This is a genomic window from Ciceribacter lividus (genome assembly GCF_003337715.1).
Taxonomy (GTDB): domain Bacteria; phylum Pseudomonadota; class Alphaproteobacteria; order Rhizobiales; family Rhizobiaceae; genus Allorhizobium; species Allorhizobium lividum.
On sequence record NZ_QPIX01000011.1, the window covers coordinates 56,465 to 151,475 of the forward strand.

Genomic DNA, 95,011 nt, shown 5'->3' on the forward strand with positions numbered 1-95,011 from the left:
TACCCGTGGCAGACGCCTCATGGACGGGTCTGGTGGTGGCGACGAGCCGGCCGTCGAAGTCTGGGTCGACGGCAGATTGTGGCTCGCTGCTCAGCAGGTGCAGCAGGGCCGAAGGGAAATGCTCTCCCCCCTTGACCAGCAGTTCGACCGCGGCAACGAACACGTCCAGTCGCAGATTGGCCGGAAGAACCCCGGCGATTTCGCGGGACTCCGCCAGTGTCGCGAGCTGGCATTCGAGTTTGCTGATCGATTCCACCACGATGCCGACGGAGGTGTCGGAATTCTTGATCTTCAGCCGCTGCAAGACCGCCATTATGTCTTCGAACGGAAGACGATAGAGAAGGACGAGCGTCGCAAAACCCTCGACATCCTTCGTGACGGCGTCGTCACGCCCGTGAATGACCACGTCATAGCCCGGAAATTTCTTTGAAAGAACTTCCGCCAGGCATTCAGAGAGGAGGTCCTTCTTGGCGATCATGAGTATCGTTTGCGGACGAAGTTCACTCTTTGGGATATGCGCGGAGTGTGCCGCTCTCGTCTCCATCATCTGCATGGTCTGCTCCCTTTTCACACAATTACTCGGTACTCTCGGCCTTTGGGCACGCACGTCGCCCGCTCAGCTCTCTTATATTAGCAACAGACAATAATATGAATTGTCCGTAAAGAAAACGACTATATTGGGTTATATATTCGATGGAGCTAACCCTCATGGGTGAGACGAATACTGCGTCTGGAAGGCCTGAGCATTGTGACGGGAACAGCATATCGCAAAAACCCCCCAAATGCGCAGGGGCGACTTATACCTACTTTGGCTGGTCGACCGTGCGGAACAACCTAAAACGGGCTATTTTCCCTCGGCCACATGAAAGCAGAATCTCGGCATAAGTCCGGGCTCACTCAGTAGTGTTCCCCACATTCTTAGGGGATTTTTAACCGAAGACGCAGCCGGAGTAAACATGCCCATGGTTTCCGGCGCGCTGGAACTGAGATGTTTACTGCCTCAGATCGAGACAAAAATCCGTAAGGACGCGATTGTGCTTCCCGCGGCTCGGTGGCCGTCATGAAAGAACGAAATATTGCAAGTTATGCTTGCAAGTAACATTCGCCGGAACGACACCTGCGATGTACTCCCCTGATACCCGCACGGGGCCGCAAACGCCGCGCAACGCGGCATGAGGGAACAATCTTCGGCCGGAGCGGTCAGGGCGATCGCGGGCCCGTGACAGTGCAGCGGCGCGTGCGAACCCACCTTCGGCGGAGAGCGGACGGTCCGGGACAAAAGCCTCGCCGCGGAGGAAACGTCCTCGCGAAAAGGTTTCCGTGCCGTCGATGACGAGGCTCTTCGCATCGTGCTTCAGGATGACGGCCGGCAGTTCCCGCAGACCTATTTCCATATTTGTCAAAATAGCCCTTGACGCGAACACGCGGCCGGTCCATCTTATTTCCATGAACATGGAAATAGCCTCTCGACAGCTCGAAGCATTGGGAAATACCACCCGGCTCAACATCTATCGGACGCTTGTGCGCGCCGGACACGGCGGCCTCGCCGTCGGCCAGTTGCAGGAGCGATTGTCGATGCCGGCATCCACTCTGTCGCATCACCTGCGGCGGCTCATGGAGAACGGGCTCATTCGCCAGGAGCGGTCGGGCACAAGCCTGATCTGTCATGCCGAATACGCCACGATGAGCGCTCTTCTGGGCTTTCTCGCCAACGAGTGCTGTGCCGACGAGCGGACGACGGGCGACTGCCGCTAGCGACGGAAGACGACAGGGAAATTTCGCGTCAGCTATTTCTGTATTTCTAGAACAATGGAGACACCAACAATGGCAAACATGGATACGCTGCCCGTCGCGGTCATCGGAGCCGGCCCCGTGGGCCTGGCGGCGGCCGCACATCTCCTGGCACGCGGGCTGGAACCGGTCATCTTCGAGCGGGGAGACGCAGCCGGCGCGACGATTGCGGACTGGGCTCACGTGCGGATCTTCTCCCCATGGGAGTACAACATCGACGCGGCCGCGCGCGGGCTTCTCGAGTCCGTCGGATGGTCGATGCCGCAGCCCGACCATATCCCGACGGGCGGCGAGCTGATCCGCGACTACCTCGCACCCCTCGCCGCCCACCCCTCCATCGCCCCGCGCCTGCAATTGAAAGCCGAGGTCGTCTCTGTAAGCCGGAAGGACCATTCGAGGCTCGGATCCGACGACCGCGAGGACGCCCCCTTCGTCATCGTCTGGCGAGACGGTAACGGAAGACGCAACACGATGCTCGCCCGGGCGGTCATCGATGCCTCCGGCACCTGGATACGACCCAATCCGATCGGCCTCGATGGCCTGCCTGTCGAGGGCGAGGTCGAGAACGCGGACCGCATCGCCTACGGCATCCCGGATGTGCTCGGCGCGCAGCGCGACCGCTATGCGGGGTGCCACACCCTCGTCGTCGGCGCCGGACACTCGGCGATCAATGCAGCACTCGACCTGATGGCGCTTCGCGACGAGAAGCCCGACACCCGGATAACCTGGGCGACCCGCGCCGGCGGCGTCGAGCGCCTGCTCGGCGGCGGGCTCGGCGACGAATTGCCCGGCCGCGGCCGCCTCGGCCTGCGGGCCGCGGAGGCGATCCGGTCCGGCCACGTCACGCTGCGGTCCCCCTTTGCCGTGCGGCGCATCGAAGCCTCGGCCGGCGGGCTCTCCGTCGAGGCCGAGGAAAACGGCCGTCCGGTCACGCTCGACGTCGACAGGATCGTCGTCGCGACCGGCTTCCGGCCGGATTTGTCCATTCTCGGTGAGCTGCGCCTGTCCCTCGATCCGGTCGTGGAAACGACGCCGAAGCTCGCGCCGCTGATCGACCCGAACCTGCATTCGTGCGGCACCGTCCGGCCGCACGGCGTCGTCGAACTCGCCCATCCGGAGAAGGACTTCTACATCGTCGGCATGAAGAGCTACGGCCGTGCCCCGACCTTCCTGATGACGACGGGTTACGAACAGGTCCGCTCGATCGTCGCAGAACTGGCCGGCGACCATGCGGCCGCCCGCGAGGTCCGGCTGAAACTTCCGGAAACGGGGGTATGCAAGACCGGCTCGGTCTTAGGCGACGCGTGCTGCGGATCCCCGCTGAAAACGCCCGAACCGGCCACGAGCGGCTGCGGCGGCCCGTCGAAAGTCGACGTCACGGCCTGCTGCGCGGCCGACGCGACCGCGAAATCAGCCGGCGCCGGAGGTTGCGGGTGTCGTCGCTAGGGCAGCGCGGGATCGTCTGACCGAGCATCGAAACCGCCCTCGCGCGGCCGGCAGCACGGCGTGGATCCTCGGGTCAGGCCCACCCGCCGCGTCCCTCACCTTTGCCCCTCACCCTGACCCTCTCCCCGCAAGCGGGGCGAGGGAACGGCTGACGGCGGCGCCGCGTGCTCCCTCTTCTCCCCTCGGGGACAAGAGGAATACCGCCCCCCACCTTCGGCCTCACCGCAAAACTTTCCCAGTAAAATCAATCCCCGGTACCCATTTTCATTCACCCCCTTCCGGCCTGTCGTAGAATCAACCCCGTTCCGCCATCGGATACACCGGGCCATGCGAAGTCCGGCGAGGCGGGACCGGCGCCGGGGTGGACGACTGTCGCAGGTCGAAAGCTCTGGCCGCTGCAACGGTCTCCCTCCGCGGGAGGCGGAAGGCGAAACGGTCCGGACCGGCTCGCCGTCACCGCCGCTAACGCGGGCGTGCCTTGGAGGCACACAGACAGGCGCCCTGGGAGCTTGAAAAAGCCCCCCGGCGAAAAGACGGCGGGGTGAGCCCAAGGATCGTGAATGATCCGGGATCATCTGCCGGCGAGGGTCAGGCCGGACGGTACCATCCGGCGGGATCTTCCCGGGCCACCGGCCAGGCGTCAGCGAAGGTCCGTCACCGGACGGATGAGCGTTCGATGCCGATCCGCGCCGGCCGATGCCGAGACTCCAGGTTTCGGCAAAGGCGCCGCCTTGCCAGAGAGACGCATGCAGCGGGAAAGAACGCCGAACGGGGCGCCGCAAGGAGCCACATACGCATACTCTGACAGGCCCCCTGCGGCGCCGCGTCCGAGACTGAAATGACCCGATCCGGAGGGAGCGATCCCGACCGGCGGCGGAGCTTTGGGATTTTTGACAATCTGGCGGAGCCACGGACCGTCACCGGTCTTTCCCGTGGCAGTGGACGCCAGCCGGGCGAAGGAGGCCGAGATGCGAGCAGCCGTTACCCTCAGACGCCGGCACACCAGCCATTGTCCTTTGCCTCGCTCACCAGCCACCTCGCCAGCCATTCGACATGACGGCCGGGCTGGTCCGGCTGCATCAGCCAGTAGCCGCGCCCCGGCGCCTGGAGCGTCGGTCCGGCGGCTCGGAGAACGCCCGACATCATGGAGGCATCGACGAGGCCCTCCCATCCGATGGCAATGCCCTGACCCGCAATCGCGGCCTGCACGACGAGAGAATAGGTGTTGAAGGTCAGGTCGACATGACCGGCCTGCGCCTCCCTCTTCGCGCCAAAATGCGACAGATAGGTCGTCCATTCGAACCATGGCGCCTGCGAAGGACTGTCGAGATGGATCAGCGTCGATCGCGCGAGCGAGGACGGCTCGTCGAACGGTCCGTTCCTCTCGGCAAACGCGGGCGTGCACACCGGCGTGACGACCTCCGGCACGAGCAGGACGGCGTCCGCCTTCATCTCGCTCTTGCCTCCGAAGACGACGGCAATCTCGTTTTCGCCGAGGCGGGCCTGCTGGAACCGCTGCGTCGCGACGATCTGGATGTCCAGCTCGGGATGGAGCCGCCGAACCGCCTGCATCCGCGGCATCAGCCAGAGCGAGGAGAAGGCATAGTCGGTCAGCAGCCGGATCGTGGCGCGGTCGCGCTCGACGTGAAATCCGCGCACCGCGTCGTCGATGTCTCCGACCGCCCGCCGGGCGATTTCGTAAAGAGCCCGCCCCGCCGGCGTGAGTTCGACACCACGGTGAACGCGCTCGAAGAGCGCGACCCCGACGTCCTCCTCGGCGCGCCGGATGTGATAGCTGATCGCCGGTTGCGACATGTTCAGCACGTTTGCCGCCGCGGTCAGACTGCCCTGTCTCGTCGCCTCGACGAACACACGCATCCAGCCGAGGTCAACCGGTCGCCTTCGCATCGAAAATCCTTATGGCAAGCATCGAGAAAGCCCATCTTCACGAGGAGAGAAAATAGACCCACGAATACGAAAATCAAATAACAAGGGGAATGAAAATGAGGAAGAATCCTGTCGCTGCCGGCGTCACGCTGGCGATCCTTGTCTCGGTTTCCGTCGCGGGGACAGCCCGTGCCGGTGAAGACGAGGCCTGCAAGACCATCCGGATGTCGGATCCCGGCTGGACCGACATCACCGCGACGAACGGCGTCGCCGGCGTCCTGCTCTCGGGCCTCGGCTACGAAGCCGAGGTCAAGACGCTTTCGGTGCCGATCGGCTACGAGGCGATGAAGAACAAGGAGATCGACGTCTTCCTCGGCAACTGGATGCCGGCGCAGAAGGCGTTCATCGACGATCTGAAGAAGGCCGATGCCATCGAGATCGTCGGCCGGAACCTCGAGGGCGCGAAATTCACGCTTGCCGTGCCGTCCTACGTCGCCGCCGAGGGCGTCAAGGACTTTTCCGACCTTCAGAAGCACGCCGGCGAATTCGACCGGTCGATCTACGGCATCGAGCCGGGCGCTCCTGCCAACGGCAATATCCAGAAGATGATCGATGCCGGCGAGTTCGGGCTCAGCGGCTGGAAGCTCGTCGAGTCGAGCGAACAGGCGATGCTGGCCCAGGTGGAGCGGGCCGCCGAGAAGAAGGCGGCGATCGTCTTCCTCGCCTGGGCGCCGCATCCGATGAACAACCAGTTCGAACTCACCTATCTCTCCGGCGGAGACGCCTATTTCGGCCCGAATTACGGCGGGGCCGAGGTCTACACGCTGGCGCGGACCGGCTGGACGGAGATGTGCCCCAACGCCGCACGTTTCTTCAAACAACTCACCTTCGACATCGGCATGGAAAATACCCTGATGGGGAAGATCCTCGGCGGCGAGGAGCCGAAGGCAGCGGCCACCGCCTGGCTGAAGGAGAACCCGCAGTCCCTCGGCCCCTGGCTTGACGGCGTGACGACGTGACGACGTTCGACGGCGCTCCGGGCCTCGAGGCCGTCAAGGCGTCCCTCGGGCTCTGAGCAGGAAAGACATCATGGCGCGACCGAACATTCTCGTCCTCATGGTGGATCAGCTGAACGGAACGCTGTTTCCGGACGGTCCCGCCGACTTCCTGCACGCGCCGAACCTGAAGGCTCTGGCGGAACGCTCCGTGCGCTTCGCCAACACCTATACGGCAAGCCCGCTCTGCGCGCCGGCGCGGGCATCCTTCATGTCGGGCCAGCTGCCGAGCCGCACGCGCGTCTACGACAATGCGGCCGAGTTTGCCTCCGACATTCCGACCTTTGCCCATCATCTCCGGGCGGCGGGTTACCAGACCTGCCTTTCGGGGAAGATGCATTTCGTCGGACCCGACCAGCTCCACGGCTTCGAGGAGAGGCTGACGACGGACATCTACCCGGCCGACTTCGGCTGGACGCCCGACTATCGGAAGCCCGGCGAGCGGATCGACTGGTGGTATCACAATCTCGGCTCCGTCACCGGGGCCGGGACGGCCGAGATCACCAACCAGATGGAATATGATGACGAGGTCGCCTATCACGCGACCCGCAAGCTCTACGATCTCGCACGCGGCAACGACGGCCGTCCGTGGTGCCTGACGGTGAGCTTCACCCACCCGCACGATCCTTACGTCGCCCGCAAGCGCTTCTGGGATATCTACGAGGATTGCCCGGCGCTCGACCCGAAGGTCGGCGCCATCTCCTTCGACGAACAGGATCCCCATTCGCAACGTCTCCTCGTCGCCTGTGACCACGACGCGTTCGAGATTACCGACGAGGATGTGCGGCGCGCGCGCCGCGGCTACTTCGCCAACATCACCTATGTCGACGAGAAGATCGGCGAGATCATCGACGTGCTGGAGCGGACCGGCATGGATCGGGATACCGTCATCCTGTTCGTCTCCGATCACGGCGACATGCTCGGGGAACGCGGTCTCTGGTTCAAGATGAGCTTCTTCGAAGGATCGGCGCGCGTGCCGCTGATGATATCGGCCGCCGGCTGGGAGCCCGCCCTCGTCGAAACGCCCGTCTCGACGCTCGACGTCACCCCGACCATCGCGGCGTTGGCCGGCATCGATATCGCGTCCGTGCGCCCCTGGACCGACGGCGAGGACCTCGGTCCCGTCGTCCAAGGCGAAAGAAGCCGTGGGCCCGTGCCGATGGAATATGCCGCCGAAGGCTCCGAGGCGCCGCTCGTCGGGCTCCGGGCCGGCGCCTTCAAGCTGACGCTCTGCGAGAAGGACCCACCGCTTCTCTTCGATGTCGAGGCGGACCCTGACGAGATGCGGAACCTCGCCGCGGACCCGCGTCACGGCGAAACGCTCGCCGGCCTGACCGCCGAATGCGGGAAGCGCTGGAACCTTCGGGCCTTCGACGCCGCGGTCCGCGAAAGCCAGGCGCGGCGATGGGTCGTCTACACCGCCCTGCGCAACGGCTCCTACTATCCCTGGGACTACCAGCCGCTGCAGAAGGCTTCGGAGCGCTACATGCGCAACCACATGGATCTCAACGTGCTGGAGGAAAGGCAGCGGTTCCCGCACACATCGCCGTGACGGGTTGCCGGCTCACCCCGCCATCGGCGGGGCGGGCGACCTGTCCGGCGGAAGGTTCAGCCGAAGGCGCCGAGTATCCGGCCAAGTTGCATTTCGTCGCGGGTGCGCGCACGTCTCGATTTTTTCGCGGAAAGGGGAAGGGTTTCGTGAGTCATGTTCCAACAAGCGACGTCAACGCCGCGAGAAGGCTCAGATGCCGAGCGCGTCGCGCAGCGCAAGTCCCTCCGGGGTGCGGAAATCGAGATCGGCCTCGATGTGGTCGATGTGATGCAGCATCAGATGCGCCGCCTTCTCCCCGTCGCGCCGCTCCAGGGCGTCGAGGATGTCGGCGTGCTCGTTGTGTCCGCAGCTCGAAACCCCGGTGCGTCCGTAAAGGGCGATGACCAGCGAGGAACGCGCGATCAGTTCCTCCATGAAGCGCTTGAGGATCTGGTTTCCGGAAATCGAGGCCACCATCAGATGAAAATCACCGGAGGCCTTGATCTCCGCCCGGCGGGCGGCGGGGCCACGCTCGTTCATATGGGCGGTTTCGTCCTCGAGATGCCGCCGGAAATGCTCGACATCCCCGGAAGTGATGCGCGCGGCGGCGGCAATCGCGATCCCCGGTTCGATCAGCCGGCGCGAGGCGAAGACCTGACGGGCCTCTTCCGGCGACGGGCTGGAGACGAAGGCGCCGCGATTGCGCTCCATTTTCACCAGTCCCTCGAAGGCGAGCATCTGCAGCGCAGCCCGTGCGACCGTCCGGCTCGCGTCGAACAGGGCGCCAACCTCGCTCTCGGTCAGCTTGGTGCCCGGCGCAAGACGCCTGTCGATAATCGCGCTCCTCAGCGACTCCCGGATCGCCGCCGACCGGTCGTCCTGGGCACTCTCGATCGCACCCGTCTTTTCCGTTACATCCATGGCCTGTGTCCCGCTTCGCATTTCGCCCCAGACTAGCTGATCCGACAGTGAATGCAAAGACCGCACAAGATTGTGTACAATCTGCCCATAAGATCGCCACCATTCGCCCAGAATCTGCGCACAGCGTCCGGCCGGCGGCGCGAGATGCGACAATCAAGACGGAATAGTCTTTCCGTTTCAATCAGTTGAGGCACCCCACCACGAACTGGCACGCACGATGCATGCTCTCTTGCAGACCTGGAGAGGGCGTGCATGAGCAAAGCGGCAGACATAGACATCGCATCGATCACCAAGATCTACGGCACCACCACGGCCGTGGATGCCGTCAGCCTGAAAATCCGTGCCGGCACCTATTGCTGCCTGCTCGGCCCTTCGGGATGCGGCAAGACCTCGACGCTGCGCATGATCGCCGGCCACGAGACGGTCACCAGCGGCGACATCCTGCTCGGCAACACGATGGTGACCGACCTGCCGCCCGCCCGCCGCGGGACGGCGATGATGTTCCAGTCCTACGCGCTCTTTCCCCATCTCGATCTCGTCGACAACGTCGCCTTCAGCCTCAAGATGAAGGGGATGGGGCGGGAGGCACGCCGCGCGAAGGCGCTGGAGATGCTCGCGCTCATGCAGCTCGAACCGTATGCGGGGCGCAAGCCGGCGCAGCTCTCGGGCGGCCAGCAGCAGCGCGTGGCGCTCGCCCGCGCCCTGATCACCGATCCGGCGGTGTTGCTTCTCGACGAACCGCTTTCGGCGCTCGACCCCTTCCTCAAGGTGCGCATGCGCGCGGAACTGAAGAAGCTGCAGGCCTCGCTCGGCATCACCTTCGTCCACGTCACCCACAGCCAGGAAGAAGCGATGGCGCTCGCCGACCTCATCGTGGTGATGAACGAGGGCCGGATCGAACAGGCCGCGCCGCCGCGCACCGTCTTCGAGCAGCCCGCGACCGCGTTCGTCGCCCGCTTCATGGGCGATCATAACGTGATTTCCGGCCGCGTCGTCGCCTCCGATCCCTCGGGACCGGTAATCGAGGTGCCGAACGGCGGCCGCTTCCACGCAAATGGACCGGCGACGGAAATCGGAGCGCCGGCCGACATTGCGGTCCGCACCGACCGTATCCGCCTCGGCGATCCGATCGCGGAGGGCTACGGCTTCCAGGGGATCGTCGGCAACATCGAATATCTCGGCGCGACCGTACGGCTTTCGATCACCGGGGCCGGCCTCGATGAATTCACCGTGGTGGCGCGGGATACCGATTTCTTCACCCGCCAGCCGAAGGTCGGCGAGGCCGTTCCGCTCTCCTGGGACCCGGGCGACGTGATCGTCCTCGGCCGCCCGCAACACCGCAATCCCTGAGCAACCAAAAAACCACAGAGGAGAACTGCGCATGACCGAAACCAATACCAAGAAGACGGGCATCACCCGCCGCAACCTGCTCAAGACCGCCTCCGCCGCGGCCGGTCTCGCCGCCGGCTCCGGCGCCATCACCGGCTTTCCCACCATCTGGGCGCAGAACCCGATCACGCTGCGCCAGTTCGGGACGGGCGTATCGAACATCAATGCCATCGCCGAGAAGTGCAAGGCCGACCTCGGCATCACGCTCGAAATGACGGCGACGGATTCGGACGCCGCCGCCCAGCGCGCCGTCACCCAGCCGAACTCCTACGACATCGCCGACATCGAATACTGGATCCTGAAGAAGGTCTATCCGACCGGCGTGATCCAGCCGATGGAGACGAAGAAGCTCAAGTATTACGACAAGGTCGTGCCGCTCTTCAAAACCGGCAAGCTCCTGCCCGACAGCGTGATCGCGCAAGGCACCGCGCCGCACACCGTCGGCTATGTCGAAAGCAAGGACGCAAAGACCTTTGCCAAGGGCGAGACCGAATTCTTCACGATGATGCCGACGATCTACAATGCCGACACGCTCGGCATCCGTCCGGACCTCGTCGGCCGCGAGATCACCACCTGGGCCGACATCATGGATCCGGCCTTCAAGGGCAAGACCTCGATCCTCAACATCCCGTCGATCGGCATCATGGATGCGGCGATGATCTGCGAAGCCATGGGCATCATCAAATATGCCGACAAGGGCAACATGACGAAGGCCGAGATCGACACCACGATCGACTTCCTGATCAAGGCCAAGCAGGCCGGCCAGTTCCGCGCCTTCTGGAAATCGTTCGACGAGTCCGTCAACCTGATGGCATCCGGCGAAGTCGTCATCCAGTCGATGTGGTCGCCGGCCGTGGCCGCCGTCCGCTCGAAGGGCATCGCCTGCAAGTATCAGCCGCTCAAGGAAGGCTACCGCTCGTGGGGCGGCGGTCTCGGCCTCGCCTCGCACCTTTCGGGCGCGCAGCTCGACGCGGCCTACGAATACATCAACTGGTACACGTCCGGCTGGGTCGGCGGCTATCTCAACCGCCAGGGCTACTATTCCGCCTGCATGGAAACCGCCAAGGAATTCATGTCCGCCGACGAATGGGGCTACTGGATCGAGGGCAAGCCGGCGACCGGTGACATCATGTCCCCGGAAGGCAAGGTCATGGAAAAGGCCGGGGCTGTCCGCGACGGTGGCTCGTTCGAAGAGCGCATGGGCAAGGTCGCCTGCTGGAACTCGGTCATGGACGAGGACCGCTACATGGTCCGTCGCTGGAACGAGTTCATCGCGGCGTAAAGGGAACACCCCTCCCCAACCCCTCCCCACAAGGGGGAGGGGCTTTTCCTCCACCGCCCGTGGAAGGTGAAAGATTTCGGCGTGGTTTCTCCCCCCTTGTGGGGGAGATGGCCGTCAGGCCAGAGGGGGTCTTTCATTCCATCGAAGTATAAGGGTGAGACGAGCTATGACCACAGTGCGATTCCTGGGTGTCGGCGAAGACAGACCCAAGCGCTCCATCCGCTTGCCGGCCTGGTTCGCCTCCTATCTGCAGGCCGCGCCGCTCGCGCTCATCCTCGGCGCCTTCCTTCTCGTTCCGATCGTCATGATCGGCGTCGTCAGCTTCTGGGACTACGACTTCGCCCAGATGTATCCGGATTTCGTCACCTTCAATTATTCGGAAACGCTCGGTTCCTGGGTGACCTGGAAGACCTATCTCAACACCATCAAGTTCGCGGCGATCGTCTGGGCGATCACCCTCTTCATCGGCTTCTGGGTCGCCTATTTCCTCGCCTTCCATGTTCGCAGCGCCGCCATCCAGACCGTGCTCTTCCTCGTTTGCACGGTGCCCTTCCTCACCTCGAACATCATCCGCATGATCTCGTGGATTCCGGTTCTCGGGCGAAACGGGCTGATCAACAGTACCCTCGTTTCCTCGGGCATCGTTGCCGAACCGGTGGAATGGCTCCTCTATTCCGATTTCGCCGTCGTGCTCGCCATGGTGCATCTCTACACGCTGTTCATGGTGACGCCGATCTTCAACACCATGATGCGCATCGACCGGTCCCTTCTCGAGGCGGCGCGTGACGCCGGCGCATCCGGCTGGCAGACGCTGGCGAACGTGGTCATCCCGCTCGCCAAACCCGGCATGGCGATCGGCACGATCTTCGTCGTCACGCTGGTGATGGCCGATTTCTCGACCGTTCAGGTGATGTCCGGCGGCCAGAGCGCGTCGGTTGCCCTCATGATGAAGAACCAGATGTCGCTGCTGCAATATCCGGCGGCCGCCGCGAATGCGGTCGTCCTGCTCGTCCTCGTTCTCCTGATGGTCGCAGCGATCCTGCGCGTCGTCGACATCCGCAAGGAGCTCTGACATGTACCGGGAAAAGCGTTCGCGCGAATTCTACGTCCTCGCCGCCTTCTTCGCCCTCTTCGTGCTCTTCCTCTACGGTCCGCTCTCGGCGATCCTCATCCTCTCCTTCCAGGGTCCGAACGGCGGCCTCACCTTCCCGCTCAACGGCATATCGCTTCACTGGTTCGTCAATCTCTTCGAGCAGCAGGCCGTCGGCGACTTCGGCGGCTCCTTCCGTCGCTCCCTCACACTCGGGTTGATGGTGATGGTGGTCACCGTCCTCGTCTCGCTGCTTGCGGGGCTCGCCTTCCGCCGCCGTTTCCTCGGTGCCTCGGCGCTCTTTTACCTTTCCGTCGCAAGCCTCGTCGTGCCGTCGATCATCATCTCGCTCGGGATCGGTGTTCTCTTCCAGCAGATCGGGCTGCAGCCGGCCTGGTATTCGTCGGCCTTCGGCGCGCACCTCACCTGGACGCTCCCCTTCGGCGTCCTGATCATGTTCGCCGTCTTCAACCGCTTCTCGCCCGCCTATGAAGAGGCCGCCCGCGACCTCGGGGCGAGCGCCTGGCAGACCTTCCGCCATGTCGTGCTGCCGATGATCGCACCCTCGCTTGTCGGCATCGGTCTCTTCGGCTTCAGCCTCTCCTATGACGAGTTCGCCCGATCGCTGATGACGTCGGGCACCTACAACACGCTGCCGCTCGAAATCTACGGCATGACCACCAACGTCACCACGCCAGTCCTCTACGCGCTCGGCACGGTGACCACCCTCTTCTCCTTCCTCGTGATCGGCGGGACGCTGGCGCTGATCTCCTTCATCAATCGCCGTCGTCGCGACGGTTGAGGTTTACCCGTTCATGCGCATCGCCGTCATCAATCCGAACACCACCGCCAGCATGACCGCGACCATCGGCGATGCCGCCCGTCGCGTCGCCAATCCCGCGACCGTCATCGATGCGATCACCTCTTCGATGGGGCCGGCTTCGATCGAGGGCTACTACGACGAGGCGCTCGCAGTGCCGGGGCTTCTGGTCGAAATCGCCAGGGCGGAAAGACAGGGCGCCGCGGCGGCGGTCATCGCCTGTTTCGACGACACAGGGCTCGACGCGGCGCGTGCGCTCGCCGCAATCCCGGTCATCGGCATCTGCGAGGCCGCCCTCGCCTCCACCGCCTTCATCGCCCAGCGCTTCTCGGTCGTCACCACCATGGAACGCTCGCGCATTCCCATCGAGGCGCTCGTCCACCGCTACGGAATGACGGGCCGCTGCAGGGTGCGCGCCGCGGACATCCCCGTGCTCTCGCTCGAAGACCCGCAATCGAACGCCCGCGACCGGCTGCGCAGCGAAATCGCGGCGGCACTGAAGGACGACCGGGCGGAGGCGATCGTGCTCGGCTGCGCCGGCATGGCTGATCTCTGCCTCGATCTCCGGCGCGAATTCTCCGTGCCGGTGGTCGATGGCGTCGCCGCCGCCGTCAAGCAGGCGGAGGCGCTGGTGGCCATGGGCTTGTCCACGGCAAAGCGAAGCGCTTATGCTCGGCCGGTCGACAAGCGATATGACGGGGCGATGGAGGCCTTTGCGCCGTCAGCCATGGGGGTGTGATGGATCAGCCGGGTGTCCAAGTCCGCGTTCTCGATGCAGCCGGAGTCGAACGCCTCATTGGCTGGGCGAACGACGAAGGCTGGAACCCCGGACTTGCCGACGCCGCCGCCTTCCGCGCAGCCGACCCCGACGGCTTCCTCGGCTGCTTTCTCGGCGATGAACTCGTCGCCGGCATATCCGCCGTCGCCTACGGGCAGGACTTCGGCTTTATCGGGCTCTACATCTGCCGCCCCGATCATCGCGGCAAAGGCTACGGCAAGCTGGTCTGGGATGCCGGCATGGCCCGTCTCGGCGACCGCACGATCGGGCTCGACGGCGTCCCGGCACAGCAGGCGAACTATGCCCGCATGGGCTTCGTCGCCGCCTACAACACGCTGCGCTGGAGCGGCCGCCCGACGCATCCGCAAGCGGGCGGCAATGTCGTTGCCGTCACCGGGGACCTCGTGCCGCAGGTCCTCGCCTATGATCGCCCCTTCTTTCCCGCGGAGCGGGACGGCTTCCTGCGGACGTGGCTCGAACACCCCCGCCATGCCCGCGCGGTGCTGCGGAACGGAAGCGTGCACGGCTATGCCGTCGTCCGGGAGTGTCACGACGGGTTCAAGATCGGGCCGCTCTTCGCCGACGGCCTCGAAGACGCCAAGGCGCTGGTCGCGGCTTGCGCGGCGGCCGCGGGCGGCGGCACCCTCCATATCGACGTCCCTGTCGTCCAGGAAGCTTTCGCCGAACACCTCTGGGCGCTCGGGTTCGAGGAAGGTTTCGCCACCAAGCGGATGTACCGGGGCCCGGCGCCGGACCTCGTCATGAACGGCATCTTCGGTATCACGACGCTCGAACTCGGCTGAAGGGCGGAAAGAAGAGCCGATGCCGGAGCGGCCTCGGCACGGCGTCGCAGGCTCTGCCCGTCAGCCATCGCTCGCGAATGACGCGGCAATGCTCCCAGCGAAATGGAACAGGAATTCCAGCGATCATCCGCGCCTGATGCTCCCTTTGCCACGATTCATCGGATTCTTTGTCGCAGGCCGGCTTTCGCCCGTTGACGGCCTCCGCAAAAAATGGAATAAATTATCTGCATTTTGACGCGCACGGTCTGTTTATTCCGTTTTGCATGTCGCGCGGGGAGCGCGGACCGAATGCACAGGGCCGGAAAATCCGGCTTCCGGCAGGAGCAAGGTGAAGCCGGGCACCACTGAGGAGGAAAGAAATGAAGAAGTATATTCTTGGCGCTGCGCTGTCCGTCCTGATGGGTACGGCCGCCCACGCGGAAACCATCGGCGTCTCCATGGCGCTGTTCGACGACAACTTCCTGACCGTCCTGCGCAACGGCATGTCCGACTATGCCAAGACGCTCGACGGCGTGACCCTGCAGATCGAAGACGCCCAGAACGACGTCGCCAAGCAGCAGAGCCAGATCCAGAACTTCATCGCCGCCGGCGTCGACGCCATCATCGTCAACCCGGTCGACACCGACGCGACCGCCGCAATGTCGAAGATCGCCGCCGATGCCGGCGTTGCGCTCGTCTATGTCAACCGCGAGCCGGTCAACGTCAACGAACTGCCGGACAAGCAGGCCTTCGTTGCCTCCAACGAAGCCGATTCCGGCACGCTCGAAGCCAAGGAAGTCTGCCGCCTGCTCGGTGGCCAGGGCAAGGCCGTCCTGATGATGGGCGAACTCTCCAACCAGGCCGCGCGCATGCGGACCCAGGACGTCCATGACGTCGTCGCCACCGACGAGTGCAAGGGCATCGAGATCGTCGAAGAACAGACCGCCAACTGGTCGCGCACCCAGGGCGCCGACCTGGTGACCAACTGGCTTTCCGCCGGCCTCGAGTTCAACGCCGTCATCGCCAACAACGACGAAATGGCGATCGGTGCGATCCAGGCGCTCAAGGCCGCCGGCAAGGACATGAAGGACTACGTGGTCGCCGGTGTCGACGCCACGCGGGACGCGCTTGCGGCCATGGAAGCGGGCGACCTCGACGCCACCGTGTTCCAGAACGCGGCCGGCCAGGGCAAGGGCTCCGTCGACGCCGCCCTCAAGCTCGCCAAGGGCGAAGCGGTTGAAAAGAAGGTCTACATTCCCTTCGAACTCGTCACTCCGGAAAACCTGAAGGACTATCAGGCGAAGAACTGATTTCGCCAGCGAGAGTGCGGGAATGCGGGTTCGCCCGCATTCCCGATGTTTAGGGAGGAGAAGTCGCGATGGTCAGTCCGTCCACCATGGCCGCCGTCCGAAAGAGCGGTGCGGTTCCGAACGCCGAGTATCTTCTGGCCGCCGAAGGGGTGCGCAAGGAATTTCCGGGCGTCGTCGCGCTGGACGACGTGTCCTTCCGCCTGAAGCGCGGCAGCGTTCACGCGCTGATGGGCGAAAACGGCGCCGGCAAGTCGACGCTCATGAAGATCCTCGCCGGCATCTACCAGCCCGACCAGGGAACGGTGCGGCTGAAAGGTGCCGAAATCGAGCTCAATTCGCCGCTCGACGCACTGGAAAACGGCATCGCCATGATCCATCAGGAACTGAACCTGATGTCCTACATGACGGTCGCCGAGAATATCTGGATCCGCCGCGAGCCGCTGAACCGGTTCGGCTTCATCGACCATGCCGAGATGAACCGCCGCACGGCTGCGCTCTTCAACCGCCTCAACATATCGATCCATCCCGAGACGCCGGTCGGGGAGCTTTCCGTCGCCAGCCGCCAGATGGTCGAGATCGCCAAAGCCGTCTCTTATGAATCCGACGTCCTCATCATGGACGAGCCGACCTCGGCACTCACCGACCGCGAGGTGGAACACCTCTTCCGGATCATCCGCGACCTGCGCGCGCAGGGGATCGGCATCGTCTACATCACCCACAAGATGAACGAGCTCTTCGAGATCGCCGACGAGTTCTCCGTCTTCCGCGACGGCAAGTATATCGGCACGCATGCGTCGAGCGACGTCACCCGCGACGACATCATCCGCATGATGGTCGGCCGCGAGATCACCCAGATGTTCCCGAAGGAGGACGTTCCCCTCGGCGAGGTCGTGCTGTCGGTGAAGAACCTGACGCTCGACGGCGTGTTCAAGGATGTTTCCTTCGACGTGCGCGCCGGCGAAATCCTCGGCGTCGCAGGCCTCGTCGGCTCGGGCCGGTCGAATGTCGCCGAGACGCTCTTCGGGGTGACGCCCGCCTCCTCCGGTGAGGTCTCGATCGACGGCAAGCGCGTCTCGATCGACAGCCCGACGGAAGCGATCCGCAACCGCATGGCCTTCCTGACCGAGGACCGCAAGGACACGGGCTGCCTGCTGATCCTCAGCGTTCTGGAGAACATGCAGCTCGCCGTGCTCCAGGACCGCTATGTCCAGAACGGCTTCGTTCAGCAGAGCGAACTTTCGGCCGACTGCGAGGAGATGTGCCGCAAGCTCCGGGTCAAGACCCCGAGCCTCGACGAGCGCATCGAGAACCTTTCGGGCGGCAACCAGCAGAAGGTGCTGATCGGCAGATGGATGCTGACGGACCCGCGCATCCTGATCCTCGACGAGCCGACCCGCGGGATCGACGTCGGCGCCAAGGCGGAAATCCACCGCCTGGTCACCGAGATGACCCGGAAGGGCGTCGCAGTCATCATGATTTCATCGGAAATGCCCGAGGTCCTCGGCATGAGCGACCGCATCATGGTGATGCACGAGGGACGCGTCACCGGCTTCCTCGACCGGGCGGAAGCCACACAGATCAAGGTCATGGACCTGGCGTCGCGCTGACGCCGTCCGGGGACCGACAGGGAGGTTAGAATGAACCAACAGACCGCGACCAAGAGCGATGTCGACCTGAAGACGGGGCAGCCGCGCACGCGCCGGATGCCGCCGGAAGCCAACATCTTCCTGGTGCTGATCGGCATCGCGCTCGTCTTCGAACTGCTCGGCTGGCTCTTCGTCGGCCAGAGCTTCCTGATGAACCCGCAGCGCCTGACCATCATGATCCTGCAGGTGTCGGTGATCGGCATCATCTCCGTCGGCGTGACGCAGGTCATCATCACCGGCGGTATCGACCTCTCCTCGGGCTCGGTCGTCGGGATGACGGCGATGTTCACTGCGAGCCTCGCCCAGTCCTCCACCTGGTCGCGCGCACTCTATCCGAGCCTCACCGACATGCCCTTCTTCATTCCGATCGGCGTCGGCATCCTGATCGGGCTTCTGGCCGGCTTCATCAACGGCCAATTGATCGCCAGAACGAAGATCCCGCCCTTCATCGCCACCCTCGGCATGATGGTGACGGCGCGCGGCATTTCGAAGTGGTACACCAAGGGCCAGCCGGTTTCGGGTCTTACCGACCAGTTCAACTTCATCGGTACGGGCGTCTGGCCGGTCATCGTCTTCCTCGTCGTCGCGCTGATCTTCCACATCGCGCTGCGCTACACCCGCTACGGCAAGTTCACCTATGCGATCGGCGCCAATGTGCAGGCAGCCCGCGTCTCCGGCATCAACGTCGAGAGGCACCTGGTCAAGGTCTATGCGATCGCCGGCATGCTGGCGGGCCTCGCAGGCGTCGTCACCGCCGCCCGCGCCCAGACCGCGCAGGCCGGTATGGGCGTGATGTACGAGCTCGACGCGATCGCGGCGGCCGTCATCGGCGGCACCTCGCTCTCGGGCGGCGCCGGTCGCATCACCGGCACGGTGATCGGCACCATCATCCTCGGGGTGATGACCTCCGGCTTCACCTTCCTGCGCGTCGACGCCTACTACCAGGAAATCATCAAGGGCATGATCATCGTCGCCGCGGTCGTGGCCGACGTCTATCGCCAGAAGAAGCGCAAGGTCTGACGAACTCCTCCCCGTCAAACCGACTGGCGGCGCCACGGCGCCGCCTTTTGTTTTTGCGTCCGTTTCGCAGAGGTCGACGTTTGACGGACATCAATGCGCGAAGGTAGGAACCGTCGTTTATTTTTGATAGAGCTAATAGAAGGAATGTGCAGGTCACGGGGTCGGGTGTCGATCCGGCCGGGAGGCGGCGATGGAAGGGCATGGGCAGAAGACCGGGCCGGCCCGCATGTGGGAACTCTTCCCGCATGACGCGGACGTCGGCGTGCGCGGTTTCGGCGCGACCCCGGCAGAAGCCTTCCAACAGGCGGCCCTTGCGCTGACGGCGGCTGTGACAGACGAACCGGTCGAAGCCAGAACCATAGTCGAGGTCGAATGCAGGGCGCCGGCCCTCGATCTGCTCTTCGTGGAGTGGCTCAACGCCATCATCTACGAAATGGCGGTCCGTCGAATGCTCTTCGGCCGCTTCGAGGTCAGGATCGACGGAGACATGCTGAACGGCACGCTCTGGGGCGAACCGGTCGACGTGCTGCGGCATGTGCCGGCGGCGGAACCCAAGGGTGCGACCTACGGCGAGTTGCAGGTGGAACAGGCCGCTGATGGCAGCTGGTCGGCCGCCTGCATCGTCGATGTCTGAGGGAGGTGACGATGGACCCGGCACGTTTCACCCAAGTTGACCCGTTCACATGGCGCATCGAGCCGACGGGCACCATGCGCGTGCCGGCGATCATCTATGCCGACGAGGCGCTGATCGAGGGGATGGACGAGAAGGTCTATCTGCAGGCCTCGAACGTCGCATCGCTGCCGGGCATCGTCGGAGCCTCCTACGCCATGCCGGATGCCCATTGGGGCTACGGTTTCCCGATCGGCGGGGTCGCCGCCTTCGATGCCGATCACGGCGGCATCGTTTCGGCGGGCGGCGTCGGGTTCGATATCTCCTGCGGCGTGCGCACCATGCTGACCGGCATTCCCGTCCAAGACCTGAAACGGGTCGCGCATGGCCTTGCTCAGGCGCTCTACCGCGACATCCCGGCCGGTGTCGGCAGTGAAAGCACGATCAGCCTCGACGACATCGAGATGGACGACATGCTGCGGGGCGGTGCGCGCTGGGCGGTCGACAGGGGCTGGGGCGAGGAACGCGATCTCGAACGTATCGAGGAAGACGGCCGCATGGCCGGCGCCCGGCCGGAATTCGTCTCCAACCGTGCCAAGGAACGACAGCGCCGCGAGATGGGAACGCTGGGCTCCGGCAACCACTATCTCGAAGTGCAGGCGATCGACGAGATCTACGACCCGGAAGCGGCACGCATCTTCGGACTGCAGGTCGGTGAGGTCGTCGTCACCATCCATTGCGGTTCGCGCGGCCTCGGCCACCAGATCGGCAGCGACTTCCTGCTCGAAATGGTCGGCGCGGCGAAGGAGGCCGGCATCATCCTGCCGGACAAGGAACTCGCCTGCGCACCGATCAACTCGGACGCGGGCCGGCGCTACCTCGGCGCCATGCGCGCCGGCATCAACTGCGCGCTCGCCAATCGCGAGATCCTCGGCCATTTCACGCGGAGGGTCTTCCGGCATTTCTTCCCCGGCAACGAACTCACACTGCTCTTCGACGTGTCGCACAACACCTGCAAGGTCGAGGAGCACGAGGTCGACGGCAGGCGCCGCAGCCTGCATGTCCACCGCAAGGGCGCGACACGAGCCCTCGGCCCGGGCCATCCCGACCTGCCTGAAGCACTGAAGGCGGTGGGTCAGCCGGTGCTGATCGGCGGCAGCATGGGCACCAATTCCTATGTGCTGGCCGGCCTTGCGACGAGCGAAGAAAAGTCCTTCTCCTCCGCCTGCCACGGCGCCGGGCGGGCCATGTCGCGCCATGCGGCGGTCAAACAGTGGGGCGGCCGCCAGGTGGTCGACGAGCTGGCCCACCGCGGCATCATCATTTGCAGCCCTTCGATGCGTGGGGTCGCGGAAGAAGCGCCCGGAGCCTACAAGGACGTGGGCGCCGTGGTCGTGGCCGCCGAGAAGGCCGGCCTTGCCCGCCGCGTGGCGAAGCTTTCCCCGCTTGTCTGCATCAAGGGGTGAGCCGTCGCGCGAAGACATCTTCCGACAGTGGACGTCAGACCGCGACCCAGCGCCGCTCGGCGAAGGAGCGCGCCATGGCGTGGACGGACTGCTCGATGCGCAAACCGTCCTCGAAGTCGATCACATGCGCCTTGTCACCGCCGATCGCGGCAATCAGTTCGCGGCATTCGATGACCTTGAGATCATTGAAGCCGAGGCCATGGCCGGGGGCGGGAACAAAGCGGTCATAGGGCGGATGGTGGGGTGCCGCGAGCACGGTGCGGAACCCCTGTTCCTCGGCACGGCCGCTTGCCTGATAGATCTGAAACTCGTTCATCCGCTCCTGGTCGAAGAGGATCGAGCCTGCCGAACCGAAGACCTGAAGCGCGATGCGCCCCTTGCGGCCCCAAGCTGAGCGGTTCGCCATCAGCACCGCCGAGATGCCGCCCTCGAGCGTCATCAGCACGCTTGCGACATCGTGGTTCTCCACGGCCCGGTTTCCGCCCTCCTTCAGCGGCCGCTCCGCATAGGGTTTCACGAGGTCGGCGACGACGGTCTCGACATGGCCGAAAAGCGTGAGGAGCAGCGAAAGCGGATGAACGGCGAAATCGTCGAGCGCGCCGTAGCCGGAGGCCGCCTCGCTCTTCCAGTAGAAGGGCACGAAGGGGTCGGCCATGAAATCCTCGTCCATCTCGACGCGGACGTGGTTGACGGTGCCGATCGCGCCCTCGTCGATCAGCCGCCGGATATGGCGGATCATCGGGTTCTGGATGTAGTTGTAGCCCATGACGGCGGTGCGGCCGGCTCGTGCCGCCGCGTCGCGCATGCGGACCGCATCGGCATAGGCGGGCGCCATCGGTTTCTCGCACCAGACATGCTTGCCGGCGTCGAGGGCCGCAATTGCCATGTCCGCGTGGAAGGCGTTGGGCGTCGTCACCGAAATCACGTCGATTTCCGGATTGTCGAGGAGGTCGCGCCAATTGCCGGTCGCGGTCGCGAAGCCGAATTCGGCGGCCTTCTTCGCAGCAAGCTCGACGTTGATCTCGGCGAGCGCCACCAGCCGCGGCCGTGCCACGTCGCCGAAGACGCTCGCGACATTGTTCCACGCCAGCGCATGGCATTTGCCCATGTAACCGGTGCCGATCAGACCGATTCCGAGACCTCTCATGCCTTCCTCCCAGAAGCAGGATTTCGATGAACTGCAGGTCAGGCTTGCGGGTTGTCGCGCCTGAAGATCCAGTCGTGGTCCGGATGGTTCTTGAACCGCCATTTGCGGAGCGGTCCCGCCATGACGTTCAGGTAATACATCTCGTAGCCGTAGGGCGAACCGCAGGGATGATGGCCCTTCGGTACCAGGACGACGTCGCCGTCGGAGACCGCCATGGTCTCGTCGAGCGAACCGTCCTCGGTGAACACGCGCTGGAAGCCGAAGCCCTGGGCCGGGTTCAGACGGTGATAATAGGTCTCCTCGAGATAGGTCATCTCGGGATAGTTGTCCTCGTCGTGCCGGTGCGGCGGATAGGACGACCAGTTGCCGGACGGCGTGAAGACCTCGGTGACGAGCAGGCTGTCGGCGACGTCGCGATCTTCCATGGCGATCGGATAGATGTAGCGGGTGTTCGCCCCCTTGCCCCGTTCGGTGAGCGCGATGCCTTCCGGCCCGATCACCTGCGCCTCGCGGCCCGGCATGGCGGGTGCGGTGCAGACGGCGAGCGTGCAGTCGGTCGTCGCCGCAGCCGACCAGTCGCTGCCGGCCGGCACGTAGACGCAATGTGGCGGCTTGCGCTCGAAGACGTTCATGCGGTCGCCGAGCGCGCCGAAGGCCTTGCCGCCGCCCGAAACCTCGGCCTTGCCCTCGACCAGCACGAGGATCACTTCCGTCTCGCCGGTCTTCTCGGCGGCCCTTTCGCCGGCCTTCAGGCGGTAGAGCCCGAAGCCGACATAGCCCCAGCCCGCACTTTCCGGCGTGATGTCGTGAACCTTGCCGTTCGTGCCCTGCGGTTTGCGCAGAAGATCGCTCATGCCTCGTCTCCCTTGTCGGTTTCCCGGCTTTCGGCAGGCTTTTCGTCGGTCGACGGGGCCTTTGCGTCCGGCGACAGGAACAGCTGCCAGCCGGCATAGCCGGCCGCAGCGAGAAAGATGACCGCCCAGCCCGTCGCCCCGTTCGACCATTCGACCACGGCCCAGATCGCCGGAAGAACGACCGTGAGGATACGTAGCCAGAGCGGCCGGAAGAACGGATGCTGCGGGTCGAGAAATTTCACGCCGTCTCCTTGTCCAGGCCGGCGGTCTTCGCCATGGCCTTCAGCGATTTCAGTCCGAGGCTCTGGTATTCGAAGGGATTGCGGACGTCCGGGTCCTGCTCGGCTTCGATGACCAGCCATCCGTCGTAACCATGCTCGGCCGCAATCCGCAAGACCGGCGGGAAATCGACGCCGCCCTCGGCATCGCCCGGGACGGTGAAGACGCCGCGGCGCACACCTTCGAGGAAGGAGAGGTTCTCGTCACGGACCGCTTTCGCAACGACCGGACGAACGTTCTTGGCATGGATGTGGCCGACGCGGTGCATATACTTCTTCGCGACCCGTTCCGGGTTGCCGCCGCCGAACAGGCAGTGACCGGTGTCGAGGAGAAGATGGGCGTGCGGCCCGGTGTTCTCCATCAGCCGGTCGATCTCTTCCTCGCTCTCGACGATCGTCCCCATGTGATGGTGGTAGACGAGGGTGATGCCCTGCCCCGCGGCGTATTCCGCGAGTGCCTCGACCCCGGCGCCGAAGGTCTTCCAATCGGCGTCGGAGAGCTTCGGCCGGGCATTGACGGCCACCGCGTCATTGCCGTGGATGGCGTTCGAGGTCTCGCACACGATGATGACCTTGGAACCCATCGCCTTCAGGAGGTCGAGCGCCGGCTGCATCGCCGCCTTTTCCTCTTCGATCGAATTGGTCAGCAGGTTCAGCGAATGCCAGCCGGAGACGAAGCGCAGGCCCCGCGGCTCGAGCACCGCCTTGAGACCTGCCGGGTCGGTCGGGAACTTGTGGCCTTTCTCGATGCCGTCGAAGCCGATCTTCGCCGTCTCGTCCAGGCACTGGTCGAGGCTGATATGGGCGCCGAGCGTGCGGTCGTCGTCGTTGGACCAAGCGATCGGATTGGTTCCGTAGAGGATCATGTCTAGCGTCTTTCCTTCAGCGCTGCTTCATAACGGGTGCGGGCTTCGTTGACTTCCCGGCGGGCGGAGACTTCGGGGACCGCGACGTCCCACCAGAAGCCGCCGGCGTCGGGTGTCGGATATGGATCGGTGTCGATCACGATGACGGTCGGAGTCGTGGCATCGCGCGCGGCCTCCAGCGCTTCTTCGAGTTCGGCGACGGACGAAACCTTGCGGGCGTCGGCGCCCATCGACGCCGCGTGCGCGGCAAAATCGATGGCGATCGGGTTTACGTTGGTATGCGCATAGAGATTGTTGAACTCCGCGCCGCCGGTTCCCATCTGCAACCGGTTGATACAGCCGTAGCCGCGGTTGTCCGTGATCACGACGGTGATCTTGACGCCCATGGCGACGGCGGTCGCCAGCTCCGAATTCATCATCATGTAGGAGCCGTCGCCGACCATGACGACGACGTCCCGATCCGGTTCGGCCATCTTGATGCCGAGGCCGCCGGCGATCTCATAGCCCATGCAGGAAAAGCCGTATTCCATGTGATAGGAGAGCGGCAGCTTCGCCTTCCACAGCTGGTGCAACTCGCCCGGCATGGTGCCGGCCGCGCACATCACGACCGTGTTGTCGCGCGAGGCGCGCTGCACGGCGCCGATCACCTGCATGTCGGTCGGCAGCGCATTGCCGTCCTTCGGCGCGGCGGTGACGGCATCCGCCTCGGCGAACCAGGCATTCTTGAGATCGGCGTCGGGTGCGGGGAAGACCGCGTCGCCGAGCGCCGCCGACAGGCGTTCGAGACCGATCTTCGCATCCGCGGTCAGTGCGATCGCGTCATGCTTGGCGCTGTCATAGGGCTGGACGTTGAGGGCGAGGATCTTGCGCGCCGGGTTCTTGAAGAGCGCCCAGGAGCCGGTGGTGAAGTCCTGGAAGCGCGTGCCGACGCCGAAGACGAGATCGGCATTCTCGGCGACGATGTTGGCGCAGCCCGTTCCGGTCACGCCGACGGCACCGAAATTGAGGGGGTGGTCCCAGGCAAGCACCGACTTTCCGGCCTGCGTCTCGACGACGGGAATGCCGTGCTTTTCGGAGAAGGCCTTGAGCGTTTCGGTCGCGCCGGAGAAATGCACGCCGCCGCCGGCGACGATGACCGGGTTCTTCGCCGCCTTCAGCGCCGCGACGGCCGCCTCGAATTCCGCTGCATCCGGTTCCGGGCGACGCTGGCGCCACACCCGCTTTTCGAAGAAGCTTTCGGGATAGTCATAGGCCTCGGCCTGGACGTCCTGGCAGAAGGCGAGCGTCACCGGCCCGCAATCGGCCGGGTCGGTCATCGTGCGCATCGCCCGCGGCAGGGCGGTCAGCAACTGTTCCGGGCGGGTGATGCGATCGAAATAGCGGCTGACCGGCCTGAAGCAGTCGTTGACCGACATCGTGCCGTCGCCGAAATCCTCGAGCTGCTGGAGGACGGGATCGGGACCACGATTGGCGAAGACGTCGCCGGGTATCAGAAGGACCGGCAGGCGGTTGACGTGGGCGAGTGCGGCGGCCGTCACCATGTTGGCGGCACCCGGCCCGATCGAGGAGGTGACCGCCATGGCGCGACGCCGGCGAAGCTGCTTCGAATAGGCGATCGCCGCATGGGCCATCGACTGCTCGTTCTGGCCGCGATAGGTCGGAAGCTGATCCCGGACCCCGTAGAGCGCTTCCCCGATGCCGGCGACATTGCCGTGGCCGAAGATCGCCCAGACGCCGGCGATATAGGTCTCGCCATGCTCGTTCATCTGATTGGCGAGGTAGCGCACCATCGCCTGAGCGGCCGTCAGTCTCACCGTTTTCATGCCTTTCCTCCCTTGGCGCGCGCCTTGTCCCAGACCGCGCAAAGACTGCTGTAGCGTCCCGCCATCTCCGCGACCGCCTCGGCGTCGGTGATCGTGCCGGCGAGCCAGCCCCGGGCGGCATCGCCGAAGATCGTGCGCCCGACGGCAAAACCCTTGACCAGATCAAAGCCGGCCGCAAGCGCGAAACTCTCCTCCAGCTCGGCGGCAGGAGCGTCGAGCCCCAGCACGACAATGCCGCGGGCATAGGGGTCGTTGCGGCGGACCGCCTCGCAAGCATTCGCCCAGGAGGCTTCGGTCTTCATCGGCTCCAGCTTCCACCAGTCGGGATAGACGCCGATCTCGTAGAAGCGGTCGATGATCTTCGCGACCGTGTCGTCGTCCGTCGGGCCGACCTTCGAAGGGATGACCTCAAGCAGCATTTCGAGCCGATTGCGCCGGGCCGCGGCAAAGAGCCTCGCGACCGTTTCTTCCTGGTTCGCGCGCAGCTCGGGCGGATCGTCGGGATGGTAGAAACAGAGCACCTTGACCACATGTTCGACCGGCCATTCGCAAAGGCCTCCGAAATCAGGGCCGATCTCCGCCTCCAGTGTCAGCGGTCGCGAGCCCGGCCATTCGACGGGGCGGCCGATCCAGAGGCCCGAGCCGGCGGCACGGTAGAGCGTATCGCGTCCGAGCCGCCCGTCACAGAGAATGCCGTAACCGCTGCCGCCTGCCGCGACCTGCTGGGCCGCCTTCAGGCAGAGTTCCTTGAATGCGCCGATGCGTTCCGGCGCGGCACCCGCTTCCTCTGCCATGGCTTCGAGCTGCATGCGGTGGTCGAAGGCGAAGACGCGCATGACCGGCCAGTCGGTCTTGCGGTTCGTCGACCAGTGCACCTGTTCGAGGGCGGCGTCCTTGCGCAGCGCCTTGTTGCGGATACCCCGTTCGAAGAAATACTGGAGCTCCTCCCAGCTCGGATAGGCAGGTGTGCAGCCGTGGCGGGAGACGGCGAAGGCGCCGCAGGCATTGGCGTATTTGAGGCTCGTCGGCCAGTCCTCGCCGGTGAGCCAGCCCTTCAACAGGCCCGACATGAAGCCGTCGCCGGCGCCGAGAACATTGAAAACCTCGATCGGAAAGCCCTGACCCTTCTGGCCGGCGTCGAGGCTGTCGGGGATCTCGCCCTCGAAAACCACGGCGCCCATCGGGCCGCGCTTGCAGACGAGCGTCGCCGGCGTGATGCGGCGCACGGCCCGCAGAGCCTCCAGCGTGTCGGTCGACCCGCCGGCGATATGAAATTCCTCTTCCGTACCGACGATCAGGTCGAAGAGCGGCAGCGTCGACTGCAGCTTGGCGGTGACGGCGCGGGACTCGATGTAGCGGCTTTCGCCGGCGCCGTGGCCGGCAAGGCCCCAGAGGTTCGGCCGGTAATCGATATCGAGCGCGGTTTTCGCGCCGTTTTCACGCGCGAGCCCGAGCGCCTTGAGGACTGCCTTTTCGGTGTTCGGATGGGAAAGATGCGTGCCGGTCGCGCAGACACAGCGTGCATCGGCGATGAAGGCCGGATCGACGTCGTCCTCGCAGAGCGCCATGTCGGCGCAGTTCTCGCGGTAGAAGATCAGCGGAAACTGGTCCTGGTCGCGGATGCCGAGGATGACGAGCGCCGTCAGGCGCTCGGGATCGGTCTTCACGCCGCGTACGTCGACACCTTCGCGGACCAGTTGCTCACGGATGAAACGCCCCATGTGCTCGTCGCCGACGCGGGTCAGCAGCGCCGACCTGAGGCCGAGCCGTGCCGTGCCGGCGGCTATATTGGTCGGCGAACCACCGATATACTTGTTAAAGGAGGCCATATCCTCGAGCCGTCCTCCGACCTGTACTCCGTAGAGATCGACGGACGAACGGCCAATCGTGATCAGATCGAGTGATGTCAAAGCCTGCCTCCCTGTTCGCGGACGGTGCGGCCGCCCTGCCGTTCACGCAGCCCTCCCCGACAGGCCGCTGTCTCACAGGTTTTGAACTTTATATTCCATTTTTGGAAATTTCAACACAGATATTCAATTTTCTTGCCGGGCCGTTCCAACCGCGACCGAGAGCGTGATGGCAAGGCAGAGCGTAGCCGAAAGCGAGCGAAAAGCGCCGAAATCGACCTCGGAGACGAGCAGCGTCTGGGCGTTCGATTTCCGCAGCGGACTGACGATCGTGTCGGTGATCGCCACCACCGGAATGCCGCGTGCGGAAACCGCTTCGACGATGTCCAGCGTCTCCGCGGAATAGGGCGCGAAGGTGATGGCGAGCAGCGCATCGCCAGAGCGGACCGCATGGCGGTTGTCGAGCTTGCCGACGGCACTGTGCAGCATGGCCGGCACGCCCATCTTCTCGAAGGCATAGGCCATGTAGCTCGCGACCGGGAACGACCGGCGCATCCCGATGATATGCACCATGTCGGCGGCGGCGAGCGTCTTCACCGCCTCTTCGAGAGCCGCCGGGTCGACGGTCTTCAGCAGGCCTTCGAGCGAGGTGCGGCCCGCTTCGACGAATTCGGCAAGCAATGCGGAGGGGCTACCCTCCGCCTTTTCGCGAAGATGATGAAGCCTGGTCGAATAGTCCGGCCAGCCACCGACATAGGACTCGCGGAAAAGCTTCTGCATTTCGGAGAAGCCGGAAAAGCCGAGAATCTGGCAGAAGCGCATGAATGCCGACGGCTGCACGCCCGCGCCTTCCGCCATTTCGGCGACGGTGGAAACGGCGATCCGGTCCTTGTTGGAGGCGACGTAATCGGCACATTGCCGCAACCGCTTCGGCAGCTTTTCGGAGACCTGGAGGAGCCTCTCCTCGAAGCCCTTGATACTGGTCGGGGCGCTCGTCTCTCCCATCATCATCCTTTCCCATAAGCCTATTGACATAGACGATGCCGCAATCTAGCAAAATGGAACATATATTCCAAACAGAGATTTTCGGCGGCGGTCGCGCGCCACGGAATCTATCCGCAGACCAGCGATGCCGCCCGCTTATAGGACGCGGCGCAGGGAGGAAAGCAAGATGGTAACGAGACTGGCCCTTCTGGGTGCGGGACGAATCGGAAAGGTGCATGCGAAGGCGATCGCCGAGGACAAGCGGGCGAAGCTCGTCGCCGTTGCCGACGCCTTCCCCGAGGCCGCCAACGCCATCGCCTCCGCCGCCGGCTGCGCCGTCAGGACGATCGACGAGATCGAGGCCGACAAGGATATCGACGCGGTCGTCATCTGCACGCCGACCAACACCCATGCCGACCTCATCGAGCGCTTTGCGAAGGCGGGCAAGGCAATCTTCTGCGAGAAGCCGATCGACCTCGACGTCGCCCGCGCCAAGGCATGCCTGGAAACGGTGCGCCAGACCGGCGCCAAGGTGATGCTCGGCTTCAACCGCCGCTTCGACCCGCACTTCCAGGCCGTGCGCCGGGAGATCGACGCCGGCACGATCGGCAAGGTCGAGATGGTGACGATCACCAGCCGCGATCCCGGCGCCCCGCCGGCCGAATACATCAAGGTCTCGGGCGGCATCTTCCGCGACATGACGATCCACGACTTCGACATGGCCCGCTTCCTCCTCGGCGAGGAGATCGAGACGGTCGTCGCGACCGGCTCTGTCCTCGTCGATCCGAAGATCGGCGAACTCGGCGACTATGACAGCGCCTCGCTGATCCTCACCACGAAGAGCGGTCGCCAGGCGGTCATTTCCAACTCCCGGCGCGCGTCCTACGGCTACGACCAGCGCATCGAGGTGCACGGCTCGCTCGGCGCCGTCTCAGCCGAGAACCAGCGCCCGGTCTCGATCGAGGTGGCGACCAAGGACGGCTATACCCGCCCACCGCTGCACGACTTCTTCATGACCCGCTATACGGCCGCCTATGCGGCGGAAATCTCCGCCTTCATCGACAGCCTCGAAAAGGGTACCGCGCCGTCACCGTCGGCCGAGGATGGGCTGATCGCACTGGCGCTCGCCGATGCAGCGCTGAAATCGGCGAAAGAGAACAAGGTCGTCCGCGTCGAGCTCTGAGGCGACCTCTTCCGCATGACCGAGGTGAAAATGCCGGCGCTTCCTGCCGGCATTTTTCTTGGAGGGCCTTTGGACTCAACGCACCGGCCGCGCGAAGAGGTCCATCCAGCCGGCGATGAAGCGTTCGCGCTGCGCCTTGTCCTGAGCGGCGAGAAGGGCGGGCCCGATGCGGATCGGCCGGCCGATGCCTGATTCCATCAGTGCCGGCGGACCATCCACGCCGGCGGGCAGCGGTGCCCGCTCGGAGAAGAAGAAAGCCTTCTCGCGGGCGACGCGCTGGCCGCGGCCGGACAGCAGGTAGTCGAGGAACCGGGCCGCCAGGTCCGGGCGAGCGGACCTCGCCGGGATCAGCACGCCGCGTGACAGCACGAGTGTGTAGTCGCGCGGCACGACGATCTTCAGATTCGGATTCTGCAGGTAGGCGGCATAGGCATAAGAACCGAGAATATTGTAGGCGATGCGGAGATTGCCGCTCGCGATCCCGCCGAGCACCTCGCTGTTGCAGCAACGGGTGACGGCTTCCGCACGGCTGAAGCTCTCCAGCAGCCGCCCATAGACCGTCGGCGCCTGGCGCGCATCGTTGAAGGCGAGCAGATAGCCGATGCCCGAAGCCTGTACGTCATACGTCCCGATGCGCCCGCGGTAGACATCCGGCTTGCGCCGCAGGAGTTCGGAAAGCTCCTCATGGGTATGCGGCACATCTTCGGGTGGCACACGCGAACTATCATAGACGATGACGGCTGGCTCGAAGGTGAAACCGTAAACCTCCTCGCGCCAGTTCGCCCAGTCGGGCACCTGCGCCGTCACGAAGGAGCGGTGCGGCCGGGCACAACCGTCATTGGCGAGTTTCACGAGCTGGTCGACCGACGACGAGAGCCAGAGATCGCCGTGGACACGGCCTTCGCGGCAGGCCGCTTCCGCCTCACGGAAGAGGTCGTTCGTCACGTAATCGGTGAATTCGACCGTGACCTCCGGCATCGTCTCCTGGAAATCGAGGATCAGCGGGCGGATCGCGCTGAGGTCGGTCGCGCCATGGATGACGAGCTTCGCCTTCTCTCCCGAAGGAGCAGGAAAGACCGCGCGTTCCCCCTCGATCGCGAAGGCCGGCGCAGTCCAGAGGCCGGCGAAGAAAACGACGGCGGCAGCGATACGGTTCATGATTTCCCCTTGCTGCGCAGCGGCAGCTTCAGCACCACGGTAAACCCATGCTCCTCGTTCCTCGACCGGAAGCTGAGCTCGCCGCCGAGGGCTGCCGCCACCTCCGAGGAGATGGCAAAGCCGAGGCCGGCACTCCCCTCGCCCGATTTCGACGTCACGAACCGCCTCGTCACCTGGCCCCAGTCCGCCTCCGGAATACCCGGACCGTCGTCCTCGACCTCGACCAGCCCGAATTCCGGTGTGTGGACCACGCGCACCTCCAGCCGTGAGACCGTGCCGTGGCGCAGCGAATTGTCGATCACGTTGACGATCGCCTCGCGCAGGCTGAGTTCGTCACCGAGCACGACGACGTCCTCGTCCGGCGCCTCGAACGAGACGACGATATCAGGATCGATCGTGATCGGGATGGCGGCCCGGAAGGCCTTGCGGGCGACCCGCGTCAGGTCGAGCGGCGCGAGCTGGGCGGAATCGAAGCGATGGATGACCATCGCATGGTTGAGCAGCTGATTGGTGAAGCGGGCGAGTTCGCCGGCGCGGTTGCGCACCCGCTCGAGATGCCGGCGGTCGCTTTCGGGCAGGTTGCTCTCGTCGATCAGGCTGACCTGCGCCGAAAGTGCGGTGAGCGGCGTGCGGATCTGGTGAGCGCTGTCGGCGATGAAGCGCTGTAGGAGCTTCACGCGCTCGTCGAGCCGCCGCACGAAATGGTTGATCGAGGACACGAAGGGCGAAAGCTCGCGCGGTACGTCGACCGCAAGCGGCGTCAAATCCTGGGGATCGCGCGCGACGAGCGTTTCTCCGAGGGCAGAGACCGGCCTGAGCGAATAGCGGATCGCAAGCGCCGTGCCGGCGAGAGCGAGCGCACTCATGGCCGCGACCAAGGCCAGCGCCCGGGTGGAGAGCTCGGAGGCGAGCGCCTGCCGCGCCTGCGTCGTCTGTCCGATCACGACGTGAGCCCAGCCGGAGGTGGAGGGGTCCGAGATCGCCTTGCCCGCCACGATCACCCTGAGCGGCTCGCCGCGATAACGCATGTTGATGAGAACCGGACCGGGCCGCGCCCCTGCGAGATCAATGTCAGGCGTGAGGTCTTCGTAACCGGTCATCGTCCGGCCGCCGGCGTCGATGACGCGGTAGAAGATGCGGTCGCGCCCGGCGAGCCCGAGCAGTTCAAAGGCCGACGATGGCAGGTTGACGACGAGCTTGCCGTCCTCGACCGTCAGCCCTTCGAGCATCTGCAGCGCGGCACCTTGCAGAAGGCGGTCGTAGGCCTCGTCGGCGGCCGTCCGCACGTAGAGCCACGCCGCACTCATCAGGATCGCTGCGCCGACGGTGAGAACGATGGCGACACGCAGCAGAAGGCGGGAGAAGAGGGACGATTCAGGCCTGTACATCGGCAACCAGCTGATATCCGACGCCACGGACGGTGACGATGCGCGCGTGGGCTCCTTCGAGTTTCTTGCGCAACCGGCCGACATAAAGCTCGATCGCGTTGGGGCCGGCCGGTTCTTCGAAGCCGAAGAGCTGATCGAGAAGCTGATCCTTGCTGAACACCCGGCCGGGGCGGGTCGCCAGGATTTCGAGCAGCGTCATCTCCCGGCGCTTCAGCTGCACCTCCCGCTTGCCGACGCGCACGCTCCTGTTGGCGCGGTCGAGCACGATATCGCCGCAGGCGATGATGTTGGTCGCCTCGCCGCCGCTGCGCCGGCGCATCAGCACGCGGGCGCGCGCCTCGAGTTCACGGAAATCGAAGGGCTTGACGAGATAGTCGTCGGCGCCGAGGTCGAGCGCGCTCACCCGGTCGTCGATCTCGGAACGAGCCGTCAGCACCAGGACGGGAACCGCGTTGCGGCTCTGGCGCAACCGCTTCAGTATCTCGAAGCCGTCGATGCCCGGCAGCATCACGTCGAGAATGACCAGGTCGTATTCGGTGAAATCGAGAATGTCGGAGGCCGCACGACCGTCCGTCTCCCAGTCGACCGTATGACCGATCGCCTCGAAACGACGGATGATCGCTTCACCGACATCGTGAGTATCTTCCACCAGCAGAATGCGCATGACTGACCGTGGCACGGATGGCCCCGCCGATCAAGCACAGGCTCGGGCCGGGGCATGCCTAACGCTTCTTAACACCCGTGACAGCATTGTGACAGGTTTGCGTCCTAAAACAGGCGAGCCTGATCCGGGAGAGAGTGCCGGGCAGGTATGGGGAGGAGCACTCCGAAAAACGACTGCCGAATGCGACCGTGGCCAGGCCTCGTCGCGACGACGCCCCGTAGACGGGCGACCGAAGGCATATGGTTTCTCTTCCCCGATCATGGAGCACCTTCTTCACGCGACGAGGGACGCGCCGCAAGACGAACCGCGCGAGGCGGTCCCGAGAAAGGAACGGGATCGCCGGGCGCCGAAGATCACATGGGAGAGAGATGATGATCCGTTTTCTGACCAAGACCCTGGCGGGAGCCGCACTGGTGACGCTCGCCGCCGGCACGGCCGCTTTTGCCGAACCGGCGAAGCCGGAATGCCTTGCCGGCGCCAAGCCCGGCGGCGGTTTCGACCTCACCTGCCGGCTCGCCGCCAATGCGCTGCTCGAAACCAAGGAAATTTCAACGCCGATGGCGGTGACCTACATGGAAGGTGGCGTCGGTGCGGTCGCCTACAACCACGTCATCGGCAAGCGCGCGACGGACGGCAACCTGATCACCGCCGCGTCCTCCGGTTCGGCACTCCTCATCGCACAGGGCAAGTTCGGCAAGTATGACGAAAACGCCGTCCGCTGGCTCGGCGCTCTCGGCGCAGACTACGGCGTGCTCGTCGTCTCGGCAGATTCCCCCTACAAGACGCTCGGTGAGCTCGTTGAAGCCTACAAGGCTGATCCGAACAGCTTTGCCATCGGCGGCGGCGGTGCCGTCGGCTCGCAGGACTGGATGAAGGGTTCGCTGCTCGCCAAGTCGGCTGGTCAGGATCCGAAGGCCATGCGCTACGTCGCGCTCGAAGGCGGTGGTGCGGTTCTGACCGCGCTCGAAGGCGGCCACATCAAGGTCGGCTCGGGTGACGCCGCCGAAATGGGCAAGCACCACCTTGCAGGCAAGGTCCGCATCCTCGCCGTCATGGCACCGGAACGTCTGTCAGGCGAACTCTCCGGCGTCCCGACTGCTCGCGAACAGGGCTTCGATATCGACTGGCCGGTCTGGCGCGGTTACTATGTCGGCAAGGACGTATCCGACGCCGATTACGACTGGTGGGTCTCCACCTTCGAAAAGATGAGCAAGACGCCGGAATTCGCCAAGGAGCGTGAAGCCCGCGGCCTCTTCGAATTCACCCTGCTCGGCAAGGATTTCGACAAGCGCGTGAAGGACGACGTCGCCCGCTTCAAGATCCTAGCCAAGGAAGCCGGCATGTAATTGCCGCCTGAACCCGCACGACGGGACCTTCCGGGAGAAATCCCGGAAGGTCGTTTCCGGGCGGCCCGCCTGGTCGCCGCGAGAGCGTCATGCCCGAAATGCCGCGACCCGAAGGCACGGTTTGTGCCGCACGGCAGAGCCGTCGCACGCACATTCGGTCCGTTCGTGCAAGCTGTTCCCTCTCGAAGAGTGGAGACCGATCCATGTCAGACCATAGCAGAACAACCCTCCTCACCGGACGCATCGGCGCGATCTGCGTGCTCGCCTTCGCGATCGCCTACGGCATCGGCGCGAGCCGCATCGACTATTCCTTCTCCTCCGATCCGCTGGGGCCGCGGGCCGTGCCCCTGATCCTCGCCGGCATTCTCGGTGTGCTCGCGCTCTTCTATCTGCGTTCGCCGGGAAGCGCGGAAGGCTTCCCTTCCGGGGTACTTCTGCTGCGGGTGCTGGCCGTTCCGGTCATACTGATCGCCAGTGTTGCGGTCTTCGAGCCTGCGGGCTTTGCCGCGTCGATCTTCTTCCTGACCTTCGGCACCGGGATGATCTTCGGAGCCCCGCCGCTCAAGGCTGCGATCGGGGCTGCCGGTCATGCCGCGCTGTGGTGGGTCATTTTCGCCTGGCTGCTCGAGGTCTATCTGCCGGTCGGCGCGCTCTTCAGCTGAGCCGACGGCACCACCGAACACGTCTCCCCTAACCGGGAAAGGTCATAGTCATGAACTTCGAATATCTCGCCCAAGGCTTCGGCGTCGCGCTGACCTGGCAGAACCTGCTGATCGGCTTCGTCGGCTGCTTCATCGGCACAATGGTCGGCGCGCTTCCGGCGATCGGGCCGATCAACGGCATCGCGCTCCTGCTGCCGATCGCCTACACCATGGGGCTGCCGCCCGAAAGCACGATGATCCTGCTCGCCTCCGTCTATTGCGGCGCCGAATACGGCGGCCGCATCTCCTCGATCCTCCTCAACGTCCCCGGCGATGCCGGCGCCGTCATGACCGCGATGGACGGCTATCCGATGGCAAGACAGGGCCGCGCCGGCGAGGCGCTGGCGCTTTCCGGCCTCTCCTCTTTCGTCGGCGGCATCCTCGGCTCGATCGGACTCGCCCTCTTCGCACCGCTCCTCGCGGGGCTGGCGATCGGTTTCGGCCCGGCGGAATATTTCGTGCTGATGGTCTTCGCCTTTGCCACCCTCGGCTCGATGGTGGGCGACCAGCCGGTCAAGACGCTGATCGGCTGCACGCTCGGCCTCATGCTGGCGACCGTCGGCATCGACGCGACCTCCGGCGCATACCGCTTCACTTTCGACCAGCCCGAGCTGGGTGACGGCATCGAATTCGTCGTGCTGGTCATCGGCCTCTTCTCGATCTCCGAAGCCCTCATCATCCTGGAACACCAGGGGCGCGGCTTCACCATGATCCGCGATCTCGGCCGGATGACCGCCCAATGGGCGGATGTCGTGAAGTGCACCGGCACCGCACTCAGAAGCTCGGTGATCGGCTTTGTCGTCGGCGTGTTGCCGGGAACCGGCGCCTCGGTCTCCAGTGCGATCTCCTACACCACCGCAAAGCGCATCTCCGACACCGAAGGAACCTTCGGCAAGGGTGACGTCCGCGGCCTGGCGGCCCCGGAAGCCGCCAACAACGCGACCGCCTGCGGCGCCTTCGTGCCGATGCTCACCCTCGGCGTTCCGGGTTCGGGTACAACCGCCGTCATGCTCGGCGCGCTGATGCTCTACAACATCCAGCCGGGCCCGATGCTGCTTGCCGAACGGCCGGAGATCGTCGGCGGTCTCGTTGCCTCGCTCTTCGTCGGCAACTTCATCCTGCTCGCCCTCAACCTGCCGCTCGTCAACATCTTCGCCCGCGTCCTGACCGTTCCGAACTGGCTTCTGGTTCCGGGCATCCTGGTGCTTTCGATCGTCGGCGTCTATTCGACCCACGCATCGGTCTTCTCGATCTTCCTGATGCTCGGCATCGGCATGATCGGCTGGCTCCTGCGCAAGGCGGGCTTCGACATGGCACCGCTCATCCTGGGTTTCGTGCTCGGCCGCGTCATGGAGGTGAACCTGCGCAACGCACTGGCGATCAGCGGCGGTGATCCCTCGATCCTCTTCCAGAGCACGATCTCGATCGTTCTCTGGGTCATGGCCGCAGGCGTCGCGATCCTGCCATGGTATCTGTCGTACCGTACGAAGAAGCGGATCAGGCAGGCGGCTCTGACCGCCTGACGATCAAAGAAGGCTCCCGAGAGAGCGCCGCGCCGACCGCTTGCTCAAGCGTCGGCGCGGCGCACGTGTCTTGGCGGATAACGTGTTCGACTAGACTCTTGGAAGAAGTGCGTCGATCTCGGCGCGCGTCGGCATGGCCGGGGCCGTGCCCGGCCGCGTCACGGCGATCGCCGCGGTTGCGCAGCCGAAGCGCACGGCCTCCACCGGATCCCGGCCTTCGGAGAGCGCGGTTGTGAACCCGCCGAGAAATGCATCGCCCGCGCCCGTCGTATCGACGACCTTGCCGGCGGAAAAGGCAGGGACGAACTCGCTCCGTCCGGCCGTGTGATAGAGTGCGCCACGGGCGCCGAGGGTGATGATGGCAGCTCCGACACCTTTTCGCAGCAGCAGATCGCCGGCGGCGCGGGCCTGTTCATCCGTCTCAACGGGATGGCCGACGATCTCGGCCGCTTCCACCTCGTTCGGCGCGAAGAAATCGCACAAGGGGTATATGTCATCGGGAAGCGGCCGGGCGGGCGCGGGATTGAGAATGGTCGTCACGCCTGCCGCCCTGGCGATCGAAAGGCCATGGATGGCCGCTTCGATCGGTTGCTCGAGCTGGGTCATGAAAATCGCGGCATTCTCGATATCTTGCCGGTTGGCATCGACGTCCTCGATGCCGATCAGACCTGCGGCCCCGGCAGCGACGATGATGGCGTTGTCGCCATTCTCCTCGTTCACGAAGATGAAGGCGGCGCCTGTCGGCACGTCGTCCATCTGAATGACATTGGCCCTCACCCCGGCCGCCTTGTAGGCCGAGAGCGCCATCTCGCCGAACGGATCCCTGCCGACCCGCGAGATGAAGGTCACCTCCCCGCCGGCCTTGGCAGCGGCGATCGACTGGTTGGAGCCCTTGCCACCGGGCCCCAGTGCAAAGCCCGAACCCATGATCGTTTCGGCGATCCGCGGCAGGCGCTTTGCCTTGTAGGCCGTGTCGGCGGCGAAAATTCCGAGAATGACAATACCGCGGCGCGCGCTCATCTGACGACGTCCTCGGCCGGAATGACCCCCTTCGTCAGCAGGAAACATCCGTAGAAACGCAGTTCGCCGGTCGCGATCACGCAATAGGCCTTCTTCGCCACCTCGTAAAAGGCCATCCGCTCGACGCCGTACATGGGAGACGGGCGGCCTTCCACCCGATTGACGATGGCCTGTACCTCCGCCTGAACCCCGGGGATCTCGTCGGGCTTGCCCATCACTTCCATGCGGCCGACCGACGGCTGAACCGGCGTGTCCAGCGGAAAGACCGACAGGATCGCGTCGATGGCCCGCGGCGCGGGAATGTTATCCATCGTCAGGAGCTTGCCTATGCGGGTTTGCCGGGCGATCGCATCGGACGGGAAATTCGCATCGGCGACCACAAGGAAATCGCCGTGTCCCATGGTGCTCAGTGCTTCGAGAATGGCGCCGTTCAGTTCGGCCCTGATCCCTTTCAACATGTCCTTTGTCCCTCTTTTTCCGCAGTTATCGGGTTTTCTTCACGCTTCTGGTCGTTCTTCAGGTGAGGCTCCGCGTCCTGGCGCAGGCCCCGTCGATCTGCGAACAATCAGCGAGCCCTCGACCATTTCGTCCTCGTCCGGGGAATTCTGATCCAGGAGACGCTCGACGGCGCGTGCAGCCAACCGCTCGGTCGGCTGACGAACCGTCGTCAGGCGCGGCACGACAAGTTTGGCCAGCGTGATGTCGTCGAACCCGGCCACCGACAATTCGTCCGGCACGTCGACCTTGAAGTCTCTGGCAGCCCGCAACGCCCCGATGGCCTGCTGGTCGCTGGCGGCGGCTATTGCCGTCGGCCGGTCGCCGGGCTCCCGCGCCAGCAGTGCGCGTGCGGCTCTTTCGCCGGATTCGTAGTCAAAGCGGCCCGCGACGATTTCGAGCTCGATCTCCTCGCCTGCCTCGCTCAGTTGCTGAGCCCGGTCCACGAAGCCTTTCCGGCGCATGCGCCCGGCCTCGGTTTCAGGGGGACCGGCAATATAGGCAATCCGGCGGTGCCCCAGCGCGTAAAGGTGATCGACGACCAGCGACGCGGCCTGCGCGTGGTCGGTCGAGACCAACGGGTACGAGCCGAAGCGGCGGTCGAGCGATATGATCGGCACCGGCGCATCGATTTCCAGATCCGAGTTGCCGTTGGACGCGACGACGATGATGCCGCGCACCGAGCGGTCCAGGAATGCCAGGATGTGGCCCTGTTCTGCCTCCAGGTCTTCATGGGAACTGGCCAGCATCACCATATGACCGGCTTCGAGCGCGGCGCGCTCCACGCTCGCGGCCAGCTGCGCAAAGAACGGGTTGGTGATGTCCGGAACGACCAGCCCGATCACGTCCGTCTTGCTGGTGCGCAAGGCGCGCGCGGTCACGTTGGGGCGGTATCCCAGTTTCGCGATCGCCTCGTTGACCTTCTCCCTGAGAGCCGGTCTTACCGCCGCCTCCCCCGCGATAACACGCGAGACCGTACCCACGGAAACGCCCGCCTCAACAGCAACATCCTTGACCGTGGGCGTCTTTCGCATGCCAGCTCCCGCTCTTACTTGACGGCCCCGGCAGTCATACCCGCGATGATGTGCTTTTCAAGCAGGACACCGACAAAAACCAGCGGAAGGATGCCGGCCGTGGACAGGGCTGCCATCGACCACCAGTTGATGCCCTGGCTGCCGGTCTGGCTCGCGATCATCACCGGCAGGGTGTTCGTGTTGGTGGACGTCAGCAACGCGGCGAAGAAATATTCGTTCCAGCACAGGATCAACGCAAGAATGAACGCCGCGATCATGCCCGGCAGGACCAGCGGCACAATGATACGCGAGAAGGCGCCCCAGATCGAAAGACCGTCGACCAGGGCGGCCTCTTCAAGTTCCACAGGGATCGTGGCGAACTGGTCGCGCATGATCCAGACCACGATGGGCAGGACCATCAGCGTATAGACTGCAATCATGCCGACATAGGTGTCGAGAAGCGCAAGCTGCTTGTAGAGAACGAGGAACGGCAGCGCGAGCACGACCGGCGGCATGATGAGCTGCGACAGGAAGAAGAAGGAGATGTCGGAGTTCCGCATATAGCCGAACTTGTAGCTGAAGCGGCTCAGACCGTAGGCGGCGAGCGTTCCGAGGAAAACCGCCAGCGTCGACGACGTCCCCGATATGATCACGCTGTTCCAGAACCGGCGCATGAATTCGGCACGCACCGTGGACGTCTCGAAGATCGTGTCAGGAGAAAGCCCGAGCGAGCGCCAGCCGAGCCAGGACGGCTGAAAGTCGAGGAGCGGAACGAGATTGCCGCGCATCACATCGGCCGCGATCTTCAAGGAGGTCGTGACGGTCCAGAACACCGGGAAGATGCAGATGACCGCCCAGATCGCGAGGAGGCCATAGACGACGAAGCGCATGGCCCACCAGCGCATGCGCTGCCGGCGATCGAATTTGTCCAGATCAACAGAAACCATCATAGCCTTCCCGTCATACGTTGCACGACACGGTCGGCAATCTTCATCAGGAGCGTCATTCCAATCACGATGATCACCAGATAGGCGAGCGCCAGCAGGGTGCCGTAGCCGACATTCGATCGGTCGCGGTATTCACGATAGATGAAGCTCGTCACGGAATCGGTCGCACCGCCCGGCCCCCCGGTCGTGACCGTGATGATGATGTCGGCGAGCTTCAGTTTGAAGATGATGCGGATCATCACGGCCGTCACCGAAACCGGCAGCATCAGCGGGAAGATCACCTTCCAGAAACGTTGCCACTTCGTCGCGCCATCGACCTCGGCTGCCTCGAGGACTTCTCTCGGCAGAGCCTGCAACCCGGCGAGCAGCATGATCATCATGAACGGGATGAAGGTCCAGGCGTCCATGATCATGATCGACAGCCTGGCCGTCAGGGGGTCCCCGAAGAAGGATGGATTCTCCCAGCCGAGCCAACGGGCAAATCGCGCGATCGGGCCGAAGCGTGTTTCGAGCATCGACTTGCCGACCATCCAGCTGACGGCGACCGGCGACAGCATAAGCGGCACCAGAAAGGTGACCCGCCAGAACTTTCGCGCGACGATGTTCTGGTTGAGCAACAGCGCCAGCCCGAACGCGATCGCGTACTCCACCACGATCGCCAGACAGTAATAGATCATGTTCACGAGGGCGTTGATGTAGAACGGATCGGAAATCATCCGCCGCAGATTGTCGAGCCCGTTGAAACGCCGTCCCGTCGGCGAGGCGAGGTTCCAGTCGGAGAAGCCGATCCACAAGGCAAAGAGAAGCGGGAACACCACCATGGAGATGACGAAGAGTGCCGCGGGCAGCACGAACAGCGCTTTCTTCCCTGTCTCGCCATAGATCACCACCCGGGTAACACAGAGAATGCACGCCCAGATGAAATACGCATAAAGAACCGGGCGCCAGTTCTCGAAGCCCAGGCTCGTCCAACCGAGATCATACGCGGCTTGCAGACAGAAGGATGTGAGAAGCCAGAGGACACTCAACCACAGAGCTGCCCTGCCCCAGAGCTTCCGGCTTTGGGAAATGGAGTCCGTCTCCACCGTGTGCAGCAGATCGCCGTCGACCATAGACATGGATTTCCTCGTTTGGACGAAAGCCGGCCGGCGGAAGGCTTCCGCCGGCCGGACGGTTCAATCAATCAAAGCCCGAGGCTCGCCCGGTAGAGCTTCAGCTGGCTTTCACGTCCAATCTGGTCGGTGATCTTTTCCCACGCAGCGGCAATCGCATCCGCCGTTTCCTGGGCCGACTTGTACTGGCCGGCAAAGCCCTTGGCGAGCTCGTCTTCCGCGACGGAGTAGTACTGGAAGATGCCGGGAATACGTGGCTCGATCGCCGCATTCGGATGGTTGTAGCTGTCCGCGTTGGAGCCGAGGTAATCCTCGACATAGGCCCGGTCGTAGCCGGCCGCTGCCCATTCGTCATAGTTGAAGTGCGACTGACGGTAGGGCTGGAAGCCCGACGGATAGGCCGAGGTCCACAGCGAGATATCCTTGCCGCCGAGATGGGCTGCGGCAGACCACGCGGCCTTGCGCTTCTTCTCATCGCCGGTGACGCGCTTGGTGACGTAGATGCCCCAGCCGATATAGGCCATGTTCGGCGCTTCGTTGTACTTGTCTTCCCAGGCGCCGGTCTTGCGGTTGTAGACGCGGTCGGAACCACGATTGATGCCGAAGCCGACGACATCGCCGACGACGGACGTGTCGGACGTGCGGGCGCTGGAGCCGACGTCACCCCACCACATCAGCATGGAGCCGGTGCCTGCGAGGAACTGCGAGAAGGCGGTGGTGCCCGGGTCTGCGTTGATCTGGTCGGCCGGGTAGACATTGGCGGCGATCAGATCCATCACGTCCTGGATGGCCTGCACCCAGGCCGGGTTGTTGACCAGCGGCTTCATGTTTTCCGGATCGAACAGCCATGCCGGATCACCCGGATATTTCGCGTAGGCCGTTGCGCGGTTCTCGATGAAGTAGAAGCCGAAACCACCCCAGCCCTTCAGCGGGTCGAGATAGCCGTAGGCCGGCAGGCCGGTCAGCGGATCGGTCTTGCCGACGAGCGCCTTGGTCGCGGCATTGACCTCCTGCCAGGTCTTCGGCGGATTTGCCATGCCGCTGATCGAACCCTCGCCGAAATAGTCCTTGCGGTAGGCGAAGGTGTGGCAGTCGCCGTCGATGGTGACGCGGTAGGTCTTGCCGTCCCAGGTGCCGACCGGCGGCTTCAGATAGCCGACGAGGTCGTCGGCCTGGATCTGTGCGGCGACCCATTCCGGCATTTCGTCCAGGAGACCGCGGCCTGCCGTATCGCCTTCGAACGGCGCGCCCATTTCCATGATGTCGAAATCGACGGTGCCGGTCGCGATGGACTGCTGCAGGCGAGCGTTGTAATCGGCCTGCGCGAGGTCGATCCAGTTGATCTTCGCACCCGTATAGGCTTCCCAAGGCTTCAGGAAGCCGCGGAACAGGAAGTTGTGAAGGTTCTGGTTGTTGAGGCCCATGAACGTCAGTTCGACGCCGGCGAATTCGCCCTCGGCAACGTTCGCCTTGGTCGGGCCGAGGCAAAGCTCGCCCACCTTCTGCCAGTCCGCGTCCGTCGGCGAACCCTTGCCGACGCCGGGGATCTGCAAGAGCTGCGCGCGCAGATCGTCTGCCGCAAAGGCCATACCCGGGATGCCACCCATTACGCCCGAAACGCCGAGCAGGGCAGCCGCACTCGCCGTGCCGCGCAGGATGTCGCGACGGCTGGCCTGACGCTTCATCAGCGCATCATAGATTTCGACTTTCATTTGTGTGTTCTCCTCCACATATCCGTTTGACGCTTCGCCTCGCCGGTGACGGGGTTCTTGCAGGCTCTCCTTTTGCCGCTAGCCACGGACAAAAGTATCTGGTAAGCAAGAAATGAAACGTTTCATATTTCGAGTGAAGCCGCTCCTCTCAGCCTCGATGCCGAGCATCAGACTCCCGGAGGAAAAAGTCAACAGAAAATGAAACGTTTCATGGAGGAGGTGCCGAAGGCCTTCAGGCGGCGGTGCGGAGAGGAGTTCCGCGCGCATTTACGCCAGGCAGTTCGGCAGAAGTGGATCGCCGAACATGTTCGTGCCCGCCAGGCCGGATGTCAGGCAGGAGGAGAAAAATGGCGGAAGTCAAAATATCCGGCGTTCGAAAGGCCTACGGCGCCCTCAACGTGCTTCACGGCATAGATGTCGACATAGCCGACGGAGAATTCGTCGTTCTCGTCGGCCCGTCCGGATGCGGAAAGTCGACGCTCTTGCGCATGGTCGCCGGGCTGGAAGGCATTACCAGCGGCACGATCTCGATCGGCGGAAAGGCGGTCAACAATCTGCCGCCGAAGGATCGCGACATTGCGATGGTGTTCCAGAGCTACGCGCTCTACCCGCACAAGACCGTGGCCGAGAACATGGTCTTTGCGCTACGCCTGCAAAAGCAACCCGCCGATGTCATCAGGCAGCGCCTGCAGGCAGCCGCCGAAACGCTGGATCTCGTCCCCTATCTCGACCGCTATCCGCGCCAGCTCTCCGGCGGCCAACGTCAGCGCGTGGCGATGGGCCGTGCCATCGTCCGATCGCCGCAAGTCTTCCTGTTCGACGAGCCGCTGTCGAACCTCGATGCCAAGCTGCGTGTGCAGATGCGCAAGGAAATCAAGGAACTGCACCAGCGCCTGAAGACGACGACCATCTACGTCACCCACGACCAGGTCGAGGCCATGACGATGGCCGACAAGATCGTCGTGATGCAGGGTGGCAACGTCGAGCAGATCGGTTCTCCGCTGGAGCTTTACGACCGGCCCAATAACACGTTTGTCGCAACGTTCATCGGCTCCCCCTCGATGAATCTCATTCGGGGCACGTACAAGGCCGACGGCAATCTGTTCGTGACCGAGACGGGCGACGAGATTGTGCTTGATTTCATGCCGAAAGCCACGGACGGTCAGGCGGTGCAGCTCGGCGTGCGACCCGAACACCTGTCACTCGGCGCCACCGGTCTCAAGTCGACGATCGTCGTGACGGAACCGACGGGTCACGAAACCATGGTGTTCCTGCGCTACGGCGGCAGCGAACTGGTTGCGGTCCTCACCGAACGATACGACTTCGGACCCGGACAGGACGTCATCGTCTCCCCGCGAACGAACAAGCTGCATCTCTTCGACGCACAGAGCGGCAAGACGCTGCGATAAGGTCTCCCGCGCCTTTGCCGGCGGGCGGCGTTTCGAGAGATCGGAATGCCGCCCGCCTGCGGTTCACCGTGACGGCACCGCCAGTCGTCGTCACGGTGAACCATCTCCCGATCGCGCCAAAAACGCCTGATATGTCGGACTCGGGTTGCCTATTTGCCCCAAATTCCCTAGGACCCCGCTAGCGCGGTGGATCGGCCTTCCCACCGAGCGCCGTGAGGGCGCCGGTGGGAACGCGGATTCAAAGAATCCGCAACCTTTTTCACCAGAGAGGCGTGGCAAACCTTGATCCAGACTCCGTATTACCTGATCGACAAGACGAAGCTCCTCCGCAACATGGAGAAGATTGCGTATCTGCGCGAGACATCCGGTGCGAAGGCTCTTCTGGCGCTCAAGTGCTTCGCAACCTGGTCGGTCTTCGACCTCATGCGCGACTACATGGACGGCACCACCTCCTCGTCGCTCAACGAGGTGCGCCTCGGCCACGAGCGCTTCGGCAAGGAGACGCACGCCTATTCGGTCGCCTATGCCGACTACGAGATCGACGACGTCGTCTCCCATGCCGACAAGATCATCTTCAACACGATCGGCCAGTTGCAGCGCTTCGAGAAGCAGTCCGCCGGCATCATCCGCGGGCTCCGCCTCAATCCCGGCGTCTCCTCTTCTTCCTTCGATCTCGCCGACCCGGCCCGTCCCTTCTCCCGCCTCGGCGAATGGGATCTCGCCAAGGTCGAGCCGGTCATGGACCTGATCTCGGGCTTCATGATCCACAACAACTGTGAGAACAAGGATTTCGACCTGTTCGACAGGATGCTCGGCGACATCGAAGAGAAGTTCGGCCCGCTCCTGAAAAAAGCCGAATGGGTGAGCCTCGGTGGCGGCATCCATTTCACCGGCGAGGACTATCCGATCGACCGTTTCGCCGAACGGCTGAAGCGCTTTGCCGGCGGCTACGGCGTCCAGGTCTACCTGGAACCCGGCGAAGCCTCCATCACCAAGTCGACCACGCTCGAAGTGACCGTGCTCGACAAGCTCTACAACGGCAAGGACCTCGTCGTGGTGGATTCGTCCATCGAAGCGCACATGCTGGATCTGCTGATCTATCGTGAAAGCGCGAAGGTCTCCCCCAACCAGGGACCACATCGGTACATGGTCTGCGGCAAGTCGTGCCTCGCCGGCGATATCTTCGGCGAGTTCGATTTCCCGGACGAACTGAAGGTCGGAGACCGGATTTCGATCCAGGACGCAGCCGGTTACACGATGGTCAAGAAAAACTGGTTTAACGGCGTGAAAATGCCGGCAATCGCCATCCGCGAGCTGGATGGCAGCATCAGAACGGTCCGCGAGTTTTCCTACACGGACTACGAACAAAGCCTGTCCTGAACTCCCTCAGGAACGGGTTCTGACGATTGGACATAGGAGTTGGTCCCATTATGAAGAAGAACGTGCTCATCATCGGCGCCGGCGGCGTCGCCCAGGTGGTCGCGCACAAATGCGCCCAGAACAACGACGTGCTCGGCGACATCCACATCGCCTCGCGCACCAAGGCGAAGTGCGACGCGATCATTGCTTCCGTGCACGAGAAGAAGGCGATGAAACAGCCGGGCGTCTTCGAAGCCCATGCGCTCGACGCGCTCGACATCGAGGCCACCAAGGCGCTCATCCGCTCGACCAAGTCCGAGATCGTCATCAATGTCGGCACGGCCTTCCTCAACATGTCGGTGCTGCGCGCCTGCATGGACACCGGTGTGGCCTATATCGACACCGCGATCCACGAAGAGCCGAACAAGATCTGCGAAACCCCGCCGTGGTACGGAAACTATGAGTGGAAGCGCGCGGACGAGTGCAAGGAAAAGGGCATTACCGCCATCCTCGGCGCCGGCTTCGACCCGGGCGTCGTCAACGCCTATGCGCGTCTCGCCAAGGACGAATATCTCGACAAGGTGACCGACGTCGACATCGTCGACATCAATGCCGGCAGCCACGGCAAGTATTTTGCGACGAACTTCGACCCGGAAATCAACTTCCGTGAGTTCACCGGCGTCGTCTATTCCTGGCAGGGCGGCGAATGGAAGGTCAACAAGATGTTCGAGATCGGCAAGGACTACGACCTGCCGGTCGTCGGCACCCGCCGCGCCTATCTCTGCGGCCATGACGAAGTGCATTCGCTGGCGAAGAACATGGACGGTGCGGACGTCCGCTTCTGGATGGGCTTCGGCGATCACTACATCAACGTCTTCACCGTGTTGAAGTCGATCGGTCTCCTCTCCGAACAGCCGGTCAAGCTCGCCGACGGTTCCGAAGTCGTACCACTCAAGGTCGTCAAGGCCTGCCTGCCCGACCCGGCCTCGCTTGCCCCGAACTACGAAGGCAAGACCTGCATCGGCGACTATGTGAAGGGCCTGAAGGACGGCAAGGAAAAGACCGTCTTCATCTATAACGTGGCCGACCACAAGGAAGCCTACAACGAAGTGGGCTCCCAGGGCATCAGCTACACCGCCGGCGTCCCGCCCGTCGCCGCAGCCATGCTGGTCGCCACCGGCGAATGGGACGTGAAGCAGATGGCGAACGTCGAAGAACTGCCGCCGAAGCCGTTCATCAACCTCCTGAACAGGATCGGCCTGCCGACCCGCATCCAGGACGAGAACGGCGACCGGGCCGTGGAGTTCTGAGAGCGGGGAACGCTCGAGGATTGAGGGAATTCAGGACCCCGCCGGAGAAATTCGGCGGGGTTTTCAGTCTCCACCGGTTGGCGCGCGAGAGGTTTCTTTCTTCCTTCCTTAGTCTCCGATCTTGAAGAGCAGGTGTTTTTTAACGAACCTCTGCTGATGGTTCCCGATCTCAGGCATAGTATCGGCGAACCGCGGATTCATGCGCTCGGTCGCGCCGATGACGGAAGGTTGCTCCATGTTACCTTCACACTTCGGGCAAATGAGACAAGAATCCGGGTGATTTCAGCTCGGGATATGAGCCGAAAGGAGCGGAGCTATTATGAGCAGGAAGCCTGAGCCTGAGCCCGTGCCGCACTTCAGTACCGAAGCAGAAGAGCGGACCTATTGGGAACATCATGACTCCGCCGATCATGTCGACTGGAGCAAGGCGGCGAAGGTGCGACTGCCGAACCTGAAGCCATCATCCACCTCGATCTCGCTACGTCTGCCCAACTCTCTGCTGGAGCAGATCAAGATCGCCGCCGGCAAGCGTGACGTGCCCTATCAATCGCTGATCAAGATCTGGCTTGCCGAGAAGGTTGATACATCGACGGCAAAACGATGATCCCCGAAGACCGGCAAGGTTCTGCGCAGCACCGGTCGCCGTTTACTGCAAGGGCAAGGCAGAAATGGCACACGCCTTGATGCCTTGAAAGGACTGGCTTTCGGATGGCGGATGACCGAAGTGCCGGCTGCAGCCGCGGGAGTTGAGCCTGGAAAAGGACCTGGGGCATTTGTCGGCAAAAAGGAATGATCTGGGAGGTTAGAGCGGGATCATGCCAGCATCTGTCAGCCCCCAGAGGGAACTGGAATCCAGGACCATGATGTTGGAGAAAAGCCCTTCGACCCCGTTCCGGCCCACTGCCGTGATCGCGTAGCGGTGGTTCTCCCGGCCGGAGACTCCATAGTCGGCAATCACGGCGGTCACGCCGGTTTGCGGCTGCAGGTTGAGGCGGTGGATCGCGATGGGCATCGCGCCGTCATAAAAGGCTTTGTAGACGTTGAAGCCCTGTATCCTGCCCATATGGTCGGGCGGATAGATCCAACGCAGGAACACCGAATTGTCCTGACTGGTCGCCGGATTGCCACGATTATACCGGGCCTCGGCGATGATGGGCTGCGGGGGAATATAGGGATCGGTTCGCGGCAGGAAGAACAATTGCTCGTTTTCGCCGATCCCGGCGTTCCAACCTTCCCCGACCCCTAACGTTCGCTCCAGCACGCGGCTGGCCGGAGCCTCGCGGTAGACATCGATCACCAGCGGAGACGTATTCCGCACAGTTATTTGTCCACCCTTTCCGCTCGCCTTGACGGTCAGCCGGGAGAATTTTTCAAAATGCATCTGCGACCCGGCAGCGATATTCACCACCGCCGGATCCTCGGCCTGGGCATAGTCGAAACGCCCGATGATCAGGGCAGGCGAATGCGCCGGGTTCCCGATTTCGAGCCGCGCGTCTTCCAGTGCGGTCAGAACGCCAGACATCGCCTCCCTGTCGCGCGACCTACAGGCGCGCACGCGCCTTTTGCACGGCCGGCAAATCCAGCGTGGCAAGCCGAGGGTCGTAGTTCAGGACAAACCGGTGCATGCCGACAGGAACGACAATCAGCCGCTGTCCCACATCCAGCCCATATTGGGAACTGGCTCCGGGCCACGGATTGACGATCTGCTGCTGTTGGGTGACCCCGTTGCCGAGAAGCTTCGTCACTTCGTAAAAGCAGGCGTAATTGGCATTGTTGATCAATTCCAGGGGTGGATCAGCGCTAACGCGAAGGAACATGATGGTCATGTATTGGCAATTCTCGATCCGCTGCTGCCCGCCCGGTGGAATATTGAGCTGGCTGGTGATCGGATTGCCGTTTGACCCCATACCCCAGTCGATCCAGGTTCCCAGAAGATGGTTTCCGGGATCGAGATTTCTGACTGTGAGGCTGTTGCTGAGCATGCGCCGGACATCCGCCAGCCGGCCCAGAACCTCCAGATCGAAACCGCTCTCGTCGCTCCGGGTCACGACCGACCGCAGGTCCACCTCTCCCATGCTTGCTTCAAATGCATCCGGCATGACGTACCTCCTATCGCTTGACAGGGATTGCGAGAATGCGCTCCCCTTCCTCCAGAACCAGGTCGCGGGCTTGCAAGGGCATCACAGAGCGCAGACGCGATACGGCGTCCTCCTTCACCCGATAAAGATCGATACGAATGCTTTGATCGCGGCTCTCAACGGCGATCCGCGGCGTGTTGCCGTCAAGGGGCGTCAGGATCACGACGAAAGCATCCAAAGGACTGACATCGGCCCCGTCTTCCAGATACCCGCTCTGGCTCGATCCACGGTATTCCGCCTGCCAGGCAACAGACCCGCCGCCAAGACAGAGAACTGACATATCTCTCATGGCATCCTCCAGCACAACTTCTGTGACATAATCTCATAGGAACACATATCGCGCGTTGATTGAAATCAATAAACAACGAAGGAAACCGTTGCGGGCCGTTCCCTTGCCGATCGCCAAGCTGCCATGCCAGTCCCGAGGCAGTCGCCCCCTTCCTAACGGCCTTCTGTCAGGAAGGGCGGGATTTTAATCCGGGCAAACGGGAACAAGCCGGCCCCCTTTCCTCGACGAACGGCATGAGAAGCCTTCGGTAGAACGGCAACAAGAGTGCCAGCGCACACTCTCCCCCGTATCCACCCCGCCCCCGCCATGCTAGGAGGCCCAACTGACACAACCCATCACCCGCGCGCCCCGAGACCCCACCATGCCCCCTGCCCTCTATGCCGACCTGACCGCCGACCTCCGCCCGCTGGTGGCCGAACTCGGAGAACATCCGGAGCGTTTCCAGACCTGGGACGCCCATATGGAGCTCGTCGCCGCCGGCGGGCTGGTGGTCTTGAAGACGAAGCGGGCCAAGGGTGTCGTCGACAGCCTCTTCTGGGGTCGCGCGCCCGGATCGACCGAGAACAAGCAGTTGCCGGAGGCGACCGCCTTTGCCGCAATCGACCGGTTCTTGGGGCTCGGCGCCCATCTGGCACTCGCCGACGCGCTGCCCGAGGGCACCGTGCTGGACGAGGCCTTTCCCCACTGCGCCGTGCGCTTTTCCTATCGCAAGAAGGGCGCGCCAAAAGCCCGCTCGCTGTCGATGATCTTCATCGGCCTCAACGACGAAGCCGAGGCACTCGCCTATGCGGAGCGCGCAGCCAGCACCTTGCCGCTGGTCACGTCCCGGCCGCTGGTGGGTGCCAAGTTGCACGAGTGGCGCTGAGGACTCCCGTTCCGTCGACGACGATCATCAGCCGCCCTTCGCCTCGCGGCTTTCGGATGGTGGGTGACCGAAGTGCCGGCTGTAGGCGCGGGAAAAGGAAGCCGCACTGCCGAAGCCAACAGAAGCCGCGGTTGCCTTGACGCTCTTGCCGGCGCGCAACCGGACGCGCCCTAGCGTCAACCGCCAGCCATTCAGGTAGCTGACCGGCGTTGTGCCGACGGTTGTGGCAAACTCACAGATGAAGCGGCTGCGTCCCATGCCCGCAATCGCCGCCAGTTCCTCGATACGCCAGCGGCGTGCGGGCGCATCATGCATCGCGACCAGGCTCGAATGAAGCTTCGGATGCGCAAGCCCCATCAACAGGCCGGCATTCACCGTTCCAGCGGCGATCGCCCTGCGGATCGCAAGTACCACGACCACCTCCGCCAGCCGCTCGCGGATCGCGGCACTGCCGCATCTGCGTCTCTCCGTCTCGTCGATGACCAGCACCGCAAGCGCCGCAAGATGTGGTTCCTCTGCAAGTGGAAGCGTGATCTCCTCCGGGAGGGCTCCGACCAGCGGATTGATGCTGCCGCCGAAGTCCACCGTTGTTCCGGCAAGCATCACCTTCGCCTCCGGCAGGTCCGGCACCACGCGCGGTCGGAACAGGATCTCGGTCGGCTGCCGCTCGGTGGAGGAACCTACGATCAGCAGATTGGCCTGGCCGACCTTCTCGCAGGGCACGGCAGTTAGCGGAAAGGTTTCCAGAAAGGCGGCGAGTCGATCATGACTTCGGGCCAACGCGGGATTTTCGATCATGCTTTTCTCCGAACTCGCGATCCAAATTCTATACAATCCTGAAGGATTACAAGGCCACCCAGGCTGACTGAATCTTCATCTGGAGGAATGGAATGAGTGAGCACGCAGCAGACAAGTTCGACGACGTCCGCGCGTCAGAGTATGCGTGTGAAAGCCGGATCGCGCTGGCCGGCTATGACGCCTGCCACGAACTCTCGGCCTGCATGCTTTCGGCCGCGCTCGGTCCGATGGGCGCGGCAAGGATCCTCGTTGTCGGCGCCGGCGGCACCGCCGGCGAGATTGTCGCGGCCGCGCGTCTCGAAGTTGGCTGGACTTTCGTCGGCGTCGATCCTTCGGAGTCCATGCTGACCCTCGCCCGTGCCGCCGTTGCCGAGGCCGGCCTTTCGGAGCGGGTGGAATTGCGGCACGGCGACCTTGCAAGCGTTGCACCCGCGGCCGGTTTCGACGCCGCCGTGATGATCGGCGTCCTGCACCACCTTCCGGGCGAAGCGGCGAAGCGGCATCTGCTGGATGATCTCGCGACGCGCCTGCGAGAGGGTGCCCCGTTGATCCTGGCGGGCAATTGCGGATCCTATCGTGACGACCCGCTGTTCATGGCGGCCTGGGCCAACCGATGGCGGATGCATGGAGCCTCACCGGATGATGTCCGCAGAAAGATGGATACGATCCTGAGAGGCGCAGACCCCCCGGCTTCCGAGGAGGCAGTGGCCAAGCTTCTCGCAGACGCCGGATTCGAGCACCCTCGACGCTTCTTCACAAGCCTCGTCTGGAGTGCCTGGCTGACCCGTCGACATGGACAGCACCACGGCGATGCACGGCAGGCGATGCATGCACTTTGATGGCTTCGAAAGGCCCAGCTCACCGTCCGGCAACCCGTTCATCGTGGCGCTGAGGACTCCCGTTCGCCTTGCGGCTCACGCCGTTCCGTCGACGACGATCATCGGCCGGCCCTCGCTGCAGCATTCGACGCGGGCGGCGACCTTGTAGACGTCCCGCAGCATGGCGGGCGTGATGACTTCGTCCGTCGGGCCGCTCGCGACCAGCCGGCCCTCGGCAATCACCATGGTGCGCGTACAGTAGCGGAGCGCATGGTTGAGGTCGTGGAGGGCGATCAGCACCGCCATGCCTTCGCTGGCCGCGGTCCTGCGCATGAAATCGAGCACCTCGATCTGCCGGAAGAGGTCGAGTGCGGAGGTCGGCTCGTCCATCAGCAGCACTTCCGGCCGGCGCACCAGTGCCTGGGCGATTGCCACCAGTTGCCGCTGGCCGCCCGAGAGCGCGCCGAGATCCCGGAAGGCGAGGTCGGAAATCCGCAGGTCCTCGAGCAACCGGTCGATGGTGCGAAGGTCGCGCTCGGCAACCCGCCAGCCTCCCCCCTGCTTGGCCGCGAGCAGAACCGATTCATAGACGGTCAGCACCGCATTGGCGCCGGTGTCCTGCGGCATGTAGCAGACGGCCCGCCGCTCGGGGCGGACATCTTCGACATGCACGGTTCCGGGACCCGAAAGCAGGCTCGCAATACGCTTGAAGAGCGTCGACTTGCCGGCGGCGTTCGGCCCGATGACGGCGGTGAGCTCACCGCCCGGCAGGCGATCGGTGGTGATGCCTTCGAAGACCTGCGCCCGGCCGTAGCGGGCGCCGAGGCCCTCCAGTCTGATGGCTACCATGCGCGCCTCCGGTTGGTGAAGATGAGGGAGAAGAAGAAGGGAACCCCGACGAGTGCGGTGATGACCCCGATCGGCAGGATGGCACCGGGGATCAGCACCTTCGAGACGACCGAGGTGACCGAGAGCAGGAGCGCACCGCAGATCGCCGAGCCCGGCAGGAAGAAGCGCTGGTCCTCGCCGACGACCATGCGGGCGATGTGAGGCCCGACGAGACCGATGAAGCCGATGGTGCCGACGAACGAAACCGGGATTGCCGCAAGGAGGCTCACGAGCATCATCGTTTCGAGCCTGAGCCGCCGGACATTGACGCCGAAGGAGGCTGCCTTGTCGTCGCCGAGGCGCAGTGCGGTGAGCGCCCAGGCATTGCGGGCAAAGAGTGGGATGACGAAAACGAGCACTGCGCCGGTGACCGCGACCTTGGGCCAGGTCGCCTTGGTGAGCGAGCCCATGGTCCAGAAGACGACCGCGGCGAGCGCCTGTTCGGAGGCGAGATATTCGAGCAGCGACAGAAGCGCGTTGAAAGTGAAGACGAGCGCGATGCCGAGCAGCACGATGGTCTCGACCGTCACGCCGCGGAGCGTCGAGACGCCGTAGATGAAGAGCGAGGCGAGCATCGCCATCAGAAAGGCGTTGATCGGAATCATGTATTCGACGGCCGCCGGAAAGATCGCCACGCCCGCGACGAGCGCCATCGCGGCGCCGAAACCCGCCGCGGCCGAGATGCCGAGGGTGAAGGGGCTCGCGAGCGGATTGGCGAGAATGGTCTGCATCTGTGCACCGGCGACCGAGAGGCAGGCGCCGACGGTGACCGCCATCAGCGCGATCGGCATGCGGATGTCCCAGATGACGACGCGGAGCTGGTTTCCGACCTCGGAAGGGGACAGAACAGCGGAAACGACCTGGCTGAGGGTATAGCGGGCCGGACCGAGCGCCATGTCGGCGGCGACCGAGAGCAGCAGGGCGAGAAAAAGCAGGACGAGGATCGCGAACCGCCGGCCGGCGAGCGCGCGGTATTGTCGCCCGGTTGCCATCTCCCCCTCGCGTGCAATGCGCATGTCCGCAAGGGCGACCATCAGATGCCCTCCCTGGTCGACGAAATGCCCGACAGGGACGCGATAGGTTCGCTGGAAATCGTGGAAATGCGCATGTCTGACCTCGGTGGGATGGGGGCCGGCGAATATCGCCGCCCCGATGTCACTTTCAGAGACCGGCCTTCAGGGAGGCGAAGTATCCGGGGTGGTAGGCGACCGGCAGGAAGCGGTCATGCAGTTCCTTGAAGGTCGCATCCGGGTCGAGATCCTTGAAGAGGTCCGGATGGAGCCACTTGGCGATCTGCTGGACGGCCACGAACTGGTAGGGGCTGTTGTAGAACTGGTGCCAAATCGCGTGGACATTGCCTTCCTCGACGGCCTTGACGCCGGTGAAGGCGGGACGTTGCATCAGGGCCGCAAGCTTCTGCGTGGCGGTCGCCGCATCCGCGCCGGGGCCGACACCCACCCATTTGCCGCCGGGGACGTAGAGCTCCCAGTTGGAGCCGGTGACGATGACCTGATCCGGATTGGAAGCGATGATCTGCTCGGGATTGACCGTGCCGAAGGTGCCGGGAATGATGTCCTTCGCCATATTCACGCCGCCGGCGAGCTCGACCATCTTGCCGAAGTTCTCGTTGCCGAAGGACATGCAGCAATCGTCGCTGTAACCGCCGGCGCGTTCCATGAAGACCACCGGCTTGTCGATTTCCCCCGCCTTGGCGAGCACTTCGGTGACGCGGGCGAGTTGCTCGTCGTGGAACTTCACGAATTCCTCGGCACGGGCCTCCTTGCCGAACAACTTGCCGATGATGCGCATCGACTCGTCGGTGTTCTGCATCGGCTTTTCGCGGAAGTCGATATAGACAAGCGGAATGCCGACCTTGGCGAGCTTCTCGATATAGCCGCTTTCCTCGGTCGCAGATTTCGCCTCGGTGTTCATGATGATGACGTCGGGTTTCAGCGTCACCGCCTGCTCGATGTCGAAGGTGCCGTCCTTCATGCCGCCGAAGGTCGGGATCTTGGCCATCTCGGGAAACTTTTCGAGATAGATGTTGTAGCCGTCGAGATCCGCCTTCTTGAAGTCGTCACGCCAGCCGACGACGCGCCGGAAGGGAGCATCGGTATCGAGGGCGGCGGTGAAATAGATCTGCCGGCCTTCGCCCAGGATGACGCGCTCGACCGGCACGTTCACCTGGACTTCCCGGCCGGTGATGTCCTTGACGGTCACCGTTTCGGCGAAGGCGGCACCAGAAAAAAGAGCGAGCGAAAACGCGGCGGCGGAGGCCACCTTGTTGAATCCGAACAATTTATTTCTCCTGCGATGTGTGTTGAGGCGATTTATGATTTTATGACTTTTCGAGTCAAGAATTATCTTTTAGAAAGCTTCCAACATCACTCCACGTTTTCAGGAAAGCCCCCGGAATGCAGACGGTTACGACCTTTTCAAATCACGATCTTCGCGATGAGATCAAAGCCTACTGGTCGGTGCGGGCCGAGACCTTCGACAGCCAGCCCGGCCACGAGATCTTCTCCGAGGCCGAACGGGCGGCGTGGCACGCTCTGTTGCGGCGCCATCTCGGAGAAGGCGACGGCCGCAAGGCGCTCGACCTCGCCTGCGGCACGGCCGTCGTCTCGCACCTGCTCGACGATCTCGGTTTCCGTGTGACGGGCATGGACTGGGCCGAGCCGATGCTGGAACGAGCCCGCGCGAAGGCCAGGGCTCGCGGGCGGGCGATCCGCTTCCTGATCGGCGACGCTGAAAACACCATGGAGCTCGACGACTCCTATGATGTCATCACCAACCGCCATCTCGTGTGGACGCTCGTCGATCCCCTCTCGGCCTTTCGCGAGTGGCACCGCCTGCTGAGGCCCGGCGGCCGGCTGCTCATCGTTGACGGAGACTTCGTCAATCCCGGCCTCGTCGCGCGTCTCGCAAGGAGGGTCTCTCGCTGGCTGACCTCCGCCGCGAACGCGCAAAACGGGCCGTCGACCGAGGCCCTTGCCGAGACGCATCAGGGTATCCTCTCCCGCGTCTATTTCTCCGGCGGCGCGCGGGCCGAGGCCGTCGTCGACCTTCTCCGCCAGGCCGGATTCGCGAGGATCACGGTCGATACCGACATGCGGGCGATCCATCGCACCCAGAAGAAGAACTTCGGTTTCCTCAAGGGGCTCGAGCGGGCGACCCAGCACCGCTACGCGATCTGCGCGGAGAAGAACGCGGCGGACTGAAGCGAAACAGCAAGGGCAAAAGCCGCTTCGGTCGCAGCGGAAATGCGGCGGAAGAAGACCTGCCCGGCAATTCGTACCAATTTGGAAAGGAATCTCTGCTAATCGGAAGGATGCAGCGCTCGGCGGACATGATGTTTCCTGCGGTCCACCCGGACATGACGATGTAATCAGCAAGACCTCCGATATGGTTCCGGTGAAGAAGAAGCGCGCAATAAAACAGACCCGTGGTGTGATCCTGGCAACGACCTTCGTGCTTGCCATCGCCTTCGCCGTGGCATTTCTCTCGGCCAGCGTCATCACGACGATGCGCGATGCCGCCGACTCCATCGATGCCAACCGCTCCGCGAACGCGGTGCAGGCGGCGGTGTCATCGATCAAGAAGAAGCTGGGAGCAACGGTCCGCGACAACGCGGTCTGGGATGACGCCTATACCGCAGTCTCCTCGCCAGAGGCTGACGAATGGATCTACGACAATTGGGGATCGACGAGCGAGGATTACCCACTCTACGACGGGGCGATCGTCCTCGACGCGACAGGTGCGCAGATCAAAGCCTATCTGAAGGGCGAGGAGTTCGATGCGATTTCGGCATTCGGCCCCGACTTCGTCCGGCGGGCAATCGAGGCGTCCGGCAATCGCGGTTCCGACCCGCTCATCAATTTCTACCCCTTTTCCGGCCGCGTGATGATGCTTGCCACAATGGCGATCCAGCCGTTTGCGGATCAACCGGATAACGGAGGCTACAAGTCCCTCACCTTCTTCAAGGAATTGACACCGGAATACGTCGCCGCCATCTCCGAAGACTTCCAGATCGAAGGGCTCGCGCTCGGCGACACGCCACAGCCGGGGTATCTCATCCGGGCTCTCCACGGAACGGACGGGCAGGCCATCGGATATCTGAACTGGCCCGAACAGCGCCCCGGCTCCTCCGTCTACGAACAGGTGAAGCCGCGACTGGCCATGCTGGTCGGGCTGTTCGTCCTCTTCCTGTTGGTGGTCGTCTCCTTTTCTGCCATGGAACTGCGCAAGGAACGTGCGGCCGCTGCCAAAGCGTCCCATGATGCGAGCCACGATTACCTGACGGGACTCCTGAACAGAGTCGGCCTCATCCGGGCGATCCGCGAGGCCCCGGAAGGATCATCTGTCGTCCATCTCATCGACCTCGACGGCTTCAAGGCGGTCAACGACACCTGGGGGCATGCCGTCGGCGACGCGCTCATCCGCCTTGTCGCCGAAAAGCTCGCGACCGTTCATCCCGACGTCGTCGCTGCGGCGCGCCTCGGCGGCGACGAATTCGCCGTCATCCAGCAAGGTTCGGCCAGCCCGGTCGAGTTCGGCGATCGCATCGTACGATCGCTCGCCGAACCCTTCGACATCGATGGTCGGACAGTCGAGGTCGGGGCGAGCGTCGGCTTTGCGGCGAAGACTGCGGACCTCCCCGAACTCGAGATCATTCGCCGTGCGGACATGGCGCTCTACCGCGCCAAGGAAGACGGCCGTGGACAGGTGGTTGCGTTCGACGACCAACTGGATAAGGAGCGGGAAGAGCTGGCCTTCGCGGAAAACCGCCTGAAGACCGCCATAGAGCAGGACGAGATAAAGATCGTCTTCCAGCCGCTCATTGCGGCGACTGACGGAGAAATCAACGGCGTCGAGGCCCTGGCACGATGGGTGCCGCCGACCGGCACCGTCAGCCCCGAAGTGTTCATTCCCCTGGCGGAAAAGTCCGGCCTCATCGAGGCATTGACGCGGAAGATACTTCTGGGTTCGATCCGGACTGTTTCCTGCTGGCAGTCTCTGGAGCTCTCCGTCAACGTCTCACCGATCCAGCTCTGCAACCCGAACTTCGCCGGAGAGGTGAAGAAGATGCTCGCGGAGGAAGGCTTCGACGCCAACCGCCTCATTCTCGAAGTCACCGAAGGTGTCCTGATCTCGAAGCCGGACCGCGCCCGCCGGTCGATCGATGCGCTGCGCGCCGTCGGCGTCCGTTTCGCGATGGACGACTTCGGCACCGGGCATGCGAGCATCGGCACGCTCAGGCAGTTCGGGTTCGACAAGGTCAAGATCGACCGGTCCCTGATGAGCTCGAACAACGGCGAAGTGCTGAAGGCCACAATTCACCTCGCATCCGCCCTCGATCTTCCCGTCACGGCGGAAGGAATTGAGACGGAGGAACAGGCAAGGACCGCCCGTGAAGCGGGCTGCCAGTCGCTGCAGGGACATCTCTGCGGAAAGCCGATGACCGTCGAACAACTGCGGGACAGGCTGACGCCCGATGCCCGGCCGGGGCGGATTGCCTGACAGGCAGTCGTTCACTCCTCGCATCCAGGTTAACCCTTCGATCCGGCCAGCGTTGATCCCGATGATTTCGACGTCGATATCTACGTGCTAGTTCGATGAAAGAGCTGACTGAGGAATTCGTGGATGAAGGCCTGTTCGGTGGAATCCCCGATCACCTCGCACACTACATCGACTATGACGCCATCACCCGCGATCTGGCCATGGACCACACCGAAACCGAAATTGGCGGAGAGCGGCTGATTTGTTGGTGCCAGTGAGGCCTTGGGGACATGAATCAATATCCGAATCGGAGACAAAAGGGCATCGATAGATGCCCTTTTGTCTTCCCGAGGTTAGCGCTTTTCCGGAAAAAGCCCCGGCATCCAGCGAGAAGCCAGCTTTGCCGGAAACGCCAGTTTCAAAGGCGCGCGCGAGCTTTCCGAGACAATAACCTCATACTCCGCTAAGGCAGACACGATGCGCCGCGCTTGCCGGTCACCCGCGCCGACAACATCGGCAACATCGCCGCGCGGAAGGCTACCACGATAAAGCAGCGCCTCCAGAACATTCGTTGATTTGGCGGGCAGATTGCCGAGCCTGATTTCCTCTTCCGCCCAGAGCAGGATGCGGCTGCGCAGGCGTTCAGGCTCAATTATCTCTTCCATGAAGCGGACCTGATCCAGGCACATTTCGAGAAAGAAACGGGTGAAATCGGCAAGCGCCGTCTCGCTCAATGTTCCGCGCCCATCGAGATTGCCGCGTCGTGGCTCGTCGCAGGCCATCAGATGCGCCTTATAGGACGTCTCGCTGCGCGCAAGGCCCCGCGCAACCGACCAGATACCGCCTGTATCCAGTAATTCCCGAATCATGGCGTAAGACATCAAGCGGATGACACGGCCATTACCGTCCAGAAACGGGTGGATCCAGGCTAATCGATGGTGAGCCGCCGCGACGGCAAGCAGCTTTTGCGAGCGCCCTAGCATCTTATAGGCCCCATCAAAACGGCTCAGGAAACGGGGTATAGCGCCGGGGCTGATCGCGATATGACGCCCGACCTTTACATCGCGCGTCCGTAGCACGCCTGGCACCATGCGGATTTTTTCGCCGGTGTCGGGATTGGTCACGATCAAAAGCTCGTCCGGCAACAGCTCGCCAAAACGCCTATGGATTTCCAGAATGGTTTCCTGCGCGGTAACGCGCCCGGTCATGCCGCCATGATCAATCCAGCGCTGCACCTCGATATGCGCCCTGGCTTCGAGTTGCAGGTTTCGCTTCTGTGGATCGGCACTATAATCATTCTTAAGCGCCCGCTCGATATCGACCGGATGTGTATCGTGACCTTCGATCAGGTTGCTGTAATAGCAATTCATCGAGCGCACGAGATCGGACAGCGCCGTGACGATTTCGGCAGGAAGGCTGCGCTTTAATCCGGCGGAGGCGGCGGTCAGCTCCATCGCCAGATCGAGAAGCGGCCCGGTGTGCTTGCTGCCCTCGGCAATCGTCATCGGCTCCATCAGTCCGATAGATTCACCGCGATCCTCTGCCGCTTTTATGTCCGCTTCAATGTCCGGTTTATCGTGACGCATAACTGCATAATACCAATATGTTAGATAAATTGACAGCTAAAAACTTCAGGCGGCGATGTCCGGTTCATGTCCGCATAAGATCTCGCTTGCCGGGAGGCGGGTATCCTCGGAAAATCGCGCCGTCGGCACGCGCAAGTAATCTGCGAAGACAGGCGGACGAGCATGGCGAGCGCCTGGCGTGTGACTCTGGAGTAGCTTCTCCGGCGGGACACGGCTACAATCTTGTTCATTTGAATGGACATGAGGGTTTCTCGTGTCCAGAATTTTGTACATCGTGTCACAACACCTCGGTGCAGTCAGGCTCTGTCCATTTGAGTGGTCGTAAAAGCTATTCGTTGCCAGAACTTTGTACGCCCCAAAGCAGGCATCAGCTGCCGTCACACCATCTACGGCCTCACGAGCGTTCCGGCTGGTTCGAGGCCGGGGTGAAGCGGGCGACGAGCGCGTGGCTGTCACCGGGATAGGTGAAACGCACCCATGTCACCGGCCCCTGCCCGCTCCAGGTCCGCCGCTCGACGACGAGGCAGGCCGTGCCTTTGGCGATCCTCAACATGCGAGCCGTTTCGGCCTCCGCCGGAACAGCGCTGATCCGGTGTTCGGCGGTCGTCCAGGGCACCTGGCGCAGCAGCCAGCGTCCGGGCGGCATTCCGCCAAAGTCCGAATTTGCCGCCTCGGGAACAACGCCGAGATTGATCAGGCGCTCCTCGATGCAGAAGGGACGCTCTCCGGCGAAATGGATGCAGAGAACCTCCGCCACCGACGCCTCCTCCCCGACCTCGAGGAGCCTGCGATCGTCGGCAGCGGCGATGCGTTCGACCTTGCGGACGAGGGTGAAGGCGTAGGCGAGGCGGAGCGATTTGACCTCCGCCTCGATGTCGTGGATTTCCAGCACCGCCGACTGCGCCTGTGGCTGGCGGACGAAACTGCCTGCCTTCCTGTGCCGTTCGACGAGCCCCGCCTTGACGAGCTGGGTCATCACCTTGTTGACCGTCATGCGGGAGCAATCATACTCGGTCGCGAGATCCACTTCGAAAGGAATACGATGCCCGGGCGGCCATTCACCGGTCAGGATCCGGTTCTCGATGTCGCCCAGGATGCGCTGGTGCAAGGTCGCTTCCTTGCCTGAACCGGTCTTCGTCTTCACTGATCGCTCGCTCCCACGCATGGTCGCCCTGCTTTAGCGCAGCCATCGACCGGACTGAACCGGAATCTTGGCCAGGCCGCGTGGGCTCAGTTGGAGAGGAGTTCCGCCATGACGCGCCGGAACCGCGCGGCGATCTCCTCGCGATGGACATGCCGCCCGTCTTCGACGAGCTTGCGTCCGCCGGCCCAGACCGAACCGACCCGAATGCCGTCCGCGAAGATGAAGTGATCGAGGATATGGTCGGCGCCGACGTAAGGGGCGGCGGAACGGTCGAGCGTCATCATGTCCGCCGGCGCACCCGCTGCCAGCCCCGACCGCACACCGAGCGCCTGCGCACCGCCGGCAATCGCACCGTCGAAGAGGCGCCGCCCGGTCGACCCGCCGGGAACGGCGACGATATTACGCGCCCGTTTTGCGAGACGTTGCGCATATTCGAGCTGCCGCAACTCGTCACGGATGCCGATCAGCACGTTGGAATCCGAGCCGACGCCGAACGCGCCGGCGTTCGCAAGATAAGTTTCCGCCTCGAAGAAACCGTCGCCGAGATTGGCCTCGGTGACCGGGCAGAGCCCTGCGACAGCGCCGGACCGGGCGAGCCCCCGTGCCTCCTCCGCCGTCATGTGGGTGGCGTGGATCAGGCACCAGCGCCCATCGACGCCGGCGTTTTCCAGCAGCCATTCGACGGGACGCCTCTGGAGCGCGGCGATGCAATCCTCCACCTCCTTCACCTGCTCCGCCGCGTGGATATGGATCGGTCCTTCGGGAGAGAGCCTTGTCAGGGCGGCAAGCTCGTCGGGCGTGACCGCCCGCAGGCTGTGAGGAGCAATGCCGGTGACGGCACCCGGCAAGCGGCTCGCCGCACGTCTCGCCCCGTCGAGGAGGCGGTCGAACGAATCGAGATCGCAGATGAAACGCCGCTGACCGTCGGTCGGAGAAAGCCCGCCGAAATTCGAATGGGCATAGAAGACGGGCAACAAGGTGAGCCCGATGCCGGTCTCTTCCGCCGCCGCGACAATGCGGGCGGCCATCTCGGCGATATCGGCATAGGGCCGGCCGTCCCGTTCGTGATGGAGATAGTGGAATTCGCCGACGCGCGAAAACCCCGCCTCCAGCATCTCGACATAGAGCTGTGCCGCGATCGCCTGCATCTGGTCGGGGTTCATCGAAAGGGCGAACTTGTACATCACCGTTCGCCAGCTCCAGAAATTATCCTCCGCCGGTCCGCGCATCTCGGCGAGCCCCGCCATGCCGCGCTGGAAGGCATGGCTGTGAAGATTGGACATCGCCGGAAGAAGGACGTCATGGCGTTCATCGTCGGGGGCGGCTTCGATGCCCGTCTCGACCGTCTCGATGTCACGCCCGTTGAAGCCGATCCGGACGTCGCTTGCCCAGCCGTCCGGCAGGAGCGCCAGCTTCGCATGTATCGAGGCCATCGGCCCATCCTCCCTCTTTGATCGCTTTTCGTCTTGCATCGTTTCCGATTAAGTATATACATATTCCAGAAACAGGCGTCACGCAACATCCTTGAGGAGGAGGAACGACATGGCGACGGCGGTTCGCATCTGGACCAATGCGCGGCTTGCGACACTCGATCCGAAACGCCCTGGGCTCGGCATCGTCGAAGAGGCCGCGCTCGTCGTCCGTGACGGATGCATCGCCTATGCGGGGCCGGCCGCCGATCTACCCACCACGCTGCTCACCTCCTCCGACCTTTTCGATTGCGAGGGGCGCTGGATCACGCCCGGCCTCATCGATTGCCATACCCATCTCGTCCATGCCGGCAACCGCGCGAACGAGTTCGAGATGCGGCTTGCCGGGGCGAGCTACGACGAAATCGCAAGAGCCGGCGGCGGCATCGTCTCGTCGGTGCGTCAGGTGCGGGCGGCAAGCGAAGACGACCTCGTCCAAGAGACCCTGCCGCGCCTCGATGCACTGCTCGCAGAGGGCGTCACCACGATCGAGATAAAGTCGGGCTACGGCCTGACCGTCGATGACGAGTTGAAGATGCTGCGGGCGGCACGCAGGCTCGCCGCGCTACGGCGGGTATCGATCACGACCACCTATCTCGGGGCGCACGCGACGCCGGCCGACTACAGGGGCCGCAACCGCGACTTCATCCACGACGTGGTGATCCCCGGACTGCGGGCGGCGCACGCCGAAGGACTGATCGACGCCGTCGACGGCTTCTGCGAAGGGATCGCCTTCTCTCCGGACGAGATCCGGCTCGTCTTCGACGCAGCAAGGGCGCTCGGCCTGCCGGTCAAGCTTCACGCCGACCAGCTCTCGAATCTTTCCGGTGCGGCGCTCGCAGCGTCTTACGGCGCGCTGTCGGCCGATCATCTTGAGTATACCGACGAGCAGGGCACGATCGCGATGGCGAAAGCCGGAACCGTCGCCGTCCTTCTTCCCGGCGCCTTCTACTTCCTGCGCGAGACGCGAAAGCCGCCGGTCGACCTCTTCCGCAAGCACGGCGTGCCGGTCGCACTGGCGACCGACAACAATCCGGGCACCTCGCCGCTTACCTCGCTGCTCCTCGCCATGAACATGGGCGCGACCCTCTTCGGGCTGACGGTCACCGAATGCCTCGCCGCCGTGACGCGCGAGGCCGCGCGCGCGCTCGGCAGGATCGAGGACGCGGGGACGCTCGAGGTCGGGAAATCGGCCGACTTCTGCCTCTGGGACATCGGGGAGCCCGCCGAACTCGTCTACCGCATGGGCTTCAACCCCCTGCACCGGCGCGTCTGGAGGGGAGAATAATGCGCGACCCACATTCAATGGGCGATCACCGCCTTTCCTCACCTGCCGCCAGGATCAGCGCAGAAACCGCGAGCCCACGCCTGTCACGAGACGCCAGCATTGGAAACCGCCCATGACCATCACCCTTCATCCCGGCAGCGTCACCCTTTCGGATCTCGCCGCCATCTACTGGAACGACAAATCCGCTGTGCTCGACCGCAGCTTCGATCCGGCCATCGAGAAAGCGGCGACCCGGATTGCCGCGATTGCGGCCGGTAACGAGCCCGTCTACGGCGTCAACACCGGTTTCGGCAAACTCGCCTCGATCAAGATCGACGCGGCCGATACGGCGACCCTCCAGCGCAACCTCATTCTCTCTCACTGCTGCGGCGTCGGCGCGCCGCTGCCGGAAAACATCACCCGGCTGATCATGGCGCTGAAGCTCATTTCACTCGGGCGTGGCGCTTCCGGCGTGCGGCTGGCGCTCATTCGCCTGATCGAGGCCATGCTGGAGCGGCGTGTAACGCCGGTTATCCCGGAAAAGGGTTCGGTCGGTGCCTCCGGCGATCTGGCACCGCTCGCCCATCTCGCCGCCGTGATGATGGGCGAAGGCGAAGCCTGTTTCGAAGGTGCCCGACTCCCCGGCCGCGCCGCCCTCGAAAAGGCGGGGCTGGCACCGGTCGTGCTCGCGGCCAAGGAGGGGCTCGCCCTCATCAACGGAACCCAGGCTTCGACGGCGCTGGCGCTCGCCGGCCTCTTCCGCGCCCATCGCGCCGCCCAGTCGGCGCTGATCACCGGCGCGCTGTCGACCGATGCCGCCATGGGATCGTCCGCTCCCTTCACCGCCGATATCCACACGCTGCGGGGCCACAAGGGCCAGATCGACACCGCCACGGCGCTGCGTGGATTGCTTGCCGGTTCGGTGATCCGTCAGAGCCACATCGACGGCGACGAGCGGGTGCAGGACCCCTATTGCATCCGTTGCCAGCCGCAGGTCGACGGAGCCTGCCTCGATCTCCTGCGCATGGCCGGCCGCACGCTCGAAATCGAAGCCAATGCGGTCACCGACAATCCGCTGGTGCTCTCCGACGACAGCGTCGTCTCGGGCGGCAATTTCCACGCCGAGCCCGTCGCCTTTGCCGCCGACCAGATCGCCATTGCGGTCTGCGAGATCGGTGCGATCTCCCAGCGCCGTATCGCCCTTCTCGTCGACCCCGCCCTCTCCTACGGCTTGCCAGCCTTCCTCGCCAGAAAGCCCGGCCTCAACTCCGGGCTGATGATCGCCGAGGTGACGTCCGCTGCGCTGATGAGCGAAAACAAGCAGATGTCGCATCCGGCCTCGGTCGATTCGACGCCGACCTCCGCCAACCAGGAAGACCACGTCTCGATGGCCTGCCACGGCGCCCGGCGCCTGCTGCAGATGACGGAGAACCTCTTCGCCATCGTCGGCATCGAGCTGCTCGCGGCGGCACAGGGCGTGGACTTCCGCGCACCGCTGACGACCAGCCCGGAGCTCTCCAAAGCCATCGCAACGCTGCGCAGCGTGGTCCCTGTACTCGAGGAGGATCGCTATATGGCACCGGACCTCGCCGCCGCTGCTGCGCTGGTGGCCCGCGGCACGCTCAATGCCTCCGTCTCCAAGGGCATTCTTCCTGAACTGGAGGGGTGAACATGGGCATGTATCTCTTTTCACCCCCCTCTGCCCTGCCGGGCATCTCCCCCTCAAGGGGGGAGATCGGCAAGTGGCAGGCCACGCAATCACTCGCTGAGACGCGCGACCGCGGCTATGTCCAAGCGATCTCCTTGCTCCAAGGTGGCGAGAAATACCGGACGGCGCCCCATCCAATCTCCCCCCTTGTGGGGGAGATGCCCGGCAGGGCAGAGGGGGGTGATCGTGGACGCCGGGGGAGAACCCTCCAATGACCTCCGTCTTCAAACTCACCCGCGGCAATTCGCCCGTCATTCTCGCCTTGCCCCATACGGGCACCGATGTGCCGCCGGACATCCGGGCACGCCTGAACGATAACGGAAAGCTGCTCGCCGATACCGACTGGCACATCCATGAGCTTTACGCCGACCTCTTGCCGGACGCGACGACGGTGCGGGCGACTTTCCACCGCTATGTGATCGACGCCAACCGCGATCCTGAAGGGGTGAGCCTCTATCCCGGTCAGAACACCACCGGCCTCGTGCCCGAGACGGATTTCGACGGCAATCCGATCTGGAGGGACGGCGAGGCCCCGACCGAGGCGGATGTTGCGCAGAGGCTCGCCGCCTTCCACGCTCCCTATCACGCCGCGCTCGCCGCCGAGATCAAACGGGTGCAGGCGCTTCACGGCATTGCGGTGGTCTACGACTGCCATTCGATCCGCTCGCATATCCCCTTCCTCTTCGAGGGCAGGCTTCCGGATTTCAACATCGGTACCGATATGGGCCGGACCTGCGATCCACGCATACAGGCCGCCGCGGCAGACATCTCCGCCAGCGCCGAGAGCTACACCCATGTCGTCAACGGCCGCTTCAAGGGCGGCTGGACGACCCGCCATTACGGCCGGCCGGAGACGGGCGTGCACGCGATCCAGATGGAACTCGCGCAGATCACTCATCTCGCCTCCGAGGCACCGCCGTTTGCCTATGACGAAGAGAAGGCCGAGCGGCTGCGCGCATATTTGAAAAAAATCCTGACGGATGTAGAGGAAGTCGCACTGCAACTTCCGCTATCGTGAGGATCCCGTGAAAACTATCGCTGTTGCTGCTTACACAATTTACTATCTAGCTTTTTTCGCGGCCAATACCTTTGCCGTTTTGATAGATGCGGTCTCCCGCGATGGATGCACGAAATGCTACGTCGATTCAGACGCTCAGCGTTGGAAAATAGCGTTCAGTGCAGTTGTATGGCTCGCCCCGGCTCTTCTGCTGCTGTCGAAGGCTGTTTTCAAGATGGTCAGAAGCCATGTTTCTTCTTCTCGCCAAGTCCTTCCGCGGGCAGCGTTACTGATCTCCGGCCTCCTAATCTATGCGAGTTGCATGACCGGCTCCATCGCTTCGGCGTTGCGCTGCGGGTACGATTGCTTTCCGCCACATCCTCTAAGTCAGGTCTACAGCGGCGTTTCAACCGCGTTGTTTTTCGTCGGTCTGTTCGCCGGCCTCTATAGCTTCGTGTGGCTTCAAACTCAAAAACAGCAGGCATTGCCCAGCAACTATGTGCGGTTTTAAACAACAGAACAGGACGTCTTCATGACCAACCCGCGTCACAACATTCGCGAAGTCCGTGCGCCGCGCGGTCCCGAACTCAACGCCCGGAGCTGGATGACCGAAGCGCCGCTCCGGATGCTGATGAACAATCTCGACCCGGACGTCGCCGAGCGGCCGCACGAACTGGTCGTCTACGGCGGCATCGGCCGGGCGGCACGCACCTGGGACGATTTCGATCGCATCGTCGCCACCTTGAAGACGCTCGAAGAGGACGAGACGCTGCTCGTCCAGTCGGGCAAGCCGGTCGGCGTGTTCCGCACCCACAAGGACGCGCCGCGTGTGCTGATCGCCAATTCGAACCTCGTGCCGCACTGGGCCACCTGGGATCACTTCAACGAGCTCGACCGCAAGGGGCTCGCCATGTACGGCCAGATGACCGCCGGCTCGTGGATCTATATCGGCACGCAGGGCATCGTGCAGGGCACCTACGAGACCTTCGCCGAAGCCGGCCGTCAGCACTATGGCGGCAACCTCAAGGGCAAGTGGATCCTGACCGGCGGACTCGGCGGCATGGGTGGGGCACAGCCTCTCGCCGCCGTGATGGCCGGCGCCTGTTGCCTCGCCGTCGAGTGCGACGAGACCCGCGTCGACTTCCGCCTGCGCACCCGCTACCTCGACGCCAAGGCCTATACGCTCGACGAGGCGCTCGCGATGATCGAGGAATGGACCCATGCCGGCGAAGCGAAGTCGGTCGGCCTCATCGGCAATGCCGCGGAGATCTTCGCCGAGCTCGTGCGGCGCGGCGTGAAACCGGACATCGTCACCGACCAGACCTCCGCCCATGATCCGCTGCACGGCTATCTGCCGATCGGCTGGACGGTCGCGGAATGGCGTACCAAGCAGGAGAGCGATCCGAAGGCGGTCGAGAGGGCCGCGCGCGCCTCGATGCGGGTACATGTCGAGGCCATGGTCGACTTCTGGAACATGGGCGTTCCGACGCTCGACTACGGCAACAACATCCGACAGGTGGCGCAGGAAGAGGGCCTGGAAAACGCCTTCGCCTTCCCCGGCTTCGTGCCGGCCTATATCCGCCCGCTCTTTTGCCGGGGCATCGGTCCGTTCCGCTGGGCGGCCCTTTCCGGGGATCCGGAGGACATCTACCGGACCGATGCCAAGGTCAAGGAACTGCTGCCGGACAACGCACACCTGCACAACTGGCTCGACATGGCGCGAGAGCGCATCGCCTTCCAGGGCCTGCCGGCGCGCATCTGCTGGGTGGGTCTCGGCGATCGCCACAAGCTCGGCCTCGCCTTCAACGAGATGGTGAGAACCGGGGAATTGAAGGCGCCGATCGTCATCGGCCGCGACCACCTCGATTCCGGCTCCGTCGCGTCACCGAACCGCGAGACGGAAGCGATGAAGGACGGTTCCGACGCGGTATCGGACTGGCCGCTCCTCAATGCGCTGCTCAACACCGCCTCGGGCGCCACCTGGGTCTCGCTGCATCACGGCGGCGGCGTCGGCATGGGCTTTTCCCAGCATTCCGGCATGGTGATCTGCTGCGACGGGACCGAGGACGCCGACCGACGCATCGGCCGTGTGCTGTGGAACGATCCGGCGACCGGGGTCATGCGCCACGCCGATGCCGGTTACGAGATCGCGCTCGACTGCGCGCGGGAAAAGGGCCTGCGCCTGCCGGCGATCCTCGACAACTGAACGAGAGGCGGCGAGCGGCGCTCAGACGGGAAGCGGAACCGGCGACTGCGAAAACACCTCGGGGCTGAGGAAGGCCGGCGTTGCCGCCTTGAACACCCGCGGCGCCGTTGGCGTCAGTGCCGGTGCGATCCGCAGGATGAGGGCACGGGCCTTCTCGGCATAGCGCCGACCGCTGTCTTCTGCCGATGGCAGGGCGACGAGGGGTTCGAGCACGGCCGCTGCGTCGTTGAAGCGCTTCTCGGCGACGAGCGCGACGCCCCATTTGTACCGCGCCTCGCGATGACCCGGCGCCGTCCGGCAGATGTCGTGGAAGGCTTCGGCCGCTTCGCCGTTGCGCCCCGTTGCGAGCAGCACGTCGCCGAGGCGCACGAGCACCGGCGCCGGATCGGCAAGCCGTGGCACGAGGGAGCGGTAGGACGCCTCCGCCGCCGCGAGGTCACCCTTCTCGAACATCAGGTTGGCGAGCCCGAACTCCGCTCCGCGATGGGCCGGCGCCGATTGCAGGATCTGCCGGAAGCCGATCTCCGCATCGGCCTTCTTTCCCGTGTGATAATGATCGAGCGACATTTCGTAGACATGGCGGATGCTGCGCGGGTTGAGCACGCCGCCGAGATTGCGGCCGTCTCGGGTGCGAAAGAGCGTGCAACTGATCGGTCGTTCCTCGACGCCGAACATGTACTTGTAGGGCTCGTTGCCGCGCAGGAAATCGTAGAAACGGAAACCCTCACCGATCGCCCGACGGATACAGGTGCCATGGAGCACAAGGCCCGGCGATGGCAGCTTCCACTCTTCGTCCCGACCCGTGATGTAGAAGAGCACGGTCTTCTTCTGCCGGTCGATGATGTTTGCGAGTGCGCCGAGCGGGCGATCCTCGTGCCAGAGCACCGGGACGTCGAGATTGCCGTCGGCGAAACAGTCCATCAGCATTTCGCGCGAGGCCCTGATCAATCGCTCCGTCATCTCGGCACCCTTCTGGGGCTGCCAGCGGATGCGCCAGAAATCGAAGAGGATGTCGAGATCGCGGTCGATCGTCTCAGGGGTCGCCCAGGTGATGCGATAGGCCGGATCGTCTTCCACCTTGCGCAGGAAGCGCCGCAGCTTTTGCCGGCTCTGCGCACTCATGTGCTGTTCGAGGTAGGTTTCCCATGTCTCGGGCAGAGTGATGACCGGGCAGATGCAGTTGTCGATGTTGTGCGGGCTCGAGCGTTTGCTGTCGCGGAACATCACCTCCGGTCCCTGCAGCGCCTTGATCAGGGCGATCCGGCGGGAAGGCGGGCCGCCGAAATAGTCGAACTTGATCTCCGTCCAGTTCTGCCCCTTCAGATAGGCCGCAAAGCCCGCGACCGCCCGGTCCTCGAAGGCCGGTTCGGCGATGAAGCCGGTATAGTCGGCGGCATAATTGCCCGCCATGATGATCTCATCGTAGAAGAACCCGTCCTTGTCGCGGCGCGTCTGCAGGCGAAGCGGAAAGAAGGCGACATAGGGGGCGTCGACGCCTTCCCGGAGCGCCAGGATGAACCAGCGGCGGCGACGTCCGAGATAACGGTTGAGCCAGACCCAGGAGATGAAATGCTGGGCATGGGGATCGGCCTCGAAAACCCCTTCCCATTGCGGGCGAACGGCCTCGAAGGCCTGTGGCGTATCTATGACGTCGATCAGCATGGCACTTCATCCTTCCCGTGACGCGTTACAAGGATCGGAGGAACAAAGGTTCGAAGGGACTAGACGCCGGGCAAGGCGCGGTGGAGGCGGGATACGACGTCGGGGGCAGAGAGCACCGGCCATTTACAATTCTCCCCGCAGGCGTGGGCTCGCATGGATGAAGGTCCAGAGCGCCTTGCTGATCTCGGCGATCTCGGCGATCGACCGCTCGAGCTGGCGCAGTTCCCGTGCGTCCATCTGCTCGACCTTGCCGTATCGGATCTCGCTGTCGGTCTCGACGAGGCGCATCAGCTGGGTGCTGGAGATGTCGCCGCGCTCATCGAAGGAATAGATGCTGTGGTTGTATTTGTTGCGCACCTTCGCCTCCCTCTTCAGCCGCGCCATCAGAGCGAGGACGATCTCCCGTTCGGCAGGTGGCGTGGCTGCGCGCTTGGCAAGCCGCTCCACGAGGTCGATGCGGGCACGGGTGGTGTTGAGCGTCAGGAACACCACGACGGCCGTCTCCTTGTCCACCGCCAGCATGTGGGCGATGATGTAGATCAGCAGGCTCTCGGTATTCGTCCAGACATAGTTGAGCCGCCCTACTCTCAGCAGGACATCGGTCATACTGCCCATGGTGCCCTCCCTGTCATCGGCCTCAGCGCTCCTTGAACGCCCGTGACATGCTGTCGGTGATCGGCTTGGTGATGTACTCGAAAAAGGTCCTCTCCGAGGTCTGGATCAACACGTCGGCCGGCATGCCTGGAACGGGATGAAAATCGTGCGCACGCGCCATCTCCGCCTCGGAGAGCGCGACGCGCACGATGTAGACGTCGCGTGGAGCCGCGATCGAGCCTTCGTCGATCGAGTCCGCTGAAACGTAGAAGACCTTACCGTCGAGCACCGGCGTCGTTCGGCGGTTGAGGGCCGAAAGGCGGATGGCCGCGGTCTGGCCTTCACGCACCTGGTCGATCGAGGTTCGCAGCACCTGTGCCTCGATGATCAGCGGCACCCCGGCCGGCAGGATCTCCATGATCGGCTTGCCGGTGGTGATGACGCCGCCGGCGGTGTGGTAGTAGGAGCGCACGACCGTACCTGTGACCGGCGACCGGATGACGGTGCGTTCGAGAACGCCCGCCACCTCGTGCATCTGTTCGCGAATGCTGTCGAGATCGGATGCGGCAGTTTCGAGCGCGTCGAGCGCGGCCTGCTTGTTCGCATTGACCGCGATGACCGCCTCTTGCCGGAACCGCGCGATCTGCGCTTCGCTTTCGTTCATCTCCCCCTGCAGGCGGGAGATGTCGCCCATGGCGTCGGCAATCGCGCGTTCGATCGCCAGCAGGTCCATCTTGCGCATGTATCCGACATTGACGAGCCTGGCCTTGGAATCGCGCTCTTCCTCCAACAGGGCGAGCTGCCGCTCGAAAGCCCGCCTCTGCCCCTCATAGCCCGTGAAGCGGAATTCCAGCGACTTGATGTTCTTCTCGATGAGGTTGAGTTGCTCTTCGAGCTTCACTTGCTTGCTGTGGAAGATGACGTTCTGGCTCTGGATGATCGTGTTGACGTCGGGGTCGCTCGCCTCGTCCATGACGATCTTCGGAATCTTGAACTGCTTGGCACCTTCCGCCTCGGCCCTCAGTCGGGCGACCACCGCTTCGAGCCGCAGGCGCTTCAGGTTCACCATGCGTTCGTTGGCGAGAGCCGCGGTCGGATCGAGCGTCAGCAGCACATCCCCTTCCTTGACGATGTCGCCTTCGTTGACCCGCATCTCCTTGATGATGCCGCCTTCGAGATGCTGGATGATCTTATTGTTGCCGGTGGCGACGAAACTGCCTTGCGCGATGATCGCGGAAGCAAGGGGCGCCGTCGCCGCCCAGAGCCCGAAGCCGCCGAAGGTGCTCAGCAGCACGCCGAGCCCGACCACGGTGTGAAGGCGGATCGAGCGCGGCACCTCGCTGTACCACTCGACCTGACCGGAACCATCCCTGGTTTTGATATCGCGTGTCATGGCTCACCTGCCCTCGATGGTCTTTTGTCCGGCATCGCCGCCGTTGTTCTTCGACAGTGCGTTCAGCACGTCGACACGCTCGCCGAACATCGCCACCGTGCCATCCTTCAGCACCAGTATCTTGTCGACGGCCTGAAGGAGCGACGGGCGCTGCGTGATCGTGACGGTGGTGATCCCCTGTTTCTTCGCATGCAGCAGGGCCTTGGCGAGGGCGGCCTCGCCCTGGGTGTCGAGATTGGAGTTCGGCTCGTCGAGAACGACGAACTTCGGATTGCCGAAGAAGGCGCGAGCCAGCGCAATGCGTTGCTTCTGCCCGCCGGAAAGCGGCGCACCGTCGGCGGCGACCACCGTCTCGTAGCCCTGCGGAAAGGTTGCGATCAGCTCGTGCACGTCGGCGAGCACCGCCGCCTCGTAGATCTGGCGATCATCGACGTCGTCACGCATGCGGCTGATATTTGCCTTGATCGTGCCGGGGAAGAGCTGCACGTCCTGCGGCAGGTAGCCGATGCTCTCGCCGAACTGCCGCTGGTCCCAGTTGCGGAGATCCATGAGGTCGAGCCGCACATTGCCCGAGGTCGGCAGGATCGAGCCGACGAGCATCTTGCCGAGCGTCGTCTTGCCGGAACCGGAATTGCCGATGATGGCGAGCGCCTCGCCCTTCTTGAGAGAAAAGGAGATGCCGTTCAGGATCACCTTCTTCTGCGGCGGCGGCACGAAAAGCACGCGCTCGACGTCGAGGCGACCCTCGGGGTTCGGCAGCCGCAGCCGCGGGAAATTGAGCGGCGAGCTGACGAGCAGCTGCTTGATGCGGCCATAGGCGGCGGCCGACTTGTTGAACTGGTTCCAGCCCTCGATCGCCCCTTCGATCGGCGCGAGCGCACGCCCGGAAATGATGGAGGCGGCGATCACCATACCGCCGGTCAGTTCACCGGAGAGCGACAAATGCGCACCCCAGCCGAGGAGAGTGATCTGCGTCATCATGCGGCAGGCCTTGGAAAGCCCGGCGAAGACGATGTTCCGGTCCTGCGCGGCGACGTGGGATTTCAAGGAGCCCGCGGTTTCCTGCCCCCACATTCTCACCGCCTCCGGGATCATCGCGAGCGCATTGATGATCTGCGAATTGCGCGACATCGAATCGAGGTGGAAATTGGCGCGGCCGAGATAGCCGTTTGCCTCCGCGAAGTGGCGGGCCGTGAATTTCTGGTTGAGGTAGGCGATCACGAAGAGCACCGCGCAGCAGGCCAAGATGATCATGCCGAGATGCGGGTGGACGAGATAGACGACCACGACGAAGAGCGGCATCAGCGGTGCGTCGAGAAAGGCGATCAGCGTGCCCGAGGTCAGGAAGGATCGCAATTGCTGCAGGTCCTGGAGCGTCTGGTAGTCCTTGCCGGTGCCGTGCAGCGAGGCGCGCGCGGCGGCGCTGAGGATCGGGGAGCCGAGTTGCACCTCGAGCTCGACTGCCGTCCGCATCAGGATGAAACGGCGAATGGTGTCGAGAAAGGCCTGAAGGAGCACCGCCCCGATGACCGCGATCGTGAGCATGATGAGCGTGTCCATCGAGCGGCTGGTGAGCACCCGGTCGGAAATCTGGAACAGATAGAGCGGGATCGCGAGCAGCAGCACGTTGATCGCGACGGTGAAGACCATCACGATCGCCATGTTGCGGCGGATGACGGTGATGGCGCGCGCCAGGCTCGCGGCGAAGTTTGCCGGGCCGCTGCGCTTGTGGAACCCCTTGTGGCCGTCGCCACCCCCGCCGCCTCCGCCCCCTCCGGTATCGGGCACCTTGCCGTCGCCGCCGCGCCCGGTGGCCGGGCGACGGTCTTCACTGCGGATCGGCCCGCTGTCGGCATCGATCGTCTTGCCGAACCGGATGTCCGGCTCCTGGCCGACCTTGTCCTCTATGGCTTTCCCCTCGACGTCGCCCGGATCTGAGTCCGGCATCCGGCCCCGGACGACCTGCTCGTCGCCCTGCGGTTCGGACTCCTGCTCTTCTCCCGGCGGCGTCACTCCCGGCAGGCGAGCCGCCGTGACATTCGCCTCCGCCGGGGCAGAACCTTCGCTTTCAGGGTCGGCGGGGCGACCGGCAACGCCTGACGCCGGTCCACCCCGCCCTGAGACGGCAGTCGCTTGCCGGGCCGGCACGGCCGTACCGTCTGCCAGCGTTCTCAGCGTTTCGACCGCCTCCTCGATCGCCGAAATACAGGCGTCGGTGAGTGCATTTTCTTCATGGGCGGCGGTGATGTCCCGGGGGATGCCCGGCGCGATCAGCCTGCTCCCGGCCAAGGTGTTCTTCGATATGTGGTTCATTTGCTCCCCCTGCCCTTGCACTCACGCGACCGCCGTCTGCATCACGTCGACGGGGCTCGCGTGCGACCAGGAAAGGTCGTGTCCCGCATTGATCACGCCGTCCACCGCTCCGCCGTCTCCGCCGGCATCGTCGTCGAGGAAGGCGATCACCTCGTTGGCAAGCCCGTTCTGGACCGGCTGCGGCTTGGTATCGTCGTCCTCGATGATCCCGCCCTGGATCAGGACGGCGTCGGAATAGAGATTGCCGCCGAGATAGGTCGTGTCGCCGAAGCTGTCGTAGTCGATGATCTCGGCGACGTTGACGACCGCGTTGCCTCCGGTGTCGATGGTCACCGTCGCGTCCTCGCTTCCTTCAAGCACTTCCTTCGCGACGGCATCGACGTGGTCTGCATCGCCGACCACGTTGACCTGCTTGATGAACGTCACGTCGAAGAGATTGCCGGTGATGTAGAGAACGTTGAGACCTTCATAGCCCTCGAAATTGGCGTCGTGGGCGAGGTCTTTCGGCATCGCGGGGTCACGTTCCTCGATCGCCTGGATCGTCTCCGGGATGTAGTCCGGCATGGTCTCGAAGCGGTCGTTGGCGCCGACATTGTGGATGGTCGCCTCGTTCCAGAGCAGGTTGTCGCCCGACCGGACGTCCGCGCCGCCACTGCCGCTGCCGACCACCCAATCGTTGTCGTAGAGCACGGAGAGCTGGCTGATGATGTTCATGTCGAGGACATCGCCACCGACGATCACCAGGTCGTACTGCATGCCGAGGCCGAGAAGCCCGGCGAAATTGATCGCGGAGTTGCCGCCCGTCAGGATGGTCGTTTCGCAGCCGGTCGTCGTCACCACCATCTGGTCGTTGTCGGTGACGAAGTTGTATTGCTCGATCCACTGCACAAAGCAGACATCGCCTTCGACGACGCTCACCCGCCACTGGGTCGGAAAGACCGGATCGCCCGAGCTCTCGTCGCTCGCCGTATCCGCGGCGGGATCAACCAGGCTCGAGCGGCCGAATGTCGCGATGTTGAAGGCGAGCGTGCCGGCATCTTCGGCCGCACTCTTGCCGAGCGGTCCTTCGGGACCACTGTCCCTGTCGCTGTAGACATAGGCCTGCGTGATCATGTCGACCTGGTGATAGTCGCCCATTACGGCGCTCACCGGCGCAATGATCCCGGTTGTCGTAACCCCGGCGATGTTGGCGACCATGTTGGCGCCGGCGCCGACTTCGAGGCTGTCCTCGGGGCCGCCGGTCTGCGTAGCGCTGTCGCCTTCCGAAACAGGCTCTTTCGGCGGCGCGGCGATACCGCGGTCCGGCAGGAAATCATCGAGAACGGGGACCTCTTCGACGACCGCGCCGTTGACGACGGTACCCTCGATCGCATCGCCTGCGGCCACGAAGTCCACCGCATTGCCGATACCGAGCGAGGTGGTCCCGCTTTCGATGAGATGTTCCTTCAGCGTGTGCGCGTCGTCGGCGATCGCCTGCAAGCCCTCGTAGCTGTCCGTCCGCTCATAGCCGGAGAACGGGGTATAGGCCTCCGCCTCGTTCGCATAAGCCGTGACACGCTCGACCACGAAGCGCATGTCGAGCGGAGGGGCTCCCGTGCCCGTCATGTCGAAATAATCGTCGTCCTGCAGGAGATTGACCTGGGTGACGTGCGAGATTGCCGAACCCGGACCGATGAAAATCGGCAGAACCTGTGGCGCATCCGGTGCCGGCACGTCCCAAGGCAGATGGTGCGACGGCATATCTCCTGCGTCCGTGCTTGGAAGGCTCTTGATGGCGAATTGCAGATCGGTGCCGAAGGGAACATGCCGCCCGCCACCGGCGAGATCCTCGTCGGAAAGCACATGGCGGACGCCGGGGTCGTAGTCCTTCAGCAGAAGTTTCGACGCGAAGTCGGGGTCGAGTGCGGCAAGGTCGGGCGCGTCGTCGTTCGAACCCGGCGCGACCTGGCCTTCGGTATAGGCGATGCGCATGCGTGCATCCTCGACGGCCGCATCGAAATAGCCGATGAAGTGCGCGATGATGTCGGAAATCCTTTCGGTGTGCATTGCCGCCTCCCGTTGATCTTCCGCCCGAAGGAGTGCCGGCTTTCCGGCCCGTTCCTCTCGTTTCGGTGTCTAACCGCCGAACTGCACCGGCCGCGGCCGGTGCAGCTTTTCTTGGTTGGGGGATTTGGAGATCAGGCGCCGGTATCTTCGCCGACGTCGCTGACATGCGAGTCGCCGCCGATGATGCTGCTGTCGATCGTGTTGCCGAGCAGGTTCGCACCCTGGACGAACTCGAAGTGGAAGCCCGAGTTGGCGAGGATCGCCGAGGCGTCCGCCGTGCTGTTGCCGGCAACGTCGTCGCCTGCCTTGAGATCCCAGCACTTGCCGTCGAGTTCCACGCCCTCCGCACTGTCGGCGATGCCGCCGTTGGAGGAGAGCTGGTTCATGGCACCGCCATTGTCCATCCGAACGTTCCAGGCGCTGTCCTGGTCGGCCAGGTGGTTCGCCTGTACTGCGCTGAAGCCGGCGTCGTTGCCTTGGCCGTTCAGCGAGTCGTTGAGGATGTTGTCGACGTTGAGGGTGAACGAGAAGTCGTCACCGAGGTTGAAGGTCAGGTCGCCGCCCGCGATGCCGAGATTGCCGTTGTCCTTGACGTCGTCCAGGACGGCAAAGTCGGTGTCGGTGCTGTTGTAGCTGTCGGTGGCCGTTTCCGTGACGGTCTTGATGTCGGTATCGGTCACCGTCTTGATGTCGGTGTCCGTTTCGGTGTTGGAGTAGGACTTGCTGTCATAGCTCCAGTCGTAGTCCGTCTTGATGTCGGTGTCGGTCACCGTCTTGGTGTCGTTGTCCGAGATCATCTTGATGTCGGTGTCGGTCTCGGTGTTGGAGTAGGACTTGCTGTCGTAGCTCCAGTCGTACTCGTTGTCGCGATTGTCGCCGTTGTTCGCCGCAATATCGACCTTCGCATCGACATCGACGTCAGTCGAGTTGTCGGTGTTGTTGCGGTTGTCGCCATTGGCGACGCCGCCGACATAGCCGGTGGAGCCGTCATCGACTTCCGTGGAGTTGATGGCGCTGTTGGCAAAGCCGTCGGCCAATGCGCCAACATTGTTTTCGGTATCGGAACCCTTCGGGTCGTAAGACATTTCTAACTCTCCCAAAAAAGAGGAGCAGCCTCGAAATCCCTCTCATCTCGACTGGGATCTTTTCTCGCCTGCTCCATGCTGTTGAAATCCACAGATGTACGCTTCACGTGTTCATCTGCTCCGTCACAAGTCATGCAAGTCATTCGAGAATAGAAACCTCGAAAGAGGCAATATTCTCCATTTCCGGAAGCGAATAGTCGCTTCCGGATCAGTCGCTCTTTCTTTCGTGCAATTCGCATGAGACCTGCGAAACCGAGTGGATCGTCATTCCAGATCCCGCCGAGCCTCAGTGCGGAACAGAACTGAACATCAAAAGCGGCGACGTTCCTAGCCGCGAAATGGGATTAGTCCCCGCTGTCCGGCGGCGATGCGACCAACCCCTCTTCTCTTACCGACCGCAAAAGATCCGCAAAAACAGGAGGAAGGGAAGGATCACCCGACAAGAGTGCATTGCGTCAATTATGGAAAATTGGCGGTTGAGTAGAATAATTGCAGTATATCGATGCATTGCCTTCACACGAAAGTGCGATTTCTTTTCGCAACCCTAACCCGAACTGGTTATTTTCTTTCGCGCCACAAAGAGCTAACATATTTGGCACAATATCATCCGTCAGATGAGGACCTGGGGCAATCGCGGGCTCTCCCGGGAATATCACTGTATTGCGTCGAAAACGGACGGGAGCCTTGTATGTTAATGACCGAATCTGCCCTACACGATGCTGCACGCCGAACACAGCGCAGCTCCCCGCCCAATCTGTTCGTCATGGTGGCCAAGCAGGATCTCCTGTCAGAATGCCTCGCCGAGGTTCTGTCGAAACATTTTCCCGAGACGGAGATCACCGTCTATCGCAGCGCCGGCGAGATCACGCGCAAGGAATGGGAGACTGTCAGGCTGCTTCTCCTCTACGACCTCGCCGAGACCGATATTCACGAGATCGTCGAGGACGCCTGCAAGGAAGCGCCCGAGGTTTCGATCGCGATTGTGCTCGACGGAGGCAATGTCCATGACGAATACCTGAAGCACCTCGTCGCAACCGGTGCGATCGACGGCATCCTGCCGCTCAGCCTTCGGCTCGACGTCTTCCTCGCGGCCATCGACCTGCTGGCGAAGGGCGGCGAACATTTCCCGGCGGCCCTGCTGCAACGGCTCCACGACGTCGGACCACCTCTTGTCGGGACGGCCCGGACGGGCAGCCTCATCGAGAGCGTTGGGCAGGTGACCGTTCATGATCACCGGATTTCCGTGCTGACGACGCGCGAGGTGCAGATCCTCAATCTCATCTGCCAGGGGACGCAGAACAAGACGATCGCCGACCTGCTTCACCTCTCCGAGAACACGGTGAAGGCGCATATCCGCAGCATCTACAAGAAGATGAAGGTCAAGAACCGTACCGAAGCCGCCTCCCGCTTCTTTTCCGACGAACGCGCAGACCCCGTCGGCAAGGACTACAACTAACGGGCCACGTAGCGTTCTTCTCCGACATGCAGGATGCACAGTTCTCCCAGCTCAGGGGCGCTCGCCCGGCGTTTGATCTCGCTCGTCCGGTCGACTGCTGACGGTTCTTCAGAGAGCGTGTTTGCGCCCCCACCTCGCACGAAGGGGTGGGAGGGATGGAGCTCCCCTCCCCCGATCGTGTGACGGAATGCCGTCGTCGAGCCTGCCGTCGCACACCCGACCGGACGGCGGCACGCCTCGCACCTCCGCCGTCAAGCCATTCATAACTAAAATGAATCGGTCGACCCGGACCGATTCAACAAAGTCGTTGGACGTCGCGAATCGATTTCGCGACAGTCCTGCCATGACCGATCATCACATCTGCTCCACCGAATTGCGCCGCGTCGATCCTGAACGCAACATGGCCCGCTTCTACCTGCTCGCGATCCAGCCGACCCTCTTCGGCGGCGTCTCCCTCATCCGCAACTGGGGCCGGATCGGCACGAGCGGCCAGGTCAAGGTCGAGACCTATGACCGGCCGGACGACGCTCACCGCGCCTATCGACGCCTCGAGCGCGTCAAACGCCGCCGTGGCTATGTCGACCCGCATCAGGTGGGGTGTGGGTTAGCGGTTTAGGAGGGAAGACCGACAAGACCAGCGCGGGCTTCGGATTCAATTGGCCCCTCAGAACCGTCGATATCGATCCAGAGGCAGGCCGTTTTGACTGGCCCATGCGTTCGAGCTGGCAAGCGCGTCAGCGTTTTCACGCCGCCACCGTTCGGCCGTCGCCGTCGCGACCGCCCGCGGCGGCGCGGCCTCCGCAGTCTCGGAGAGGGTCACGTGACGTGATCTCGCCTCATTGGGCGGGGCTTGGTTCAGCAAGGAACTGGGCGGCCTCTGGGGTGCGGATCTCTTCGGCATTCACTCACCTCGTCTCGGCATCCACGATGCATGCGCACTCCCTCTCGAGCAAGCACGACTCGTCAGGGTTTGAAGGCCTGTCGTCTTCTTCTCGTCGCGACATTGACTAATTCATTCGTTTGATTTAATTTTGTTTCATGAAGAAGACAAAGCCCTCCCCCCGAGACAAACGTCCCGAGCGCGGGGACGCGACGCGCGACCGGCTGCTGGCGGCGGCGATCGACGTCTTCGGCCGTTACGGCTTCGATGCGACGACCACGCGTGCGCTCGCAGACGCTGCCGGCGTCAACCTGCAGGCGATCGGCTACCATTTCGGCGGCAAGGAAGGCCTCTATCTCGCCGCCGCAGACCACATCGCGCAATCCGTCGCGATCCATGTCGGAACAGTCCGCGAGAGCCTCGAGGTCCGCCTCGCGGCGGCCGACGGTTCCGGCGCTCTTCCCTCGGAAGAAGAGACGCGGGCCATGCTCGCCGACATCCTCGCCGCGATGGCGAGGCTCTTCACCAGCCGCGAATCGGAGGTGTGGGTGCGCTTCATGGTGCGTGAGCAGATGGCTCCGACGGAGGCCTTCGAGCGGGTCTATACGAACGCGATGAGGCCCATCCTCCAGGTGGTCGGCAAGCTGGTCGCGCGCCTGCTCGGTGAGGACGCGGCATCCGAACACGTGCGGCTCAGAGCCCTGTCGCTCGTCGGCGGGCTGATCATCTTCCGTGTCGGACAGGGAGCGGTGCAGGCTCACCTCGGTTGGAAGGATTTCGGAACACGCGAGACTGAAGCCGTCCAGGCTCTGGCCCGGGAATTGGCCGCCAGCATCGTTCGGGAAAGGGCAAGGCCATGAATAAGACCCTCGTCATCCCCGCCTTGGCACTCGTCATCGCCGCAGGTCTCGCCGCCACCTTCTGGACGGACCTGCCAGCGGGGCTCGACTGGTCGGGCACAGAGGCCGGCGAGCTGACGCTTTACGGCAATGTCGACATCCGCCAGGTGCAACTCGGCTTCCGCGTCAGTGGCCGCATTGCCGCGATGAAGGTGGAGGAAGGCGACGCCGTCCATCGCGGCCAGACGCTCGCGAGCCTCGACGCCGGCCCCTACGAGGATTCCGTGCGCGCTGCCGAGGCACAGGTGGCGGGGCTGAAGGCCACGCTCGACAAGCTGGTCGCCGGCCCGCGGCCCGCCGAGATCGATCAGGCCCGTGCGGTGCACGAGGAACGAACCGCCGAACTGCAGCTCGCTCAGCAGGCCTTCGATCGCGCCCGCCAATTGCGGCCGTCGGACGCGATTTCGCAGGCCGACCTCGATCAGGCGGCGGCAAACCGTGCCGCAGCGACGGCGCGTCTCGCCTCCGCGCGGGAATCGCTGCGTCTCCTCGAAGAGGGGTCGCGTGCTGAGGACATCGCCGTCGCCCGAGCAAACCTTGAAGCCGCCGAGGCGAGCCTTGCCGGCGCCCGCACCGCGCTTGCCGATACCGAGCTCGAGGCTCCGGCGGATGCGATCGTGCTCTCCCGTGTCCGGGAGCCGGGATCGATCATCTCGCCGAGCGACACCGTCTACGTGCTTTCACTCGCCGAGCCGGTCTGGGTCCGGACCTACATCGCCGAACCGATGCTCGGGCTGATCCGTCCGGGAATGCAGGTCGAGGTCCATTCCGACAGCGCACCGGAAAGACCTTATGCCGGCCGCATCGGCTTCATCTCGCCGGTGGCCGAATTCACGCCGAAATCGGTCGAGACGCCGGAACTCAGGACCGACCTCGTCTACCGGCTCCGGGTGATCATCGACGACGCCGACGCCGGTCTGCGCCAGGGCATGCCGGTCACCGTCCGCATCCCCGCGGCCGAGCGGGCGGAGTGAGACGATGGGTGAGACGCTCGCCCGCTTCGAGAACGTCACCCGAGGATTCGGCAAGGGGCCGCCCGCACTTGACGGCGTGAGCGGCGAGATCGGCGGCGGCGAGATCACCGGCCTCGTCGGCCCGGACGGCGCAGGCAAGACCACACTGATCCGGCTGATGACCGGCCTGATGCTGCCGGATACCGGCCGCGTCGAGGTGCTCGGCGTCGATACCGCCCGCTCGCCCCAGCGTATCCAAGACCTGATCGGCTACATGCCGCAGCGTTTCGGGCTCTACGAGGATCTTTCCGTTCAGGAGAACCTCGACCTCTATGCCGATCTCCGCGGCCTGCCGCGAGACGAGCGGTCGTCCGCCTTCAACGAGCTGCTCACCTTCACCGACCTCAAGCGCTTCACCGGGCGGCTCGCCGGCAAGCTCTCGGGCGGCATGAAGCAGAAGCTCGGGCTCGCCTGCGCGCTGCTCAAAAAGCCGCGCCTCCTGCTCCTCGATGAGCCGGGTGTCGGCGTCGACCCGATCTCGCGGCGCGAACTGTGGACGATGGTCGAAGACCTGACGAAGGAGGGGATCGGTGTCGTCTGGTCGACGGCCTATCTCGATGAGGCGGAAGCCTGCGACCGCGTCCTCCTCTTGAACGGTGGCAAGCTGCTCTTCAGCGGCCCCCCTTCCGAACTCACCGGCCGCGTCGCCGGACGTGTCTACAAGCTTCTCGACGTCGACGGGCGCCGCCGTCAGGTGCTGACCCGCGTCCTGCAACGGCCCGGCACGGTGGACGGTGTCATCCAGGGCGAGGCGATCCGTCTGGTGCTCGCGAGTGACGTGCCGCCCGCGGTGGACGGGATCGCCGGGGCCGGCGCCCGCCTCAACCCGGCCGAGCCGCGTTTCGAGGACGCCTTCGTCGACCTTCTCGGCGGTGGACCCGACGGGCGCTCGAGGCTCGCCGAGGCGACGACAGCACTTCCAGCCGCCGACGGCCGGCCGATCATCGAGGCGCGCGGCCTCACCAAGCGCTTCGGCGATTTCACCGCCGCCGACAACATCAGCTTCAGCATTCCCCGCGGCCAGATCTTCGGTCTCCTCGGGCCGAACGGCGCCGGCAAGTCGACCACCTTCAAGATGCTCTGCGGCCTCCTCAGGCCGACGAGCGGGGACGGCCGTGTCGCCGGCTTCGACCTCCGCCGCGACACGGCCGAAGCCCGCAACCGCCTCGGCTACATGGCCCAGAAATTCTCACTCTACGGCGATCTGAGCGTTGCGCAGAACCTCGATTTCTTCGCCGGCGTCTACGGCCTCGGCAAAGCGCGACGGCGCGAGCGCATTTCGCTGATGACGGAGATCTTCGACTTCGGCAGCCACCTGAAGATGTCGGCGAAGGATCTGCCCCTCGGCCTCAAGCAGCGGCTGGCGCTCGCCTGCGCGGCGCTGCACGAACCGCAGGCTCTCTTCCTCGACGAGCCGACCTCCGGCGTCGACCCGATCACCCGGCGCGAATTCTGGACCCACATCAACGGCCTCGTCGAAAAGGGCGTCACCGTTCTGGTGACCACTCATTTCATGGAGGAGGCCGAGTATTGCGACCGGATCTCGCTCATCTATCGCGGCCGCTCGATTGCACTCGGCTCGCCGGACGAGCTCAAGGCGCGCGTGGCGAGTGCCGACAGTCCCGACCCGACGATGGAGGATGCCTTCGTCACGCTGGTGCGCAATTCAGACCTGGAGGACGCGGCGTGACGGACCGCACCGCCCCGTCTGCCGCCTCCGGCCGGCACCGCCGCTTCCTCGCGCTGATGCGCAAGGAAACCTACCAGATCGTGCGCGACCCGAGCAGCATCCTGATCGCATTCGTGCTGCCGCTCGTGCTGCTCTTCATCTTCGGATACGGCGTGTCGCTCGATGCGACCCGCACCCGTGTCGGTGTGGTCGTCGAGGCCTCGACGCCGCTGGCCGACGACCTCGCGGCGAGTTTCCGCGCGTCGCGCTATTTCGATGCGGTGATCGGCCGCGACCGCCGCGCCTTCGAGGAGGATCTGGTGCTCGGCAAGGTGCGGGGCATTCTGGTGATCCCGTCGACCTTCGCGCTGGACGCCGCAAGCGGCAGCAGCCCCCGGATACAGGTGATTGTCGACGGCACCGACCCCAACACCGCGAATTTCGTGCAGAACTATGCCAAAGGCGTGGTTGCCACCTGGGCGGCGATCCGCTCCGCCGAGACGGTACTCGCACCGCCAGCGATCACCATCGAACAGCGTTTCTGGTTCAACCCGGAGCTCAGCAGCCGCTATTTCCTCGTGCCCGGCTCGGTGGCGATCGTCATGACGCTGGTCGGCACGCTTCTGACCTCGCTCGTCGTCGCCCGCGAATGGGAGCGCGGGACCATGGAGGCGGTGATGGCGACACCGGTCGGCGCGCTGGAACTGCTCGCCGGCAAGGTCGTCCCCTATTTCCTCCTCGGCCTCGTCGCGATGAGCCTCTGCGTCGCGGTCGCGGTCTTTCTCTTCGGCGTACCGTTCCGTGGTTCGCTCGTGGCGCTCTATGCTCTGTCGGCGAGCTTCCTGGTGCCTGCGCTCGGCCAGGGGCTTCTCATTTCCGCCGCCACCAAGAACCAGTTCCTCGCCTCCCAGCTCGCCCTGCTTTCCGCCTTCCTGCCGGCCTTCCTGCTGTCGGGGTTCCTGTTCGAGATCGATTCCATGCCGGCGCCGATCCGCCTCATCACCGCGATCGTACCGGCCCGCTACCTGATCCCCAGTCTGGAGAGCGTCTTTCTCGCCGGCGACATCTGGCCGATGTTCCTGCGCTCGATGGCGATCATGCTGTTCATCGGCGCCGTCCTGCTCGCACTTGCCGCCCGCAGCACCCGCAAGAGGATCGCCTGACATGTGGTGGCTCCGCCTCAAGGCCCTGATCGTCAAGGAACTGCTCGCCGTGCTTCGCGAACCGAAGGGCCGGGCGATCGTGATCGGCCCGCCGATCATCCAGCTCTTCGTCTTTTCCTATGCGGCGACGCTCGAGGTCCGCAATGTCGATGTCCTGGTGCTGAACCGCGATGCCGGGCGTTGGGGATACGAACTCATCCAGCGCATCGACGGCGCCCCGTCCTTCCGCGAGATCATCCGCGTCGAGACGCCGGCGGAGATCAGGGAAGGCATCGACCGGCAGCAGGCGATCGCGGCGGTGGCGATCGGCCCGACGTTCTCCCGCGACATCGACGGCGGCAGGCCCGCCGACCTGCAAGTCATCCTCGACGGGCGCCGCTCGAACGCCGCGCAGATCGTCGCCGGCTATCTCGGTGAGATCGTCGCCGGGCTCTCGGCGGACATCCCGGCCGGAGACCGGCTGAAGACGCGTGCGGTGGAGGTGGTGCCGCGCAACTGGTTCAATCCGAACCTCACCTATCAATGGTTCATGGTGCCCAATCTCATCGCGGTGATCGCGATGCTGATGGGGATCGTCGTGACGGCGCTGTCGATTGCCCGCGAGCGCGAGCTCGGCACCTTCGACCAGTTGATGGTCTCGCCGCTCAGAACCCACGAGATTCTCACCGGCAAGGTCATCCCGCCGATGCTGATCGGCATCTTCCACACCACGGTCTATGTGCTGGCGGCGGTGTTCTTCTTCCACGTGCCGCTTGAAGGCTCGCTTCTCTATCTCTACGGCGCCGCCTTCTTCTATCTGCTTTCGGTAGTCGGCATCGGTCTCTTCATCTCGGCAATCTCGATGACGCAGCAGCAGGCGATCCTCGGCGCCTTCCTGTTCATCGTGCCTGCGATCCTGCTTTCCGGCTTCGCGACCCCGATCGAGAACATGCCGGGCTGGCTGCAGCCGGTAACGGCCTTGAACCCCGTCCGCTATTTCCTCGTCGTGGTCCGCGGTGTCTTCCTGAAGGATCTCCCCTTCCGCGAGGTCGTCCGCAACACCGTGCCCCTCCTCGCGATCGCCTGCGTGACGCTCACCGCCGCCGCCTGGCTCTTCCGGAGACGGCTGGAGTAGATAATTGCCACTCTTGCGGGCGCTTCACGTGAGGACGATATTAGAAGCCTAAAGGAGGAAGTCGTCTTCCTGCATGGCGAAGCTCTCCTCGACTGCCGTCTCCGTTTGGGCTGATCCCTTGTCCCTGATCTTCAGCGCTTCATCGACGTCGGTGGTTCGAGTGAGTTTCCCACCCCGGATGATCACTGCAGATGTACATATCTGCTTGACGACCCTAGCCTGCCGCGCCGTGAACAGGGCCGTGCGTCCGCGAATGCGGGCGCTAAACAGTTGAAGAAACCGTTGCGTGAACGCGACGTCGTCCACCAGAACAATATTGGAATCGACTAGATAGACGTCGAAGCTCGGAATCAGAGTCATCAACAGCATAAACTGGTTCTGCAGCGGTCTTGGCCATGTGTAGATCGGGCGGTTAAGTTGCTTGGCGCCCTGGAACTCACTCGCCATGAAGTCGATAGCAAGATCTCGCTCGACGCCGTAGAGCGTAGCAAAGTGTGACGTAGCTTGCGTTCCCGTCACGGCGACGGAAAACGGGCCTGTATGACCAATCGGCCACGAAACCCAGCCTCGATAAAGCATCTTGCCACGCTGTGGAATGAGTCGACGGCACAAGAGATCAAGCAACGCTACAGAACTTACTCGAGAGTCGCTCACTAAAACCATGTGTTCGCGTGGGAACACAAACGACACATCGTCCAGGATGTTAACGTGCTTGCCACCTTGTTTCACGTTTAAGGTGACGTTCTTCAGTTCAAGGTCGGTCATGCGCGAACGGTATCCGGCCTTTTCTCGTCGACAGTGAGGCAGGCAAGCGCCAAAAGTCCCACTCCCAGCAGCCAGAACAAAACATAAATCATACTGGCATCTCGTGTCTGGTACTCATAAAACCAGAACGACCGCGCAAATTGCACTACGTGCAGCAGCGGATTAAGCAGCATAAAACTCTTAACCTGATCCGGCAGCTGCTCCGAGACATAGAAAAGTCCCGACATAATGGCGATCACGCGAATTAGGAAGCCATTTACGCGCCTGTAACCCGGGTACAAGAGCAGAAGCGAACTCGATACGATGCCGTAGGACAGCCCCATCAACCATACCAGGACAAAACAACCGAGGAAGCCCGGCAAGTTTACCGGCCAAGTGGTGAGCCCCAACCACATAGCAAGTGCAATCAGCCACGATCCGACGCCAAAATAGATGATCAGAGCATTCACCGCTCGCGCTGCCATGATGTCGAACCGACGTACTGTTGGGTGCTCCAGCTGCGGCTTCAGAACGCCCCCGCCAAACATAGAGCCGATAGCCGCCGTTCTAAACGTCAACCAGAAGCAAGCGCCGATCACGCCAAACGGGAAGGAAGGCATGTCAAAAATACTTCTCTGATGAATAAATAACGAAACGAAACAGATGATCAGCACATGGATCAGGGGATCAAGAATTAGCCAAATATATCCGATACGGTCATGCGACGCTTCGTGATTGATCGCGCGGAGCCAAAGGCTGAGAATGACTCTCAGCCTGTACACCACTCCGGAGCAACGAGCCTTTTCCTTGCTTGGCGACAGGCTGAAAAGCTCATAGGCGGACGTCGTCAACTGAGGCTCGCGCGACAAAACGTAAAAGGAGGAGGTGGGATCAATCAGTAGCCAAGCATTGTCAGCCTGACGTGCGGCCTCCTCTTCAGAGATACCGGAGAACTCTCTCTCAACTTTCTGGATCGCATACTCGACAGCGAGCCGTAACATGAGGCCGTTGCCGTCGCCCGCAGCAATTTTTTCCGTGACGAAATCGCGCAGCCGCTTGTATACTCGACGACGATCGTAAATGTCCGCGCCTTCTGGAATCTCCTTGCGCAGCAGTGGGACTGCCGATGCCATGATTCTCTCGTTTATTCCTTCGCGCATCTCAACTCCGGCGACAGCTGGTTCATCAGCAAGCGTTATGCGGCAATTTCCTGCCGATGACGATCTATGAGCTCATGCAAGCCATCAAGAGCTACAGCATGGCCAGGCAGGTGCACCAGCACTTCAAACCCCATCTCGATATTCTCAGTCGTCGCAGGCAAGTCGACAAGAAGCCCAGCAAGCTCTTCCCAAAACTCGGAGGACACCTCCACCTGTCCCGACACTGAATAGATAAGAGCTGCGCGACTTTGAGGAGAAAGATGCGCTCTTGCCGCACCGAGAAAGGCGGATTGAGCGGCGGCGCCGAAATCGGCATCGCCCAGCAGGGGATAGGCGAAACGCATGGTGGATTCGTAATCGCGCTCTCTAATTGATCGATTCATCATCGACCGGAGATATTTATTGACAGCAGCCAAGAAGGCCAAGACGTCCGGATCGCCCTCATAGTGCTTCAGAATTTCGATCGCAATTTTCTGGGCTTTTTCGGCATTTTTGTTGCGGAATGCGGCCTGAGCCGCCCGCAGTTGCGCCTGATAGTTGAATTCGAAGCTCATGCAGTCTTCCATGTTCACGGAGCGGGTTCACGCCTATTGCTGGACATCAAAACCCCACTTTGATAAGCCCAACCGACCACACCCGAGGGAAGCAATTTAATGATCATTATCGCTGAAGCCGGCGTAAACCACAATGGAAATCCCGATCTCGCTTTCGAATTGGTCAGGGTCTCCGCCAAAGCTGGCGCCGATGTGGTCAAGTTCCAGACGTTCCGGACGGAAAAGCTGGTGACGTCGCAGGCGAGGCAAGCGAACTACCAGAAGCGCAATCTTGGCGTCTCGGACGATCAGACCCAGTCAGATATGTTGCGCAAATTGGAATTGGACTACCGGGTCTTTTTCGAACTCAAGGCGGAATGTGACAGCTGCGGAATCCGCTTTCTGTCGACCCCGTTCGATGTCGGCAGCGCACTTTTCCTGATCGATGAACTCGGAGAAAGCCTCCTGAAGATCGGCTCGGGCGACTTCGACAATTTGCCGCTCCTCATTTCCATCGCTCGTCGAGGCGCGAAGGTCATCTTGTCGAGTGGTATGACGGCGCTCGGCGACATAGAGATGTCCCTCGGCGCCCTTGCGTTCGGATATCTTGCAGACGTTGACGACAAGCCGTCACTCTCCGCGTTTCAAGCGGCGTACGCCTCGGCTGAAGCCAGGCACATCTTGAAGGAAAAGGTTACAATCCTGCATTGCACGACCGAATATCCAGCTCCGCCGGAAAGCCTGAACCTCAACGCCATTACGACGATCGCACGTTCTTTCGGTTTGGATGTCGGCTTCTCCGACCACTCGGAAGGTCCGGAAGCGGCAATAGCAGCCCGCGTGCTCGGCGCGACCGTGCTTGAGAAACATATTACACTTGATCGTTCAATGCCTGGCCCCGATCACAAGGCCTCTATGGAGCCCACTGATTTTGCCGCTATGGTTCGTCAAATCAGGAACCTGGACGCCGCGCTCGGCGACGGCATTAAGCGGATGATGATTGCCGAAGGCGCTAACAAGGCGATCGCACGTAAATCGCCGGTTGCTGCCGCTCCAATCAGAGCAGGGGAGCTCTTTTCTGAAGAAAATATGACGCTGAAACGTACGCGCGGGGGCGCTCCGGCAATACGGTACTATGACCTGCTAGGTCAGCCGAGTTCGCACAGCTTTGACGTTGACGAGGCCATCCTTTGATAGGTTTGCCTCAAGAGCGCCGCCCGGTCATCATAATCGGCGCCGGCGGTCACGCCCGGGTTCTCCAGTCCAGCCTTGAGGCCATGGGGTTGTCCGTGGTGGGTGCCGTCGAGAAAGTGGGGGTTGCGGCAGCGCCGGACAGCTTGCTCGAGATCCTCGGCGACGAGATGCGGTTGTCGAACGATCTCACAACAGAATGGCTTGCCATCGGCGTAGGGGCAGTACCATCGAGAGGCGCAACAGGCCTTCACATCCGGCGCGGCATCTACGAGACTCAAGTATTACGGCGCAGGGACCGACTGGTTTCAATCATTGACCCGAGTGCAACTATCCGAGGCGCTGTGGAAATCGGACATGCCGCACAGATCTTGGCGGGAGTCACAGTTCAAACCGGAACGCGAATCGGCAACAATACAGTTGCAAATACCGGTTGTTGCATCGACCATGATTGCAGCATCGGCAACCACACCTTCGTTGGACCGGGCGCCGTTCTGTGCGGCGGCGTTTCAGTCGGAGAAGAGTGCTTCATCGGCGCGAACGCAACAATCCTTCCAGGCATTTCGATCGGAAGGAACGCCGTGATCGCGGCAGGCAGCACCGTTACCCATGATGTGCCGCACGACGGCTATAATCCACGTTGAGAGGTCAGACAATCAAATGACGTCGTCACAACGAAGGATCGCCTTTGTAACCGGGACTCGCGCCGAGTTCGGACTATTAATACCCGTATTGAAAGCACTGCGCGGCCGCGCGGGTATTGCCGTTCGGCTCTATGCAACCGGGACTCATCCGGTGTCTGCGTATGGACGCACCATCGACGAAATGACAGCGTCCGGCTTTCCGCCGGACAGAGTTGTCGATATTCTAGTAGGGGGTGATAGTTCCGCATCGATGGGCAAGACCATCGGCCTCGGAACGATCAGCTTCATCGACATTTTTGAGACGGACAGGCCGGACTGCATCGTGATCCTCGGAGACCGTTTCGAGCTGCTGGCGGTCGCGACCGCCGCTCTCTCGCTCGGTATTCCGTTGGTTCATTTGGAGGGTGGCCACATCACGGAAGGCGCAATCGATGACTCGATCCGACACGCGCTGACGAAAATGGCACGCCTTCATATGACGTCGACCGAGGTCTATGCTCGCCGTCTGCGCCAGATGGGTGAGGACCCGTCGACCATCCATGTTGTTGGCGCAACCGGAATCGACAACATCTTAGACGCCCCCCGACTCGATCTTAGAGCATTAGAGGAAAGTCTCAACTTTGAGCTTTCCGGATCACCGCTATTTCTCGTGACCCATCATCCCGTCACGTCCGCAACCGAACATTCTCCGACTGAAGAAATCAAAGAGCTTTTGGACGCCCTGGACGAATTCGAAACGGCGACCATTGTCTTTACCCAACCTAATGCAGATCCGGGAAACCGCGAAATCAACGAGGCAGTCAGGGCTTTCGTGATCCGAAAGGCGAGCCAGCGCCTGATGGTGCCCTCACTCGGATTCGTGCGATACCTGTCGCTTGCGGAGGCAGCCGACGCAGTCATCGGAAATTCCTCCAGCGGAGTCATTGAAGTCCCGAGTCTCGGCGTTCCTACGGTCAACATCGGACCCCGTCAAAAGGGACGTCTTCGTGCGCCGAGTGTGATCGACGTTGAACCAGATTCACGGTCGATCAGTGACGGAGTACGCCGAGCGCTATCTCCGGAGATGAGAGAAGTCGCCCGAAGAAGGTCAAATCCGATGGGTGACGGCACGGCTGGAAAGCAGATCGCCGATATCTTGTGCGGCACTGACTTTGCACGAGTTGGGGCAAAGGTCTTTTTTGACCTGCCCAGCGCTTGAAGCGAGGGTACAAAGAAAATAATAGGTAGCGGGAATTTCGCCGCCGCACCAAAAGGGTGTCGGGCCACAGTGACACTGGCGCGCCCTGCAGCATATTGAAACGTTTGAAGGCAAACTGAGATGCACTTGCGTGGTAAGAAGATACTTGTGACCGGCGCGGACGGGTTTATCGGATCGCATCTGACGGAACATCTGGTGAAAGCGGGCCATGACGTCCGGGCTTTCGTTTGCTACAACAGCTTCAATTCCTGGGGCTGGATCGACAGCTTCGAAAAGAACCTGCAACAATCGCTCGACATATTCTCCGGGGACATCCGCGATCCAAATGGCGTGCGCAATGCGATGCGCGGTTGCGATGTTGTCTTCCACTTGGCAGCGCTGATCGCTATCCCCTTCTCTTATCATTCGCCGGATACCTATGTTGACACCAACGTCAAAGGTACTTTGAATATTGTTCAGGCGGCGCGTGACCTCGACGTCTCCAAGGTGGTTCACACATCGACGAGCGAAACCTACGGGACTGCGCGTTTCGTACCTATTACTGAGGAGCATCCACTCCAGGGGCAGTCACCTTATTCAGCCTCCAAGATCGGCGCTGACATGATCGCCATGTCGTTCTATTCCTCCTTCGCCACCCCGGTTGCCACAATCCGCCCGTTCAATACATACGGCCCACGCCAGTCTGCACGCGCTGTGATCCCCACGATAATTTCGCAGATCGCTTCGGGTGTGGACTCAATCATGCTCGGCGATCTCGCCCCTACCCGCGATTTCAATTACGTCGCGGACACGGTCGCCGGCTTTGTGGCCATTGCTGAAAGTGAGGCCTCGGTCGGCGAGGTAGTCAATATCGGCTCCAACTTTGAGGTTTCGATCGGTGACACCGCGCGCACGATCGCCCTTCTGATGGGCCGTGACATCGAAATCCGGCAGGATCCAAAACGTCTGCGTCCTGCGGGGAGCGAAGTGGAACGTCTCTGGGCTAGCAATGAAAAGGCACGGATGCTCACTGGTTGGGCGCCCCAGTTTGGCGGATTGGATGGCTTCGAAAAAGGCCTTACGAGAACCATCGAGTGGTTCTCTGAACCGTCCAATCTCGCGCGCTACAAAGCCAACATTTATAACATCTAGGCGCCGCTCATGATCAAACGTAACATTCCGCTGGCAGTTCCGAACATCGGCCACATTGAAGAGGCCAGCGTTATGGAGGCGGTGCGCTCTGGCTGGGTTTCCACGGTCGGCCCGGCAGTGACGGAATTCGAAAGACGCGTTGCGGAGATTTCAGGGGTTGAGTCCTGCGCCGCGATTGCCAGCGGCACCATGGGCTTGCACATGGCGTTGCGTGCGCTTGGCGTCGGACGCGACGACATAGTCATTATTCCGAGCTACTCGTTCATAGCCACGGCCAATTCCGTCTCGCATGCCGGTGCCCAGCCATACTTGATCGATGTCTCCGCTTCGAGCTGGACGATGGATCCTGTGGCCCTTCAACAGTGCCTTGAAACGGAGTGTCTCTACGATGAGACCGGCAAGTTGATCCTCAAGAAAACGGGGCAACGTGTCGGCGCAATCATGCCCGTATACACCAACGGCAATCCAGCAGACATGGACGCGATCAACACAATCGCTACAGGCTTCGGTATCCCCGTCATCGCCGATGCTGCAGCCTCGATAGGCGCCCTCTACAAGGGTCGAGCGATCGGCGGCGACGCTGATCTTACTTCCTTTTCCTTCAACGGAAACAAGACGTTGACCACCGGAGGAGGCGGTGCCGTCGTCGGACGGGATCCGAAGCTCGTTGCCCGTGTCAAGCACCTGTCTTCCACGGCTCGTGTCGGCACAGACTACGAGCACGACGAGGTAGGTTTCAATTACCGGCTAACAAACCTTGAGGCCGCCCTCGGAGTGGCTCAACTGACGCGACTTGCCGAGTTTCATGCTGCCAAGCAGAAGGTCTCCGACTATTACGCGTATCGCTTCGGCGATGTCGATGAGCTTTCGCTTTTCCCACGACCGAACTGGGCGAGCCAGTCCGTGTGGTTCACCGGTGTTGTTCTTGCACCCGACGCAAAACTCACGGTCGCGGACCTGGTTGGAAAGCTCAATGAGGACGGCATCGGGGTACGCACATTTTGGAAGCCGATCCACTTGCAGCGACCCTATATGCATTGCCCGCGGGGCCCGTTGCCAGTGACGGAGGAACTGTGGACCCGTGTTCTACCTCTCCCCTGCTCAACGGACTTGTCCGATGACGATATGCAGTATGTAGCCGACCGGGTGATCTTTCATCTGTCCGAGGCTCGCCGTTAATTGCGCGCGCTGGCCATCATCCCTGCACGCGGAGGATCGGTCCGTCTACCGCGCAAAAACGTTCTCGACTTTATGGGCAAACCGCTCATTCACTGGACCGTGAAGGCTGCGCTGACGAGTGGTATATGTGACCGGGTTACCGTCAATACAGACGACATAGAAATCGCAGAGGCCGCCCAGAACGCCGGCGCAGAAGTGCCGTTCATGCGCCCGCCTCACCTCGCGACCAACGAAGCGACGACGTTCGACGTGGTCGAGCACGCAATCACGACGCTGAAGGTTGCACCTGACTATATCGTACTTCTACAGCCGACATCACCGCTGCGAAGCGGCGACGACATCAGAAGTGCTTTTGCACTGATCGAGCGAACAGGTGCTCCGGCAGTTGTTTCGGTTTCGGCCTTCGACAAACCTTGGCCGGTCCTTCGCAGGGTGGAAGCCAGCGTGCTCAATCCCGTGCCAGAGCCCTCCCGGGGAGCACCCACACATCAACTCAACGGCGCTATTTATATCGAGCGACTGCAACCCTTCCTCAACACTCGAAGTTTCACGCCGCCGGGAGCGCTTGCGTACGAAATGCCGCGAGATAGATCTATTGATGTCGATACGGCACTCGACTTCAAGATTGCGCACGCGATAGCACTGGAATGCGCAGGCCTTTTTCACGACAATGCATAAGAAGGCGGACCTCTCGGCGCGCCCACGAACGACACGCATCCCGCTCGTTGAACCTGGGTGCGCGTTTCTCACTTCAACTCAACCTGATCTGAACCCTTCAAACTGGACCAGATTTGGTTAGAGTTTCCGGTGCATTTTCGCGGCTGGGAAAGGAACGGAAGACGATGAAGGCATCGCAGTTTTCGGACGCCCAGAAGGCGTTTGTTTTGAAGCAGGGCGACGAAGGTGTGTCTGTTGCGGAGATTTGCCGCAAGGCGGGGATCAGCCAGGCGACCTATTTCAATTGGAAGAAGAAGTATGCCGGCATGTTGCCGCCGGAGATGAAGAAGCTCAAGCAGCTCGAGGACGAGAATGCGCGTCTGAAGAAGATCGTCGCGGACCTGACCCTTGATCGCGAGATGCTTCAGGATGTTATCCGCCGAAAACTCTAAGGCCTGCTCGGAAGCGGGAGATGGTGAGAGGCATGTGCCAGGATTGGGCGATTTCGATCCGGCGTGCCTGTGGGGCATTGGACTTCGATCGGTCCACCTACCACTTGTCAGTACCGGAGCAATACTCCCCAATAGTGCCGTTTGAATCTTCCCCAGGTGCTGCGGCCGCTGGTCTTCCGGGGCGCGCCCCGGAAGACCAG

General features: G+C 63.0%; 85 protein-coding genes and 3 pseudogenes (1 of these 88 only partly in view). 48 read left to right on the forward strand and 40 right to left on the reverse strand.

Going from position 1 to position 95,011, the window contains the following annotated elements:
• Together DFR48_RS18095 and DFR48_RS21800 are read right to left on the reverse strand one after the other, a co-directional pair.
• Positions 1 to 553: the 5' portion of a response regulator transcription factor gene (locus tag DFR48_RS18095; RefSeq protein WP_374591103.1), read on the reverse strand. 218 nt of this gene lie to the left of the window's left edge; only the first 553 of its 771 coding nucleotides appear in the window; its start codon is at positions 551 to 553; its stop codon lies off the left edge, out of view.
• A 505-nt stretch (positions 554 to 1,058) separates the two neighbouring features.
• Positions 1,059 to 1,454 carry a hypothetical protein gene (locus DFR48_RS21800; protein ID WP_147273557.1) on the reverse strand — a complete coding sequence of 132 codons (396 nt, stop codon included), beginning with the start codon at positions 1,452 to 1,454 and terminating at the stop codon, positions 1,059 to 1,061.
• Between DFR48_RS21800 and DFR48_RS18100 the strand changes: the two genes are divergently transcribed.
• Positions 1,447 to 1,755, forward strand: a complete 309-nt coding sequence (locus DFR48_RS18100) for an ArsR/SmtB family transcription factor (protein ID WP_114364703.1) — start codon at positions 1,447 to 1,449, stop codon at positions 1,753 to 1,755. The genes DFR48_RS21800 and DFR48_RS18100 overlap by 8 nt on opposite strands.
• A gap of 69 nt (positions 1,756 to 1,824) precedes the next feature.
• A complete protein-coding gene (locus DFR48_RS18105) occupies positions 1,825 to 3,237 on the forward strand; it encodes an FAD-dependent oxidoreductase (RefSeq protein ID WP_170141923.1) in 1,413 nt (470 codons plus the stop codon).
• 987 nt (positions 3,238 to 4,224) lie between these two features.
• Here DFR48_RS18105 and DFR48_RS18110 read toward each other — a convergent pair.
• Positions 4,225 to 5,145 (reverse strand): choline sulfate utilization transcriptional regulator, encoded by a 921-nt coding sequence (locus tag DFR48_RS18110; RefSeq protein WP_114364621.1) that lies wholly within the window; start codon positions 5,143 to 5,145, stop codon positions 4,225 to 4,227.
• Between the two features lie 95 nt (positions 5,146 to 5,240).
• Here DFR48_RS18110 and choX point away from each other — a divergent pair.
• Positions 5,241 to 6,199 (forward strand): annotated as a pseudogene (choX, locus tag DFR48_RS18115) (choline ABC transporter substrate-binding protein).
• A gap of 14 nt (positions 6,200 to 6,213) precedes the next feature.
• Positions 6,214 to 7,731, forward strand: coding sequence for a choline-sulfatase (betC, locus tag DFR48_RS18120; protein ID WP_114364622.1), 1,518 nt, complete (start codon positions 6,214 to 6,216; stop codon positions 7,729 to 7,731).
• A gap of 189 nt (positions 7,732 to 7,920) precedes the next feature.
• On the opposite strand, the gene DFR48_RS18125 is transcribed toward betC, so the two are convergent.
• A complete protein-coding gene (locus tag DFR48_RS18125; RefSeq protein ID WP_114364623.1) occupies positions 7,921 to 8,631 on the reverse strand; it encodes a GntR family transcriptional regulator in 711 nt (236 codons plus the stop codon).
• Between the two features lie 252 nt (positions 8,632 to 8,883).
• On the opposite strand from DFR48_RS18125, the gene DFR48_RS18130 reads away from it, so the two are divergent.
• The 11 genes from DFR48_RS18130 (at position 8,884) to DFR48_RS18180 (ending at position 20,824) form a co-directional block, all read left to right on the forward strand.
• On the forward strand, positions 8,884 to 9,981 hold the full coding sequence (locus DFR48_RS18130) for an ABC transporter ATP-binding protein (RefSeq protein ID WP_114364624.1): 1,098 nt from the start codon (positions 8,884 to 8,886) through the stop codon (positions 9,979 to 9,981).
• A 31-nt stretch (positions 9,982 to 10,012) separates the two neighbouring features.
• Complete coding sequence (locus DFR48_RS18135; RefSeq protein WP_114364625.1) at positions 10,013 to 11,302, forward strand: ABC transporter substrate-binding protein; 1,290 nt, start codon at positions 10,013 to 10,015, stop codon at positions 11,300 to 11,302.
• Between the two features lie 166 nt (positions 11,303 to 11,468).
• On the forward strand, positions 11,469 to 12,374 hold the full coding sequence (locus DFR48_RS18140; protein WP_114364626.1) for an ABC transporter permease: 906 nt from the start codon (positions 11,469 to 11,471) through the stop codon (positions 12,372 to 12,374).
• A 1-nt stretch (position 12,375) separates the two neighbouring features.
• Positions 12,376 to 13,194: an ABC transporter permease gene (locus tag DFR48_RS18145; protein WP_114364627.1), complete on the forward strand. Its 819-nt coding sequence runs from the start codon at positions 12,376 to 12,378 to the stop codon at positions 13,192 to 13,194.
• Between the two features lie 13 nt (positions 13,195 to 13,207).
• Positions 13,208 to 13,951: an aspartate/glutamate racemase family protein gene (locus DFR48_RS18150; protein ID WP_114364628.1), complete on the forward strand. Its 744-nt coding sequence runs from the start codon at positions 13,208 to 13,210 to the stop codon at positions 13,949 to 13,951.
• The gene (locus tag DFR48_RS18155) at positions 13,951 to 14,793 is read left to right on the forward strand and encodes a GNAT family N-acetyltransferase (protein ID WP_114364629.1); all 843 of its coding nucleotides are present in this window, start codon (positions 13,951 to 13,953) and stop codon (positions 14,791 to 14,793) included. The genes DFR48_RS18150 and DFR48_RS18155 overlap by 1 nt, the downstream gene beginning before the upstream one ends.
• A gap of 359 nt (positions 14,794 to 15,152) precedes the next feature.
• Positions 15,153 to 16,082 (forward strand): sugar ABC transporter substrate-binding protein, encoded by a 930-nt coding sequence (locus DFR48_RS18160; RefSeq protein WP_114364630.1) that lies wholly within the window; start codon positions 15,153 to 15,155, stop codon positions 16,080 to 16,082.
• A 68-nt stretch (positions 16,083 to 16,150) separates the two neighbouring features.
• Positions 16,151 to 17,689 (forward strand): sugar ABC transporter ATP-binding protein, encoded by a 1,539-nt coding sequence (locus tag DFR48_RS18165; protein WP_114364631.1) that lies wholly within the window; start codon positions 16,151 to 16,153, stop codon positions 17,687 to 17,689.
• Between the two features lie 30 nt (positions 17,690 to 17,719).
• Positions 17,720 to 18,748: an ABC transporter permease gene (locus tag DFR48_RS18170; RefSeq protein ID WP_114364632.1), complete on the forward strand. Its 1,029-nt coding sequence runs from the start codon at positions 17,720 to 17,722 to the stop codon at positions 18,746 to 18,748.
• A gap of 190 nt (positions 18,749 to 18,938) precedes the next feature.
• Positions 18,939 to 19,382, forward strand: a complete 444-nt coding sequence (locus DFR48_RS18175; RefSeq protein WP_210206014.1) for an archease — start codon at positions 18,939 to 18,941, stop codon at positions 19,380 to 19,382.
• An 11-nt stretch (positions 19,383 to 19,393) separates the two neighbouring features.
• On the forward strand, positions 19,394 to 20,824 hold the full coding sequence (locus DFR48_RS18180) for an RtcB family protein (RefSeq protein ID WP_114364633.1): 1,431 nt from the start codon (positions 19,394 to 19,396) through the stop codon (positions 20,822 to 20,824).
• 34 nt (positions 20,825 to 20,858) lie between these two features.
• Here the strand turns inward: DFR48_RS18180 and DFR48_RS18185 are convergent, their stop codons facing one another.
• The 7 genes from DFR48_RS18185 to DFR48_RS18215 all read right to left on the reverse strand — a co-directional run bounded on the left by DFR48_RS18185 (position 20,859) and on the right by DFR48_RS18215 (position 28,644).
• Complete coding sequence (locus DFR48_RS18185) at positions 20,859 to 21,971, reverse strand: Gfo/Idh/MocA family protein (RefSeq protein WP_114364634.1); 1,113 nt, start codon at positions 21,969 to 21,971, stop codon at positions 20,859 to 20,861.
• Between the two features lie 38 nt (positions 21,972 to 22,009).
• Positions 22,010 to 22,825 (reverse strand): 5-deoxy-glucuronate isomerase, encoded by an 816-nt coding sequence (gene iolB, locus DFR48_RS18190; protein ID WP_114364635.1) that lies wholly within the window; start codon positions 22,823 to 22,825, stop codon positions 22,010 to 22,012.
• Positions 22,822 to 23,067, reverse strand: coding sequence for a hypothetical protein (locus DFR48_RS18195; RefSeq protein WP_114364636.1), 246 nt, complete (start codon positions 23,065 to 23,067; stop codon positions 22,822 to 22,824). The genes iolB and DFR48_RS18195 overlap by 4 nt, the downstream gene beginning before the upstream one ends.
• The gene (gene iolE / locus DFR48_RS18200; protein WP_114364637.1) at positions 23,064 to 23,969 is read right to left on the reverse strand and encodes a myo-inosose-2 dehydratase; all 906 of its coding nucleotides are present in this window, start codon (positions 23,967 to 23,969) and stop codon (positions 23,064 to 23,066) included. Before iolE ends, DFR48_RS18195 begins: the two co-directional genes overlap by 4 nt.
• A gap of 2 nt (positions 23,970 to 23,971) precedes the next feature.
• Complete coding sequence (iolD, locus tag DFR48_RS18205) at positions 23,972 to 25,792, reverse strand: 3D-(3,5/4)-trihydroxycyclohexane-1,2-dione acylhydrolase (decyclizing) (RefSeq protein WP_114364638.1); 1,821 nt, start codon at positions 25,790 to 25,792, stop codon at positions 23,972 to 23,974.
• Entirely contained in the window at positions 25,789 to 27,702 is a 1,914-nt protein-coding gene (locus tag DFR48_RS18210; RefSeq protein ID WP_114364639.1) for a bifunctional 5-dehydro-2-deoxygluconokinase/5-dehydro-2-deoxyphosphogluconate aldolase, read from the reverse strand. The genes iolD and DFR48_RS18210 overlap by 4 nt, the downstream gene beginning before the upstream one ends.
• A gap of 123 nt (positions 27,703 to 27,825) precedes the next feature.
• Positions 27,826 to 28,644 carry a MurR/RpiR family transcriptional regulator gene (locus tag DFR48_RS18215; protein WP_114364706.1) on the reverse strand — a complete coding sequence of 273 codons (819 nt, stop codon included), beginning with the start codon at positions 28,642 to 28,644 and terminating at the stop codon, positions 27,826 to 27,828.
• 166 nt (positions 28,645 to 28,810) lie between these two features.
• Here DFR48_RS18215 and iolG point away from each other — a divergent pair, with 166 nt between their 5' ends.
• Positions 28,811 to 29,806 (forward strand): inositol 2-dehydrogenase, encoded by a 996-nt coding sequence (iolG, locus tag DFR48_RS18220; RefSeq protein ID WP_114364640.1) that lies wholly within the window; start codon positions 28,811 to 28,813, stop codon positions 29,804 to 29,806.
• A gap of 75 nt (positions 29,807 to 29,881) precedes the next feature.
• On the opposite strand, the gene DFR48_RS18225 is transcribed toward iolG, so the two are convergent.
• The 3 genes from DFR48_RS18225 to DFR48_RS18235 are packed head-to-tail and all read right to left on the reverse strand — an operon-like array spanning position 29,882 to position 33,016.
• Positions 29,882 to 30,964, reverse strand: a complete 1,083-nt coding sequence (locus tag DFR48_RS18225; RefSeq protein WP_114364641.1) for an ABC transporter substrate-binding protein — start codon at positions 30,962 to 30,964, stop codon at positions 29,882 to 29,884.
• The gene (locus tag DFR48_RS18230; protein WP_114364642.1) at positions 30,961 to 32,352 is read right to left on the reverse strand and encodes a sensor histidine kinase; all 1,392 of its coding nucleotides are present in this window, start codon (positions 32,350 to 32,352) and stop codon (positions 30,961 to 30,963) included. Before DFR48_RS18230 ends, DFR48_RS18225 begins: the two co-directional genes overlap by 4 nt.
• Positions 32,339 to 33,016 carry a response regulator transcription factor gene (locus DFR48_RS18235; RefSeq protein ID WP_114364643.1) on the reverse strand — a complete coding sequence of 226 codons (678 nt, stop codon included), beginning with the start codon at positions 33,014 to 33,016 and terminating at the stop codon, positions 32,339 to 32,341. Before DFR48_RS18235 ends, DFR48_RS18230 begins: the two co-directional genes overlap by 14 nt.
• 371 nt (positions 33,017 to 33,387) lie before the next feature.
• On the opposite strand from DFR48_RS18235, the gene DFR48_RS18240 reads away from it, so the two are divergent.
• From DFR48_RS18240 to DFR48_RS18250, 3 genes are all read left to right on the forward strand, one after another.
• Positions 33,388 to 34,362, forward strand: coding sequence for a Bug family tripartite tricarboxylate transporter substrate binding protein (locus DFR48_RS18240; RefSeq protein ID WP_210206015.1), 975 nt, complete (start codon positions 33,388 to 33,390; stop codon positions 34,360 to 34,362).
• Positions 34,363 to 34,565: 203 nt separating this feature from the next.
• Complete coding sequence (locus DFR48_RS18245; protein ID WP_114364645.1) at positions 34,566 to 35,024, forward strand: tripartite tricarboxylate transporter TctB family protein; 459 nt, start codon at positions 34,566 to 34,568, stop codon at positions 35,022 to 35,024.
• 50 nt (positions 35,025 to 35,074) lie between these two features.
• Positions 35,075 to 36,586 (forward strand): tripartite tricarboxylate transporter permease, encoded by a 1,512-nt coding sequence (locus tag DFR48_RS18250; RefSeq protein WP_114364646.1) that lies wholly within the window; start codon positions 35,075 to 35,077, stop codon positions 36,584 to 36,586.
• A 90-nt stretch (positions 36,587 to 36,676) separates the two neighbouring features.
• On the opposite strand, the gene rbsK is transcribed toward DFR48_RS18250, so the two are convergent.
• The 6 genes from rbsK to DFR48_RS18280 all read right to left on the reverse strand — a co-directional run bounded on the left by rbsK (position 36,677) and on the right by DFR48_RS18280 (position 42,885).
• Positions 36,677 to 37,606, reverse strand: a complete 930-nt coding sequence (gene rbsK, locus DFR48_RS18255) for a ribokinase (protein WP_114364647.1) — start codon at positions 37,604 to 37,606, stop codon at positions 36,677 to 36,679.
• Positions 37,603 to 38,064, reverse strand: coding sequence for an RbsD/FucU family protein (locus DFR48_RS18260; protein WP_114364648.1), 462 nt, complete (start codon positions 38,062 to 38,064; stop codon positions 37,603 to 37,605). The genes rbsK and DFR48_RS18260 overlap by 4 nt, the downstream gene beginning before the upstream one ends.
• Positions 38,065 to 38,103: 39 nt before the next feature.
• On the reverse strand, positions 38,104 to 39,135 hold the full coding sequence (locus tag DFR48_RS18265; protein WP_114364649.1) for a LacI family DNA-binding transcriptional regulator: 1,032 nt from the start codon (positions 39,133 to 39,135) through the stop codon (positions 38,104 to 38,106).
• A gap of 14 nt (positions 39,136 to 39,149) precedes the next feature.
• A complete protein-coding gene (locus DFR48_RS18270; RefSeq protein ID WP_114364650.1) occupies positions 39,150 to 40,061 on the reverse strand; it encodes a carbohydrate ABC transporter permease in 912 nt (303 codons plus the stop codon).
• Complete coding sequence (locus DFR48_RS18275; protein WP_114364651.1) at positions 40,061 to 41,179, reverse strand: carbohydrate ABC transporter permease; 1,119 nt, start codon at positions 41,177 to 41,179, stop codon at positions 40,061 to 40,063. The genes DFR48_RS18270 and DFR48_RS18275 overlap by 1 nt, the downstream gene beginning before the upstream one ends.
• Before the next feature lie 65 nt (positions 41,180 to 41,244).
• Positions 41,245 to 42,885 carry an extracellular solute-binding protein gene (locus DFR48_RS18280; protein WP_114364652.1) on the reverse strand — a complete coding sequence of 547 codons (1,641 nt, stop codon included), beginning with the start codon at positions 42,883 to 42,885 and terminating at the stop codon, positions 41,245 to 41,247.
• A gap of 347 nt (positions 42,886 to 43,232) precedes the next feature.
• Between DFR48_RS18280 and DFR48_RS18285 the strand changes: the two genes are divergently transcribed.
• From DFR48_RS18285 to DFR48_RS18305, 5 genes and pseudogenes are all read left to right on the forward strand, one after another.
• A complete protein-coding gene (locus DFR48_RS18285; protein WP_114364653.1) occupies positions 43,233 to 44,294 on the forward strand; it encodes an ABC transporter ATP-binding protein in 1,062 nt (353 codons plus the stop codon).
• Between the two features lie 282 nt (positions 44,295 to 44,576).
• The gene (locus DFR48_RS18290) at positions 44,577 to 45,674 is read left to right on the forward strand and encodes a carboxynorspermidine decarboxylase (RefSeq protein WP_114364654.1); all 1,098 of its coding nucleotides are present in this window, start codon (positions 44,577 to 44,579) and stop codon (positions 45,672 to 45,674) included.
• A gap of 50 nt (positions 45,675 to 45,724) precedes the next feature.
• Positions 45,725 to 46,963: a saccharopine dehydrogenase family protein gene (locus tag DFR48_RS18295; RefSeq protein ID WP_114364655.1), complete on the forward strand. Its 1,239-nt coding sequence runs from the start codon at positions 45,725 to 45,727 to the stop codon at positions 46,961 to 46,963.
• Between the two features lie 126 nt (positions 46,964 to 47,089).
• A pseudogene (locus tag DFR48_RS18300) lies at positions 47,090 to 47,299 on the forward strand (BrnT family toxin); the annotation flags it as partial.
• Entirely contained in the window at positions 47,283 to 47,567 is a 285-nt protein-coding gene (locus tag DFR48_RS18305; protein WP_114364656.1) for a BrnA antitoxin family protein, read from the forward strand. The pseudogene DFR48_RS18300 and the gene DFR48_RS18305, both read left to right, overlap by 17 nt.
• Before the next feature lie 198 nt (positions 47,568 to 47,765).
• On the opposite strand, the gene DFR48_RS18310 is transcribed toward DFR48_RS18305, so the two are convergent.
• From DFR48_RS18310 to DFR48_RS18320, 3 genes are read right to left on the reverse strand one after another with little or no spacing between them, the layout of a single operon-like run.
• Positions 47,766 to 48,485, reverse strand: a complete 720-nt coding sequence (locus DFR48_RS18310; RefSeq protein ID WP_114364657.1) for a hypothetical protein — start codon at positions 48,483 to 48,485, stop codon at positions 47,766 to 47,768.
• A gap of 19 nt (positions 48,486 to 48,504) precedes the next feature.
• Positions 48,505 to 49,062: a hypothetical protein gene (locus tag DFR48_RS18315; protein WP_114364658.1), complete on the reverse strand. Its 558-nt coding sequence runs from the start codon at positions 49,060 to 49,062 to the stop codon at positions 48,505 to 48,507.
• A gap of 10 nt (positions 49,063 to 49,072) precedes the next feature.
• Positions 49,073 to 49,390 (reverse strand): hypothetical protein, encoded by a 318-nt coding sequence (locus DFR48_RS18320; protein ID WP_114364659.1) that lies wholly within the window; start codon positions 49,388 to 49,390, stop codon positions 49,073 to 49,075.
• A 361-nt stretch (positions 49,391 to 49,751) separates the two neighbouring features.
• On the opposite strand from DFR48_RS18320, the gene DFR48_RS18325 reads away from it, so the two are divergent.
• Entirely contained in the window at positions 49,752 to 50,255 is a 504-nt protein-coding gene (locus tag DFR48_RS18325) for a hypothetical protein (protein WP_114364660.1), read from the forward strand.
• A 27-nt stretch (positions 50,256 to 50,282) separates the two neighbouring features.
• Here the strand turns inward: DFR48_RS18325 and DFR48_RS18330 are convergent, their stop codons facing one another.
• Entirely contained in the window at positions 50,283 to 51,053 is a 771-nt protein-coding gene (locus DFR48_RS18330) for a helix-turn-helix domain-containing protein (RefSeq protein ID WP_114364661.1), read from the reverse strand.
• 92 nt (positions 51,054 to 51,145) lie between these two features.
• Between DFR48_RS18330 and DFR48_RS18335 the strand changes: the two genes are divergently transcribed.
• The gene (locus DFR48_RS18335) at positions 51,146 to 51,892 is read left to right on the forward strand and encodes an SAM-dependent methyltransferase (protein ID WP_114364662.1); all 747 of its coding nucleotides are present in this window, start codon (positions 51,146 to 51,148) and stop codon (positions 51,890 to 51,892) included.
• Positions 51,893 to 51,967: 75 nt separating this feature from the next.
• Here the strand turns inward: DFR48_RS18335 and DFR48_RS18340 are convergent, their stop codons facing one another.
• From DFR48_RS18340 to DFR48_RS18350, 3 genes are all read right to left on the reverse strand, one after another.
• A complete protein-coding gene (locus DFR48_RS18340; protein WP_114364663.1) occupies positions 51,968 to 52,720 on the reverse strand; it encodes an ABC transporter ATP-binding protein in 753 nt (250 codons plus the stop codon).
• Positions 52,714 to 53,793, reverse strand: coding sequence for a FecCD family ABC transporter permease (locus DFR48_RS18345; RefSeq protein ID WP_245415652.1), 1,080 nt, complete (start codon positions 53,791 to 53,793; stop codon positions 52,714 to 52,716). Before DFR48_RS18345 ends, DFR48_RS18340 begins: the two co-directional genes overlap by 7 nt.
• A gap of 127 nt (positions 53,794 to 53,920) precedes the next feature.
• A complete protein-coding gene (locus tag DFR48_RS18350; RefSeq protein ID WP_114364664.1) occupies positions 53,921 to 55,057 on the reverse strand; it encodes an ABC transporter substrate-binding protein in 1,137 nt (378 codons plus the stop codon).
• A 116-nt stretch (positions 55,058 to 55,173) separates the two neighbouring features.
• Between DFR48_RS18350 and DFR48_RS18355 the strand changes: the two genes are divergently transcribed.
• The 3 genes from DFR48_RS18355 (at position 55,174) to DFR48_RS18365 (ending at position 58,536) form a co-directional block, all read left to right on the forward strand.
• The gene (locus DFR48_RS18355) at positions 55,174 to 55,980 is read left to right on the forward strand and encodes a class I SAM-dependent methyltransferase (RefSeq protein WP_114364665.1); all 807 of its coding nucleotides are present in this window, start codon (positions 55,174 to 55,176) and stop codon (positions 55,978 to 55,980) included.
• 193 nt (positions 55,981 to 56,173) lie between these two features.
• Positions 56,174 to 58,279: a bifunctional diguanylate cyclase/phosphodiesterase gene (locus DFR48_RS18360; RefSeq protein WP_245415653.1), complete on the forward strand. Its 2,106-nt coding sequence runs from the start codon at positions 56,174 to 56,176 to the stop codon at positions 58,277 to 58,279.
• Between the two features lie 95 nt (positions 58,280 to 58,374).
• Complete coding sequence (locus DFR48_RS18365) at positions 58,375 to 58,536, forward strand: hypothetical protein (RefSeq protein WP_114364667.1); 162 nt, start codon at positions 58,375 to 58,377, stop codon at positions 58,534 to 58,536.
• Positions 58,537 to 58,611: 75 nt separating this feature from the next.
• Here DFR48_RS18365 and DFR48_RS18370 read toward each other — a convergent pair whose 3' ends face one another.
• From DFR48_RS18370 to DFR48_RS18380, 3 genes are all read right to left on the reverse strand, one after another.
• On the reverse strand, positions 58,612 to 59,844 hold the full coding sequence (locus DFR48_RS18370; RefSeq protein WP_114364668.1) for a Fic family protein: 1,233 nt from the start codon (positions 59,842 to 59,844) through the stop codon (positions 58,612 to 58,614).
• Positions 59,845 to 60,238: 394 nt separating this feature from the next.
• Positions 60,239 to 60,988 (reverse strand): histidine utilization transcriptional repressor HutC, encoded by a 750-nt coding sequence (gene hutC / locus DFR48_RS18375; protein WP_245415654.1) that lies wholly within the window; start codon positions 60,986 to 60,988, stop codon positions 60,239 to 60,241.
• An 86-nt stretch (positions 60,989 to 61,074) separates the two neighbouring features.
• Positions 61,075 to 62,421 (reverse strand): formimidoylglutamate deiminase, encoded by a 1,347-nt coding sequence (locus tag DFR48_RS18380; protein WP_114364670.1) that lies wholly within the window; start codon positions 62,419 to 62,421, stop codon positions 61,075 to 61,077.
• 109 nt (positions 62,422 to 62,530) lie between these two features.
• Here DFR48_RS18380 and hutI point away from each other — a divergent pair, with 109 nt between their 5' ends.
• From hutI to hutU, 5 genes are all read left to right on the forward strand, one after another.
• On the forward strand, positions 62,531 to 63,745 hold the full coding sequence (gene hutI / locus DFR48_RS18385) for an imidazolonepropionase (protein ID WP_114364671.1): 1,215 nt from the start codon (positions 62,531 to 62,533) through the stop codon (positions 63,743 to 63,745).
• A gap of 112 nt (positions 63,746 to 63,857) precedes the next feature.
• The gene (gene hutH, locus DFR48_RS18390) at positions 63,858 to 65,393 is read left to right on the forward strand and encodes a histidine ammonia-lyase (protein ID WP_114364672.1); all 1,536 of its coding nucleotides are present in this window, start codon (positions 63,858 to 63,860) and stop codon (positions 65,391 to 65,393) included.
• A gap of 250 nt (positions 65,394 to 65,643) precedes the next feature.
• A complete protein-coding gene (hutG, locus tag DFR48_RS18400; RefSeq protein ID WP_114364673.1) occupies positions 65,644 to 66,450 on the forward strand; it encodes an N-formylglutamate deformylase in 807 nt (268 codons plus the stop codon).
• Positions 66,451 to 66,457: 7 nt separating this feature from the next.
• Positions 66,458 to 66,940 carry a hypothetical protein gene (locus tag DFR48_RS18405; protein WP_114364674.1) on the forward strand — a complete coding sequence of 161 codons (483 nt, stop codon included), beginning with the start codon at positions 66,458 to 66,460 and terminating at the stop codon, positions 66,938 to 66,940.
• A gap of 21 nt (positions 66,941 to 66,961) precedes the next feature.
• Positions 66,962 to 68,635, forward strand: coding sequence for a urocanate hydratase (gene hutU, locus DFR48_RS18410; RefSeq protein WP_114364675.1), 1,674 nt, complete (start codon positions 66,962 to 66,964; stop codon positions 68,633 to 68,635).
• Positions 68,636 to 68,656: 21 nt separating this feature from the next.
• On the opposite strand, the gene DFR48_RS18415 is transcribed toward hutU, so the two are convergent.
• From DFR48_RS18415 to DFR48_RS18440, 6 genes are all read right to left on the reverse strand, one after another.
• A complete protein-coding gene (locus tag DFR48_RS18415) occupies positions 68,657 to 70,297 on the reverse strand; it encodes a GNAT family N-acetyltransferase (protein WP_114364676.1) in 1,641 nt (546 codons plus the stop codon).
• 123 nt (positions 70,298 to 70,420) lie between these two features.
• Positions 70,421 to 70,912, reverse strand: a complete 492-nt coding sequence (locus DFR48_RS18420) for a hypothetical protein (RefSeq protein ID WP_114364677.1) — start codon at positions 70,910 to 70,912, stop codon at positions 70,421 to 70,423.
• 22 nt (positions 70,913 to 70,934) lie between these two features.
• Positions 70,935 to 72,284, reverse strand: coding sequence for an HlyD family type I secretion periplasmic adaptor subunit (locus tag DFR48_RS18425; RefSeq protein ID WP_114364678.1), 1,350 nt, complete (start codon positions 72,282 to 72,284; stop codon positions 70,935 to 70,937).
• A 3-nt stretch (positions 72,285 to 72,287) separates the two neighbouring features.
• The gene (locus tag DFR48_RS18430; protein WP_114364679.1) at positions 72,288 to 74,597 is read right to left on the reverse strand and encodes a type I secretion system permease/ATPase; all 2,310 of its coding nucleotides are present in this window, start codon (positions 74,595 to 74,597) and stop codon (positions 72,288 to 72,290) included.
• A 21-nt stretch (positions 74,598 to 74,618) separates the two neighbouring features.
• The gene (locus DFR48_RS18435) at positions 74,619 to 76,643 is read right to left on the reverse strand and encodes a hypothetical protein (RefSeq protein WP_114364680.1); all 2,025 of its coding nucleotides are present in this window, start codon (positions 76,641 to 76,643) and stop codon (positions 74,619 to 74,621) included.
• 131 nt (positions 76,644 to 76,774) lie between these two features.
• Positions 76,775 to 77,728, reverse strand: a complete 954-nt coding sequence (locus tag DFR48_RS18440) for a fibrinogen-binding protein (RefSeq protein ID WP_114364681.1) — start codon at positions 77,726 to 77,728, stop codon at positions 76,775 to 76,777.
• A gap of 688 nt (positions 77,729 to 78,416) precedes the next feature.
• Here DFR48_RS18440 and DFR48_RS18445 point away from each other — a divergent pair.
• Entirely contained in the window at positions 78,417 to 79,184 is a 768-nt protein-coding gene (locus DFR48_RS18445; RefSeq protein WP_425359268.1) for a response regulator transcription factor, read from the forward strand.
• 343 nt (positions 79,185 to 79,527) lie between these two features.
• A complete protein-coding gene (locus tag DFR48_RS18450; RefSeq protein WP_245415655.1) occupies positions 79,528 to 79,800 on the forward strand; it encodes a WGR domain-containing protein in 273 nt (90 codons plus the stop codon).
• Positions 79,801 to 79,848: 48 nt separating this feature from the next.
• On the opposite strand, the gene DFR48_RS18455 is transcribed toward DFR48_RS18450, so the two are convergent.
• Entirely contained in the window at positions 79,849 to 80,085 is a 237-nt protein-coding gene (locus DFR48_RS18455) for a type II toxin-antitoxin system CcdA family antitoxin (RefSeq protein ID WP_114364684.1), read from the reverse strand.
• A 137-nt stretch (positions 80,086 to 80,222) separates the two neighbouring features.
• Between DFR48_RS18455 and DFR48_RS18460 the strand changes: the two genes are divergently transcribed.
• Genes DFR48_RS18460 through DFR48_RS18480 form a run of 5 tightly spaced genes read left to right on the forward strand, consistent with a single transcriptional unit; the run spans position 80,223 to position 85,922 of the window.
• Positions 80,223 to 80,924 carry a CerR family C-terminal domain-containing protein gene (locus DFR48_RS18460; RefSeq protein ID WP_114364685.1) on the forward strand — a complete coding sequence of 234 codons (702 nt, stop codon included), beginning with the start codon at positions 80,223 to 80,225 and terminating at the stop codon, positions 80,922 to 80,924.
• On the forward strand, positions 80,921 to 81,937 hold the full coding sequence (hlyD, locus tag DFR48_RS18465; RefSeq protein WP_114364686.1) for a secretion protein HlyD: 1,017 nt from the start codon (positions 80,921 to 80,923) through the stop codon (positions 81,935 to 81,937). Before DFR48_RS18460 ends, hlyD begins: the two co-directional genes overlap by 4 nt.
• A gap of 4 nt (positions 81,938 to 81,941) precedes the next feature.
• The gene (locus DFR48_RS18470) at positions 81,942 to 83,666 is read left to right on the forward strand and encodes an ATP-binding cassette domain-containing protein (protein WP_114364687.1); all 1,725 of its coding nucleotides are present in this window, start codon (positions 81,942 to 81,944) and stop codon (positions 83,664 to 83,666) included.
• 56 nt (positions 83,667 to 83,722) lie between these two features.
• On the forward strand, positions 83,723 to 84,808 hold the full coding sequence (locus DFR48_RS18475; RefSeq protein WP_114364709.1) for an ABC transporter permease: 1,086 nt from the start codon (positions 83,723 to 83,725) through the stop codon (positions 84,806 to 84,808).
• A 1-nt stretch (position 84,809) separates the two neighbouring features.
• A complete protein-coding gene (locus DFR48_RS18480; RefSeq protein WP_114364688.1) occupies positions 84,810 to 85,922 on the forward strand; it encodes an ABC transporter permease in 1,113 nt (370 codons plus the stop codon).
• A gap of 48 nt (positions 85,923 to 85,970) precedes the next feature.
• Here DFR48_RS18480 and DFR48_RS18485 read toward each other — a convergent pair whose 3' ends face one another.
• From DFR48_RS18485 to DFR48_RS18495, 3 genes are all read right to left on the reverse strand, one after another.
• Positions 85,971 to 86,687, reverse strand: coding sequence for a P-loop NTPase family protein (locus DFR48_RS18485; protein WP_114364689.1), 717 nt, complete (start codon positions 86,685 to 86,687; stop codon positions 85,971 to 85,973).
• Positions 86,684 to 87,799, reverse strand: a complete 1,116-nt coding sequence (locus tag DFR48_RS18490; RefSeq protein WP_170141927.1) for an ABC transporter permease — start codon at positions 87,797 to 87,799, stop codon at positions 86,684 to 86,686. Before DFR48_RS18490 ends, DFR48_RS18485 begins: the two co-directional genes overlap by 4 nt.
• 62 nt (positions 87,800 to 87,861) lie before the next feature.
• Complete coding sequence (locus tag DFR48_RS18495) at positions 87,862 to 88,380, reverse strand: hypothetical protein (RefSeq protein WP_114364691.1); 519 nt, start codon at positions 88,378 to 88,380, stop codon at positions 87,862 to 87,864.
• A 99-nt stretch (positions 88,381 to 88,479) separates the two neighbouring features.
• Between DFR48_RS18495 and neuB the strand changes: the two genes are divergently transcribed.
• The 7 genes and pseudogenes from neuB to DFR48_RS18530 all read left to right on the forward strand — a co-directional run.
• Positions 88,480 to 89,553 carry an N-acetylneuraminate synthase gene (gene neuB, locus DFR48_RS18500; RefSeq protein WP_114364692.1) on the forward strand — a complete coding sequence of 358 codons (1,074 nt, stop codon included), beginning with the start codon at positions 88,480 to 88,482 and terminating at the stop codon, positions 89,551 to 89,553.
• Positions 89,554 to 89,558: 5 nt separating this feature from the next.
• Positions 89,559 to 90,194, forward strand: coding sequence for an acetyltransferase (locus DFR48_RS18505; RefSeq protein WP_280956438.1), 636 nt, complete (start codon positions 89,559 to 89,561; stop codon positions 90,192 to 90,194).
• A 16-nt stretch (positions 90,195 to 90,210) separates the two neighbouring features.
• On the forward strand, positions 90,211 to 91,392 hold the full coding sequence (gene neuC, locus DFR48_RS18510) for a UDP-N-acetylglucosamine 2-epimerase (protein ID WP_170141928.1): 1,182 nt from the start codon (positions 90,211 to 90,213) through the stop codon (positions 91,390 to 91,392).
• Between the two features lie 120 nt (positions 91,393 to 91,512).
• Positions 91,513 to 92,523 carry an NAD-dependent 4,6-dehydratase LegB gene (locus DFR48_RS18515; protein WP_114364695.1) on the forward strand — a complete coding sequence of 337 codons (1,011 nt, stop codon included), beginning with the start codon at positions 91,513 to 91,515 and terminating at the stop codon, positions 92,521 to 92,523.
• Between the two features lie 9 nt (positions 92,524 to 92,532).
• Positions 92,533 to 93,702 carry a DegT/DnrJ/EryC1/StrS family aminotransferase gene (locus DFR48_RS18520; protein WP_114364696.1) on the forward strand — a complete coding sequence of 390 codons (1,170 nt, stop codon included), beginning with the start codon at positions 92,533 to 92,535 and terminating at the stop codon, positions 93,700 to 93,702.
• Positions 93,703 to 94,380: an acylneuraminate cytidylyltransferase family protein gene (locus DFR48_RS18525; RefSeq protein ID WP_114364697.1), complete on the forward strand. Its 678-nt coding sequence runs from the start codon at positions 93,703 to 93,705 to the stop codon at positions 94,378 to 94,380.
• 164 nt (positions 94,381 to 94,544) lie between these two features.
• Positions 94,545 to 94,915, forward strand: a pseudogene (locus tag DFR48_RS18530) (transposase); the annotation flags it as partial.
• Between the last annotated feature and the right edge of the window lie 96 nt (positions 94,916 to 95,011).

Bases quoted from the DNA above. Each gene is read 5' to 3' on its own strand.
- DFR48_RS18100 (WP_114364703.1), top strand. From the start codon at position 1,447: ATGAACATGGAAATAGCCTCTCGACAGCTCGAAGCATTGGGAAATACC.
- DFR48_RS21800 (WP_147273557.1), bottom strand. From the start codon at position 1,454: ATGTTCATGGAAATAAGATGGACCGGCCGCGTGTTCGCGTCAAGGGCT.
- DFR48_RS18105 (WP_170141923.1), top strand. From the start codon at position 1,825: ATGGCAAACATGGATACGCTGCCCGTCGCGGTCATCGGAGCCGGCCCC.
- DFR48_RS18110 (WP_114364621.1), bottom strand. From the start codon at position 5,145: ATGCGAAGGCGACCGGTTGACCTCGGCTGGATGCGTGTGTTCGTCGAG.
- betC (WP_114364622.1), top strand. From the start codon at position 6,214: ATGGCGCGACCGAACATTCTCGTCCTCATGGTGGATCAGCTGAACGGA.
- DFR48_RS18125 (WP_114364623.1), bottom strand. From the start codon at position 8,631: ATGGATGTAACGGAAAAGACGGGTGCGATCGAGAGTGCCCAGGACGAC.
- DFR48_RS18130 (WP_114364624.1), top strand. From the start codon at position 8,884: ATGAGCAAAGCGGCAGACATAGACATCGCATCGATCACCAAGATCTAC.
- DFR48_RS18135 (WP_114364625.1), top strand. From the start codon at position 10,013: ATGACCGAAACCAATACCAAGAAGACGGGCATCACCCGCCGCAACCTG.
- DFR48_RS18140 (WP_114364626.1), top strand. From the start codon at position 11,469: ATGACCACAGTGCGATTCCTGGGTGTCGGCGAAGACAGACCCAAGCGC.
- DFR48_RS18145 (WP_114364627.1), top strand. From the start codon at position 12,376: ATGTACCGGGAAAAGCGTTCGCGCGAATTCTACGTCCTCGCCGCCTTC.
- DFR48_RS18150 (WP_114364628.1), top strand. From the start codon at position 13,208: ATGCGCATCGCCGTCATCAATCCGAACACCACCGCCAGCATGACCGCG.
- DFR48_RS18155 (WP_114364629.1), top strand. From the start codon at position 13,951: ATGGATCAGCCGGGTGTCCAAGTCCGCGTTCTCGATGCAGCCGGAGTC.
- DFR48_RS18160 (WP_114364630.1), top strand. From the start codon at position 15,153: ATGAAGAAGTATATTCTTGGCGCTGCGCTGTCCGTCCTGATGGGTACG.
- DFR48_RS18165 (WP_114364631.1), top strand. From the start codon at position 16,151: ATGGTCAGTCCGTCCACCATGGCCGCCGTCCGAAAGAGCGGTGCGGTT.
- DFR48_RS18170 (WP_114364632.1), top strand. From the start codon at position 17,720: ATGAACCAACAGACCGCGACCAAGAGCGATGTCGACCTGAAGACGGGG.
- DFR48_RS18175 (WP_210206014.1), top strand. From the start codon at position 18,939: ATGGAAGGGCATGGGCAGAAGACCGGGCCGGCCCGCATGTGGGAACTC.
- DFR48_RS18180 (WP_114364633.1), top strand. From the start codon at position 19,394: ATGGACCCGGCACGTTTCACCCAAGTTGACCCGTTCACATGGCGCATC.
- DFR48_RS18185 (WP_114364634.1), bottom strand. From the start codon at position 21,971: ATGAGAGGTCTCGGAATCGGTCTGATCGGCACCGGTTACATGGGCAAA.
- iolB (WP_114364635.1), bottom strand. From the start codon at position 22,825: ATGAGCGATCTTCTGCGCAAACCGCAGGGCACGAACGGCAAGGTTCAC.
- iolE (WP_114364637.1), bottom strand. From the start codon at position 23,969: ATGATCCTCTACGGAACCAATCCGATCGCTTGGTCCAACGACGACGAC.
- iolD (WP_114364638.1), bottom strand. From the start codon at position 25,792: ATGAAAACGGTGAGACTGACGGCCGCTCAGGCGATGGTGCGCTACCTC.
- DFR48_RS18215 (WP_114364706.1), bottom strand. From the start codon at position 28,644: ATGGGAGAGACGAGCGCCCCGACCAGTATCAAGGGCTTCGAGGAGAGG.
- iolG (WP_114364640.1), top strand. From the start codon at position 28,811: ATGGTAACGAGACTGGCCCTTCTGGGTGCGGGACGAATCGGAAAGGTG.
- DFR48_RS18225 (WP_114364641.1), bottom strand. From the start codon at position 30,964: ATGAACCGTATCGCTGCCGCCGTCGTTTTCTTCGCCGGCCTCTGGACT.
- DFR48_RS18230 (WP_114364642.1), bottom strand. From the start codon at position 32,352: ATGTACAGGCCTGAATCGTCCCTCTTCTCCCGCCTTCTGCTGCGTGTC.
- DFR48_RS18235 (WP_114364643.1), bottom strand. From the start codon at position 33,016: ATGCGCATTCTGCTGGTGGAAGATACTCACGATGTCGGTGAAGCGATC.
- DFR48_RS18240 (WP_210206015.1), top strand. From the start codon at position 33,388: ATGATCCGTTTTCTGACCAAGACCCTGGCGGGAGCCGCACTGGTGACG.
- DFR48_RS18245 (WP_114364645.1), top strand. From the start codon at position 34,566: ATGTCAGACCATAGCAGAACAACCCTCCTCACCGGACGCATCGGCGCG.
- DFR48_RS18250 (WP_114364646.1), top strand. From the start codon at position 35,075: ATGAACTTCGAATATCTCGCCCAAGGCTTCGGCGTCGCGCTGACCTGG.
- rbsK (WP_114364647.1), bottom strand. From the start codon at position 37,606: ATGAGCGCGCGCCGCGGTATTGTCATTCTCGGAATTTTCGCCGCCGAC.
- DFR48_RS18260 (WP_114364648.1), bottom strand. From the start codon at position 38,064: ATGTTGAAAGGGATCAGGGCCGAACTGAACGGCGCCATTCTCGAAGCA.
- DFR48_RS18265 (WP_114364649.1), bottom strand. From the start codon at position 39,135: ATGCGAAAGACGCCCACGGTCAAGGATGTTGCTGTTGAGGCGGGCGTT.
- DFR48_RS18270 (WP_114364650.1), bottom strand. From the start codon at position 40,061: ATGGTTTCTGTTGATCTGGACAAATTCGATCGCCGGCAGCGCATGCGC.
- DFR48_RS18275 (WP_114364651.1), bottom strand. From the start codon at position 41,179: ATGTCTATGGTCGACGGCGATCTGCTGCACACGGTGGAGACGGACTCC.
- DFR48_RS18280 (WP_114364652.1), bottom strand. From the start codon at position 42,885: ATGAAAGTCGAAATCTATGATGCGCTGATGAAGCGTCAGGCCAGCCGT.
- DFR48_RS18285 (WP_114364653.1), top strand. From the start codon at position 43,233: ATGGCGGAAGTCAAAATATCCGGCGTTCGAAAGGCCTACGGCGCCCTC.
- DFR48_RS18295 (WP_114364655.1), top strand. From the start codon at position 45,725: ATGAAGAAGAACGTGCTCATCATCGGCGCCGGCGGCGTCGCCCAGGTG.
- DFR48_RS18305 (WP_114364656.1), top strand. From the start codon at position 47,283: ATGAGCAGGAAGCCTGAGCCTGAGCCCGTGCCGCACTTCAGTACCGAA.
- DFR48_RS18310 (WP_114364657.1), bottom strand. From the start codon at position 48,485: ATGTCTGGCGTTCTGACCGCACTGGAAGACGCGCGGCTCGAAATCGGG.
- DFR48_RS18315 (WP_114364658.1), bottom strand. From the start codon at position 49,062: ATGCCGGATGCATTTGAAGCAAGCATGGGAGAGGTGGACCTGCGGTCG.
- DFR48_RS18320 (WP_114364659.1), bottom strand. From the start codon at position 49,390: ATGAGAGATATGTCAGTTCTCTGTCTTGGCGGCGGGTCTGTTGCCTGG.
- DFR48_RS18325 (WP_114364660.1), top strand. From the start codon at position 49,752: ATGCCCCCTGCCCTCTATGCCGACCTGACCGCCGACCTCCGCCCGCTG.
- DFR48_RS18330 (WP_114364661.1), bottom strand. From the start codon at position 51,053: ATGATCGAAAATCCCGCGTTGGCCCGAAGTCATGATCGACTCGCCGCC.
- DFR48_RS18335 (WP_114364662.1), top strand. From the start codon at position 51,146: ATGAGTGAGCACGCAGCAGACAAGTTCGACGACGTCCGCGCGTCAGAG.
- DFR48_RS18340 (WP_114364663.1), bottom strand. From the start codon at position 52,720: ATGGTAGCCATCAGACTGGAGGGCCTCGGCGCCCGCTACGGCCGGGCG.
- DFR48_RS18345 (WP_245415652.1), bottom strand. From the start codon at position 53,793: ATGGTCGCCCTTGCGGACATGCGCATTGCACGCGAGGGGGAGATGGCA.
- DFR48_RS18355 (WP_114364665.1), top strand. From the start codon at position 55,174: ATGCAGACGGTTACGACCTTTTCAAATCACGATCTTCGCGATGAGATC.
- DFR48_RS18365 (WP_114364667.1), top strand. From the start codon at position 58,375: ATGAAAGAGCTGACTGAGGAATTCGTGGATGAAGGCCTGTTCGGTGGA.
- DFR48_RS18370 (WP_114364668.1), bottom strand. From the start codon at position 59,844: ATGCGTCACGATAAACCGGACATTGAAGCGGACATAAAAGCGGCAGAG.
- DFR48_RS18380 (WP_114364670.1), bottom strand. From the start codon at position 62,421: ATGGCCTCGATACATGCGAAGCTGGCGCTCCTGCCGGACGGCTGGGCA.
- hutI (WP_114364671.1), top strand. From the start codon at position 62,531: ATGGCGACGGCGGTTCGCATCTGGACCAATGCGCGGCTTGCGACACTC.
- hutH (WP_114364672.1), top strand. From the start codon at position 63,858: ATGACCATCACCCTTCATCCCGGCAGCGTCACCCTTTCGGATCTCGCC.
- hutG (WP_114364673.1), top strand. From the start codon at position 65,644: ATGACCTCCGTCTTCAAACTCACCCGCGGCAATTCGCCCGTCATTCTC.
- hutU (WP_114364675.1), top strand. From the start codon at position 66,962: ATGACCAACCCGCGTCACAACATTCGCGAAGTCCGTGCGCCGCGCGGT.
- DFR48_RS18415 (WP_114364676.1), bottom strand. From the start codon at position 70,297: ATGCTGATCGACGTCATAGATACGCCACAGGCCTTCGAGGCCGTTCGC.
- DFR48_RS18420 (WP_114364677.1), bottom strand. From the start codon at position 70,912: ATGGGCAGTATGACCGATGTCCTGCTGAGAGTAGGGCGGCTCAACTAT.
- DFR48_RS18425 (WP_114364678.1), bottom strand. From the start codon at position 72,284: ATGACACGCGATATCAAAACCAGGGATGGTTCCGGTCAGGTCGAGTGG.
- DFR48_RS18430 (WP_114364679.1), bottom strand. From the start codon at position 74,597: ATGAACCACATATCGAAGAACACCTTGGCCGGGAGCAGGCTGATCGCG.
- DFR48_RS18435 (WP_114364680.1), bottom strand. From the start codon at position 76,643: ATGCACACCGAAAGGATTTCCGACATCATCGCGCACTTCATCGGCTAT.
- DFR48_RS18440 (WP_114364681.1), bottom strand. From the start codon at position 77,728: ATGTCTTACGACCCGAAGGGTTCCGATACCGAAAACAATGTTGGCGCA.
- DFR48_RS18445 (WP_425359268.1), top strand. From the start codon at position 78,417: ATGTTAATGACCGAATCTGCCCTACACGATGCTGCACGCCGAACACAG.
- DFR48_RS18450 (WP_245415655.1), top strand. From the start codon at position 79,528: ATGACCGATCATCACATCTGCTCCACCGAATTGCGCCGCGTCGATCCT.
- DFR48_RS18455 (WP_114364684.1), bottom strand. From the start codon at position 80,085: ATGCCGAAGAGATCCGCACCCCAGAGGCCGCCCAGTTCCTTGCTGAAC.
- DFR48_RS18460 (WP_114364685.1), top strand. From the start codon at position 80,223: ATGAAGAAGACAAAGCCCTCCCCCCGAGACAAACGTCCCGAGCGCGGG.
- hlyD (WP_114364686.1), top strand. From the start codon at position 80,921: ATGAATAAGACCCTCGTCATCCCCGCCTTGGCACTCGTCATCGCCGCA.
- DFR48_RS18470 (WP_114364687.1), top strand. From the start codon at position 81,942: ATGGGTGAGACGCTCGCCCGCTTCGAGAACGTCACCCGAGGATTCGGC.
- DFR48_RS18475 (WP_114364709.1), top strand. From the start codon at position 83,723: ATGCGCAAGGAAACCTACCAGATCGTGCGCGACCCGAGCAGCATCCTG.
- DFR48_RS18480 (WP_114364688.1), top strand. From the start codon at position 84,810: ATGTGGTGGCTCCGCCTCAAGGCCCTGATCGTCAAGGAACTGCTCGCC.
- DFR48_RS18485 (WP_114364689.1), bottom strand. From the start codon at position 86,687: ATGACCGACCTTGAACTGAAGAACGTCACCTTAAACGTGAAACAAGGT.
- DFR48_RS18490 (WP_170141927.1), bottom strand. From the start codon at position 87,799: ATGGCATCGGCAGTCCCACTGCTGCGCAAGGAGATTCCAGAAGGCGCG.
- DFR48_RS18495 (WP_114364691.1), bottom strand. From the start codon at position 88,380: ATGAGCTTCGAATTCAACTATCAGGCGCAACTGCGGGCGGCTCAGGCC.
- neuB (WP_114364692.1), top strand. From the start codon at position 88,480: ATGATCATTATCGCTGAAGCCGGCGTAAACCACAATGGAAATCCCGAT.
- neuC (WP_170141928.1), top strand. From the start codon at position 90,211: ATGACGTCGTCACAACGAAGGATCGCCTTTGTAACCGGGACTCGCGCC.
- DFR48_RS18515 (WP_114364695.1), top strand. From the start codon at position 91,513: ATGCACTTGCGTGGTAAGAAGATACTTGTGACCGGCGCGGACGGGTTT.
- DFR48_RS18520 (WP_114364696.1), top strand. From the start codon at position 92,533: ATGATCAAACGTAACATTCCGCTGGCAGTTCCGAACATCGGCCACATT.